We start from the raw sequence: 115,343 nt of genomic DNA on the forward strand, positions 1-115,343 counted from the left end.
GAAAGCGGTAGTCGATAACCGATAAACCTGTTGCGGAACGCAACTTAGTTCAAGACCGGAATAAATGTAAAGTTTTAATCGGAAGTGACACTTAACGGACTTGATTGCCGTGCGATTATTGAACAACGATCATTGACACGTCGATAGGGAGGAAGTTACTACACTTAACCGCCATCCTTTGTGCCCTCCTTGGCTCTCATCGTATAGCGAACTCGAACGCTATGTTGGTGATGGTTCGAATACATTCCAACCGGGCCCACCAATTTAGAATCCGATACGATGAACTCCGATTACGCGGTCTAAGTGCGTATCGTTGCTTAGTATGGGTGAATCATATTGTTTCCCGATGGCGGCAATCCAAGTGTCATTGGAAGGTATGGGTGTGCCATTCCTCTTCAATTCCAATCGAATCTGTGCGTACCATTGAGCAGTTCTTCGATCAACTGAGGCAATTTCAATGTTCGGTAAGATTAGATTTAGCCAACGTGCATAACGGTCATAGTAACGAGACTGTTGAATGCCAAAATAATATTCGCCTAGGACGATGCTGGGAACTGAGACGCTATTTGCGTTGCCAAGAATTTCTTCTACTGCTTGAATTCCTTCTGCCCACGCTGATAGAGCGTTGGTATCCAGAATCATTGACAGTCGTTCTCGTCAACAACACCGAATTCTTCTTCGATGAGTTCGAGTATTCTGTGGTTTTCCTCTGCTAAATCAGCCAAGTCCCCAAAGCCAACCATCCAAGGTTTTTCATTCTGTTTGTGGCATGGCAAAACAACTGACTCCTCTATCAATCCAGAAACAAGTTGACTGAGAGTTATGCCTCGGATATCTGCAGCAGATTCAGCTTTCTTAAGGGTACTGTGACTTATTTCGATTACGGTTTTCGTCATTTCGCAGTTGGTAGAATTCTTTGCTAAAGGTTGGTTGTTTCTCGTCGAATTTGATAGTCACAAATTTCAATCCCATAGATTTTACTTTTTGTCGATCTTCATAGCAATTCGCGCATTAAACCGTTTGACCGTATGAGGAGGTGCGCTGAATTGAATCTGTGTACGATGAAATTTGTGAATCCGTGTTATTGTATGCGTATTCGCTGGTAAATGAACGCGATTCGAAAGTTTTTGAACAAACCGAGTTTTCGCAAGATCTGCATCACGCAAACTGGATCAATTGGATTCCGCGATCAATATTGACGACCTTGATAGGCCAGGCAATCATCTTAAGCTGCTCAAAGGGAATCGTAAAGGACAGTGGAGCATTCGCATTAATGATCAGTGGAGGCTTTGTTTCAGGTGGCCCGAAGACAGCTCAGGGCCGACGGATGTTGAAATCGTGGACTATCATTAGAATTGAGGAGACTTGCTATGCGTGAACCCATCCATCCCGGCGAGACGTTGCGAGAGGACCTTGACGAGCTCGGCATGAGTGCGGCCGAATTGGCGCGTCAGATTGAGGTTCCAGTGAACCGCATCACCGAGATTCTCAACGGTCGGCGTTCTATTACCGGTGATACGGCTTTGAGATTAGGACGATACTTTGGAACTTCTGGAGAGTTTTGGCTCAACCTCCAAAAACTCTACGAATTGCGCTTGGCACAGGAAAAAAACGGAGCAGAAATTTTCCAGTTGCCGACGCTTGATGCGAGTAAGGGACTGCGTGCGGCAAATTGACAGTGCGGCACACCCCTGGCGATTCAAGATACTTGTAATCTCGAACAGGAACCGCCTATGCCTTTAGAAGCAGGCGAATTTCGAATTTAAATTTGAAGGTTGCAGAGGTTCGGATACGCTGGAACGCCAGGCTAACTGGCATCAGGGCAGTCGGTGAAAGTCCGATGGACAGTAAATGTTAGCCACAAGCTGTCGCCGCGAGCCGTGCGCCAATATTCGCGAGGGTATTGGTGAAGTGTCGGCAGCGGTACGCATAGCCATGATGATTGAGCATCGAAAACGAAGATGTACAGAGTGTCGAGGCTGTCAGCGTGGCCGAAGGCAATATCGGCTGTACTGTAATGGTGAGGTGCAGCTGAGCTCTGCGGTTTCGAGGGAATCGATGAATGTGCGCACGCGCTGTGTCGGGACCTGGGAGGGGTTTATCTTTCCTTGACGGTCGTGTCAAGGACGCTGAAAGAAAGGAGGTATTCTGAATTTAAAGATGAACGGGGTAAACCAGTCGGATGCAGGCATAGTACTGATGACAGCGGCGAACAAAGAGGCGCAAGCCTTGGCGGAGTCGAACGAGGGAAGGGCTGCAACCAAAGGGAATCTGCGAAGCCGAAGTACGTGCTGCACACGGGGGCGGCAGAGCGTGTCACAGGCGGTGGAGCGGATACGGCAGGCTGTGAAGAGAAATCCGAAGGAGAAACTCACTGCGCTGTTGCACCACATATCGGTGGATACACTTTGCTGGTCGTTTTACTCATTGAAGAAAAATGTAGCGACAGGTGTTGATGGTGTTGTATGGGAAGAGTATGAGCGGGAGTTGGACAGTCGGTTGGCTGACCTTCACCGGCGCGTACACACAGGCGCATATCGGGCGTTGCCATCACGGCGGGTGAGTATACCCAAAGCCGATGGCGGGACACGATCGCTTGGCATTGCCGCACTGGAGGACAAGGTTGTTCAAAAGGCAGAAAGGCAAATCATCCAGACTCACAAAGTGGAAACTTTAAACCGGACTAGATGTAAAGTTTTAATCGGAAGTGACAACTGTCAATGCAATATTAAGCGGTGTCTCACCGCTGCGAGCTTGGAGAGAGAGTTGCGGAATCAATTTGTCATCACTAGCCAAGCAAGTCGGTGTCTCGAAGAGTTATCTGTCACAGATCGAGAATCGCCGTAAACGTGGCACACTAGCTCTTTATCGACGAATATCAGTAGTGCTAGATGTCTCCATTGATGATCTGGTTGAATGGAATGACCAGTGTTAACGACCCGGTTTGTTCAAAACCAGGGGAATGATACGTTCAATTTCGTTATCGAACGAACTGAAATCGAACCTCTATGGCAGTCGAGGTTCGGATACATTGGCGACCGGGCCCATCAAGTCTAGAATATTTCCAATGTTAGGTTTACCACGTTTGGGGTTTCTGTATATTTGTTCCGGGAATTGGAGATGGCAATTGATTCCTTTGCAATGAATGTTCTCGAATGTGGCAATGAAAGTCCGCATATCGATTCAGGTGGAAAGATGGATGTGTTTTGCCTGGTTTACCTGGAGTAATTAGTCCAATATGTTTATGCAGTTGCAATTTTACAATGCGGATAGCCTCTGAAATATCGCTATCGTTGGTGACTGCCACCGCGGAATCGAACTTGTTCATCCAGGCATCATTCAGCATGTGCACAGCGAGATTCACATCTGATCCCTTTTCTTCAGTACGAATTATTTCGGCAGTTCTGGGTCCATTGCCGGGGTATGCCAATGGTACACGTTTAATTTTTGTTTGAAACCGTCCGTAAATTATCTCAACTTCGTGGCAAAATGACGTTAAGGCTCGTAGATAGACATCTTGACGCTGTGGTATGGATTGGTCATCGGGACGTGATTGAACTCGCGCTGTGGAATACTTGATTTTCAGGATGTTATGGTCAGACGGCAAGAGATCATGAAACAATCCCGAAAGATCAAGCCATTTGTACGGGGTGTCTTTTAGCGACCCGTAAAATAGATTGAATCCGTCAATGTAGATATGTGTAAGAATTTTTGCTCTACGTTAGAAAAAAGCAGGGGCTTCACAAGGAAGCCCCGCACCCTGCGCTCGAAACCACAGGGGTAATTACCTGTCAATATATATGATCCTATCCGGCACAGTCAAGATTTTTTTGGTGGAAACATGAACTGATTCTGGGATACCCGTATGCCGACACTTTGAGTCGGTCAAAATTCGCCAAATTGAAAGAACTGAGATATTCAAGCAGCAAAGGAGAATTGCGAGCTGCATTTGATTCATCAGTATCGGACCATTAAGGTCAGCACAGTAATGCACTGAATTTGGATGGAATTGGTAAACTTTCTCCTCAATCCCATTTCATTCCTGAATCTAATTCAATCCACTACTTGGCAATGAATCCTTAATTCGTGTCTGTCAGAAAACCATAAATGGTATAGTTATGTTAATCATAACAATGACGTAGGGGCAGACAAGCGGCACCGAAAGTACTCCAGTTCAAGCCGATTTTCCGCCTAAACGAACTAAAAACACCTGATGCATGCGATTTTGGCAAAATCTTCAGGCAAATACCATGCGAAAAGTCGAATCCACACAGTATGAACTTGGCGCCAGTTACATCAGCGATATCGTCATCAATCCGAAATCCAGAGACGACATCCCGGCCTTGCTGATTGGCCTGCAACACCTTGATACCGACACCCCGACGCGAGACAAACTGTTTGCGTAGCTTGAAGCGGAAGTCAATCCCACAGCGCGCAAGGACACCGGGCGTCCCGGCATGGAGCTTTGGCGCATCTTGGTGCTCGCGATCCTCAAACAGGGTTTGGGCTGTGACTACGACCGGCTCACCCATATCGCGAATCACGACAGCTTGGTTCGCAAGATGATGGGCCACGGTGTGCTTGAGCATGTCTACGAGCGGCAGACGATTGCAGACAACATCAAGCTGCTCAGCCCTGAGCTTCTCGCCAAGGTCAGCCAGCTGGTCGTTGAAAGTGGACAGGCGATGGCCAGAAAAAAAGCCTGGCGAGCCATTGCGAGGGCGGGCTGATTCGTTTGTCGTCGAAACAAACCGTCCCAAATCCTCTTACTGCTCGTATCTGACAGATGGCAAACAAGTTCTTCTTGCAACCGTAAGTATCAAACCGGATTTTTCGAACACGAATCTCCATAGTCCGCCGTTAGCAAACCTCGACGGAAATTGGAGATTTCAGGTAAAATACCTCTCACTCAGCAGTAGCTGTAAGTGCGGTCCAGTGTAAGCCCGGACCGAAACAGACCAGCGCATGTATGTCAAAGGACCTCAGCGCCAGTCGTTAAATTGGAGTCATGCCCGAGCAACGGGATTCCAAAAGGGCTTCTCGCGTTGATTTGATGATCAGCTTGCCGGCGCGAATAAGTTCAGGGCTAAAGCGGTACCTCGAGTAATCCTTTCAGTTCCCTCCAGGCGCCAGACGAGGTAATTGCAATGGATGGTAAAGGATTCAAGACGAGAGCAGTCAGGGCAGGTCAGTCCAGAACCGAGGAGAACGAGCACAGCGATCCGATATTCGCGACCTCAAGTTTCGTATTCAGGGACTCGGCTGAGGCTGCTAGCCGGTTCGCCGAGACAGAACCCGGCAATGTCTATTCCAGGTTTACCAATCCGACTACCCGGGCGTTCGAGAACCGACTGTCGAAGTTGGAAAACGCGCATTTCTGCAGCGGAACCGCATCCGGTATGGCCGCGATTCTCGCAATATGCATGACTACATTGAAATCCGGTGACCACATTCTTGCCGGGCGTGGCCTGTTTGGCTCGACTGTCAATCTGTTTTCCAACATTCTAACCAGGTTCGATATCGAAACGACATTCATCTCTCCGACCGATGCTCAGGACTGGCGGGAGAAGTTGCGCAACAATACCAGGTTGATATTTGTGGAGTCTCCGTCAAACCCGCTTTGCGAGATCGTCGATATAGCCGAACTGGCCGCTGTCTCACGCGAAAAAGGCGATTGCATCGTGGTGGTCGACAACGCTGCATGTACACCGGCACTGCAACGACCATTGGAACTGGGAGCCGATGTCGTCGTGTACTCCGCCACCAAGTTTCTCGATGGTCAGGGCAGGGCTGTCGGGGGTGCAGTAGTCACGAACGAATCTGATATCGCGGACCGCATAGTCGGGTTCTTGCGTACCGCTGGACCTTGTATGAGCCCATTCAACGCATGGATTTTCCTCAAGGGCCTGGAAACTCTGGCGATCAGAATGTCCGAATCCTGTGCCAGTGCATTGAAAGTCGCAAATTGGCTGAATGCCCAGCCGAATGTCACTCAGGTGCATTATCCGGGTCTGATTGGTCATTCCGGTCATGAGCTCGCAAAACAACAGCAAAGTGACTTCGGGGCGATTCTTTCGTTTGAGGTTGACGGTGGGAAGTCTGCCGCCTGGAATCTCATAGATCGATTGGAAGTGTTCTCAATCACCGGAAATCTGGGTGATGCCAAAAGCACGGTCAACCATTCAGCATCGACTACACACGCGCGAATCCAACCCGAAGACCGGAAACGGGCTGGCATTACCGATGGACTGATTCGACTGTCGATTGGACTCGAGGACGCAGACGACCTGATCGCTGACTTACGGGCTGGCCTGGGCTAACCTGAACTGTCATGATTGCCGCTCAGTCGTGTCTCATCATGACGCAAACCGAATATCCACCGATCCGTCGTAACATCCTCAAGATAGTGGAATGGCCTATGAGACATTCCCTTGAAGCCCGGACCCGGCATCAGTATTACGTCACCGGGTAAGTTCACAACTTCCATTGAGCCCGTCTTCACTCGGTCCCGGCTGATATGGAATCTCCCGTGCCCTGAGAGTACGAAAAGACAAATCATATGCCGGTAGTCGGTTCGGTCACGATGTGGTGTGATGCCGATACAGCCAGGCACATATTTTTGTATGATCCAGTCGTTGAAAACAACGTCAGCGTCAAACAGATCACATCCTGCAATACTGTCGTTGAAAAGAGTCTGAAAGTCACGCACAAGCTCACCGAAGGCACCATTCATGCACAGTTGAGTTTGTAGAAACATTTCCTGTCTCACTTCATTCTTACCGCGTCCCATCGAATTGTTGATGTAGCGAAGCGGATAGCTTTGTGCCTCTTCAAGAAGTTCGAGTCGAAACTCTTCGGTCAGAATCGGTATCGATAGCGCGCGAATGTGGTGAAGCATCTGGATCGCTCCGGCCATATGCGCTGTGCAAATACGGAAAGTTGACATGCTCATTCAATGAAATTACCAGCGACAGTTCGAGATTCACCGCACGCTCACCCGGAATTATTTGTGATATATTTCCATCTTGATTGAATAACGTACAATAGAATCTATCGATATTCAGATACCACCATCCCAGAATAATTTCAAATCAATAAAGTGAACTTGACTGTCACGAGTGTGGTAGGGGAGAAGGCATTATATGAGTAATGGGGATGACTTAGGCCCACGCTTAGCCGCAATAAAGAACGCAGAGGTGATCAAAAGCTTCTGCTATACCTGTCCTTGGCAGTGTCCAACCGAAGTGTTCGTGCGCGACGGGAAAATTGTCTATCACAAAGGTAATCCCGAATCGCCAAACAATATCGGCTCAAGATGTGCCAAGGGTATGGCCAGCTGGTACGTAACCCGGGACCCAGATCGTCTGAAGTACCCGATGCTTCGAACCAACCCGAAAGGGGAACCCGGAAAGTTTCAGCGCATCTCCTGGGATGAGGCATATTCCTATATCGCGGACAAGCTGCGTTCCATCGCTGACCAATATGGTCCGGAAGCAGTTGCGCTGACTTGCCATCATGACCCCAACACCCAGTTCTACCGGCATTTGCTCGGCGAATTGTATGGTTCGCCGAATATGTATGCGCATACATCAGGATGCGAGCAGGACCGCAGGTCAGCGTGTCTGACAATGTTCGGACATGTATTTCCAATGCACGACTTCGCAAATTCGAGGTATGTCATGCTCTGGGGCATGAACAATCTAGGGGCCAATCAGGGACTGTGGGAAAGTCGGGCATTGATCGACGCAAAGAAAAATGGGTGTAAATTGGTGGTGGTTGATCCGAATTTCACCGAAACTGCCCAAAAAGCGGATGAGTGGATACCCATTAATCCGGGAACCGACGGTGCGCTGGCACTGGCAATGTGTCACAGCATTGTCAGTAATCGTCTGTATGATCAGGATTTTGCCAACAACTACTGCAACGGTTTCGATGGGTTTCGCGATCATCTTCAGGACAAGGGATATTCCCCTCAATGGGCCGAGTCGATCTGCGGCGTCAGCAAGCAGACAATAGAACGCCTGGCGAGAGAGTTCGCGACGACCAAGCCAGCCATGTCGGCAATCTTCAAGGGCTCGGGCTACTACACCAACGGAGCGGACGCCGGAAGGGCATGTTATGCCTTGAATGCCATTTGTGGTGAAGTCGACAAGCCTGGAAATCTACATCTCAAGGATTGGGCGCCTCTCGGGCTGCCAGTCGTTATTCCGGATGAGGCCAAGACAGCCCCTTCCAAGGGCCCGCTGCATGCGGAAATGGGATATCCCCTGGCTCCGGATCTTCCCAATTCAAAGTTGCCTGATGCCGTCATCGATGGCAATCCGTATCCTGTGAAGGGGTTGTTCGTTCACGCCACCAATCCGGTGATGAGTGATCCGAACCGAGACCGTGTTATCGAGATGTTCAGACATCTTGAGCTTGCGGTCGCGTGTGAACTCTACATGAGTGAAACCGCACTGGAATGCGATATTGTCCTTCCCGAAACCTCATTCTATGAGCAGGCTGAAATCCGTCAGGGTATGTGGCTGGGTCCGCAGGTTGTTCTGTGTCAACCGGTTGTCGCACCGGTCGGGGAGTCTCAGCCGCCCTATGAAATTGCCAAGGGTATCGCACAGAAGATGGGCTGGGGAGAGTATTTCCCCTACGAAACCTGGGAAGACTGGGGCGAAGTCATGATGGAAACAGTGCCGATGTCCCTGGAAGAACTGAAAGGCAAGGGATTCTGGGCCGGTGAGATCCGTTACAACCGGGTTCCCGAAGGGCTTCCGACTCCATCCGGAAAAATCGAGATTCATTCGAGTGCTTACGTAGAAGCCGGATTCAGCGGGTATCCCGAATACACGGAGCGCAGCGTGATACCGGACGAGGAGTATCCATTGCAACTGACCCATTCAAAACTGAGCATGCATTGCAACATCGTAACCCAGAACAATCCGTATCTGATGGAGATATGTGGAGAGAACTGGGTGGAAATCAACAGCAAGGATGCGGCACAATACGGAATTGCAGATGACACGATGGTGATACTTGAGTCGCCGAAAGACAAGATCGAAATCAAGGCGAAAGTCGTTGAGGGTCTGGTGCCGGGCTGCGTCAGCGTCCGTCATGGCCACGGATTCGGACATTGGGCGATGGGTTCGACCGCCAAGGGCCACGGTGCCCATTCAAACAATCTGATGGACATTTATACCAACCCGATAACCGGTGCGAACTGCTATAACGAGTGTAAAGTTCGCATTCGGGCAGCGTAACGCTGGAGGATATTGGAATGCAACATGGATTTTATTTCGATCATCACAGATGCGTGAAGTGTCACGCCTGTGAGATCGCATGCAAGTCCTGGAACGAGATTGATATCGGTCCGCGCTGGCGGGAAGTCGTCAAGATCGAATCGGGAGTGTTCCCAAATGTCACGGCGATGAATGTTTCAATGGCATGCATGCATTGTGGCGATGCACCATGCCAGAACGCCTGTCCGGTCGGTGCAATTTCCAAAAGTGTTGAAAACGGCATTGTGACCGTTGATGAGAACACTTGTATTGGATGTGGATTCTGCACTTTTGCCTGCCCGTTCAATGCGCCTCAATTGAGTGCGACCGCCGGCAAAATGGAAAAATGTAATTTCTGCCAGACTCCAGGCAGGGAAAGACCGCTTGACATGCCTCGTGCCTGTGAGGAAATCTGTCCGACCAATGCGATCTCCTCCGGGCCGATGACAAAATTGGCAACCGAAAATCGTGCGACTGCGGCGAAGCGTCTGGCAGCACAGGGATTTCCGGGAATGGTGACAGATGCTGCCGCAAGATTCGGACCCGGTAGCTGACCACATCAGTATGGGCCAAGACTCGAATATGAACCGCCCGAGGTGACATTCCATGGCTGAAATTATCGGTAAGGCGATCCCCCCGCAAAGAAAGCGGGTGATTGATGCCTTGCATCTGCGCGAACCTGATCTTGTTCCGGTCGGTTTGTGGGGGACAATTGAGGGATACCAGAACCTGCGAAAGGGGATTGGTATGGACTATAAAGCCGATCCGAAAGATTATCGGACTGGCTCAACCACTTGGACAACCGACGTCAGTTTCGAACTTGACGTGGCCTATGAATTGGATGTCGATTTCATGCGGATTGCGATTGGCACACCCGGCGGCTCACCGGGTTTTCGGGAAATCGCGTTCGACGAGATTCCCTTCGATATGGGAATCCCACCCCCGGATATGGACATCAACGTAGATGAATGGGGTGTCATTCGCAAGTGGACACCCCACGAACAGGGCGGCTATTACGAAATGATCGGATACCCGCTGTTTCACGCGACCAGCGCGCCGCTTGAAGAAGGGCTGAGAATTCTGGACGAATTTCCCTGGCCGGATCCATGGGATGACTCGTGCCTTGAGGATGCACCGATACCCGGAATGACATTGCGCGAATACTGCAAGTTCATTCATGAGGAGACTCCCTTCGCATTGTTGGGTCAGGGCGGCCGCGGCGGAATTTTCGAACAGGCCAAATACATGGTTGGATATGCGAAAATCTTTTCGGACTTCATCGAGTCCCCGGATTTCCTGGAAGCCATGCTGACACGCCTGACCGATATTGAGATCGACTTCAACAAGGCAATCATCGACGAGTGTGGTGAGTACCTGGACTGGTTGCGGATGAGTCCGGAAGATCTGGCCAGCGAGAAGACTGCCTTTCTCTCGCTTCGGATGTTTGACCGTCAGGTCAAACCTCACTATATCCGGGCGTTCAGAGAAATCAAGGAATACTACCTGAAGAAAAATCCATTGGGTAAGATTCAGTTTCACAGCTGTGGTGCGATTCCAGAGCCATTCATGCGTGGATTGATTGAGTCGGGAGTCGATGGGTATGACAGCCTGCCGCCGAAAGTGGCGCGGCACTCCAATCCGGCAGCCAAGAAAAGACAGCTCGGCAAGGAAATGTTCTTTTATGGCGGCATTGATGTGCAGGAAACCCTTCCATGGGGAAGTGTCGAAGATGTCCGTAACGAGGTTCGTCAGAGAATTTGGGAAATGGGCCACGGCGGCGGTTTCCTCCTCAGTTCGTCACATCGGCTGGAACACGATGTTCCCACTCAGAATGTTCTGGCAATGATTGAAGAAGCAAGAAGCTATGGCGTGTATCCTCTGCCCAGTGAACCGCCACCCGGAGCGGATACTGGTGAGGGGTATGAACCATGGTCTGGCGAGCGCAAGCGAAGACGGCGACCGGTTCGCAAAGCGGCGTAAGTTTTTGTTCCTTGGTAGATAACTGATATGGCTCTATTTATTGAGACGGAAAAAGAATGGGATCTTGAAGATCTTCAATACGACTATGAGGACTCTTTGGAAACTGACAGGTGGTCCGATGCACCACAGGAGATCAAGGAGTTGTTTCATGAAATCGAGTGGAACATTATTGACGGGGAGCACGAAGATACATCCGATCTGATTCACCCGGCGCTCGACTCGGACGTCTCACCCAGAACTCTGGTTGCCGGTCCAATGGCAACCGGCATTGCCGAAGTCGGGCGACGCTTCAAGATGGATGAGTATTTTCTTCCTGAAGTCATGATGTCTGCGAAGTGCATGCATGCTGCGCTCGGAATTCTCAAGCCGCTGATCATCGCTGAGAAATCCGAGGACATCGGAACTGTCGTGGTCGGCACCGTTCAGGGTGACTTGCACGATATCGGAAAGAAGATCGTCGCGATGATGCTCGAGGCGGCGGGCTTTACAGTGATTGATCTCGGAGTCACAGTCCCGCCAGAGGATTTTATTGCTGCGATTCGCGAGCACAACCCCCAGATTGTTGGATTTTCGGCGCTTCTCACAACGACGATGAACATGCAGTGGGAAACCATCAAGCAGATCTCAGGCGAAGGACTTCGCTCTGACGTGAAGGTGTTTGTCGGAGGCGCACCGATAAGTCAGGCCTGGTGCGACAAGATCGGTGCAGACGCCTATGGTGTTGATGCCTTGGTCGCAGTTGAAAAGGCCAAAGCCTGCGTTCAGGAATATCAGGACATCAAGGGCGGGGATCCTGCCTTGCACACTGCGTTGCTTGCAATGGATGCAGAGAGAACCGCGGAACAGGCAGCCAAAGCGGCGGCTGCGGCGGGCTGAGCCGACTTATTGTCCAGTCGTCGATTCCGAGTCCGGTTTATGGATTTGATCTGACAGATGGATAAGACTGCCCACGAGCTTCGGCGCCAGCTAAGGCGCACGTTTCTGCCGCTGGTTGCGGGCGTAGTGATGTTTACCCTCAAGCTGTCCGGACAGTTCGGAGCCGGGTCCGGATATGGCTTGCTGTTGGTTTCAGTGTGTCTGATCACTGCCGGAGTGGTTGCGACAGCACTGCTCGTTTTTACCCGTAGATTCTCCACAGAATCACTGACCGGCGCACTCAGGTGGTTGCTATGGGCAGGCGGTTGGCTATATGTGATTGCGGTTTTCGATCTGTCTGGATATTACGTTGCCGAAGGGTTGGCCGGTAATGTCGAATTAAGATGGATGCTGTTCGGCCCTCTGGCATTGGCGACGTTAGCCCTGTTCGATATCGGACTGTATCGGATTCTCGTACAGAAAAATCGTCCAAGCTGGGTCCGATATCGTCAGCACATCAGCCGGGAACATGCAGAACCGGAAGCTGCGCGCAAGACGTTTGTGATGGATGTAGTCCTGCATACAAGCCTGCTTTCGGTCAGCGGATTTCGCTGGCTCCGGCATACTCTGATCTATTGGGGATTCGTATTGCTGTTCGGGGTTGAGATCATTGCGGTTTTCGTTCGTGAGGGTATCCCTGCGTTCGGAATGATCGACATCTGGGAAATTCCGGGGCATCCGGTGCGATTGGCCTTCGATTTCGCCTTTGAATTCTTTGGTTTCATGGTGCTGGCAGGGTGTTTAATGTCATTTATGTGGCGTGTCAAGGCCGGCGGGACTCAGGAGCAGAAATTTGCCGATACGCCATCAGTCCTGTTTCTTTTCCTGGTCGTTTTCAGCGGTTTTGTAGTTGAGGCGGCCCGTTTCGCGACCGATGGTGCGCCTGATGGCAGCGGTTATTCATTTGTCGGATTTGCACTGATGTTGATTATGGGTGAAAATGTGAATTTGCTGGTTGGTATCTATACGCCAATTTGGTATTTTCACGTATTTGGCTCGCTGGCATTTATTGTCTATGTGCCGGCGTTCCGGCTGATACACTCGTGTGCGACGCCTATCGGAAGGATAATCACTTCGCAGAAGAGGATACTGTCGAGCAAGCGAATGCATTCGATCAGGGGGCTGGCAATGCGTACCGGTGGCAAGTTGAATTCAGAAGTAGAGATGGATTGACAAATGAGCAAAGTTATCGCAATTTATGGTAAGACATGTTGTCTGAAATCGGATGTTGCACGCGCAATATCTCGTCTGACCGGCTACAAACTCGCAAGCCGGGGGGAAGCCGTAACGACCCAGGCGCTCATGCACAAGCTGGCAAATGGTAACGAAGTCGACCTGGATTTTCATAAACAGCTCGATGAGCGTACACGGTCAATGCTGTCCTGGCCTGATCCTGTCGTGATATTGGAAAGCCGGTTCATAGACTCTGTTCTTGGCAGCCATGATGACGTTTTTTATGTCCACGTGAAGTCAGGGGATGAAGTGAGAAATGAGCGATGGATGCATCGGCGGGAAGAAGGAGGTGGTCGGACGCGACAAATCGGCGAGGGCGTTGCACAGCGCGACAGTGATGACGAAGCATTACGCGAGCAGCTATATCCGGATGTGTCGCAAGTCAAGCCGAACATGAGCATTGATACGACCGAAGGTGACGTATACGGCTATGCCGTCCAAATATGGTCGACGTTTACGGGCGAAGACCTGCAGCATCTTGTCGACTCTGCAGGCCAGGTCATGGACAAGAAGCAGACTAAAGGTCTCAAACCCGGCCCGGCGACCGGTACCGTTGCAATCTACAACGCGTTAAGAAATCCTTTCGGAGGGTATATAACGGACGACGAGAGCGGACGCAAGGTATTCATTCACAAAAGTGCTGTTGAATCAGCAGGTTTTGGCGAACTTCACATCGATCAGCGAGTTGCCTATCGAATCGTAGAGGACGGTTTCGGCGGATTCAGGGCTGTTGAAATCCAGAATCAGTAAAGTGGGAATTCTGTGCCAACGTTAAGGGACGTACTGCCTCAGCTGGACCAGGACGACTCGTATCGCGATTGCGGTGCGTATCCGCTAAGGGATGTCCAGGTCATTCAGATCAAGCTTGGCATTGGAGCGCCATGCTCGTCCCGCGATGAATTGTTTGCGCCTTGGCCGGGCGAGGAAGCGGACATTGAGAAGTGGTACGTATTGGATAACAACACAGCTGTCGGCGTGAAAGTCAACGGTGATGGCGTGTACGAGTTTCCGCTTTATGACATGGAACAGTCGGATGCCTGAAACACAATTACCCGCATGTCCACAAAAAGCCCCTTATGTAGTCAACGTTGAGTGCGGCGTTCTGTACGCGTGGTGCAGTTGCGGCTTAAGCGATACCCAGCCGTGGTGCGACGGTAACCATAGGGGTACGAATTTCAAACCGATCAAGTTTGTTGCTCCTATTTCCGGTGAGTATTACATGTGTGGGTGCAAGCAATCGGATAATGCGCCATATTGTTTCGGGAACTGTATGGGCCATGCGCCTCCGAGCGGCTCGGGTGCCGCAGTCTGAAAGCCGATGTACTACCGAGTAGTCGTGCGTCACAACCTGGTTGAGGAAATTCGCCATCAGCAGTCGCTTTCGGAAAGACAGAGTCTGTTGCATTCGAATCTGGAAGCGGGTACTTTGCTGTCACAGAACTTCCGACAGACTGGTTGCATAGACGGGGAGTATTGTTTTGATGACTCACAACGGGCAAAGTTGTTCGCTTCAGTCTGCATGGACTTCATTTCAAAGTTGCTGGATAGCAGGTCTGCGCGGATTGAGTGCCTTAACCATGACGAGGAGTACCTGGCTGACGACATCAAGAGACATCAGTGACCGAAAGAATCGAACAATGACAGGAATGGTCGGAGTGCCAGTATTGGTCGCAATGCTGTTGTTGGTTGCGAGCCCTGTTGCAATTGCGGATCGAGAACCTGACTACGAGCGCGAGGAAAGGCTGGCACAAGAGGCAATCGCCGGTTTATTCGATGGTGAAGTCATCTATCTGAATGACGGGAAAAGAGAATTTCTGTCGTTGCTGTCTGAGCCGGAAGATTCGGAATTCGATGGTGCGGTACTCCTGCTGCATGGCAGGGGTTTTCATCCGGATTGGCCGCAGGTGGCAGGGCCGTTGCGGGAAGGTCTTGGCGAATTGGGAATCACAACGCTGTCACTCCAGATGCCGGTTCTTGCCAAAGACGCCAAATATTATGAGTACCTTGAGATTCTGGACGAGTCATTCCCTCGAATACAAGTCGGGATTGATTACCTGATGAACAGCAATTATGGGTGGATAGCGGTTGTAGCACATAGTTGTTCGGTCCACATGACAATGGGATGGATCAAGGAAATTGATAATGTGCCTTTTGACGCTTATGTCGGAATCGGCATGGGTGCCACAGACTACGGACAACCGATGCTTGAGGAATTTCCGTTGTCTTCGATTCCCGTTCCGGTACTGGATGTTTTTGGTGATCAGGACTACCCGGCCGTGATCAATGCAGCTGACAGAAGGGCTGCGGCGATTGTGGCGGCGGGAAATTCCAGGTCACAGCAAATTCAACTGTCGGGACCGGATCATTTTTTTGAAGACTACGAAGACGTTCTGGTCGAGACCGTTGGAGAGTGGATACTGGCCGCTCGCAAGCCTGAATGAAGTTACTCCTGTTTCAGGATTTCATCAATATCGAGATGTCTGATATCCTCACCCTTGACATAAAAGATCACGTGCTCGCAAATATTGCAAAGTCGGTCACCGATTCTTTCGAGTGAACGAATTGCCCATAGGGTCTCAATTGCGTCAGGCACGGAATTCGACTCGGCCATCATCCATTTTTTTATTTTCTTGAGGGTCGTTTCAAACTTCTTGTCGACTTTCTTGTCTTTTCTGATCAGGGTGAGCGCTCCGGCATCATCTTCCTGTTCGAACACGCGCAATGTCTGAATCAGCAACTTGTGCACTCGTGCAGCCAGTTCTTCAATATCATCATCTTGCGGAGAATCTCCGCCATTGGAAACAACTCTGCTGCCCATCTCGAACACCCGGTGCACCTCGTCTCCCATACGTTCCATATCGTTCACCGTCTTGATGATCATGATGATGAATCTGAGGTCGCTCGCAATCGGTTGCCGTCGGGCGAGGATCTCGACACATTCCCTGTCAATCTCGACTTCAAGATTGTTGATCACTGTCTCGGTTTCCAAAACTTCACGTTCGAGTAACCGGTCACCGTGAATGAGAGATTGGATTGCGCGCCTCAACTGTTTTTCAATCAGTTGCCCCATCTCGAGTGTTCTGTCACTCAGTTGTCGGAGTTCGACGTCGTACTTTGCTGAATAGTGGCCTGATATCATCGTTTTCGAATTAACAATCGGTGCTGATTTTACCTGGATTGTCATCGTTGAGATAGTTTGTGCACGAGACGCCAACATGGGGGTCGGCGACGAATGTCTAGTTCAACACTGTGGAAATCATCTGCATTGATTTTTGATCTGCTAATTAATTGTACTTTATCCGCCACTTAGGCTGTGCAAGTTTAAATCGAATGAAATGATGAATTAAGTGCGCTCATCTCCAGACGGTTGGCAGGCAAAACGCGTTCGGAAGGTTGCACCAAGCGTCCAATGCCGGCGGAAGAGCCGATCGAGAACAGCTGGCAGGGTGCCGTTGCATTCGAAATCCCCTGTCTGGAAAAGAGTTACATAATTTAACAGGAATATCCTTATAGAACGATTGACTGTCACGTTCCGATTACGATCGGCAAACTGCCATGAATAAAGGAGTCTTGGAACCACAGGGGCAATAAAACTTGACAAACATGAATATTTCGCTAAATTAGCCAATGAAACTGTTTAGTTTCTGAACCCTTTTTTGATGACCTTACAGGTCGACATTTTCTTCTTCAGGAGATTGAAATGGTCCATTTGGCATCAAATCTCAGGGGTTACCTGACTGTTCTGGCTGTGATGCTAGGGTCCTTTCCGATGGCTGTTCAAGCTGACGAACGAGACTATATCAGTATTGTTGGATCTTCTACGGTCTATCCTTTTGCAACGGTGGTTGCGGAACGTTTTGGAACCGGTACGGAGTATCCAACTCCAATTATTGAATCGACAGGCTCCGGCGGCGGTCTGAAACTGTTCTGTACAGGTATCGGAGTCAAGCATCCTGACATCACGAATTCCTCAAGGCGGATCAAGCAATCTGAAGTCGATCGCTGTGCAAAAAGTGGTATTACAGGAATCGTCGAAGTTAAGTTCGGGTACGACGGTATTGTCATTGCGAATTCAGTTGAAGCCGAGCCATTCGTTTTGACGAGAAGAGAGATTTTTCTTGCGCTTGCGAAGCATGTTCCTTCGCCGGATGACTCTGAGACATTGGTCACAAATCCTTACAAGACATGGAAGGATGTCAATCCTGAATTACCTGATGCGGCGATCCGCGTTCTCGGACCACCACCGACATCGGGTACTCGAGATGCATTCGCCGAACTCGCTCTTGAGGGTGGTTGTGAGACTTTCGAATGGATCAAGGCAATTGAAATATCTGACAAGAAGCGCTACAAGTCGATCTGTCACGCTGTTCGTGAAGACGGTGCGTGGGTTGAAGCCGGTGAAAATGACAATATCATCGTTCAGAAATTGAACGCGGATAAACAATCGCTTGGGGTTTTCGGATTCAGTTTCCTGGATCAGAATTCAGATCTGGTACAAGGCGCTGTTATTGATGGCGTTGCCCCTGAGTTCGAAAATATTGCAGACGGCTCCTATGCCATCTCTCGCTCCCTGTACTTCTACGTTAAATCTGCACACATCAACCTGATTCCTGGAATCAAGGACTATGTTGCAGAATTTACCAACGAGCGTGCTTGGGGTGATGACGGCTATCTGGTGGACAAAGGAATGATCCCCATGCCAGAAGCCGAACGTTCTGAGTTTAAGACAGCCGCCAAGGAACTAAGGTCCGTCAAACTCGCTTCCCATTGAATTGACGGTTTGGAGTGAACCATTGTTGGTTCGACCAACGGTTGACAAAACCCGGGATAGTCGAGCTTGTCCGCAAGATTCATAAAGTCAAGAGTGTCAGGCAATGCATCAACTACCATTTCGGATCACAAGAGTCTGCAATTTGCAGTCTGCGCGATACCGGTCGAATAATGAAGCTTTTGAATTTGCTGCAATGATCAATGACAGGATGAGTGGCGCATGAACGCCTGGACATTGGCAATCATCATGCTTGTGATGTCGTCGCTGTTCTACGCGATTGCGAAAAAACGTTCACTGCGAATTGCCGAAGGTATCGGAGGTATCAGGAATCTGCATTCCGCACCAAGGTATTACGGCGTTGTCGCGGCCGCCCTGTTCGCGATTCCAGCGCTATCAGTGCTTGGTTTGTGGATCAGTGTGGACGAAAGCATCATATTACGCATGGTATTGTCCGAATTCTACGCAGACATGCAGTTCGCTGATCAGGCCGATAAGGACTGGGTGGTCAGTCAGATCCAGATTTACGCCCAGTCGGGCCAGCTTGTTGCGACAGAGAATGTTCAGGTCCTGACCGCAGCAGCAGATCGTTATCAGCATCTGGTCAATCTAAGCGACACCTTGCGTAACGCATCGATACTGGTGCTGGGCGCGATTATCAGTTTCATATTCATTGTCTTGATCTCCGCAAAAGTACGTGCTCGCGTAATTGCTGAGTCAATCACCAAGCTGTTGCTCCTAGCCAGTTCCCTGATTGCAATTTTTACAACGCTGGGAATCGTTCTATCGGTATTGTTTGAGGCCATATTGTTTTTTCAGAAAGTCCCCGTACATGAATTTCTGTTTGGACTCGAGTGGAGCCCTCAGATTGCGATTCGAGAGGATCAGGTCGGGTCGTCAGGTTTATTTGGAAGTGTACCGCTGTTTACTGGGACACTGCTTATTGCCGCAGTAGCGATGGGTGTTGCGGTGCCGGTCGGCTTGCTATCAGCGATTTATCTGGCCGAATACGCCTCGACGAAAGTCCGTTCGTTCGCAAAACCCGCACTGGAGATCCTTGCAGGTGTTCCGACTGTAGTGTACGGCTTCTTTGCGATACTTGTAGTCGCGCCCTTGCTTCGAGAGTTTGGTTTTACGCTGGGACTCGACATTGCGCAGGAAAGCGCTCTGGCGGCGGGTGCGGTCATGGGAATTATGATTGTTCCATTTGTATCGTCACTAACCGATGATGTCATTACCGCATTGCCGCAGTCGATCCGGGAAGCATCTTTGGCTTGCGGGGCAACGAAGTCGGAAACCATCAAGAAGGTCGTGCTTCCAGCAGCACTGCCGGGAATAGTAGGATCGCTTCTACTCGCGGTTTCCAGGGCGATTGGAGAAACGATGATTGTCTTGATGGCTGCCGGCCTGGCAGCCAGACTGACTGTAAACCCACTGGAGTCGGTCACGACCGTAACGGTGCAAATCGTCACGCTTCTCGTTGGCGACCAGGAATTTGACAGCGCAAAGACACTTGCGGCATTTGCGCTGGGACTGACACTGTTTGTCGCAACACTGCTGTTGAACGTTACGGCACTGTATATCGTTCGCAAGTATAGTGAACAATATGAATAGCGTTGAAGCTCAGCAATCAAAGGTGGTGTGGGAGAGTCCTCACTTCAGAAAGCGTCTGAAAAGACGCAATTCTGCCGAAGTGCGTTTCAAATGCTATGGCCTCGGTGCGGTAATACTGGGCGTGATATTTGTCTTTTCGCTATTCGCTAGCATTGCGGTCAATGGGATCAGTTCGTTTTGGCAGACTCAGATCCAACTGGAGGTCCACTTTGACTCGGGCGACATCGATGCAAACGATCTGCGAGGCGGGAATTATGGCAAATTGATCAAACAGGCGATGTACAAGCAGTTTCCAGACGTTACCAAGCGCAAGCAGAAACGGGAACTCTCGAGAATTGTCAGCATCGGAGCCAGTTTCATCCTGCAGCGACTGGTTGCAGATGATCCGTCACTTCTCGGCACGACGAAGACACTGTGGGTGCCGGTGGATGATGAATTCGATATGCTGTTCAAGCACGATATCGGGAGGGACGGCAGGTCTCGTTTGTCCAAAAATCAGATTGACTGGTTTGATCAGTTGGTTGATCGCGGATTGATTCAAAGTCGGTTCAACAAGTTGTTCTTGACCGCTGGTGACTCCAGGGAACCTGAGCTCGCAGGTTTGCGAGGGGCGTTGACAGGGTCATTTCTGATGATCTTGGTTACTTTGCTGATATCTTTTCCGGTCGGTGCGGCCGGTGCGGTTTATCTACAGGAATTTGCGCCGCGCAATCGGTTTACAGACATTATCGAAATCAATATCAACAACCTTGCTGCAGTGCCCTCGGTCGTTTTTGGCTTGCTGGGCTTGGCCGTCTTCATTAATTTCTTCGGCATGCCCAGATCGGTACCGCTGGTGGGTGGGCTGGTATTGAGTCTGATGACGATTCCGACGATTATCATCGCTGGTCGAGCTGCGTTGAGGGCCATTCCTCCATCAATACGCGAAGGATCGCTTGCACTTGGAGCATCAAAGACTCAAACTGTGATACAGGAAGTTGTTCCGCTCGCGATGCCGGGATTTCTTACGGGCACGATAATCGGATTGGCGCAGGCTTTGGGTGAAACTGCACCTCTGCTGATGATTGGCATGGTCGCATTCATTGTGGACATACCCGGCGGTTTACTGGACCCTTCGACGGCTCTTCCGGTACAGATCTACCTGTGGGCGGACAGCCCTGAGCGGGCTTTTTTGGAAAAAACTTCAGGGGCGATATTGATTCTTCTGGGCTTTTTGTTCACAATGAACGTTGTAGCAGTGATATTACGACGCAAATTTGAAAGAAAGTGGTAGGTTTGACACTTCGCCAGACATGCATTGGAGGTAAGTGACGTGGAAATGGAAACAGAGGCAGTTACCGAAAAAGAAAGAATTGTCATTCATACCGATACTTCCAGATTTGGTGCCGATGATTCCGCACAAGCAGGCAAGAGTTCCATCGAGAATCGTATGACGGTCGAAAATGTTGATGTCTATTACTCGGACAATCATGCCATCAAAGATGTGAGTCTGGAAATTCGGGCGAACGAAGTTTTGGCAATAATCGGGCCGTCAGGATGTGGCAAGTCAACCTTCTTGCGATGTCTGAATCGGATCAATGACATCATCGACGGTTGTCGGATCACCGGCAGTATCAAGCTCGACGGCAAGGATGTCTACCGCAGTGGATTGGATGTAGTTGAGCTCCGAGCGCGTGTGGGGATGGTTTTTCAAAAGCCGAATCCATTTCCCAAATCGATCTACGACAATGTGGCGTATGGCCCACGGTTGCACAGTCTGGTAAGCAATCAGGCCGAGACCGATGAAGTTGTCTACTCGTGTCTTGAGAGAGTCGGACTGCTGTCTGAAGTCAGTGACAGAATTCAGAATTCCGGAACCGAATTGTCTGGTGGTCAGCAGCAACGGTTATGCATTGCGAGAGCGATCGCAGTCCAGCCCGAGGTCATACTGATGGACGAGCCGTGTTCCGCACTGGATCCGATCGCTACCGCCAGGATTGAGGACTTGATTGATGAACTGCGTTCACAATATTCGATCGTAATTGTGACGCACTCAATGCAACAGGCTGCCAGAGTGTCGCAGAGAACGGCATATTTCAACCTCGGTGAATTAATCGAACTTGGCGACACAAGCGAAGTCTTTACCAACCCCAAGCATCAGCTCACCGAAGATTACATCACCGGAAAGTTTGGCTGATTGTTGTCGATCTGGGGTTTTCCCCAGCAGATCGCATTGCGATTATTTGACTCCTTTTCCAAGCGCCGGGTGATTTGCACGATACTGTAGTTGTTGACCGCGCGCTTCAGGCAGTTTTGTCAATCTATTCCATGTCAATTCCCCGCTATAACCCGAAAACTTTTCGAAGTGAGCACGGTCAAATTGAAGATCTTCAAGGACTGATCGAATTTGCGTCTATTGCGCAATGACTTTGATATACAATGATTCTCGTTTTTTTACTCGAAACGTCAATATGTCAAGTCAAGTAGTTCAAGCAGCCGAATCGCCTTACGCTTTGGAAGTGGATAATATCCACAAGAGTTTCGGTAACGTGGAGGTCTTGAAGGGAATCTCCCTGAACGCCAATGATCAAGATGTGATTTCCATTCTCGGAAGTAGTGGTTCAGGAAAGAGCACCTTCTTGCGCTGTATCAATTTGCTGGAGACTCCCACCTCTGGCTCTGTTCGAGTCAAGGGAGAATTGATCGAAATGAAGCAGTTGCGAAACGGCCAGACTGTTCCAAGCGACAGAAAACAGGTTGATCGCATTCGTTCGCGCCTCGCCATGGTTTTTCAACAATTCAACCTGTGGTCGCATATGACGGTCATGGAAAATGTTTGTGAGGCACCCGTCCATGTATTGAAAGTTCCCAAGAAAGAGGCACGCGAACATGCTGAATCTGTCCTCCAAAGGGTGGGCCTGTTTGATCGCAAGGATTATTACCCGGCGCACCTTTCCGGCGGTCAGCAGCAAAGAGCGGCAATCGCCAGGGCGCTTGCAATGGATCCGGACTTGATGCTGTTTGATGAGCCTACCTCAGCACTGGACCCCGAGTTGGTCGGTGAAGTCTTGCGTGTCATGCGCGGACTGGCTGAAGACGGAACAACGATGTTGGTTGTTACCCATGAAATGGGATTTGCCAGAGAAGTATCCAATCGAGTGATGTTTCTGCATCAAGGCAGGGTAGAAGAGGACGGATTGCCAGCTGAGGTGTTTGATAGCCCAAAATCGGAACGATTCAAGGAATTCCTGTCGGGCAGTTTGAAATAAGTTTTATAACAATGTTCAGGAGAATATGACTATGAGAAAAGCACTAGCAATTTTCGTCGCACTTGTAATTTCCATGTCGGGTGCGATTGCGGTAGCGAAAGACTGGACCAAGATTAGAATTGGCGTTGAGGGTGCCTACCCTCCGTTCAGTGCTGTGACAACAACTGGTGAGCTGCACGGATTCGATATCGATATCGCCAATGCATTATGTGACGAAATTGGTGCTGAATGCACACTCGTTCAGCAGGATTGGGACGGCATTATTCCAGCACTGCTTGCGAGAAAATATGACGCGATAATTGCGTCAATGTCGATTACAGAAGAAAGGAAGAAAAAGGTTGCTTTCTCAAACAAATACTACAGCACTCCTGCAAAATTTGCCCAGATGAAAGGTGCGGGCAATGAAATCAGCGCAGAGGGGTTGGCTGGCAAGACAGTCGGTGTTCAGCGCGCGACGACTCACGACGGTTTTCTTACCGGTGAATTCGGCGACACAGTGGATATCAAACGATACGGAACTCAAGACGAGGCCTACCTGGATGCAAATTCCGGCCGGGTAGATCTGTTGCTTGCTGATTCTGTTGCCATGGCGGAAGGGTTTCTCTCTACTGAACACGGGCAGAATTGGGAATTCGTAGGACCTGGTTATTCGGACCCGAAGTATTTCGGTGAAGGGGCAGGAATCGCGATTCGAAAAGGTGACGAAGATCTGGTGGAAGCGTTCAACAAGGCAATTGCCACGATCAGAGCCAATGGGGTATACGCGGAAATCAACGCCAAGTACTTTGATTTCGATGTTTACGGTGAGTAAGCCGGCGAACTGACACTCTTCATACAGACTGTCAGCTTGACGGCTGGCAGTCTGCATATCAATCTCTGTTTGAATCAATACCACAGTGCATGAGTTTCTGACCGAATTGTTTAGCGGCTTTCTGGGCGGGTATCTTTACCCGTTCATTCTCGAAGGCATGTTGCTGACAGTTCAACTCGCGATTTTTTCCCTGTTCATAGCACTTGCGTTGGGCATGCTTGGCGCAGTAGCAAAGTTGTCATCCAACAGAGTCGCGCGACTTGTCGCCGGTGCGTACACTACGCTCATCCGAGGTGTACCGGATATAGTCCTGATGTTCATTATCTTTTTCGGTGGACAGTTGCTTGTCAATGCCATTGGCGACAGACTCGGACTTGACTACATCGAGGTCAGTGAATTTACAGCCGGTGTCATAACGATCGGATTTATTTTCGGAGCGTATATGGCGGAAACATTCCGAGGTGCGATATTGGCGGTTCCGCGCGGCGAGATTGAAGCAGGATTTGCCTACGGCATGACCTCGCTTCAGGTATTTCGCCGAATTACCTTTCCCGCGTGTGTAAGACATGCCATACCGGGATTTGGAAACAACTGGCTGGTATTGGCGAAGACAACTGCCTTGGTATCAGTGATTGGATTGGAGGATATGGTTTTCCGTGCTACGCAGGCCGGGGGATCATTAAGGCAACCGTTTACCTTTTATTTTGTAGTCGCGCTTTTGTATCTGGTCATTACCGCGGTGTCGGATGGCGGGTTGCGTTGGATGGAAAAACGTTATAGCGCGGGTGTGCGAAAGGCGTAAGGTCAAATGGATATTGCAGCAATCGTAACCAATCTGCCGCTTTATTTTGAGGGGCTTGTTACCACAGTCCAACTGGTGGTCTTGGCTCTCGCCCTGGGATTGGTGTTGGCAGTGCCACTCGCATTGCTGGCAAGCAGCAACAGTGCGACTGCATATATCCTGCCGAAAGCCTTCATATACTTTTTTCGGGGAACACCTTTGATTGTGCAGATGTACATCATCTATTATGGAGCCGGGCAGTTCGAACCTTTACGAGAAAGTATTTTCTGGCCAATATTCAAGGAGGCGTACACGTGCGCACTCATTGCGTTCGCACTCAACACTGCGGCTTATACAGCTGAAATTCTACGAGGCGCAATCCTCGCCACACCTTATGGAGAAATTGAAGCCGCACGTGCATGTGGAATGTCAAAATGGTTGGCTATGAGGCGGGTCGTTTTACCGAACTCGTTCCGCAGAGCGCTTCCCGCGTACGGAAATGAAGTCATCTTCATGCTTCACGGCAGCGCTCTCGCCGGTGTGATTACGATCATTGACCTGTTCGGAGCGGCGAGAATCGTCAATTCAAGACATTTCGTACCGTTTGAGTCTTTCATAACTGCGGGCGTATTCTATCTGATACTCACCTTTGCGATCATCTGGATATTCAAGCGAGTTGAGTTTCGATGGCACGCTCATTTGCGACAGAGAGATTCCTGAGAAACGTTTATTCTGTCCGCGTCACATAAAGACTGCTATTCACTTATACGTGTAACTTCTGTAGCGGTTAGGTCAAAGAACGGTCGAAAAATTCGCTCAACTTGTCAAGCGCCTGATTTTTCGAGTAAGAAGATATAGACTCCATTTTCCTGACTGGACTCAAGTAGTTTGTGGCCGGTCTGTCGACACAAAGCCTCAAAGTCCATCACCGACCCGGGGTCGGTTGAATGTACTTCCAATGTTTGCCCGGAATTCATCCCGGCGATTTCCTTTTTTGCCTTGAGTATCGGCAAAGGGCAGTTTAATCCTTTTGTATCAAGTACCTGATCTGGCATTTACAGTACCTCCTTGCGAACCAGTATAAGGGACATAGGTTTGCAGGGCTTCGGTCATGGGTTACATCCATCAAAACCGTCGGCTTGCATTTTCGCCTCATAGGGGCCGGCAATCTCGCCACCCGCTTTAAGCTGGGGTTTGATTGATGTCCAGTCGTCGACACGAATCTTCATCAGCCATCCGTCACCGTATGGCGCTGAATTGGCAAGACCTGGAGAGGTGCTGATCACGTCGTTTACTTCCACAACCTCACCACCGGTGAGCAGTTTGGCCGGGCCGACCCACTTGCCGGATTCCACAGTCGCGCAACTTCGCCCCGGTTGCACCTTGCGACCGGCTCGCTTGGGTGTGATTGCGACAATTTGACCAGCCATCGCAGACGCTACAGAAGTCATTCCCACAGTGATCGTATCGTCGTCATTTTCGCGATACCAGATGTTGTTTTCTACATCATAGAGAAGTTCATCCGGAAAATCACATCCGCGTACTGTAATCATTGATCAGTTACCTCACTGTGTCGGGTTCTGAGCGGTTTGGACGAACAGCAAAACTCTCCCAGTTGCTGAACTTCCAGTTTGCCGCGTACAAAATAGAGTAAATGCATTGCAACCATTGCCATCATACTTGTTTGGGAGACTTCATTCTTCATGCGGTATAGGTTAACCTGATACACAAGTTCCCTGCAAGTGTCCCTGCATGCAAGAAACGAAGGATCGTTTATTGCACCCTGTCTGTGCAATGCGAGCAATCTATACCTCTCATGCTTGGCAGATGTTGGTTCAAGCTTGTGACTTACGAGCCAATTCTCCAAAATCTGCTCGCCGAGTCTCAGCAGATGTTCAGCTGGGTCGGGCACAGTTTGTGGATTGTCGCGTACCGACTTGATGTTGCTCTCGAGTTCAGAAAATTCAATCATGCCAATCCCTTCTCGCGAAGAAGACCAAGCGAATCCGAAATATTTTCCTGAATCCCCAATTTACGCGGCGATAAACCGAGTGCCAGACCGAGTAGTTGGGTGAAATACAGCATGACCGGTTTGGTGGCAATGTTCAGGGTTTCTTCGGCGCGTATCTGGTGCATTTCAAGTCCGGTATGGCAGGTCGGACACTCTGTCGCAATCACATCCGCACCACAGGTTTCAGCCGCTTGCAGGATGTTGAGGACAAGACGTGTTGATGTGTCACTGTCTGACAAGGTGTGAGCACCGCCGCAACATGCTGTCTTCAGGGGGAAATCTATAACTTGAGCTCCAGCAGCTCGTAGCAGATCGTCCATAAAATGCGGGTCGGTTGTTGACTCACTGCCTTCACCCTGATCCTTTTCCGGGAAAATGTGACGTGGTCGGGTGTACATGCAACCGTAATAATTGACGATTTTCAGGCCATCCAGTGAATTTTTCACTTGGCGGGCGAGATTCTCTTCTCCGATTGCGTGTTTGATCCAGTCGAGCGCATGTATCGTTTCCACGTCTCCAGCGGAGTACTCCGGAACTTTCGACTTTCTGGACAACTTTTCGAGAACCGACCTGGTCTGTTCTCGATGAGTCACATCGTGCTCGGCTTTCTTAAGGTTGTGATAGCAGCCGTTGCACGGTGCCATCACTACATCGAGTCCCATTTTGTGTTTGGCAATCGCCATGTTGCGAACGGACAAAAAGTTCTGAATCTCAGGATCGATGTTCTTGACTTCCATCGCTCCACAACAATTCCAATCCTTGATCTCGACCAGGTCCAGACCGAGTTTCTTTCCAACCTGCTTGGTAGAGCGGTTGTACGCGTGTCCAGTACCTTCCAACGCGCAGCCAGGATAATAGCCAACCCGTTGCAAATCAGTTCTCAGCTGTTCGTTCTTAGCCATGCATGTCACTTCATTGTTCAGTGCGATTCAACACCTTGTTTCGTTCTCCGATCCGTTCATTCAGATATTCATCGATTGCACTCGATGAAGCTTTCCAGTTCTTGGTTCTGGGGCGAAGCAAAGTGGAAATGCCCATTTTGATCATGAGTGTGATCGGCAGTCCCCGAAGCAGGCCTTTTGCCAATCGAACCAACCAATTCTGAAACAGCGGTTGCGAAGTACGGTTGAAATAGTTTCGTATCACGCGTCCTTCCTCGATCTTGCCGGTTTCCAGGACCTGCGAATAGAATTCCTCGTCAAAATGCATTGAATTTGATTTCGGTGTATGCCCTTTGTGCTCGAGCCAATGGCTCAACGCCTTCATGACTCCTTCAGGCTCAACGTCACGCGGGCAGACATGTGTGCACTTGTGGCATGAAACACATTGCCAGATGATGTCCTTGTCTCTGACGAGTTCCTGTTCCATACCCAGGCGCGCAAGATATATCCAGTAGCGAGGGTTGAAGTCGGGATTGACCGCATTGACCGTGCATGAGTTGGTACATGCACCACATTGCCAGCAACGATGGATCCGAGAGCCGCCCGGAAATGCCGCAATTTCTTCTTCAAGGTCCTCGTTGTAATCATTGACGACACGCGATTCAATAAACGTACTCCATTGTCCCGATACATCGACACCGTCGATATCAAGCTTCTCGTGCTCCCGAAGATTCTCCGGACGAATCAGTGACTTCTCATGAATGGGCATTTGATCAGGATTGCGATATCAATGCGTGGAAGCGTCGATCAGTTCGGAGAGTCGATGCCGGGACCCATCTGCCAGCACCATATGTGTCAGACCATTGCCTGTCAGTGCAGCATCCAGACCCAGCATTCTCAGTGCGTAGTCGAAAGGAGTGCCCGACTGACTGAACTCGGTTTTCAGGAAACTGCCACCCTGGGATCCGATGTACTGGCTGTACACCCAGGCGAACAGTATGTCCATGATGAAATTGTGATTCGCGTAGATCCCTGCGTTTTCCAGAAAACCGTGCAGTTCCCGTCTCAATTCCAGATGTGTACGAACTCCATCGGAAATTTCGAGTCTGTTGTTCTTCATCTCAGCGAACCAGACTTCTCTCAGGACGCCGGTATTTGACTCTCTGTCCCACACCCACCGGGTCATCAGTGGGAACTCGTCTGGACTTCGATAATGCACAATCTCTGCCGCGAGGTCCTGAATCCAACGATCCTTCGCATCGAGTGCCAGTTCCGCTTTCAGTGTCTGAATTCGACTGTCAGCGTTTTCCAACGTAATTCCATTGAGCAGTGTCTTTATCGTATCGCGCAGAAATTCAAATCCTCTGGCTTGAAGAAGCAACCGGATACGTCTTCGTACGGTCGGCATGAATGCACATACATCAAAAAATTCTGTATCGGTCATCATGTCTGCGTCATCCGAAAAAATTCTCTGAAACAACAGGGATTTTCCGCGGACTCCCTCAACGATCGTTTCGATACCGCCGAGCTTGTCGCCGCATTCAATCATTGAATCGAACGCGGTATGTAAAAACGCACCATCCAAGTGCAAAACGGGTGTGCTGTGCATGATCTGTGATTCGGGAGTGAATTCCTGTAATCTGTCAGAAACGAAGTCGCTGTACCCGATGAACAACTCTAAAGACTCGACTTTCCGACATCTCGTCAGGCAGCACGATTGATATTGCCCAACGCGGCCATCGCCGCTGCCTGGCCCTGCGCAATGGAATCATCGATCGTCTCCGGGCCGATTGCAGCGCCGGCAACAAAGATTCCCGGTCTGGACGTTCCGGCAATCGAGTCGTATGAAGGCTGTTTCCTGATATGTCCGTGCGGTTCAAGCTCAACACCAAAAGTGGCCGCAATATTGGGATTGTCGACGTTCGGATCCATTCCGATTGCGTGTACGACCAGATCAAACGGAATTGAAATCGGGCGTTTCACCAAGGTATCCTCCCCCTTGAGCAAAACCCTGTTTCCGTCAAAGGTAACTTCCGCGATCCGCGCCTTGATGTATTTGACCTTGAACTCCTCCTGACTGCGCCAGTAGAACTGGCCTTCGTAAAGTCCGAATGTTCGGATATCCATGTAATAGATGTAAACGCTGCAGTCCGGCAGTTCCTCGCGGATTTCCATAGCCAGATTGGCTGATACAGTGCAACAGATTTTTGAGCACCATTCACGGCCGATCTGGCGATCTCGGGAGCCCACACACAAAAGGATCGCAACGCGATCCGGCTTGCGGTTATCGGAAGGGCAGCGTACGCCATGGCCCGAGGATATCATCTGTTCCACCTGCGTAGTCGTTACGACGTCCGGGTGCGACCCGAATCCCCACTCAGGTTTGTTGACCGAGTCAAAGTGCGTAAACCCGGTCGCGAGAATCACCGATGATGCCTCTACTTCCGAACCGTCAGACAGTTGTGCAGTAAACTGGCCGGCATCGCCATCAAGGCGGGTTACAGTTGTCGAAGTCTTGACGTCGATTGCTGGCTTGCTTTCAACTGCGACGACCATTCTTCCAATGGCATCCTTCGCCCACTCGCCCGATGGAACAAGGCGTGCGTAACCTGAGAGTATAGGCGCGCCGCCGAGGACTGATTCTCGTTCAACGAGGGTGGCGCAGTGTCCTGCCTCAGCCAGGGATCGAGCGGCGGACAAGCCTGCTGGACCACCGCCGACGATCAGGGTCGTAGCGGTCACGCGCGGGCCTCGAACCCGGGACCGGAAGTGATTGCCCGACGCGGATCGTACAGCGTCTCAAAATTTCCTGCTTCCACGTCGACCAGATAGCTCTCAAATTGATTCTTGGCTAACTCCCAGTCAATACCGAGTTTATCCAGCAGAGGCTCAAATGCTGAGGCGTGCCAATGCAGCTGGGCAATTTTGTACGGATGGGCGCCACAGAGCACAGCTGCAAGCTGGCAGTCTGCCAGAATCGGCATTTCGTAGTGTTTGTCAACAGCTTTGCCAATCCATTGATTCTTGTCCAGTGTGGTGATACAGCCGGTGTCGTGCCCCACCATCACATCTGCCCGGGCCTCTTCGACGGCAACCTTGATTTTTCGATCGATTGCGAAAGAGCGGGTGAATTCCCGTTCTGAAATGATGTGACGGAAACCGAATCCGCAGCAATCGTACCAAGTGGAGTAATCGATGACATTTGCCCCCAGTGCCTGAACCAGTCCTGTCGATACCGCTACGCGATTTCCATCCAGAACGTCATCATCATATATGACATCTTCCGGGACCATTTTGTAGACATGGCATGCCGGATGGATAACGGCACGAATTTCCGATGCATCAATAGTCTGTCTCTCACTGATCTGATGCCGCATCACGTGCAGCCATTCCGAATAGTGCACGATCTCTTCTGGAATCAGGATCTTGCCGTCAACCAGGCGCCCGATTTTTGCGAGAATTTTCTTTACCTGTTCCCGCAGTTCAGCCGAACGGAGCAGAAACTGCCTCATTTCCTTGTAGTTTCCAAACGATGTTCCGCAGTGAACCAACGGATAGTAGTGCGCGTAGTCCAACCCTTCTGCGCGGGATGCTACGTACGCCTGATGGAAATTTCTCAGAAAAACCGCTGCCAGGGAAACTACGTTCCCGATTCCCGAACCATGGTAGTTCCAGGCGGTACAGGAAGTCTGGTCGGTTTCGTCGAGATACTCCGTTCCAAGCTCGTTCATGAGCCAAAGCAACGACGTGGGGTAACCGGGAATATTACCGCATTGTCCACAGGACTTGTGATGCCATAGACGATTCGTTGGAATTTTCTTATCCCAGCCATAGAGTGTCTTTGTCATTACCGGCTTGTGTCCATCGTTGACCCGATGTACCACGATTTCCCCATCCTTTTCCAACTGCCACATAATGTCACGGACATCTTCGACTTGCTCGCGGGATGTGAGCATTGCCCGCTTGTCTATTTTCGCTTCCACCCATTGCGTGGCCGCCTGCGCCTGCTGCGGATCCAGGTTCGAATCCTTCCACTCCGCACCGTGTCCGGTAAATCTGTGCTCAGAATTCTGATTTCCAAACGGAACCATAACGCTCATTTCCAATCTCCTCTATTGTGTTTCCAGTGTCTTAAGATCAGCCATCATCCTGCTCATCCAGCCAGTCTTCGTATTCTTCGCGCTTCTCATCCATGATATCTACAATGACGTCAAATAGATTTTCATCGATCGTTTCCAGCTGATCAAGGACGCCGGACTCTTCCCAGATTGTGTATAGCTCAATTGACGTCTTCAGATTGACTTCCCATGCGGTATCGATGGTATGCATGGTCGGCATCGGGACCGCTTTGCGCAGTACCTGCAAAGGGGCATCTATCTTGCTGATGTTGGGACCCCAGTCGGCGAAGTGGTCGGGTGTGATCATGTTGGGTGCCAGTTGATTCCCAGTCGAGATCAGCTTAAGCATCACGCGGGAGAACGGTCGAAGAACATCCTTGGCGGACTGCATTCCGTGCTTGATTGAAACTTCCCGCAAGATGCTGACCAGACCGCCTGGAGAATTACCGAACGGACAGCGGGCGGCGCAGGTATAGCATTGCGCGCAGGCCCAGATTTTTTCCTGCATGGCATCATAGATTCCTTCGAGATTCTCAGTCCAGAGCAATTGCACAATTTCTCTGGGTGAGTAATCGAAATAGTGTGCAGACGGGCAGGTGGCGGTGCAGATTCCGCAATTCAGACAGCCATGCAGTTCGTGGTCATAGAGCGGATGTTCACAGATATCCGAAAAAATCTCTTCCAACTGATCGCGGCCGATCTCATGTTCGGTCAGCGGATCACCGATTGTCATGGCTGCTGATGACATTCGCTCACTCAGTAACTGAGCACCTTGGTTTCCTCTTCCTCCATCACGCGTTCGATGACGTAGGCACCACCTACAATACCCTCGCATTCCGGTATGAGGTCATCGGGCGTCATGTCAAAAAGATCCAGATTCGGCGAGCAGCAGAAAAACTTGACGCCTGCCTCGTATGCATCCTGGATGAAGTTATAAACGGACTTGTCCGAGCCAGGTTTCACAAATATGGTCTCGGCGACGCCTTTTTTCATGAGTTTGCCGGCAGTGGCCGTGCAGATCACCTCCACCTCATACTCCATCGCTGCGGCCACTGACGCCTGAAAAATCGGCGCCCCCATCTCCTCTCCATTTGAGGGGTCGGAATTGACCATCATGATTACTAATTTTTCTGCCATAGTATTTGTTTGATTCTCAGGTTGAGCACATGGATTGAAACTTTATTTTAATATATTAGAAATTTCTAATATATCGCATTTTATTCAGCCCATCAGCGATCATCAATTCATCCAACCGGTTATCTGAATCACGCCCGTCATGATACTGATGAGCGATTTCTCGATTTCAGGTTGGAGATTGCGTATGTTCTCCAAAATGTCGATATTTGCGACATCGAACGCTGGCATCTGTACCATTGAGTCCTCAATCATCGCACTTTTCATGCCCGGGTGACCGATAAACCCCAGACAGTTGTCGGAAATCTGAAATAGAGCAGCTGTGTCATCGTCAAATACAGATAGTACGCGAGCGTCTTGCGCAATGACAGGGAAGTCTCGCATATAGGTGACAATCGGATACCTGACTGGGAGATGTCCATTAAGCGCGTCGTCGTCGACTCGTCGGGCAGTTTGCAGATCGAGTGTCAGTTCACGTGATTTGACCGTGCTGCCGGATGCGAGCGCCAGCAGTTGCGTACCGGTGCCGAAAGCCAGGATCGGGAGTTTTTCCGAAAGATAGTTCTCGATGATTTCAACCCGTTGCTCCAGCATCGGCAATTTTGGGTCGCTGACAGTCCCATATGGCGCGGCACCCAGTATGATCAAGCCGTCACTTGGAAGGCTCAGATTGTCAATCCATTTGTTGTCATGTGCCGGACGGATGTATCGAAACCGGATATTGCGCCCCTCAAGGTGATCCTCAACCAGGCCTAGATGTTCAGCATCGGTGTTCTGCAGAACTGAGATGGTTTTCATGGTTTCGACCGACCATATTGCTGTGGCAGGTTGTCGGTGGAGATCGCGTTTTGCGCCGAACTCTCCGACACCCTGATACAGACATTGAATTTAATGTAATTGATTTGATGCAAGGACATTCTTACTCGTTAGTGGGCGAGAAGTGCTTGCAGGCAACAAATGTTGTGAAATCGACATCATTCGAATGATTGCCTATCGGGCTGAGACGCGTATGGTTCCGGCGACTGCCGCAGCACAGGGCAAAAAACCCAATGCAAGAAAAGCACTGCAGAAACTGTTCAATGCGGATGCCAACATCATTCCAGACCACGACCGAGGTCTACTGAAAGTGCAGATTCTTGGCCTGGGCGGCAACTGTGTGGACCGGGCCTTGAAACCGCTTCTTGATGAATTGACTGCGACCGAAACCGTGTATCCCGCAACCAGTCTGAAGCTGGTCTATGAGTTGGCGTCCGAGCAGTTTCAGACTTGAAATGTTAATATCATGTGCACTGCGATATTAGCAGCAGGTCAGGTTGTCTGAAATTATAGCAAAATCAGCAATTCAACTCCAAAAGCCCGTTTTGAAAGCGTCATTTTTTTCTCACTGACTTACTGAGATAAAAAATCGCCCTGTGTGTAACGAACGCGTATTATCGTATAATATCAAAGAAATATGGATTGTATCGGTTATCGTGCGAGAAGCGATTTCAAAGCGGTATGAAGGACTGGTACCGAGTGTTCCCAAGTAGACAATCTCCTCATCAGCACCAGACTCTTTTCCAGTCAGGTTCAGAATAAAGGTAAGAGTGCACACATGTGGTTTCGAATCGTCACCGGCTCGTTCGTCTTCGCAATTGCAGCCGTACTGGGTATTGCCATATCTTCCAAATCTGTTGCCGACGCCGGAATCGACGTTGAGTTCTTCGGCCGAATCGGTGTCGAAAGCCAGTCATTCTTGCAACATGGTGACCACCCGAATCAGCGTCGTCGCTCATATGGCGTCATTCTCGAGCCTGAATTCTACTTTGAGACTCCGGCAGGCTCAAGTTTCAGTCTCAGGCCGTTTTATCGGTATGACAGTGCGGATGAGCGGCGTCGTCACGGAGACTTGCGCGAGGCATATTTTCTATGGTTCGGGGAAGCCGGAAACGGTGAGTGGGAGTTGCGTCTGGGGATTGAGCAGATTTTTTGGGGTGTAACCGAAACGACCAATATTGTCAACATCATCAATCAGTCTGATTTGGTGGAGGATCTAACGGAAAAGGAGAAACTGGGTCAGCCGATGGCGCATCTGACTTGGTCGGCTGACTGGGGCGTCACAGAGTTCTTTGTGCTTCCGTACCATAGAAAGCGCACGTATCCAGGCGAAAACGGACGATTCAGATCCCCACTGGTTGTCGATAATTCCGAAGCTTCGTATGAAAACTCTAAAGGCAAGCGCCATATCGATTATGCGCTGAGGTATAGTCACAATATAGGGCTGATCGATTTCGGTATAAGTGGATTTTCAGGCACGAGCCGAACACCCTTTTTGAGACCGGACATTTCAAAACCCACGCCCAAGTTGCAGCCGTCCAAGTTGCTGCCGTATTATGGTCAAATTCGTCAGATCGGATTGGATTTGCAGGTTACGCTGGAATATTGGCTGTTGAAACTTGAGGCGATACGACGCAAGGGAGCCCGCAACTCATCCGGCGTCGAAGAGGACTACAACGCCTATATAGCTGGTGCCGAACGCACTTTTTATTCAGTATTCGGCTCAAACACCGACATTACCGCACTTGGTGAATGGGTCTATGACTCCAGAGGTCCGAGATCCACAGAGAGTCTGGATGATGATGCGTTTCTTGGCATTCGCTGGGCTTTGAACGACACCCAGGACACTGAGTTCGTAGTTGGCTATGTTGCCGACTCGAGATATGAATCAGCAACCTTGTCGGCCGAGTTCAATCGTCGAATTTCTGACGAGTATTCGTTGGAAGTGGAACTTTTCAGTGTCGATCGGGCTGACGTGAGGGATCTGAACTTTTACCCCATCAACAAGGACAGTAACCTAAGTATCAGGCTGTATTACCACTTCTGATCTGGCATACACACTGTTCTATCCTGCTATCCCGGTGCGGTCATCCTGACTCAGGTGAGGCGCAAGTTGATTCCGTGTGCAAGATATTGTCGTCTATCCCAATTTCGGCAAGTTGAAATGCACATTCTCATCGATCCCATTCATTGTAGAGACTTCGGAGCTCTCGTAGTTATCGATCTTGGCAATCACTTCCTCAACCAGTTCTTCCGGAGTAGAGGCGCCAGCTGAAATGCCGACGATTTTCTTGCCCTCAAGCCATTCCAGTTTCAGATCATCCGCTTCCTGCAGCAGATATGTGGGTGTCCCGCTGGCTCGGCTGACTTCACATAGACGATTTGAATTGGAACTGTTGGTTGCGCCGACAACCAGTACCAGATCGACCCTCTTGGCCAGTGCCCGGACCGCATTCTGACGATTCTGTGTGGCGTAGCATATGTCGTCTATGTCGGGTCCTACGATCTTCGGAAACTTGACCTTGAGGGCATCCACCACTTCGGCTGTATCGTCGACCGATAGGGTGGTTTGCGTGATGAAAGCAACCCGCTCTGGGTTCCTTACCTCAAGTTTATCAACATCGGAGAGGTCACTGATGAGATGGACTTTTCCGGATATCTGGCCGATGGTTCCCTGAACTTCAGGGTGGTATTCATGCCCGATAAGAATGATCTCGTAGCCTCTGGCTGCGTACCGCTGTCCTTGGCTGTGCACCTTGGTCACAAGGGGACAGGTTGCATCCACAGTTGTCAGATTCCTCTGCTTTGCATTCTGCTTGACTTGTTTGGATACACCATGTGCGCTGAAAACTGTGAGTGATCCGTTCGGTATCTGATCCACTTCCTCGACAAATTTAACTCCCTTGTTCTTCAACTTCTCCACCACTCTGCGGTTATGGACGATTTCATGTCGAACGTAGACCGGGGATTTGTTTTTTTCGAGAAGGGTATCAACGATGGCGATCGCACGCTCAACACCGGCACAGAATCCACGTGGTTGTGCTAGTAAAACCTGCATTTTGTCGGCGCTCTCCTGGAAAATTCCGTACTTGACACTGTCTGCGGATTATATAGGACTATACCGATGGGCACCCAATTGAATTGCCGGTGCCAAGTGGTTCCAACCATGCAAGACCTCAATGCTTGAGAGACTGATGTCCGGGTACCCAGCCACAGACGAAAGAATTCCGACCTGATCTGCGGGAAGCTTGCGAGTCATTGTTGTTCGGAGGCCGTTTGCGGTGAGTTGACCTTGGGAAGAGGCCGGGTGAGTAAAAAGAAAATTGTCCTTAACGCGACATCCGATCGTGCCAGCAGGTTCAACAGCCCGACTACGTTTCGCACGCTGGTTTTTGAAAGTGATATCTCTTCGCCCCGGTCAAAGGTTTCGCTGAAATAGACCTTTCGAAGCATCAGAGCCGAAAGCCCGAGTGATGAGACTATCTGTCGGCGGATTCGATATTCCGAGCTTGGTATTGCCAATGCGAACCCCAGACCCTCGAGCAGGTGGTTTCGTGCGACTGCGATCAGTTTCACCAGTCCGTCGGAGAATCCCGGATTTGCCTGGCCGACTGCGAGATCATTCAAGTCAAATCCAGATTCCAAAAACAGATCCCTCGGTAACCAGCACATCCCTTCGCGTTGGTCATCCCAAATGTCCTTGATGATGTTGGTGAGCTGCACCCCTTTGCCACAGGATACCGACCGAACCTGCAATTGCTCTGAGCGCTTGTCAATTTCAGTCGAGTACGCGCAGAACAATTCCGCAAGCATCTCGCCAACCACGCCTGCGACGAAGTAACAATAGCGCTCAAGCTGCGCAATATCCTTCAGGCCCTGGCTGTTTTCGTATTGCTGGAACTCGAGCATGCCGGTCGACATGACGCGAATACAGCGTTCCAACGCCTTGCGCTGGCGAGATTCGAAACTCAAGGTGACGCGTATTACCTGCTCCGAGTTGCGCACGAGTCTGCGCACACTCTCCGGGGTGGTCGGTCCGAGTTGCGCGGCGAGTCGGCCGGCGAATGGCCCGGCCGGCTTCTCAGCGGCGACGATAGCCGCGAACTGATGGAGATAGTTCTCTTTGTCAGCCAGCGCCATGTCGGGGTCATCTTCGATGCTGTCGGCGATTCTGCAAAGCAGATAGCCATTGGTAACTGCATGCCGAAGTTGCGGGGGCAAAAGTGGAATGGTCATCGCATAGGTTTGGGAAACCTGTTGCAGAATCTCGGTCTGGAAAGCAAGATCGGCATCTGACCGAGTCGTTGTACCGGTGGTGCTCATTGAAGTGATTGGCGCAAATTCAGTCGTTCAGCCGCACTCATGATTCGTCGACAGATGTCATTCGAAATCCTGCCGATATCGGCTCAGCCCGGCAATCGATGAGAGTCCGCCTTCCGGTTCGGCGATTGGCAAGTCGCGCCTGAGGTAATTGAAAATCATCTCAAGCATGCCGTTGAATCGGGAAAAGACGCTGGTCAATACGATAATCGTGCGCACGGTACTGCGGGAGATCTTGACTTGCTCACCGCTGGTGAAATCAGGTTGAGCATAGATTTTCCGCAGTGTCGCTATGGCCATTCCAGCAGCCCACAGGCAGTATCGCCGATAACCGGCTTGGTGCGAAGGAATGAGCTGAATGTAGTGTTGGGCATTCAGAAGATGCCAATTGCTCAATGCGATCAGTTGCGACATACCGTCGGCAAATCCCTGATGTACCTGGCTGTCCCTGTTATCCAGATTCTGCAAATCAACACCATGCGCCAAAAACAAATCACGCGGCAGCCAGCAGACGCTGCGGGAGCGATCTTCCCAGATATCCTTGAGGATGTTGACCATCTGAAGTCCGAGACCGAACGACAAGCCCAGCGGCAGCAACTGCTCGCGATTGCGGTGAATCTCATCAGAATGATCGCACATGAGTTCGGTCAGGGTTTCCCCGACAATCCCCGCGACACTATAGCAATACCGGTTATAGCTGGATATATCGGCGAGTCCTTCGACTGTGGCATTGCGCTGAAATTCAACCATACCTCTTGACATGATGGAAACACAGCGCTCAAGTATCGCTTGTTGCTCCGGACTGAACTGGCGCTTGATGCGAATCACCGCGGAAGTGCAGGCGACCAGTTCTTTCTCGCTGTCCAGCATCGATTCGGACAACAGATCACTCAGTTCACTTGCAAACCACTCATCATCAGTCTGTTCCGTCACAATCGAGACGAATCGTCCGGCAAAAAAGTCTTTTTGCTCGATTGACAATTCCGGATCGTCTTCTATCGTATCGTTGATTCGGCACAGCAGATAGGCATTGGCGAACAGTGCCTGCAGCGGTCGCGGCAACTGCGGTGTGGTTAGAGCGAATGTTCTTGCGACTCCAGACAATAATTTGTGCTGAAATTGTAAGTCGTCATCTGAAATCAAACTCTGGTTTGTTCGGTTACGAGCCATCGGATAACAGTGGATACAGTATGGACCGTTCTGTGAATTATAAGGTGAACCTGTACATGAATTGCGTTCTGGGATCACTGACTTGTTCCATAACGTCTCGACGGTACAATGCCTGGAGTTTACAGTCAGTCGGGCGCAATACATTCCCCGAATCAGCGACCGGTTCATGCCAATGTCAGTCTGCGCGTCAATTGGACGATGTTGGGAATGCGAAGTGAACTTTCTGATTCAGCACGGAGCAGATTTTTAATATACTATCGCACTTACCACAATTGATTCACTCAACTGAATGACGCGTGCATGAAATGTTGATGAAGCATGTGCTAAATTTATATCAGTAACGAAGAGTCCAGGACTATTCAATATGAAGAAAATTCTAATCAGTCTGATTTCACTCATTGCCATTGCGGTGGTTCCGGCACTGAGTTTCAGTCCGGTTTATGCCGATTCCATGCAAGACCTGATTGCGGAAGGTAAGGAACTGTCGTTCAACCGACAGAAAGGCAACTGTCTGTCGTGTCACATCATTGAGGACGGTCTGATGCCCGGCACCCATGGTCCGCCATTGATTTTCATGCAGAGACGGTTTCCTGACAAAGGGAAGCTCAGGGCTCGGATCTACGATCCGACTGCGGCCAATCCGAATACGATGATGCCGCCGTTCGGACTTCATGGGATATTGACGGACAGTGAAATCGACGCAATTACAGAGTATATCTTTACGTTATAAGAGAGGGATTCTGATGAAAACGCTTGAAAAACAAAGACGCAAGGTGCTCAAAGGTGCTCTCGCAACCAGTCTGGTGGCACTTGCGGCATCTTGGGGCATGCTTGGCAGTCGTGCATTTGCTGCCCGACCCCAAATGGCATTCGATGCCGATGATCTCGGCGGTACGCTCAAGGCACTGTTCGGAGAAGATGCCATTGAGGACAGTGGCGACATCATCGTCAAGGGGCCTGAAATCGCAGAAAACGGCGCGGTTGTTCCTATCAAGGTGACCGCCAAAATGAATGATGTGCAATCCATCGCCATCCTCGTGCCGGAAAATCCCGCACCCATGGTGGCATCGTTTGACTTGGACGCGGGAATTGTTCCCGAAGTGTCGGTACGCATCAAGATGGGCAAGACATCTGACGTGATAGCACTGGTGCGATCGAACGGAAAGGTCTATCGAGGCGCCAAGGAAGTCAAAGTAACCATCGGCGGTTGCGGCGGCTGATCCGATACAGAGAGGTATTGAATCATGACTATGAAATCAAAAGTTAAATTGACCAGCGAAGGCAGCGTGCATGTCAAATTGCTGATCAAGCATCCCATGGAAACCGGTCAGCGCAAGGACCGAAAGACCGGCGAACCGATACCTGCCCATTTCGTCGAGGTGGTTACCTGCGAATGGCAGGGTAAGGAGATGATCCGCGCACATTGGGGTCCGGCCATCTCTAAAAATCCGTATTTGTCATTCAAGATTATGGGACCACAGGCAGGTGATATGCTGACCTTGCGTTGGTTGGACAATCAAGGCGAGTCCGGCGAACAGCAGGCTCAGGTAAGCTGACTGGTCTGCAACTAGAAATCGAATTTTGGAGAAAGCTCTATGAAAAGATGTTTGCTATCCCTGTTGGCCATCACGCTGACGGCGGGAATGTCGTCATTTGTGCAGGCGGCTCCTGAAGAAGATCGGCTGGCATTCGAGAACTATTTTTTAACCAAGTTTCCGGATACACCCAAGGAAGACTTCGTCAACGGTATTTACTCAATCGATCCCGTCGCGCGCGATCAATGGATTGACCTTGAGGAATTTCCACCGTATGAACTGGCTCTTGAACTGGGACAAACCCTCTTCGAAACGCCGTTCGCCAATGGCAAGACGTATGGCGACTGTTTCGAGAACGGTGGTATCGGAATCCGGCAGAATTACCCTTATTTTGATACCGAAGTGGGCCAGGTTGTGACAATTGAACTCGCAATCAATCAGTGTCGCGAGGCGAACGGTGAAAAACCACTCAAGTACAAGTCTGGACCCATTGCGGCGGTTTCTGCATATATGGCGTTCACGTCCAGAGGAAATACAATCAATGTGGTGATACCGGACGATCCGCGCGCGATTGCAGCCTATGAGGAAGGCAAGCAGTTTTACTACACCAAAAGAGGCCAGTTGAACTTTTCGTGCTCTGACTGTCATATCGGAGGTTCGGGCGGCTTCATTCGAACTGAAATGTTGAGCCCATCTCTGGGACATATCAGTCACTGGCCTGTTTACCGACTGAAGTGGGGGGCGATCGGTACCCTGCATCGTCGATTCAGTGGCTGCAATCAGCAGGTGCGGGCGAAAGCATTCAAGCCACAGGGTCAGGAGTATCGAAACCTGGAATATTTCCTGAGTTACATGAGTAACGGATTGACATTCAACGGACCGGGTGTCCGCCGCTGAACCTGAGGGACGAAACGATAATGAAAAAATTGCTTTTTATATTTGTTGCGACTATCGCACTGGCAACCGGGACAGCGGCAACTGCAGACCAAGCCAGTATCGAACAGTTCAACATGGCATTTTCTGAAGCCAATGAACTGAGAAAAGCGGCTGGACAAGCGGCTCATGAGTGGCGGGATACCGCCAAACTTCTGAGGTCGGCCCAAGCTGCTGCGGAACAGGGAGATCTGGAAAAAGCGATGATGCTTGTCGCCGAAGCCAGGTTCCAAAGTGTAGCTGCAGTCGCTCAGGCTGAGCGCGAGCAACGCCTTTGGGAAGGCCGGGTTGTCAGGTAACACATATACTGTTCCAGAGTCCTTACCAGGAGAAGTGATACCACCGGTCAACCTATCGCACCACCTGCGACCGTGTCCCGGACGTGCGCCGGGAAGGAGGCAATAGATCGTGGATATGTGTCGTCGTGAATTCATCCAGGCGCTCGTTGCCGCGAGCGCTTGCGGTATTGTGCCTTCAATTTCGGCAGGCAGTTCGAGTCTATACGATTTCGCCCCCTTTGGCGATGTACGTCTGCTGCACATCACCGACACACATGCCCAGCTGAATCCGGTCTACTATCGGGAACCTCATGTCAATATCGGGTTAGGTGAAGCGCTCGGCCGCCCACCACACATCGTGGGGGATCGTTTCTTTGACTACTTCGCGATTGCGCCATCGACACCAAGCGCTTACGCGTTTGCCTATTCGAACTTCACGGAGCTGGCCGAAAAGTTCGGCAGGATCGGCGGATATGCCTATCTCAAAACCCTGATTGACCGGTTGCGACACGAATACGGTTCTGAGCGAACCTTGCTGCTTGATGGCGGGGACAGCTGGCAGGGCAGCGGCACCGCGCTGTGGACGCGGGGCATGGAAATGGTGGAGGCGAGCAATCTTCTTGGTGTTGACATTGCGACCGGGCACTGGGAATTCACCTATACACCGCAAGAGATCCAGGCCAATCTTCAGGCTCTCGCAGGAGACTTCGTCGCCCAGAATATTTTTCTGACCGAGGATGCACTGTTTGATGAGAAACCAGTCTTCGACGAGGATACCGGTCATGCCTTTGCGCCATATGTCATGAAGTCTCTTGGCACTCGCACGGTGGCGGTGATCGGGCAGGCGTTTCCCTACACTCCGATCGCCAACCCCAGACGAAACATACCGGACTGGACATTTGGCATCCGGGCTGAGGAACTGCAGGGTCTGGTCAATCATATCCGGGCAGCCGAACGGCCGGACGCTGTGATCTTGCTATCACACAACGGCATGGATGTTGACCTGAAACTCGGCGAGGTCGTAACAGGTATCGATGCGGTTCTTGGCGGACATACTCACGATGCGGTGCCGGCGGCACTCGAGGTGCGAAACTCTCAGGGCACCACATTGGTCACCAACGCCGGGTCCAACGGAAAGTTCGTTGGCGTTCTCGATCTGAAATTTACTGACAAAGGTGTAAGCGATTACCGGTATCGACTGTTACCTGTGTTTGGAAACTTCCTTGAGGCAGACGCTGGGATGGAGGAATTCATAGCGGGCTCGCGCGCGCCGTTTTCGTCAGTGCTCGATGAGAAGCTGGCGGTGACGGAGTCACTGCTGTTTCGTCGCGGCAATTTCAACGGTACGTTTGATGAGGTGATCTGTAATGCACTGCTTCACAATGGAGATGCCCAAATTGCCCTTTCGCCCGGATTTCGCTGGGGAACTTCCGTCATTCCAGGGCAGACAATCTCCATGGAGGACGTGCTGAGTCAGACTGCAATGACTTATCCGGAAACCTATGTACGTGAAATGTCGGGAGAGACCCTGAAGCTGATTCTTGAGGATGTTGCGGACAACTCATTCAACTCCGACCCGTTTTATCAGCAAGGTGGTGATATGGTGAGGACGCAGGGATTGACATACACACTCAACCCGGCCAACTCGATTGGGAAGCGAATTTCGCAAATGCGTCTCGACAATGGAGATTTGATCGAAGCTGACAAGAATTACATGGTGGCCGGCTGGGCAACTGTCGGCGAAGTTTCACCGGGTCCGCCGATTTGGGAATTGGTTGCTGATTATCTGCGCGCACAAGGTGTCGTCAGAGTTGATCGCGTCAATCAACCGCGACTCGTAATAGGAGCCGATAACCCCGGTGTCGGCATGTGGCCCGCAACCTGATGCAAGGGGGAACGAGCCAGTGCATGGAGTAGTCCGAACCTTCGTTGCCGTATTGATACTCAGCCTTGCTGTCGTTTTTCAGTTGCAGGCAGAAGTCCGGGATCCTGAAGAGTATTTTTTCCATCAGAGTTTTGGAGACCTTCCCGAAGAGGTTGAAATTGCCAAAGAAGAGGGGCAGACCTCTATCCTGGTGATGTTTGAGTTGAATGACTGCCCGTGGTGCGAAAGGATGAAGGAGATGATTCTGAATCAGTCAGAGGTTCAGGACTATTTCAGGAAGCATTTTCGGGTTCTGATGATGAATGTCGAAGGTGACAATCTGATTGTGGATTTCGACGGTGAGGAAATATTGGAAAAGGACTTCGCCCTCAAGCACAATCGGATTCGGGCCACTCCGGTATTTCTGTTTCTTGACTTGGAGGGCAGTCGAATTGCCCGCTACACTGGCGCAGCGAAGAACATTGAGGAGTTCATGTTGCTTGGAGAATATGTGACCGATGGGCACTTTGAGACCACCAATTTCGTCCGATTCAAGCGTGCCAGGTTGAAGTCCAGTTCAAATTGAGCGGGATGGGTGATCCGATCGCTCGATTCGTCACCCCGATACTGTAATCATCATGTGGAGACAATTAATTTCGGTTGCGGCGCTGATTGTGCCTGTGTTGCCCGGAATGGTTCATTCATTCGATATTCCACAGGAACCTCTTCGCCTGCATGACGCCATCGCTTATGCGCAACAGACTCACCCCGCAAGTCGCCAACTGGAACTGGATTATGAATTGGCGCGTGATGCCCATCATCAGCTTGAATCCGGAAGTCAACTTGATGCACGTGTGCTGATTGTTCCCCAGAGGGCAGACCGTGCAGCTATGGGTATGCCGAACTCCGAGGACGACAGTTACGCCCGCCTTGAGTTAAGTTACCCGATATTTGATTCCGGTCTCAGACGTGCTGCGACAGATCATGCGGCAACCACTCGGGACCTGGCCGAGCGTGCAGTTGATCTCACCATTGATCAACGCCGGCTTTCGATCATGAGACACTATTTCGATGTATTGCTTGCTGATCTTGACTATGCGGTGAAGAATGAGAAGATGACGCTCGCCTTTCTTCGTTTCAATCGCCACCGAGAAGAAATGGATCTCTACCAAGCACATGCGGAGGTGGATGTGCTCGCCCTCGAGACAATCTATCGAGATCGGTTTCATGTACGCGAGCAGGCCGCGATTGAGCGAATGGTGGCCCGGCGCAAACTGGGAATGCTGATGGGGTCGGTGGATTACGTACCGCGTGACCTTCAGCAACCGGACCTGTCGAACTATCTTGAAAGGGAAGTGCTGGATTTTGATGTCATGCTGGAACAGGTGCTGGCGCACAGTCCCGAGATGATCGCCGCAAAATTGCAAGTGGAAAAGGCACGGCAGGCTGTGACCGTCACTGAGAAGCGTTATCAGCCTTCAATCAGAGCGAAACTCGAAGCGAATGAGTGGGCTCAGGAAACCGGCAGTCGCAACTCGGCATCCATTGGCCTCCAGCTGGAGTTGCCTTTGGTGTCCGAGTCACGCAGGAGTCATGAACGGAGCAAGTCAATGATTGATGTCGAACGTGCTCAAGCAGGCGTCGTCGAAGTCGAGCACGGACTTCGAACGCGGGTGTTGAGACTCTGGAAGACGATCAGTTTGAAACGCGTTGACCTGGCAGCGGCCAGCGTGCGTTCCGATTATCGGGATCAATACATGGACCGGGCGCGGGCGCTATATGAGCTTGAAGAGGCTGCTGATATCGGAGATGCGCAGGCGGAGCAGTTGCGTTCGTTGATGGAACTGAAAAGCGTGGAGTTCGAACTGACATTGGCATGGAGTGAGTTCGACATGCTGCGCGGTGCGCCGGTATATCCTGAATGAGTGAAATTGCAAATTAGCGGGCGTAAATCAATCCTGTAATCGAAATGGGCGGTTTTTTCGATACGGAATATATTTTCGTCGGCAAAAAACTAATTTTCAGGTTCTCTTCGATGTATATTTAGAGTGTTTTTTTCAATTATAGGAATCGAGGAAAGGTATGGATTCTACAGACTTAGAACGACATGTCAATCAACCCGGTCGCGATGATCTGGTCAGACAGGTTCGAGAGAAAATAAATGAACTGAATGTGGATTACATTTACTATCAGTTTATTTCTGTTACCGGTCGAATTGTCGGAAAGGGTGTGCCAGCAGACCACTGGGAGCAGATCGCCAGTCGGGGGTTTCAGTTGGTTTATGGATCAACCGCCAATCTGTTTATCGATCGGTATGGAGACTACATTGGTTATGGTCCCGAAGCAATGGAACTGGTGGGTATTCCGGATCCTGAAACATTCTGTCAACTACCCTGGGACAAGCGCGTCGCACGTGTTTTCTGTACCTGCTTCCGTAATCGGGAAGAGAAAGTTGATGCGGGAGCACATCTGACTTCTGACTGTCGCGGCAATTTGCGCATCATTCACGAAGAGTTCAAGGCCAAGCATGGTGGACTGCACATGCGCCATGGCATGGAGCCTGAAATGATGTGGCTGAAACGCGGCGAGGACGGCAAACCCGATGGCGGGTTTTCAAAACCCTATTGCTATCATATCGATCAGTTCGAGAGCTTGCGACCGGTCTTCATGCAGGTTATTGAATATTCGCGATTTATGGGGCTGGATATGATTCAGGGCGACCATGAGGACGCACCGGGTCAGCTGGAATTGAACTTCACGTTCGATGACGTGCTCAGGACCTGTGATCGACTGTCAACATACAGGCAGATTTGTGCGCAGGTTGCGAGAGAGAATAATCTGATTGCATGCTTTATGACAAAACCGTTCATGGGTGTTTCTGCGAGTGGTTGCCATACCAACATGTCGCTTTGGACCGGTGGCGAGGATGAGATCAACACTCTGGGCAATGACAATCTGAATGGCTTGGATGACGTTTACAGTTATTGTAAAGGTGGCGAGAATATGTTCATGCCGGATACAGATGACCCGCAGATGCCCGGTGAGATCGGACTGTATTCAGTCGCAGGCGTCATGAAGCATCTCGATGGTCTCACTGCGCTGGGTTGTTCGACCGTCAATTCCTATCGTAGATTGTGGGATACTGGTTTCTGGGCACCGGTCTATAAGGATTGGGGTTACCAGAACAGAACCACCGCGTTGAGGATATCGGCACCGGGAAGATTCGAGTTTCGAGCTGTGGATTCGATGGTCAATCCGTATCTGTTGTGCGCCGGACTGCTCAAGGCGTTTGATGACGGCATCTCAAACCAACTTGATCCAGGTCAGCCTGAGAATCGAAATATCTACGAGGCGATGGATGCTGGCAAGCAAGTTACTAAACTCCCAATGTCACTGGGTGAAGCGATCGATGCTCTGAAACAAGATGAGTTGCTGATGGAAGCGTTGCCTGATGAAATGGGGAAGGTCTTCTTGCATTACAAGGAGGACGAGTGGGCTAAATTCATGGCCACTGTAACTGATTGGGATATGGAAACCTATCTGGACTGTCTACCGTAGGAGATTTACTGTGTGTGGAATCGCTGGATTAATTCATAGAGGAAAGCAGTCTGACATCGGTGGCGAATTGCTATCGATGCTTCAGGCTTTGAAGCATCGGGGTCCGGATTCTACCGGACTCGCGGTATACGGATCGACTGATGATGTGGATGCGACTGAGTATGTCATGCGCTTCAAGGTTGCCGAAGGTGCTGAACTGGCTAGTGGATTCAGGATATTCGATGAGATCAGGGAGCGTCACGAAGCCGTGCATGAGCGTTTGTCCGAAAGTGGCGCAAAGGTCAGTTCGGAACAGTCGGCGACAGAATATGCATACCGTTGCCGATTTAACTTCGATGGCGATATGAGACGCCTGGCCAACTATCTTGAGGATATCGAAGGTGTGGAAATTCTTTCGATCGGCAAGGCGCTTGAACTCGTCAAGGACCTTGGTGATGCACAGACCGTCGGCGACCAATATGGTCTTGGGGGCTTTCAGGGCACGCACGCGATCGGACATACCCGCATGGCAACCGAATCGGATGTGGACATCCGATCGGCACATCCGTATTGGGCCTATCCGTTTCTGGATGTCTCAGTCGTTCATAACGGACAGTTGACCAACTATTGGAATTCTCGTCGGGCGCTTGAGCGAAAGGGTCACCGATTCATGTCGAACTGCGATTCGGAACTGATTGCTGTCTATCTGGCTGATGCTATGGACCGCGGTGAGGACCTGGAAGAGTCCATGCATCGATCATTGTCGGATCTGGACGGTGTGTTCACTTACGTCGTGGCATCGCAAAATGAGCTTGGGATGGCAAAGGATTACATGGCTGCCAAACCGATGGTGCTTTACGAGTCGGATGACTTTGTTGCATTGGCTTCCGAAGAGGTCGCTATCAGAAGTGTATTTCCTCACGAAATCGACACAATCGACCCCTATGAAGGAGAGGTTAGAGTATGGCGGAGTTGAATCAACCGGGATCGATGCATCAGGAGAAGCTTGCCGGTCGGACCCAACAGATATTTTTTCCGGCAGTAGAGTCAGACCGACTCGCGTCACCGCATGCGATTGATGTGGATTTTGCCAAGTGTGCTGAAATTGATGCAGAAAACCGTACCGCTCGAGAAGTCAATTCCAGAGTTGCGGAACTGATGAGAGAGGGGTGCGGGACAATCACTGTATTGAACCCGGGCGCAAAACACTCTTTGGGAGTCGGTATCCTGAATCGTCTGAATCTGAATTTCGAGGGCAGTCTCGGATATTTCGGTTGTGGTCTGAGTGACGGTCCCAATATTCGCATTGCAGGTCGGGTCGGCTGGTCGTGTGCGGAAAACATGATGTCGGGCACGATTGTCATAGAAAAGAATGCCGGTTCAACGTTCGGTGCCGCGATTCGCGGTGGTGATTTGGTCTGTAAGGGAGACGTAGGCTCTCGGACAGGGATTGACATGAAAGGCGGCACAATCATTATCGGAGGACGAACTGGTGCTTTCAGCGGATTCATGATGCAGCGGGGCCGCATGATCGTCCTCGGCGATGCAGGTCCGAACCTGGGCGACTCCATGTATGATGGGCTGATTTATGTCGGCGGCAAAATTGCAGGTCTCGGCGTTGATGCAGTCGACGCTGAAATGACAGATCTGGAATGTACCTGGATTGAGCGTAAGCTTGCCATGTATGGATTGGAGGCCCCGAATGGGGTTGCCAACATGCGAAAGATTGAATCGGGCAAGCAGTTATGGAACTACGACAGTCTGGAACCCACAGAGAAAAAACTTGTACTTTAACGGAACGAACTGATGGAACCAAAACCGAAAACATCACCACCACTGCCTCCGACACCGTCAAGGAATGTCAGTAGTCTGGGGCGCAGTTCCATATTCTCACCGGAAACGATTGATGATATTCATATCAAGTCGGAACTGGGTCGATATCGGATGCGTGGATTTTCTCTTTTCAAAAAAATCCCCACTTTCGATGAACTGACATTTCTGCCGGGTACACTGACAAGGTTTGTGATTGAAGGCTATCGCGAGCGTTGTGTCACAAAGACTGTACTTGGCCCGCGTGCGAAGCGGCCGTTGATACTGGATATACCGGTATACATCACCGGAATGAGTTTTGGTGCGCTTTCCTATGAGGCCAAGACAGCCTTGGCGCGGGGAGCGACCATGGCTGGTACCGCGACTTGCTCAGGGGAGGGCGGAATGATACCTGATGAGCGTCGCTACTCCAGCAAGTGGTTCTATCAGTGCATTCAATCACGCTACGGATTCAATCCGCATCATCTGCGTCTGGCGGATGCGGTCGAATTCTTTATCGGACAGGGATGCAAGGTTGGACTTGGTGGTCACCTGATGGGGCAGAAAGTGACTGATCAGGTAGCGGAAATGCGTTCATTGCCAGCAGGCATCGACCAGCGTTCGCCGGCTCGTCATCCAGATTGGCTGGGGCCTGACGATCTTGCGTTGAAAATAGAGGAAATCCGCGAGGCGACTGACTGGCAGATTCCGATTCAGTTGAAACTCGGTGCGGCACGTGTGTACGACGATGTTCGCATGGCCGCGAAAACCGACCCTGACATGATCTATATCGATGGAATGGAAGGTTCGACCGGTGCAGGTCCTCATCTGGCGACAGAGGAAACAGGAGTGCCTGGAATTGCGGCAATTCGACAGGCAAGAAAGGCATTGGATGATGTCGGCAAGACAGGTGAGATTTCCCTGATTTATGCCGGCGGTGTACGAAATGGCGGCGACTTGGCCAAGGCACTGGCGTTAGGTGCTGATGCTGTCGCGATCGGACACGCCTCACTGATGGCCCTGAACTGCAACAAGGATATTCCGGAGGCAGATTATCAGAACGAGATCGGTGTCGAGGCTGGTTATTGCTATCACTGCCATACGGGACGGTGTCCCGTCGGCGTTGCCACCCAGGACCCGGTGCTTCGGCAGCGACTGAATCCGGACGATGCAGCTGAACGTGTCTACAATTTTCTGCACACGCTTGCCATCGAGTGTCAGATGATGGCGCGGGCCTGTGGCAAGACAGATGTTCACTCTTTGGAACCGGAAGACCTCGCTGCACTGACAATGGAAGCGTCTGCCATGGCCATGGTTCCGCTCGCTGGGACACAGCACACGGTTGGACGTCCCGACATGACTCGCTATTGAGGAATCGCAGATGGAAAATGTAACCAACATCAGTGACAAGTTGAAGGATTCGACTACTGAACGGGAAAAGGAAATCGGCCAGCATATCGGTTATCGATATGATGTGAATCTTGTTCCGGATTATTCCAGACTTACTCCGTTTCTGAAGGAGTACATTGAGTTTATGGGCTGGGATGATCTGAACTGGCTGGAAGATGTTCACCTGGGATATGAAGAAGGCGAACCCGCGGTATTTGACCGAAATATCAACGGTTGGGTTCAGGTGCCGAGTGATCTCGACCTGCCAGAAGGACAGCAGGACCGGGATATGGTTGCCAGGGAATTGTTAGTGAAGTTTCAGTGCTCGGAAGTACACCCGATGGTGGAACTCAATGCAGAGTATGGGAAGGTAAAACCACCGTCTGGAGATTGAATCTGACGTCTGAGTCATTTTACTGATCAGGTCTTCGTCAGCCACGATTCAAGACAGGGTTGAATAGGTACTCTCAAAAGAAGCCATGCCGGCAACGGCATGGCTTTTTTTACGATATGCAGTGCACTGGACCCATTCAGGTCAGATAACTTTCCATGGTGTCATCCATCGCTTCGATCCACTTCGTATGATGCACCGGTTGCATGTTGCTTGTCACCAGTGATCGATGACCATTGTCGCGATAACCAATGATACTGTCGTGTTTATGATGCTCCCAGTTCATGAAGGTGTCGCCCATCCCCTTGACATCAAACTCCGGATAGTCAACCTGGTCTAGCAGGACTCTGATGTAGTCAGCCTGAAAGAAGATTTCCTGTTCGTAGTCCGCCAGGGTGGCTTCGCGCTCAAGCCATGCGGCATCGTCTTTGTCCCGTTCCGTTCTTGACGGCACGTCGATGCGGCCCATAATGACATCTCGAACATACCAGGCTTGGACATCAAACATATTGAATGTGTAATATTGGTCCTGCATGCCAAGATACATGACTTTGGGGTTGTCGTTCCAGATTACACCCTGATAAAGATTGGGAGTCCACATCCTGTTCGTCGTGCTCAGCTGCAAGGGCTTGTCCATAAAGGGGAAATGGTGCAGATACCCTGTACAAAGTATGATTGCATCCACGTTCTTGCTTACGCCATTTTTGAAATGTGCAGTCTTGCCCTCAACCCGGGTCAGCAAGGGCACCTCCTCAAATGAATCCGGCCAGTGAAACCCGGTCGGTGCCGTTCGATGGCTGATTGTGAGAGAGTTGGCACCGTATTTATGACACTGGGATGCGATGTCCTCTGCTGAATAGCTGGTTCCGATTATGAGGACATCCATGCCTTCAAACTCACGGGCATCCCTGAAATCGTGCGCATGAAGGACACGTCCATTGAAAGTGTCAAAACCTTCGAATTGCGGTACGTTGGGGACCGAAAAGTGACCCGTAGCCACAACCACAGAATCAAACTGCTCTGTGACCGAGGAGTTCTCTTCCAGATTTCTTGCAGTCACTGAGAATTTTTCGGAGGTGTCATCGTAGCTGACCCATTGCACGGCATGATTGAACTTGCAAAATTTACGAATTCCGGATGATTCAGCGCGTCCCTTGATGTAATCGGTAAGTACCGCACGCGGTGGAAAGGAAGGTATTGCCCGTCCAAAGTGTTCCTCAAACGAGTAGTCGGCGAATTCAAGACATTCTTTGGGGCCATTTGACCACAGATACCGGTACATACTGCCGTGAACGGGTTCCCCATACTGATCTGTGCCGGTGCGCCAAGTGTAATTCCACAGCCCACCCCAGTCACTTTGCTTCTCATAGCAGACAATTTCTGGAATATCTGCGCCGTTTCTCTCGGCACAAGCGAATGCATGCAACTGTGAAATGCCACAAGGGCCGGCGCCAAGTACTGCGACTCGAGTCATTTGGTTGCTCCTTTTGTGATTTTTAGAAATTTCGTCATGTAGTTGATTGGCGATTATAACTAATGAAATCTTCCTGTGCATTTCATTCATTGGGCAACCAAATGCGGCGGTTGACCTCAACAAATCCATTCATCGCCTGAGCACACCTGTCCCAGCGGTGAAGGAAATTTCCAGGCCGACAGAAGGCACTTCGAGCCGCTTGAACAAATTTATTTTGTCTTAACTGCGCCATTGACTACAATTTACATAGTTAAAATTAAACTGTGGCAAATGCCGGAGGAAAATGCATGAGTCTTCAACAACAAGAATCAAGACGAAAGTTCTTAAAACAGATGGCTGCTGGCGCAGCTACAGTATCGGCAGCTGGACTCGTTCCAGGCCGAGCGTTCTCAGCTAACAAGACACTGACGGTCGGAATGAACATCCCGATGACCGGTGATCTGGCGCCTTGGGGCCTGCCGGGATACTACGGCTGCGAGATTATTGCGAACAATATCAATGCGGCTGGGGGAGTCACCATAGGTGGCGAGACATATGACTTGAAAATTGCGACCTACGACCATGCCTACGAAACCGACAAGGCAGTTCAAGGCATGAAGAAGCTGGTTTTGGAAGACGATGCCAAGATGGTCATGATGCTCGGTGGAGCTACGGTCGCTGCCGTTCTCCCGTGGGCAACTCGAAAGAAGGTCTTGACAACAACCCTTCTGCCGAGTGACATCACACCGGATTCGGAATATTTGGTTGCTACGTGTGAGTCGCATCCGCTCTATAACGTTACCGGAGTGCAGTATCTGGCAAGGGAATTCCCTGATGCCAAGACTGCGGTGATCGTGACCAACAACGACGTGGAATATGGTCTTCAATCGACCGCAACGTATCAGGCAGCCTTTGAAGTGGAGGGAATCGAGGTGGTCGACACCAACCTGCACGGATTTGATGTCACCGACTTCGCCCCGATTGTCAGTTCAGTTCTGGCGAAGAATCCTGACATCTTCTGCATGGCGACGAGTTTCTACGTCACGCCGATCATGGAGCAACTGTATCACCAGGGTTTCGAAGGCAAGATTGTGTCATGCACCTTGGATTACTATGACGAGATCATCCAGAAAACGAGTGTTGATTTCGTCAATGGTACTATTTTCCAATTCCCGGACTTCGATGATCCGGCACTGCTGGAAGAGGGAGTCAGTTTCCCTGATCCTGCGGGATTTGACGCAGCATTTCGAAAGGATCATCCCAATGACTGGTCAGCAGTTGCCTGGGAGTATCCCGTCATCTTGCTGAATTGGCTCGAAAACGCGAAAGCGGCCGGCAGTGTCGAGTCCGAAGCGGTAACCGCACACATGACCGGCAACAAGCAGGAGTTTGTATTCGGTGGCGGAGACTGGTGGGGCAGTCAGTTGTGGGGCCTCGACAATGTTCTGATCGGTCGCTGGCCGGTAGTCGTGGTAACCGACGGCAAAGCGAGAATCCAGGAATATGGTGATCTCGCCGGCTGGCTCGATGCTAACAATGATGTCCTGATCAAGCACATGAAAGATCTTGGGCTTAGAACAGTCTGACATCTGACGTAAACTTACCTGGGGGGAGAGAAGCAGTTGAATTCTCTCCCCTTCATTATTTTTGCTTGAGTAAACCAGAGAATTTCTATTGGATCTGTTTGTACAAACAATCGTAAATGGATTTATCCAAAGCGGATTCTATGCGCTGGCATCAATCGGCTTGGTTCTGGTGTTCGGAGTGATGCGCGTTGTCAACTTCGCGCATGGCGAATTGGTCATGGTGGGCGCGTACACAGTATGGCTGGTTCACGCTCAGCACGGCGCGCCGTATCTGCTGACTGTGGTTCTCGCGATCATTGTGGTAATGGGAATCGGGTTAGCGATGGAGCGATTTCTGTTCCGTCCTATGGTGAATGATCCACTCGGTGGGTTGATATGCTCGATTGGCGTACTGTTCATCCTGCAGGTGATCGCAACCTACGTAGGCGGTGAGGGTCCTTCCAAGCAGGTTCCACCGCCTTTCGAGGGAACCATGGTGATCATGGACTCCATTCGGATTCCAAATCAGAGACTGTTCAGCATCTGTGTATGCGTCGCGGCGCTTGTCACGTTGTGGCACTTCCTTACAAGAACCAAACTAGGTTGGGCGGTCAGGGCTGTATCCATGGACCGGGAGGCAGCTGCGCTTCAGGGAATCAGTACGGTTCGTATTTCCATGGTTGCTATCGGCGTCGGTGCGGCGATGGCTGGATTGGCAGGTGCGTTGATGGCTCCACTGACCAATATCAATCCGCATATGGGTCATAACGTCATCATCACCGCATTTATCGTCACTATCGTAGGCGGAATCGGCAGTCTGCCCGGTGCGGTGATCGCTGCGGTGCTTTATGCTCTGTTCCACACTTTCATGACAACATACTTCAGCGGAACGATTGCCACGATATCCGGACTGCTGATCATGGTATTGGTGCTGATCGTCCGTCCGACTGGAATCATGGGACACAGGGTAAGCGAGTGAGATGAACACGCCTGCGTTGAGAACCACAATACTGATTGCCGGACTGCTGATTGGTCTGGCCATACTGCCGCATTTTCTCAAGTATCATCAACAGGATTTTCTGATCTTCCTCACCATCAACATCCTTGTGGTTGTCAGCTATCGTCTGGTGACATTGACGGGTGAGTGGTCTTTGATCCACGCGGTCATGATGGGGGTTGGTGCCTATACGAGCGCCCTATTGAGTAAGAATTTTGACATCTCTTTCTGGATCACTCTTCCTTTGGCTGGTGTAGCTGCAGGCACCATGGCTGCGTTGCTGAGTTATCCATTGTTTCGCATGACGCAGTTTTATTTTCTGATTGGCTCGTTCGCAACCGGTGAGGCAATCCGCTTGTGCTGGATTCAATTTATCAAGCCATTTGGTGGAACAGGAGGTATCAGTGCGATTCCATCTCCCGAACTGCTTGATATCGATTTTCTTGAGCCGATACCCTATTTTTATCTGGTCCTGATTATCGTCACTGTCTGTGTATTCCTACTTTACCGAATAGAGAAATCCCGCATCGGATTGACATTGCATGCCGTTCACTGGAAAGCAGTACTGGCCGAATCCGTTGGGATCAACACGTGGAATTACCGTGCACTGGCATTCGTGATCGGTTCCTTGTTCGTTGGAATTGCCGGTGCTCTGAAAGTGCACTATATCGGTACAGTCGCGCCTAAACAATTCGACATCGGTTTTATGGTTTTCATACTCATTTGGGTAATTGTCGGAGGGTATCGAACCTTTTACGGTGCGATGCTTGGTGCTGTGGCGCTATCCGTACTGGACGAAACGCTGCGGGGAGTTGATCAGTTGCGGCCCGCTATTTATGGATTCACATTGATATTGTTTATTCTTTATCTTTCTGGCGGCCTGGAGCAGTTGCCGCAAAAACTTCGCAGAATTTTTTGGGTTGGAAAGCAGGGCAATGTCTGATGCCTATCCTTGAAGTAAGGAATCTGACGATGCAATTTGGCGGCTTGATTGCGGTCGATGATGTCAGTTTCGCGGTCGATGAAGGCGAGATTCATGGGTTGATCGGTCCGAATGGCGCTGGCAAGAGCACGACCTTCAAAGTCATTGCCGGATTCTTGACTCCAACGGGCGGGGATGTTGTGTTTCGCAACACCAGTATTAAGGGACGGAAGCCCTTCCGAATCGCCAAAGACGGTATTGTGCGCACTTTTCAGGAAACCACCCTGTTTCAGGAACTCAGTGTTTTTGACAATGTATTGATCGGCGTGCATAAGGAAGCCAAGACAGATGTGTTTTCGGCGGTGCTGGGACTTGACCGACAACGGCAGGCGCAGGCGTCGGCGGACGCCAATCGGGTTATTGACTTCATCGGACTCGGGGATCGCAGGGATCAACTGGCCGCGGAACTGCCACTTGGATTCCAGCGGGTGTTGGCGGTAGCTGTGGCATTGGCCTCAAAGCCAAGTCTGTTGCTTATGGATGAGCCGTTTGCCGGAATGAATCCGGAGGAGACTCGACATATGATGGATCTGACCCGCACTGTGCGCGAATCTGGGGTAACCATTGTGCTCGTTGAGCACAATATGAAAGCGGTGATGGGGTTGTGCGACCGTCTGACGGTGCTTAATTTTGGAACGGTGTTGGCTGACGGAACACCGGAGCAGATCAGAAACAATCCCGATGTGATCCAAGCTTATCTTGGAGGGCAGTGAGATATGCGGCTGGAAGTGAAAGATCTTGAGGTCAATTACCAAAATATCGCCGCACTGAAGGGAATCAGTTTTACGGTACCAAACGGGGCGTTCATTACCATAATTGGATCAAACGGGGCTGGCAAGAGCACAACATTGCGCACCATTTCGGGGCTCGTCAAGCCAAGTTCAGGTACCATTTCGGTCGACGGAGAACGTATTGATGGTCTGGCTGCCGATAAGATTGTAGCGTTGGGGATTTCTCATGTGCCTGAAGGTCGTCGCATATTCAAGGATCTCACGGTCGTTGAGAATCTGCATCTGGGTGCCTTCATTTACAAAGATCAGGATCGTATTGATCGCGACCTGAATGAAGTCTACAGCCACTTCCCAAGACTGCTTGAACGCAGTAACCAGCAAGCAAGGACGCTAAGCGGTGGTGAGCAGCAGATGCTGTCAATTGGAAGGGCGTTGATGTCTCGTCCGAAAGTTCTTTTGCTCGATGAACCGTCGTTGGGGTTGGCGCCACTTGTAGTTCAGGAGATTGGTGAGATCCTGCAGCAGATCAACCAGGCCGGTGTAACCGTCATCCTGGTAGAGCAGAATGCAGATCTAGCCCTTCGACTGGTCAACTACGGGCATGTATTGGAGAACGGAAGAATTACAATGAGCGACAAGGCGGGAAACCTTGCCAACAACGACCACGTCAGAAGGGCGTATCTGGGCGTCTAGTCGGATTCCGGATAGATTCCCCGAACCCTCGATTTTGTCGGATCAAAGTGAGGGAAGGGAACAACCGCAGCTGGGATTCTTTTCTGATGGTCGTCGAGTTTGCCGACCTGCACCTCAGTTCCATCTTCGGAAAACTCAATGTTCATTTTACATAGGGCAATTGTCTTGCCCAGAACGGGTGACACTGTGGAACTTGTGATATCGCCCACGCGATAACGTCCATTGAAAACTCCATCTCCCGACTCTGCCGCTTCACGTCCCACGAGTTCCAGCCCGACTAATTTTCTTTGTGGGTTGGCTTTCCGTCGTTCAAGCGCTTCCCGACCGATGAAGTTGTCTGTTTTCGATTTCAGCGGCACTGTGAAGGGGATGCCGGCCTCGAACGGATCGGTCTGTTCACAGAATTCATGACCAGCCAGGATCAGACCTGCTTCGATACGAAGCATGTCCAGTGCATCCATCCCCATAGGCGTTACCGGCATTCCATGCGACGGATCTATGATCATCTGCCAGACAGTGGCCGCATCTCGGGGGTGGCAGAATATCTCGTAGCCCAACTCGCCGGTATATCCGGTTCGTGACACAACTATGGGCAATCCAGCTGCATCCTGCATCCTGGCGACGGAAAAGCGAAACCAGCCCAATTCTTCCACCGATGCCTGATCGGGTCTGGTCCAAATCAACTGACTGAGCAATTTACGGCTATTCGGTCCTTGCACCTGCAGGTTGGCTAGTTGATCAGTCGAGTTCTTGACCCATACCTTGAGTCCGAGCTTTTCCGCCTGCTCGCGCAACCACAGTCCAGAACCGTCACATCCGCCGACCCAGCGAAAGTTATGCGGTGCAAGGCGAAAGACTGTTCCATCGTCAATCATCCCACCGGACTCATTGCACATCGCGGTATACGATACCTGTCCAACCGACAGTTTTTTCATATCCCGCGTGAGACAGGTCTGTAGAAGCAATTCAGCGTCAGGACCGAGAACCTCATATTTACGCAAAGCAGAAAGATCAGTTACGACTACGCCCCGTCGACATGCCCAATACTCTTCAATGGCACCTTGATTGAGATAACAGGACGGCATCCAATAGCCGGCGTTTTCCACATAATTACGGGTAAGCTTCGAGGTTTCTGAATGAAATCCGGTTTCCTGTGTCATGATAGGGTCAGCATCTGTAGTCATTCGTATTGCAATTGAACTTTTGAACAATTCCTTTCGGTCATAAACTCGCACCTGAATATCGGTGGGATTCCAAGCGTTGGCCGGATCAATGTCATCGGAACAGGACGAACTTACGCACACCATATCGCGCATGGCGCGCATCAGTACGTAATCGCCCGGGCGAGACCAAGGCTCATCGGAAAGGAGTTGAAAATTGTCGTCAAAGAATGAATTGAAAAACAAGTTGATCGCCATCCAGCCTTTGCGGGGTGCGACCGGATATTCCTCTAGAGCAAAATTGAAATTGTCCGAGCAGTTTGGGTGTCCGGGGTAGCCCATTTCATCGTAAGTCTTGCTGGTGCAGGCAAGTCCGAAACTGTCATGTCGCCCACAGGTATCCTGTACGACTTCGATAACGGGCTGAAGGTCAACGTCAAAGAATTTTGAGAACAATCCCGGGCTCGGGTAAGCCGCGCCCATCAAGGATCTCGTAACGGTAGCGTCAAGACATCTTTCCAGACCTTTGTCGAGTGCCGGAATGTCAAAACACTGGAAGTCGGAACACTGTCGTCCATCAATGTCCAGAACCTGGATATAGTCCCCAGCCTTGACTTCGTAAGTTACAGCAGTCGATGCTTCAATGCGGAAATCCTGTGTGGGGGCAGCAAGCGGGTCAGGCAAATCGTATGAGATGTGTTGAGCGGGAGAGTTACGCGTGACCCACACAATCAAGTCGGTCGGTGGGTTTTGCTGATCGACCGGCATTGGATTTCCCGGAGCACCGATAATTCCGATGCATTCCGTGTTGGAGTTCAGGCTGATTCGGGAACCCGGAGCGGTTTCTCCATCCAATAGCAACTTTGGCTGGGCAGTTGCAAGGTTCATATCGAACCTTTTCAATTTTGAGCGAATTGCATGGGCACCCGGAGTTTCGGCGTTGAGCATTTCCGCGAGAGTCTGACCTTCAACCGTCTTCCCTTTGCTGAACTGTCCGGAGCAATCAGTTCCATGAGAGTCAAAGGCCGCAATATGTGCACACTGCAGTCCTTCGGGGTCGACTATCTCAATCTGGTCGCCTGGCAGCAAGGGCATGAGAGTCATCGCGCCGCCTCGGACGACATATCTTTCCCGCCCAAGATTGAAAGGATTCAGTCCGGGTTCAAGCGCCTGCCTGGTTATTCCGGGTTCTAGAAGTTCTGGTAACATCAATTTCGCCCGATGGACTTAATTTTTTGCCAATAAAAGGTCTGCTTGAAAATTCTGCTGTGAAAAGTAGTATATCACTTGCCATGAATCCATTACATAGGTTGAGCATTCGCGGGTATTTTCCTGGACTTTGCATGCGAGACTATCAGAAAAGGCAATCAGCGGTAGCTTGGTGTCTGCAAAATTCAAATCTGCAGGGACTGTCTTGTTAAAATGTGCAGACAATGCCGGAACATTCAGTCCAATTCATTCGAGATAGTCATAGGTCAGGCTTCATCAGACGACTGGCGTGCATGGGAGCGTTGCTGGTTGCCTCGACGGGCATCGCATTTGCCGATGAAATGCTTGGTGAGATTTCTTACAGGACACTTATTCCCATCATTGCATTGGATAAGGGGATGGTGACCGAAGTGCATGCGGATATTGGCGATCATGTGTCATCCGGTGACGTCCTCATCGAGTTCGATCCAACCGTACACAAAGCCAGGGTGACAGCACGAAAAAGTGCGGTAGAGCGCATCAAGATCGAAGTTGACAGTCTTTCAGATAAGTTTGAAAGACAACAGGAAATGTTCGACCGTGGCTCGCTCTCGTTGCTGGCTTACGAGGAAACGGACAACGCGCTGAAGACTGTCAAAGCGAAATTGAAATCTGCCCAGTCCAAATTGTCTGTCGCTCAGCATTATGTGGAACGTACCAGATTGCGTGCGCCTATGGATTCAATTGTCCTAAGCAGGAATATTCATCCTGGCATGAACGTGGTTCCCGAATTACAGACAGAACCACTGATGGTTTTGGCCAGCGATGGGAATTTCACAGTGAGACTGGATATGGACTTCGACAACTGGTCGAAATTGAGAAAATCCGAGAGTTCGGTACAAATTGATGTCAATGGCACCACATTTACTCCGGATCTGACTGAGTCTATATTCCTTCCGGCCTCTTCGGAAAGCGGAACTGGTTTTGTTGTGGAACTGAGTATTCGTGACGATTCAGGTGTAGTGGTTCCGGGTACGTTCGCAACAGTCCGATTTCAATAAATTGATCTTGCTTCGATCCGCCGGGCCGGTTCGGCGCGGGTATGGACTATTTCGTAGCCACATTTCGGTTATTTTGCCTCGTTCCTCCACATCCATAGACTAAATTTCAGTTAGCCAATGGGGTGCGGTCTCGAGAATCTTCGGGTTCGCACCTAAGCATCAGGTGAAGAGCAATGCATTATGCAATTCTATGGATGTTCGGGACTGTGGTCAGCTATTCGGCAGTCGCCATAGCAACGCGAGAAGCATCCTATGTGGTTGACACCCCAACCATCCTTTTCATTCGTTCACTCGTTGCGATCGTCTTGGTCACTTTACTGTTGGGATTTTCCAGGCAGGGATTTACCCAGGTCCGAACTGATCGCGTGTACATGCATGTGGCAAGAAACTGCGTTCATTTTGTGGGACAGTTTGGCTGGTTTTTCTCCATCGCCCTGATTCCATTGGCTCATGTTTTCGCGTTGGAATTCACGACTCCGATCTGGATTGCACTGCTCGCTCCTGTTTTTCTCAACGAAAAGTTAACGATGAGCAGGGTGTTGTGCATACTGGTTGGGTTTGTCGGAGTTATGATCATTGTCCGCCCTTTTGGAATGGGAGTTGAAGTGGGGTCGGTTGCCATGTTGATTGGCGCGGCCGGATTCGCAGGTGCGATGCTTTTTACGCGAAAACTCCTGTCCACTGAATCGCCTCTTTGCATCCTGTTCTACATGGCGATCATGCAATTACCTATGTCAACCGGATTGCTGGTATTGTTCGGTGACTTCCAGTTTCCTGATCTTTCGACGTTGTTTCTGATCGTATTCATTACCGCTGGAGTAATGTTCTCTCATTACTGTATGGCACGTGCCTTTCAACTAGCGGAAGTCAGTGCTGTCGTTCCGGTGGAATATTTACGATTGCCGCTGATAGCAATCGCAGGTGCGTTGCTTTATGCCGAGCCAATTGATCTGGCGACCATTGTCGGCGGGGCGGCCATTATTGCGGCAAACTATATGAACCTACGTTCGTCCGCTCGTTGATTCGCAATGGTCGGAAAATGGGGAAATGGTGGGCGATACTGGGATTGAACCAGTGACCTCTGCCGTGTGAAGGCAGCGCTCCCCCGCTGAGCTAATCGCCCACAAATACGATTATAGATGATATGGGAAAGCGTGCCTGTGCACATGATTCTGACTCGGGCTGAGGTGGAAATCATTGGGAATCGTCCCTACTGCATAATTTCCTCTATTGTCTGTGGCTTTCGTAATTCAAGATAAAAATTGATTCAAACTGGGGTCAATCTCTCCACAAGCCACGCTTCGTCCGAGCTTTTCAGTTGTTCATTCCGAAGGTGATTTTTCGTTCACTCTGATACTTGTGGTGGAGCAGTGCGATGATCACCTTTGATATGTGCACTGGCGATAGATCGCTATTCAAGGCGGAAAAATACTGAGTTTCTGTTTTCGTGCCTTCAGTTGCAATTAGGCAGTGTCTGTCCGAAAACCAATTATGGTCTAATTATGTTAATCATAACAACGATGTAGAGGCAGATAAGCGGCACCGAAAGTATTCCAATTCAAGCCGATTTTCTGCCAAAACGAACTAAAAACACCCGATTCATACCATTTCGGCAAAATCTTCAGGCAAATACCATGCGAAAAGTCGAATCCACCCAGCATGAACTTGGCGCCAGTTTATTCACCGAAAGTGCACCACCTGCTTTCGCTCAATGAAGTCCAGGCCGGCCAGTGCCTCGATGCGGTTGCGGTCGAGCGATGGCTGAAAAGCGAAATCAAACGACTCAAGGGATTTGGGCAGCATCAGCCCGGCGGTAGCAATCGACATCCTGATGCGACGGTTCTCGCGATTGGTCAGCTCCTCGGTCAACAATGCATCCATCGCCTCCAACGCATTGAGCTGACCGTCCTCAAGCTGTCTGACAACCCAGGAGAAGTGCTCCAGCGCAAACGGCATCTTCAACCCGACCAGCGTCTGGCCGATATGGTCCAATACTGCGGCACTCATGGGCTCACCTGCTCATCGGCATCCGCCAGTCGCTGCCTGACCGGGTCGGCCGGCCGGACTTTGCGATGCGTCGGGTCTGTAGATACCGGTTTAAAATTCCCCAAAAGTTTGTCGTCGGAAGTGACACTTGGCAGGGTTATCGCTGCAAGGATGACAAGATCGCGGGCAATTGCTCGATGAGATAGAGCGGAAGTGAGAGCAAGCAATACTGACTGGGCACCTGCTTGCCTCGCACATACACCCGTGTCTTTATATCGTGTACGCTTGCCGCACTGGCGTTAAATCGAACGGCAAGCGGGATGCCTTTTTCGGCAACAAACTGGTGGAGGGATTTGAGCGTGCCTGTCGCACCTGTTTTGACTTCAATTGGCACAACGCGCCCGTCAATAGCCACCACGTAGTCTACTTCAGCGTTTGATGACTGTCCTTCCCGGAGCCAGTAACTGAGTTCACGATTGGGGGACTCGGCAAGCAAGTACTGAAGATGCTGGCCGATAAACTGCTCGGCCATAGGCCCCTCGTTGACCAGTTGCAGTTCAGTCGCGCTCTGGATTGACTCCCAACTGATTCCGCATGCGGCCGTCATCAGCCCGATATCCATATAGATTAGCTTGTAGGTGCGGGAGTCTGAATCCGCTTGCAACGGAAGTCCATTACAAGAGCTGTGGACCACTTTCGAAAACACGCGCGCCATGCACAGCAATTCGATGTCCGACTTGATGGTTGCTGCCTGATCATCCCTTGAGTAGTGTACGTATTTGACTTTCTGCCCGACATTTTGTGCGGCTGAATTGAAAACGTTGACAATGCGTGCAAGGTTACGTGATCCGATGTACTTCGGGAAGTCTTCCCGATAGGTATCAATGATTGAAGCGTGTACTTCCTGTACAGCTCGCATTTGACGTGTAAGTCTGTACGCTTCAACCGCTTCTGGCATGCCGCCGACAAAGTAGTAATCACGTAAGTGTTCGATTAGAAGTTCGTGGATTACCGGGTCCAAACCTTGTTCGATATCAAAATTAATAATCGCACGGGCGAGCCCTTCAGCGCCAACCGCATTCAGGAATTCTGTAAAGCTCATGGACCCCATATGCAGGTATGTGATACGGCCTACAGGCATTGACCAATTATGATCGCTCAGGGAGAAGTCAAGCAATGAACCCGCAGCCAGAACCGGAAGACGGTTCATGTCCTCCTTGAAGTAGCGAAGGGCAGCGATGGCCTCCGGAACGGATTGAATTTCGTCAAGAAACAAAATCGAATCGCTTCTGATTGGCTCAATCCTGGGCAATCCCTCCAGAACATTCAATATGTAGGTCGGATCGTTGCGGGCGAACACATCAGCCAAATTGCGATGGCGTTCCAGATTGATTTCGGTGAGTGGTCGGCGGCAGCGTTCAGCGAACAATCGGACCAGCGCAGTCTTGCCCACTTGACGTGCGCCGCGGATAATCAGAGGTTTTCGGGTTGTTTGCGCCAGCCAGCGGTCAAGGCGGGTGAATTGTTTTCGATCCATTATGAATTGTAGAATTCCACTGAAAGGCAGTTGTTAACAGTAAAAGACAGGTGTGTATTGATAATATTAATAATTATACATAGGTGTGTATGAGTATTTCGAATATTTCAAGTGATGTATTCGATAACGACACCTCGGAATCAAGCGGAAACTAGCCTCGCTCGCAGCAAAGCCCGAGACTGACCACTGATGGCCCATCACATACCGGTTTGAGACATGGTCATAATGACTCGACACCCCGTCCATTGATCTGGAACGGCGATGCTTGATTGAATCATCAACCGCAAAACACCAACCGCCCTGATGCATGGCGTTGGTAGAACAGCCTGGCGATTCGTGTCTGCCAGCCTCGCCAGTTCAAATCGCTGCGTTTCATAAAGTCATAGAGTACATCTTTTTGGACTGTGCAAAACGACTCGACATGGGATAGGCAGAATAGCGACACGCTCCTTGAGCGAAGCCAGTGCCAAAGCAACAGCATGTAGATGACAATCTGTGCAACACAGCCGCTACGCTATAAAATCGCAAGGGTCGCCCAAGGTGATACGGTTGCCCACCTTTATCCAAAGCAGATTTCACAAGTTCCGCTACCCTATCCATTGCGTCTTGAGCAGAAGAAAATCGCCGACTGTCTCGGCTCGCTGGATGACCTGATCTCACCAACAGGCCGGAAGCTCGAAGCATTACGACAGCACAAACAAGGGCTGATGCAACAGATCTTTCCACAGTCGGGTGAAACTGTGCCAAAGTTACGGTTTCCGGAGTTTCGCGATTTACCAGCGTGGGAATTTCAGCCGTTAATTGCACACACTGTGATGCAAAGCAGATTTTCCACATTCAGCTAGTGCAACACAATATTGAACTGACGCCGTAGTTGCGCATCGACTCTTGAATCGATGTAATCCGGGTGATGATCTGCCAATACCTTTCTCACATGTGCATTGGCCTTTTCGCGAATTGTCTGCTTTCCATCTTCCATCCAGGAGTCCGGGTCCTGACGGTTTGAATGCGCGGGATAGTAATAGTCACGTTCCATGGCTGCCATCGTGTGCTGGCCTCCAAGAAAATGCCCCTCACCGAATACAGCCTCTCGAATTGCCTCAAATCCCATAGTCTCTTCGTTTACTTCGATCCCTCGCATCAGTCGATAGACATGGCAGAGCATTTCATCATCAATCACGAAAGCTTCAAATGACACGCCGAGCAGACTGGCCATCATGCCAGACGACTCATAGATCAGATTACCGCCGGCCAGTCCGGTCGCAGTCGCAGATATCCCTTTTTCGAAACCCATTTGTGCGTCCACCGCTTTCGCATCGGCCATGCTGCTCGCAACTCCTGATGGAAGTCCCAGCCAATTCGTGATCTGAGCCGCAGCAGCATTCAAGACAGATATCTCTCCCCCACTGCCCGCAAAAGCACCGGTACGCAAGTCGATGACGAAAGGCCAATTCGAAAAGATCATCGGATATCCGCTCTCAAACACATTGACCATGATCAGTGCCGCCAGCGTTTCTGCCAATGTTGAAACCAGCATTCCAGCTGGAGCTGCCGGTGCAGTCGCTCCTGATTGCGCTGCTATGATACAGTTGAGCGGCATTCTGTTCCGCATTGCGGCAATTGCAACGAATACTGCATCCTCACCATAGCGCAGCGGCGATACAACCGGACTGATATGAGCCTTGCAGAATGGTCTTTTCCGAAATTCCCCTTCCCCTCCGAGAACAAGATCAAACATCCTGACAGCCGGGTCGACATGATCACCAGCGAAGAAACTGGTTCCTACCGGTTTGGTTGTCCCCTTAAGCAACGCGTAAGCGGTATTGATGTCAAGGTCGAAGTTGTTCGGAATGTCAGTGGCTACACAGCAGCGTGTAAACCACGAAATATTTTTCAGTGTGTCTGCGAGTCGGGTGAAGTCATATAGATCTTTAATTGTCGATGGGCGATAGCTGCCGCTTTCAAGATCCATCGTTTGCACAGCGGCACCGCCGGTGCCGAAATAAACCCGGCTTCCACCGACTTCGATGTCATGTTTCGGATCGCGACCGAAGAAAACAAACGACTGGCATGCTGTAGCCACAACATCCTCAATCATGCTTCGGGGGAAGCAGAGTCTTCCGGCATCACTCAGATGTGCACCGGCCTGCAAAGCCCTGTCAGTCAGATCGCTTGCGGAGTTGTCCATGCCGATCTGTTCTAAAACCTTGACTGCGGTATCAAAGATCGACTCCATCTCATGCTGGCTGAGTGGTTGATAGTCTCCACCGGTCGTCCCTACAGGACACGGATCGATCACAGGTGGCTGAGCGCGCAACGTACGAATCGCGTCTCTGCCCGAGCGGCCACTTCGCATGCTGTGTCGCTTGCCCGTCATTGCTTCATCCGCAGATTCTGAGGGTCATACAAGCATCGCGCGGTCACTTCAGCGGGATAGACTTCACCGATAATTCCCACTTCCAGACCCGATGCCCGGTCTTTCAGCGCATCGGAGTCGAGATAGGCGTATGCAATATTTTTCTGTACCCTGTGTCCGTAACCGCCGGAGGTGATGGTGCCGATCAGGTTTCCGTCACAAAAAACCGGGTCCCCGGAATGAGCTGGCGCCGTATCGCAATCGACGGTCATGACTGTGAGTTGCTGTCTTGCTCCGCGGTCAATTTCACTTTGCAGGGCGTCCTTTCCGACGAAAGTGGACTTGTCCATTTCGATAAATCGTTCCAATCCGGCTTCTATCGGATTACGCTCATAGATCAGTTCTGCCTTCCAGTGCAAGTAACCCTTTTCCAGGCGCATGGATTCGCTTGCGTATGAACCAAACTGAATCATATCGAATTGTGTGCCCGCTTCTGTGACCCTGTCATAGAGTGAAACCAGATGCTCGTTGGCTACGTGCAGTTCATAAGCCAATTCACCTGAATAGCTCAGCCGCATCACCAGTACATCCACATCTGCGAACTTCATGCGTTTTGCCTGCAACGGTCTAAACGTCTCGTTTGACCAGCTTTCCCCGGGAGCCAATGACTGCAGCAGGTTTCTTGATTGAGGACCGGCAACTACCAACGTTGTATAGGCTGAGGTTATCTCATGCAAGGACACTGAAGCAGGCAGGTGTTGACACAGCCAGTCTCGGTCATGCCATTCAGCTGCGGCTGCGGAACCATACCAATAGCGCTCATTGCTGAGTTTGGCAACAGTCGCTTCGGCAAGCAAGTGACCGTTTTCGGTCAGGAAATAGCAAAGATTGACCTTGCCGGCCTGTTTTGGAATCGTACTGCACGACATGCGTTCCAAGAACTCAACTGACCCGGGCCCCCTTATTTCATATCGATTGAATCCAGACACCTCCATAAGTCCAACCGCATTCACAATTCCATTTACTTCATTTGCTACAACCTCAAGGGTCGGCGAAAAGCGGTATGATGGCTGATCCTCGAATTCAGGCGATGGCTTGAAGAACATCACCCGTTCCCAGCCATTGATCACACCCCAATGACAGTCTTGCCTATCCAGTTCCGCATAAAGGGGTGTCGAGCGAGCCAACCGTGCTGCAGGCCGAAATTCGTGAGGAAGATGGTAGTCAAATTCTCTCCGATATTCTTCTACAGCTTTGGCGCAGGTCGCGTCAATAGTCGCCCAATGTGTCAACCGGCGGGGGTCCAGATACCAAGCATCCCATTCGCACTCTCCGTGGACAATAATTTGTGCAAGGACTTTACCAAGTCCACCGCCTTCCCCAATGCCGGCACGCAAGCCGAGGCAGGCGTAAACATTGCGCTGACCCGGGACGGGTCCCACCAGAGGTGCGCCGTCGGCGCTGTAAGTGATCGGTCCGTTGATGACTGTGTGAATTCCGGTCTCTGTCAGACAGGGGAGACGGCGAAAGATGCGTTCCATGTTGTCCAGACAACGCTCCAGATCGGAGGGACAAAGAGATTTGGTAAATCCGGGGTCGATTCCGCTCAGACCGAACAACCGGCAATCATGCTCATACACCCCGACTAACAGTCCGGTCTTTTCCTGACGGCTGTAAAAGTTGTCAAGCGGGTCGCGTATGATCGGCACGCGATAGTCAAGCTGGGCAATCTGTTCAATCGGTTCGGTCAGAAAGTACATATGTTCCATCGAAACGACCGGATGAACGACACCGAGCATCGAGCCGACTTCATTGACCCGGTAACCGGAGGCGTTGACAACAATCTCACAGCGAATGTCTCCTTTTGTCGTATGAACAGTGAACTCCCCATTTTGCTTGCGTGTGATGTTTTCGACTGGATTGAAGCGATAAATTTCACATCCGGAGTTTCGAGCGTGCCTTGCCAGTGAAAATACGAGCTGAGCAGGATCAATATCACCATCCAGAGGATCCCACCAGGCACCCAAAATACCATCTGTTCCCATCAAGGGATGTCTTCGGCCTGCTTCTGCAGCATCGATATACTCCATTTCCACGCCGACTCCCGAAGCCATGGCAATATGGTGTCTATATGTATCGACCTGCGATGGTGTATGCGCCAAACGCATGCCACCCGTGATGTGGTAGTTGATAGGGTATTCAGGATCGCCTGCCAGTTCACGATACAAGTCAATTGAGTGGCGTTTCAGCGCAACCATCGTTTGGTTCGCGCCAAACTGGGTAACCTGAGCTGCCGCATGCCAGGTCGATCCTGATGTCAGTTCATCCCGCTCCACAAGGACTGCGTCATTCCAGCCTTCCTGGGCAAGATGGTACAAGGTGGATACGCCTCCTATACCACCACCGATAATGACGACTCTGGCATGTGCCTTCATGATTCGACAGAAATGAACCTGATCATAGGAATCATCCACGTGCTGACTGTTGCCATGAGCGTCAGCCGTCCGACCTCGCTAACGACATGGTTGCAATCGGTAAAATGGATTGAGATGGGGGAGGGGAGGCAGTATGGGAATTCTCACTGAGTGATGGACGGTACCGGCATTGAGACAGTCTTTTGCGCAACATGAATGCAACGTTCTCGGCTCAATGAGCCGTAAAGGCTTATTATAAAATACACATTTCACTCCTGCCCGAAGACGATCGTGGTTTTTTTGATTGTAATGAGGTCTCGACAATCGACAAACGTGACAAAAATCTGATTGTATGATGCCAGATTCGATTATTGCCGTAATGTTTGATGTGTTCGGTACTGTCGTAGACTGGCGTTCCAGCATCGCGAACGAGGTCAAGTGTGTACCCGGGCTTGAATCGGTTGACGGCCATGAGTTTGCGGACTCGTGGCGTGGGAAATACCAGCCGGCGATGGAACGTATCAGGACTGGGGAAAGGCCGTGGACCAAACTGGACGACCTGCATCGGGAAAACCTGACCGAGGTGCTTGAAGACTTGGGCATCGGAACACTCTCGCACGCACAGATGGACGACCTGAATCGTGCGTGGCATCGACTCCGACCCTGGCCGGACGCGGCTGAGGGGCTGCATCGGCTCAAGAAACGATACATCATTGCGACTTTATCAAACGGTAACGTCTCACTTATCGTCAACATGGCGAAGCATTCCGGCTTGCCCTGGGACATGGTATTGGGGGCGGAAGTGGTCAGGCACTACAAACCGCAACCCGAAGCCTACCTCAAATCGGCTGAAATGCTTGACCTTCAGCCTCATGAATGTATGTTGGTCGCAGCTCATAACTCGGACCTCGTCGCGGCATCCCGATGTGGTTTCAAGACTGCGTTTGTCGCCAGACCGACGGAGCACGGTCCCGATCAGGATTTCGATCTCAACGCGACGGGTGATTACGATGTGACAGCAAGGGATTTTTTGGAACTGGCGGATCGACTGGGCGCTTGAGTTGATGAAGGGACCACTGCTGGCCGTCTAGGTGTTGATTGTTCCATGAGCCCCTGTGCGTGACCGTTCCCATGCGGTTTTTTCCTCAAGGTTTCGGTACGGTACTGACGATGATGCTGACTATGGCAGTCGGCAGTTCGGCGATTTTGTCTGTTGCGGTCAGTGCACCTGATTCTGCACCGGAAATTGGAGTTCGCGCGACTCATGTCGGCCTATTTACCGGGGCGGTATATTTCGTTGCAATGTTTTCCGGCAGTTTCTGCCCTGGATTCATCGTCAAGTACGGTCCGATCAGGGTATTGCAGGCCACCACACTGCTTTCGGTCCTGGGTCTGCTTGTCTTTACCCTGGCTTCGCCGCTCGCAGTGGTCATGTGTGCGATTTTACTTGGGATCGCCTATGGCCCGATCAATCCAGCAAATGCACCGGTTCTACTCGCGGTCACGAATTCCGGAAACCGCGCATTCATGTTTTCCATCAAGCAGTCCGGTGTGACGGTTGGCGGCGTAGCCGCCGCGCTGCTTGTTCCTTTGGTCGCTGTCTGGCTGAACTGGAAGATGGGAATCATTTCGGTAGCTTTGCTTGGTATCGCCACCCTGATAATTCTGCAACCGCTGAGACGACAGTTTGACAGCACCCGCATCAACGTACCTTTGGCATGGTCATTTGCTACGTTGATCGGTCCGGTCCGACAAATCATGAGAATTCCCTTGCTCAGAGGTTTCGCGACGGTCGGATTTACCTACGCAGGTGTTCAAATCTGCATCAGCAGTTTTTTTGTTGTCTTTCTCGTGCAGCAGGGGTTCACTCTGGTCGAGGCGGGTGTATGTTTTCTTTTTGTCAATATCGGCGGAATTATCGGTCGTATCGCTTGGGGCGGCATTTCTGACAAGTGGCTGACACCCAAATACACACTGACCGTGATTGGTGTGATTTCCGCTGTCTCCCTGAGTGGAATTTTTGCGGTTACCGACGGCTGGCACAAGTTTTTCCTATATATATTTTCATTCATACTTGGTTCGAGCACACACGGATGGAACGGTGTATTTCTTTCTGAAGTCGCTAATCATGCACCGCAGGGCGAATCACACAACTGGACCGGCGGGGTTCAATTTCTGATTTATGGCGGGGTCGCGGTACTTCCGCCCTTGTTCGGTTTCGTCATCCTGACGACCGGTGGGTATACCGTCCCATTTCTGCTCATTGCTCTTTGCGTATTTCTAGCAAGCATTTCATTGCTTTGGCTGTATCACACTTACAGTAGTTTTCATTAGGACAAACGACCGCAAGATGGTCACGCTGTCGGTTTCAAGAGCGGGCGGGACGCAACAGTTGACCGCAATCATGTGTATTCGTTGAACAATACCCCGATGGGTACCGCATAGAGTTTTAGTCCGTCTCGCGAGAACGGCAAGATTCGATCACCCGTGTAAAACAACACGCCATGAGCGAACCTGTCACCCGAATATTGCGACAAAGCGGCAAGACCCTTAAAGTCGCGGCTGCTTGCACTGGCCGATGCCTTGACTTCAACACCGACAATTTTTCCATCACTGCGCTCAAGAACCAAATCAACTTCAAACTGGCGGCGGTCTCGATAGCAGTACATCCTTGACGCGCTGCGTGCTCAAGTCGCATGCTTGCAGCATTCCATATAGACGAGATTTTCCAGCAGGTTGCCGTAGAATTGGCTGTTCAACAGTTGATCTTCAGAATTTATCCCGAGCAAATGGCAGGCAAGACCGGTGTCGACAAAATGAAGCTTGGGCATACGGGCGATCTGACGCTTCGCAGGGTTGTTGGTGTATTTTGCCAGTCGGCGAACAACAAACATGAGTTCCAGCGCTTCGATGTAGGATTTGACGGACTTGTCGTTCAGTGCGAGGCAAAATAGCCGGCTGTCACATCGACTTGAGTAATCGCATGATACTTGAGCATCGACTCGAATCTGCGATGAACGTTTTGCACCGATCAGCCCGACCATACCCATAGGTAATGTACCTGTATGGAAGTCAAATACGAGAAGTGGATTTTTTCAACGATTTGGAGTGGAAGACAGCAATCAGTTTCATGTGTAAGTCCGGTTCAGCCAGCGTTCGGACACTTCGCGACCCGGCCGGTTCAATGACGTCGCTGTCAGCTACAGGGATTGGTCTGCCCCTGCCCGACTCCGACGTACGTGATGTTTTTGGTGTGGAAGTCTTTGGCCTCAAATAGGTTGTGCAAATCAACGATAACCGGACCGGTCAGGTCTGCGAGCAGTTTGTCGATGTCAACTTTGCGGTAACCGTCCCAAGCAGTCGCAAATACTACGGCGTCAGCACCACGAACCGCTTCGAATACGTCGTCGAAGAATGCTACATTTTGCAAGACTTCCTGAGCATTGGCTATTGCGAGCGGGTCATGTGCATGAACAATGGCACCTAACTCCGTCAGCTTGTTTATGATGGCAATACTGGGGCTATCCCTGATATCGTCGGTACCCGGTTTGAATGCCAGTCCAAGGATGGCTATGACCTTGTCGTGTACCGATCCGCCCAACGCTGATTGCACTCGGAGAGCCATATTTATTTTGCGTTGATTGTTGATTTCCACAACCTGTTCCACAATCCGCACCGGCGAACCTGCGTTTCTGGCTGTCTGTACCAGTGCGATGGTGTCTTTCGGAAAGCAAAGACCCCCATAACCGGGTCCAGCACGCAAGTGTTCCTTTCCAATGCGCTCGTCGAGACCGATTCCGTACGCCACCCCCCGCACGTCAACACCGGTCAGCTCACACAAGTCGGCAACTTCATTGATAAATGAGATCTTTGTGGCGAGAAACGCGTTGGAAGCATACTTGATCATCTCCGCTGTTTCAAGATTGGTATCCACAATCGGGACATCCTGAAGAATGAATGGCAGGTACAGTTCCCTGAGAATTTCTTTCGCTTGCGCCGATTCGGTTCCGATCACAATCCTTGAAGGGTTCATGAAATCATGCAAACTCGTTCCCTCGCTCAGAAATTCAGGATTGGAGGCTACATGAATGTCTGCGTCCGGATTGACCGACTCAATCAACTTCCTCACGGTCTGGCCGGTACCGACCGGAACTGTTGATTTGACGACAACAACTGTTGAATCGACAATACATTCGGCGATTTGCCGGGTTACTTCCAACACATCAGTCAAATCGGCGCTGCCATCATGGTCCAGTGAAGGTGTGTTGACGCAGATCATAACGACTTTGGATTCAATGACAGCAGTCTTCAGATCCGTGCTGAACGTCAGACGCCCATTGGTTGAATTGCGTTCCAGAAGTTCCGGCAGCTGGGTTTCGTGAATCGGGCAGCCGCCCTGATTCAGTTGATCGATTTTTGACTGATTGTTGTCGACGCAAACCACATCGACACCCAATTCGGAAAAGCCCGCACCGGTCACCAGACCAACATAACCTGTTCCAACGACTGATATTTTCATGCGTGGTGCCGTAAACCCTTATTGAATCAATAAGATATAGCAAATACGGATGGCAAGCCAACTATACCGATTTTTGAATTGCTGATTTGACCAGATGTCACCGTAAAGCCTGCCCCGGACGAAAGTGAGTGCGGTAGCGCACGTGATGCATTATTGTAATGTATGGTCAACCAACGACGGATTCAATCCACGGCGGAATTTTTCTCAAGCGTAAGTATTGACGACAGAATAAAAAACATGTAGTTCTGAACAATTTGCCTCGAATTGTTTACACTGTGGTGCATGAATCAGGTAATTTCGCACGACTGGAAAATCCAACAGGGGTGGGTGACAGTCGATGGCTATTGGAGCACGTAATTGAGTAACGGTAACAAAATGAAACCCATTCAGTCTGACAGGCGAAAGGTTGTAAATATTGACGTCGGGGAGTTCAAACCGCTCGTGGACGACAACGGGCGGGTGGACGGCGAGGTCCTGCAGGCCAATGGAAACTATGACTTGGGTTGCGGTTTTCACGTCTATCGTATGCCGCCGGGACATACCACGACACGGCATATACACAACGGAGACGAAGACTTTCTGATCCTGGAAGGTGAAATTGTCGACCATGATGGATTTCGATATCGCAAAGGTGATCTGGTGTGGCTGGAGGCCGGTACCGAACACAACTCGTACACCGAGCATGGCGCGCTGATCGCAGTCTTTTTCCGCAACTGAGCCGCGTTCGGCTCAGATGACCCGGCGCTTCGGGATGATCAGATTGCGACCGGCTTATCGAAACTTGTCGTATATATAGCGGGCAGTCATCAGGTCAAGGTGCCCTCCGCTGCCATTTTTGAACAATGTGACGTCCTGTGTTGAATTCCGTCCGCGGACAGATCCACAGCACAGCTCATACAGATCGCCCCGCACATCTGACTTGGCAATCGCACCGGCTTCGATTTCGACACTGTCGATATTCATTGAATCTGCGAGCGTCTGTGCGCGAGAAAACGTACGGTTCCAGATGGTTACAGTATCAATCGTCGTATGAACCGCGCAATGGGCACGGATGAGATGAGGCGCCATGGCTCCCGCTCCGATCATCGCCATTGACTTGGGACTTGAGTTGGCCAGCAGTTTAGATCCTAAAGCAGAATCAGCAGCGGTCTTGTAGTAAGTCATTGCGGTTCCGTCGATGACTGCTGCAGGCACACCGACCTTGACTTCGTTCATGTCGAATCCAATCTGAACTCGATGAGTCGTCTGAGAAAGGGAATCGTGACTTTTCGACGTGTTTCGACTGCAGTGTCAATTTCGTTCAGGAGCCTCATCAGGGAATGGACATCCCGAGAGAATCTGCTCAATATGAACTGAATGGCTGACTCCTCAATCGTCAGTCCTCGCCGGGCAGCTTGACGCTCGAGCAGCTTTGCCAGATTCTCATTTGACAGTGGATCCAATTTCAGGGACTGACGTCCCTGAAATCTATTGACCAGGTCCTTCAGGCTGAATCTCATATCAGCTGGTCGGAATCTGGATGAAACCAGCAGTCGTTGGTTTTGGTTTTCGATGCGCTCAAAGAGATCGAACAGAGCGTTCTCCCACGCTGGTTGCGCCGCAATTGAATGCACGTCATCCAGACACACGAGCGTATTTCGGGACAATTCGTCCAGACAGGAAGGATCAAGATTCAATTCCATAAGTGGAAGATAGATGCTGTCATCCGAAACATTCGCGACAGCAAGCAGCAGATGGGTTTTCCCTGTCCCCATCGGTCCCCAAAGGTGACAGACCTTCGAGTTGACTTTGCATTCGAGGAAATCATGCAAGACGGACAATGTGGCAAGGTTCTCACCCGGCAGGAAATTTCCAAAAGTCGATGGATTACTCAGCCTGACGGGCACAACTGTCTGTTTGGTCATGTTCACTTTGGCGGGGTGGGATTACATTGAGTAATCTCTGCGAATCGCCCAGACCCAGACATATTGTGTACCGCTGGCGATCGTTGATAGCGCAACCGCGATCATCAGGACTTCGGTCAGATACGGGATGAACAGCCACGACGTATTATTCAAAAGGACAGCGATGACGTATGTAATTTGCAGGAAGGTATTGATCTTGCTCGTCAAGGTGGGCTGCATCGGAATGCTCCCATTCAATGTTGTCAGTACAAGATAACCGCCAACAATGACAAGATCCCGAAAAATCACCAGCATCATCAGCCAAAATGGTATGACATCGAGTATTGTCAACATGCCATATGCTGCAATGATGATGATCTTGTCGGCGAGCGGATCCAGGCTTGCACCAAGTTCGGATGTGTAGTTGAAACGCTTGGCAATCCAACCGTCCAGACCATCTGTGAATCCTGCCAGTATGAACAGAATCAAGGCAAGTTCAAAATTCGCATCCCGAAGCAGCACGATCAGCAACGGAGCCGCGGCGATTCGCGATAATGTCAGAATATTGGGAATCTGAGATGCAAGAGACGTCATTTTACCTGATGGTTGATTCGCAGTGTCTCGTCGACAAAGTCCTTTATTTTACGGTAAGTTATGCTTTGCTATCCTGCCAGGCGGAACGATTTTCAAGGTAAAATGACAAATGCTGCACCCGCATGGTGCATCTCGTTGAACCAGTCTCGCACTTGTACCTCAATTTCGAATATTGTGACAGTTTCTGACCGAAATAAAATTACTTACGAAGACGCCGGCGTTGATATCGATCTGGCCGACAGAATGATCAGGTCCTGGATGCCCCAGATCAGCCGTACGTCTAAAGCCGGACAGATCGGGTCGCCCTTGGGATTCGGTGGGCTGTTTGAGGTTCCACCCGGGTATGACTCGCCTGTTCTCGTAAGCAGCACCGATGGCGTTGGAACAAAACTGAAAATCGCATTTGAACTGGACAAACACGACACAGTCGGTATCGATCTGGTTGCCATGTGTATCAATGACATTATAGTTTACGGCGCGCAGCCACTGTATTTTCTGGACTACATTGCAACCGGCCAGCTTGACGAGAATGTCGTTGGCCAGGTGATCAACGGGATTGTCGAGGGCTGTGAAATTGCAGGGGCGGCACTGATCGGAGGAGAGACTGCGGAGATGCCCGGCATGTATGCGTCCGGTGAGTATGACCTCGCTGGATTTGCTGTAGGGATAGTGGAAAAGTCTGGAATCGTCGACGCCGCGACAATTGAAGTTGGCGATGCAGTCATCGGCATCGCGTCCACCGGGGTGCACTCAAACGGTTTTTCTTTGATCCGAAAACTGATCGAAGACCGGCAATTTTCCCTGGCGACTGAGATTGAGGGATGCTCTTTGGGCGAAATCCTGCTGACGCCAACCCGAATTTATGCGAAACCCTTGCTGAAAATTGTTCAAACCGGCTCAATACGAGCACTGGCGCATATCACAGGTGGCGGACTGGTGGGGAATATCGAACGAGTGATGCCGGCAGGATTATGTGCAAGATTGGACTCGCGATCCTGGCCCGGTCAACCAATCTTCGACTGGATTCAAAGTCACAGTCATATCGACGACTACGAGATGATGAAAACATTCAACTGCGGGATCGGCATGGTGGCTGTTGTGCCACACGAGGCAGAGTCGTCCATTCGAAAGGATTTAGACGCGATGCAAATGCCTGCCTATCGGATTGGAGTGGTCGAGGCGTCGAACGAACCTGCGACCCGGATCGAATGATCAGCCACAATCCACCGATCCGAATTGTTGTATTCGCTTCCGGCAACGGATCGAATCTGCAGGTTATTGTTGACAAAGCTCAGATTGGAGAGTTGTCCGTTGAAGTTGTCGCTGTTATCAGCGACCAGGAAAATGCCTATGCCCTGGAGCGGGCCAGAAAGGCGAACATCAGGCCGATATTTGTGAACCCTGACTGCTACCGTAATCGATTGGCGTACGATGAGGCGCTGAAACAAGTCGTTGTCAAACTCAATCCGCAGCTGATTGTGCTGGCAGGCTTCATGCGGATTCTGTCGGCAGAATTTGTAGCAGGCTATGAAAATCGCATCATGAATATACATCCATCCCTATTGCCGAAATTCAAAGGGTTGAATACACATGAACGGGCATTGGCGGCAGGAGAAAGATATCATGGTGCGACTGTCCATTTTGTGACGGCAGATCTGGACGATGGACCGATTATCGTTCAGCATAAAGTGCCAGTGTTGCCGGATGACTCTGTCGACACGTTGGAGCAAAGAGTGCATGAATGCGAATATGAGATTTATCCTCGAGCCATTCAATGGTTCGCAGACGAAGTTTTGAAGTACGGACACGTGCAGTCAGTACCCATCAGTGAGATCAAGTTATGAATCCAGCGAAAAATGGTATGTTTCAATCCGCACTTTACGTAAAGTCCACAATGTGTCTGATCGTATTGTCGATCCTGACGGCGGTTACCCTGGATCAGCCGCAGGCTGAAACCCAACCGATTGGAATCAAAGTCAGATTTGCGGTTCTATACGGCGATCTGAAAATCGGCGAGAGCATCCGCACTGTTGTCAACGGCAATGACGGATATACCTATGCGGAACATCGCGTGCAGGTTGGCGGCCTTTTGAGGTTGTTGGGCGAGGAGTCCTACACGCAGGAATCAACTTTTCAATTTCACGGAACTGAGGTTGTTCCGATTCAATTCAAGGTTATGGATGAATCCAAAAATGAAGTTGCCAACGGTCAGTTCAACTGGGATGATCGGACAGTTGTGTTCGGGAACGGAACGACAATCGATATGCCAGAGCATCGAATTCTTGATTGGGAATCATGGTACGTCACAATGATCAATTCGCAGACACGGGATTTGGAAAGCCAGCGTGTCACTGTTGTTGAAAATAACAGGGTAAGAACATACGAATACCAGGATGTCCAACCTGAACAGATTGACTTCCAAGGTGAGACAGTCGACACGATCAGAATCAAATTGCAGGACGTGAATGATGGGAGAAGAAGTTATGATGTCTGGATCAGCCCGCAGGTGCTCAACCTTCCGCTTCGTATAGACAAGATCAAGAAAAGTCAGCGGATCAGTTTTGTCGCTCGTTCATTCGATTGGGTATATTCCAAGTGAGATGATCAGGTGAGGCATTTCCAAGCACGGCGACCGGGGCAAGTTACGTGACTTGCTCTTGAATGCTCTCACTCATCCATCTATGCAAAGTGGCTACAGAGTGCTCTGAATTGACCCCGTGATTCGGGTCGATTACCAGTGGTCCGGGTGAGTAGCCTCGTGATTTCAATCCGCGATGAACGGATTCGACCAGACGGATGTCTTCTGCCACAGTGGTGTCGCGGTCCTGAATCGCCAACTGACGAATTGCCTCCGTATCTTCGGAGTTTCTTGTAAACCAGCCTCGCCAGACTCTTACGTGCTCGGCATCGACCGGTCGCCAGTGGTAAGTGTTGAGAATCTGTCCGGGATACACCTGAAATGAGAACATCGGCCAAAGGTACCAGCTGGAATAATCATTGGCAAACGGTACGGATGCATCAATCGCATAGGACATTGATTTCTGCGTTCGTGCCTGAGCGGTATGTCTGAGACAATAACCTTGTGGCTGGATGTCATAACGGTCCGGTCTGATTACTCCGGTCGAGAAACTGGGGTGATTCAACGCACAGTGATAGCATTCAGAATAGTTTTCAATGGAGACTTTCCAGTTACAGTTCTCGTCGATTTCGATCCATTCGATCGGGGTGAGCTCACTGCAGTCGGGCAAGAATTCCTCCATCTGCTCGCGTACTCTGGGAAACCAGCGGTCCATCGGTTCGCAACTGGAATCCATGTTGACAAATATGAAATTGAGGAAAACTTCTGTCCGAACCTCGGTCAGTCGGATCTTGCTACAGTCCAATGCCTTGACTGCCTTCAAGTTCGGTCCGAATCGAAGATTGCCCGAAAGATCATAGGTCCAGGCGTGATAAGGGCATGTCAGATTCGTTACTGAGCCGCATCCGCTGACCAGAGGATGCGCCCGGTGCTGGCAGACATTGTAGAAAGTGCGGATGCGTGAGTCTTCCCCCATCACGCAGAAGAAGTCCTCACCGAAGAGCTCGAATGCAAAGTAATCGCCAACTGCTTTCAGTTGGCTGGCATGACCGGCAAATTGCCAGGTCGACGTGAACAGGGTATTGGACTCCCTTTCGAATATTTCGGGATCCGAATAATAACTCGGGTCGAGGGCGAATACGAGTCTGTCATTCATGCAGATGTTACTCCGTAAGCCTGTCTGATTCGTTGCGACCGCATTATAAGGAAAGTTTTACCCATAGTGGTTGAAACGACTTCAGGCTTCTGTCTGGATTTTCGAGCCATGACTTGTTATCCCGGAGCGGTTTTGAGCCCGACCGCACAGTCTTTTCCCGCCCATCGACGACACGGATTTGCGGTTGGCCAAAACAAAATCCGCTGCAGGCGTGGGTTTCGTGATATTCTCACGCGCTTTCAGGGATCATCCGCTTGTTCTTGCGATGAAAATCATGTTTCCCTGGTGAATTCGTAAGTGCCAACCTCTCGTGACAGCAGGGATATGAGCGATGCGTGAACAGTCTTACATGCAGCAAGCGGGGGCTGGAATTTCCAATGAATGAGCAAGTTATACCATCTCATGCCAGGGTGGTGATAATCGGTGGCGGGATCATGGGTTGCGGACTTGCCTATCATCTGGCGCATGAAGGTATGCGGGATTCGGTGTTGTTTGAAAAATCCGAATTGACTTCCGGCAGTACCTGGCATGCAGCGGGCCAGATCACACAGTCAATCAGCTCGGTCACCCTGGGACGATGTGTGGACTATAACATCGGGCTGTATTCCCGGAAACTGGAATCTGAGACAGGGGTGTCGACGTCGTGGCACGGTTGCGGCTCGTTGCGACTGGCCTATACGGAAGACGAGAGAGACTGGCTCTTATTTACCATGTCGGTTGGTCGATCGCTGGGATTCCGAATGGAAATTGTCGGGCCTGATCGTATCAGACAATTGCATCCTTTCTACAACATGGACGGGGTACTGTGTGCATTGCATACACCAGACGACGGGCATGTCGACCCCTCTGGCGTCACCCAGGCACTGGCGGTTGGCGCCAGGAAACTCGGTGTCAGAATAATTCGCCGCTGTCGAGTTGTAAATCTTTCCATGCAAGCCAGTGGTGAATGGTGCGTGGAGACTGAGTGGGGGGACATCCGTTGCGAGCATGTTGTCAATGCCGCTGGAACCTATGCACGACAGATTGGCGAATGGAACAGTCTGCAACTCCCCATGACTTCAATGACGCATCACTATTTTGTTACCGACCCGGTGGAGCAGTTTGTGGACCTCGACCGCGAGTTGCCAGTTGTCCGAGACGATCGACACGTATCTGGCTACATCCGAATGGAGCAGAAGTCAGGATTGATCGGCATCTACGAAAAAACCAACCCCAGATCAGTATGGGAGGAACATTGTCCGTGGGAGGCTGAGAATGAGTTGTTTGCGCCTGACTATGAGCGAGTGATGCCTTGGCTGGAACAAGCAATGGATCGCATGCCGATTCTCGGAGAAGTCGGAATACGACGGGTTGTACATGGGGCAATCAGCCACCCACCGGATGGCAATCCACTGATTGGCCCTGTGGCAGATGTTCCAAACTACTGGTGTTGCTGCGGTACGCAAATTGGCATTGGTTGGGGACCTGGATTGACCCGTGCTCTGGCACAGTGGATGGTCCATGGTTCAGCCGATATCTCAATGCGTGAGTTTGACCCGCGAAGATTTGGCTCATATGCAGACAAGAGCTGGCAAGTGATCAAGGCCAAGGAGGACTTCAAGCTTCGCCACGAAATCCCGTTTCCTCATTTCAATCGAATGGAAGGTCGCCCGGTCATCTGTTCGCCGCTCTACAGCCGCCTGAAAGGGAAAGGTGCGGTCTTTGAAGATATCAGCGGTCATGAACGACCCCGTTGGTTCTCGCGGGATGATGTCCCTCAACGCGACCATTATTCGTTTCGACGTTCACCGGTTCACGATTGTGTAAACGAGGAGGTGGCGGGTGTTCGCAACCGCGTTGGAATCATGGATATTTCGGCATTTGCGAAAGTGTTGGTTACAGGAACTGATGCCACGGACTTTCTTGATAAACTGTCTACCAATGTTCTGCCACGCAGCGACGGGGGAATAGTACTGTCGATGTTTTTGAATCGCCGCGGTCGAATCGAACTGGAAACGGTTATCGTCAGAATCAACCGAGAAAGGTACTACTTGATTTGCGCCGTTTTCTACGAGCGCAGGCTGCTGGATCATCTTGGCAGGCATCGAACGAACGAGTGCGTTCAATGGGAAAACCTCAGTGAATCGTGGTCGGCCATCGCAATCAACGGGCCCCGGTCACGAGATGTGCTCAAAAAGTGTGTTTCTGCAAATTTGGAAAACTCGGAATTTCCCTGGTTCACAGCACGGCAGGTTGAAATCGCTGGTTATAATGCGCTGTGTCTGCGAATGTCCTATGCCGGTGAACTTGGCTGGGAACTGCATATGCCCAGTCCGGCGGCGTTGCCGATTTATGACGATATCGCAGAGTCGGGACGCGAGTTCGCAATGGTCGATTACGGTTCATTCGCAATGAATGTTCTGCGACTGGAAAAAGCGTTCAAAGGCGCAGCTGAGCTTACAAACGAAGTTTCAGTTGCCGAAGCAGATGTACTTCGATATGTAAAGTTGGATAGATCGTTCGTAGGGATTGGCGCAACTGCACTCGAACCGATCGCTCAGTTGCGGTGGATATGCGCATACCTGGAAATTGAAGCGGATGGACACTCGGATGGACATGGTGGTGAGACAGTGTTGCTTGGAGACCGGGTGGTCGGATCAGTGACGTCAATTGCATACAGCCACACCATGCAGACGATACTTGCCTTCGCATATGTTGATCCCGAAGTCTATACTTCACAGGAACCATTATCGGTAGTCATACAGAACAATCTGAGAGACGCCAAATTGCTGAGCGAGCCGGCTTATGATCCGGAGCGTAAGAAACTTCAAATCCAGGAACTATGATGCAGAGTAATGAAACCATGCGGGCTATGGTCCTGTCCGGACATGGTGGGTTGGACCGATTATCACTGAAAACTGACTGGCCGATACCGAAGATCACCAATTCCGAGGCACTGATCAGGGTCTTGGCTTGTGGATTGAACAACACCGATATCAACACACGTATTGGCTGGTATTCGAGAGAAGTTACCGGAGCGACGGATGACTTGTTGGATGACTCAATGAACTCCGAGGACGCGACTTGGGGCGGAGTGGCGTTGAAGTTCCCCAGAGTCCAAGGAGCAGATGTCTGTGGCATCGTCGAGCGGGTTGGCAGTGAGGTGGATTCGGGATTGATCGGCAAACGTGTCCTGATCGATACGTGGCTACGCGACTGGAGCGATCCGCATAATCGAAACAGATGTGGCTACTTTGGATCTGAGAGCAACGGTGGTTTTGCCGATTTTGTTGCGGTACACGGGAAGAACGTACATCCGATACAAAGTGACCTGAGCGATGCCCAGCTCGCGACATTCGCGACGTCAAGCATGACTGCTGAAAATATGCTGAATCGAGCCAACGTCGGCGCAGACGATCGGATATTGATTACCGGCGCGTCCGGTGGAGTTGGCTCCGCACTGATTCAGTTGGCCAAGCGACGGGGTGCACAGACGATTGCGATGGCGAGTGTGCAAAAACACGAAGCCTTGCGCAGCGCAGTCGCACCAGACGTGTTACTGCCCAGAAACTGCGAAAATCTGTCTGATTCGCTCAGACTTGCGACCGGGCACGAGACTGTCAGCGTTGTCGCAGATATAGCAGGAGGCAGGGATTACTGGCCGAAACTGATCGACGTACTGGAGCGAGGTGGGCGCTATGTTGTCTCCGGTGCGATTGCTGGACCGATCGTCTCACTTGATTTGCGTGACCTGTATCTGAAAGATCTGACATTTTTCGGTGTGACTGTTCCGCTGCCCGGTGTGTTTGCTGATCTTGTAGGGTATATTGAGCGCGATGAAATCAAGCCTGTTCTTGCTGCAGAGTACAGACTTGAGGAACTTCGCGAGGCGCAGGCGGCATTTATCGCGAAGAAACATATCGGAAACATCGTGGTTACGATGTAGGATCGGAGCAATTGTCGGTTCGGTATGGGTTGCGACCTCATCGGTTGTGACCGTCCTAACGCCAATTGTTCAGGATGCGATCCTATAGCGGAGGAAAATTGAAATGGTCGATCTAAGTCACAATGGCGATTGGGAAGCGCGTGCAAACAGGGTGTTGCCTGCCGGTGACTATGGCAACTTCGGTTCGCCTGTTTTCGTAAAACGAGGTCAGGGCAGTCGGGTATGGGACGTCAATCGTCGTGAATATATCGATTATCTGATCGGTTCCGGACCCATGCTGCTCGGTCATGCGCATCCCGAAGTGAACGAAGTGGTACAAGAGCAGATTTCACTTGGGACGACGTTCTTCACCAGCAATACTCATGGAATCCAGCTCGCGGAAGAGATATGCAATGCGGTTGCTTGCGCCGAACAAGTCAGGTATGTATCAACCGGCGGCGAGGCGGACATGTATGCGATGCGTCTGGCGCGGGCGTTTACAGGGCGAGACAAGATCCTAAAGTTCGAGGGTGGTTATCACGGGATGTCTTCCGAGGCGCAGATGAGTCTGGCACCGGTATCGAAGGCCGACTATCCGCGCGCCCAACCGGACAGTGCCGGAATCCCTCAATCGGTACAAGCGGAAATGCTGATCGCTCCGTATAACAATTTGGAATTTGCGGCTTCACTGATCGAACAATACCGAAATCAGATCGCTGCCATCATCGTTGAGCCACAGCAACGGGTCATACCCGCAGTTCCGGGTTTCTTGGAGATGCTGAGAGCCAAGAGCGATGAATATGGCATCGTGCTGATTTTTGACGAGGTGGTCACGGGGTTTCGATTCGCATACGGCGGCGCGCAGGAAACTACTGGAGTCATTCCGGATCTCTGTACGTTGGGGAAAGCGATTGGAGGCGGTTTTCCATTGGCGGCAATCGCTGGGCGGGAACAGATCATGCGACACTTCGATAAGGAAATTATCGGTGCTGGCAATTGGCTTATGATGGTGGGTACTCTGTCAGGCAACCCTGTCGCTGCCGTAGCCGGATTGAAGACTCTGGAAATTCTGCGCCGCGAGGGTGCTTATGACACGCTTCGAAAAAATGGCGAAACAGTCAAGCAGATACTGACGAGACAGTTGAAGAAAGCTGGTATTCCGCATAAAGTTGTTGGTCATCCAACCGTATTCAACGTCATTTTCGTTGATAGAGACGTCGACGATTACCGTGATCTGCTGGTGGAAGATGCATCAGCTGCGGCGAAATTCCAATCTCAACTGATCAAGAACGGAATTCTTCGGGCTGCAGGAAAATTCTATGTCAGTCTTGCGCTGGAGCAACGGGATTTTGATGCGACTGAATCTGCAGTGGAGTCTGTAGTCGAAGCCATCGCACAGTCCTGACTTGGGGTGCGGGTCTGACGATCGGCGTCAGGTGACTGTACTTTCACCCACCCGGTCGAATTGCAAGCTCAATTCAGTGCGCTTGACGGTTACAAACAGATTTCCACCATTGGATAGGGTGCCGAACAGCAATTCGTTTGCCAGTGATTTCTTGATCTTTTCCTGAATCAGACGACTCATGGGCCGTGCGCCCATAGCGGTGTCAAATCCGTTTTCCCCCAGCCACTGCCTGGCCTTTTCGTCGACATGCAGCTGGACACTTCTTTCCTTGAGCTGCTCTTCCAATTCCATCAGAAACTTGTCTACGACAAGCAATATTGTCTTTTTGTCCAATGAGTTGAAACGGATTACGGAATCGAGCCGATTTCGGAACTCGGGGGTGAACAGACGCTTTATGACTTCCTCATCGTCATGTGAATGATCCTGCTCCCGGAAACCGACTGATGAACGGGAGATCTCAGCGGCTCCGGCGTTGGTGGTCATGACAATAATCACGTTCCTGAAGTCAGACTTCCGCCCATTGTTGTCAGTCAATGTTCCGTAGTCCATCACCTGCAACAGGACGTTGAACACATCCGGATGGGCTTTTTCGATTTCGTCCAGCAGCAAGACAGCATGAGGTGACTTGTTGATCGCTTCGGTGAGCAACCCGCCCTGATCGAATCCAACGTATCCTGGAGGTGCGCCAATGAGTCTGGAAACTGTATGTCGTTCCATATACTCCGACATGTCAAAGCGAATCAGCTCGATTCCCAATGTCAGGGCCAGTTGTCGCGATACCTCGGTCTTACCCACACCGGTCGGTCCGCTGAACAGAAAAGAGGATATGGGCCGATTCGGGTCGCTCAACCCGGATCGTGACAGTTTGATCGCACCAGCCAAGGCGTCTATTGCCTCATCTTGTCCGAATACAACCAGTTTCAAGTCCCGTTCGATCACTTTCAGAGATTTCACATCATTCGTCGAGACTGATCGCGGCGGAACACGGGCGATGCTCGACACTATTTTTTCTATCTCTTTCACGCCGATTGAATTCTTTCGTTTGGAAGGTGGCAACAATCGGGCACGGGCACCGGCTTCGTCTATGACATCAATCGCCTTGTCCGGAAGCTTGCGATCTGTGATATATCGTTGTGCAAGCTCGGCAGCTGCCCGGATTGCGGGATTGGTGAATCTGACGTCATGATATTTTTCGAACTGTTTTTTCAACCCTCGCAGAATCTTGACTGTCTCCTCGGTCGTGGGTTCGACGACATCAATTTTCTGGAAACGACGTGACAGCGCCCGGTCTTTCTCAAAAATGCCCCGATATTCCTGATAGGTTGTCGATCCCATGCATCGAAGTTCCCCGGAGACCAGGAGTGGTTTGAGGATGTTGGATGCATCCACAGTGCCACCGGATGCCGCCCCCGCACCGATTACTGTGTGAATCTCGTCGATGAACAGGATTGATCCGGGATTTTTGTGTAATGCCTTGATGACTGCCTTCAATCGCTGCTCGAAATCCCCGCGATACTTTGTTCCCGCCAATAACGACCCCATGTCAAGGGTATAGATTGCGCATTCTGCGAGGACGGAGGGAATTTCACCTTCAACAATCCTTTTCGCCAATCCTTCAGCAATCGCGGTCTTGCCGACGCCGGCATCACCTACCAGCAATGGATTGTTCTTTCTTCGACGACAGAGTATCTGGACTGTACGCTCAATTTCCGATATACGACCGATCAGTGGATCAATTTTGCCGTTGAGTGCGGATTCGTTGAGATTGCGGGTGTAAAGCGCAAGCGGGCTACGTTTCGAATCTTCAGGATCTGGCAAATCCTGACTGAGCGGGTCGTCGTCAGTTTCGAGGTTGGACTTGCTGATTCCGTGCGATATATACCGCACGACATCATAACGCTGAATCTCCTGCGAGTGCAGGAAAAAGACTGCGTGGGATTCGTTTTCCCCATAAATTGCGATCAATACATTCTTGCAACAGACTTCCTTGTGATTGGCACTTTGGACATGGATCATTGCCCGTTGCAGTACACGTTTGAATCCATGGGTCGGCCTAGGCTCGTAGTTTTCCTCTTCTTCTACTGTGGGAATGTTATTGTCTACGAAATTCTGCAGGTCGTTGCGCAGCTCGTCCAGATCACCGCCGCACGCCTTGAGGATTTCCCGAACCGTGTCATCTTCGATCAGAGACAGCAACAGATGCTCTACGGTTACAAACTCATGATTGCGAAGCGTAGCAAGGGAAATCGCGAAATTCAGGGAATTGTCGAGGTCGTCTGAGAACATTTATTCCGGTTCCATTGTGCACTGAAGGGGGTGTTGGTAGCGGCGAGCGAACTCAAGCACATCGCGCACCTTCATCTCAGCAACCTCCCGGGCGAATACACCACAGACGCCACGTCCGTTGTTGTGGACATTGAGCATGACTGTTATCGCCAGTTCTTCTTCCATGAGGAAAAGATTTCTCAGAACATATACTACAAATTCCATCGGAGTGTAGTCATCATTCAGGAGCACCACCTTGTATAGACGCGGTTTCTTTAACTTCGGTTTTGCCTGCTTGACGTGACCGACTTCCCTAATCGGAATGATGTCACTCATATTCAACCTCAGTTTGCGACATTATGTCGGATTGCAAGGATAGGATTGCTTGATGTGGATATCGCATGGGCGGCTGTCAACTCGCACAGGATTATATATTAGGGACGCAAGGAAATTAACTGTGAAAAATGCCGACAGACGTATCTCTTTACGGAAAATATTGCGTTTCGCGTTGCAGGCGCATAGCCGTTTTTTTGATGATGTGGCTGCATTGAATCGAATCGACGGATTTTCGGCATGGTGAATGCTTGCCTACTGCGTGAGGAGATGTAAGGGGGTCAGAGAACTTGAAAGTGAGCGTCTTTAATCCTGCCGTCAAGTCCGTTGGTTGCGAGTATATCGTTGGGGCAGGCTGAGAAAGCAAAAACACAGTCCATCAATGCCTGAAACTGAACGAAATCACCCGGTTTTGTTTGAGGGGGCAGATAAGATAAATCCCCGTCATTGGTCCATGGAATGTTCATGAAAACATTGATTGGGCACGGAGTTTCAGAAATATTGAACCCGATTTCTGCCATGCAGCTTGCCAGGTTGTCGGTGCAGTTGTCGTGGTACTCGATGCAACCGAGCAGCTGATATCGGTAGGCGTCGCAGGCGGACATCAGCATATCATGTATGCCTGGTGACGTATCCTCCTCGACCTTGACAATCGGCCGTCGCTTATTGGTGTAGAGTGAATCTCCGGGGCGGAAATTCAGATTCAGCAATGTCGGCCGCGTATGCTCATTCGACTGAAATTCGTTCAGATCATTTCGATTGAATATCCAAGTGTCGACCACCTGAGAACCGTGGGTATCAATTACGCGAATTGATTGGCCTTCATTCAGGACAACGGCCTTTCCCTTTCTTGCTGGGATCACTGACTTATCTGCCATTGCGCTTCTCTTCAAGATGTCTGTTGAGCGGTGCGCGGGATACAGCGCACGGGTTCAATTGTACATCACCGTTCCGGCAGCGGGGCTCAGGTGTTCAGGTTATAAACAAATCGACTCTCTCGCACAACCGGTCGTGTCGCGAAATGCAAACGTTTGAAGCTCTATGTCAATTACAGCTAGAACATCGTCCCTTGACTTCGACGATCAGCTTGTGGGGTATAAACTCCTCCCATTCATCAAGTGAGTGAAAACGGCCTGCTAACTTCAAGTTCGACAATTCTCTCACTGCCCGGCAATTGTTGCAAATGGCCACGGCGAATTGCCCCATATCGTGCTCTTGATTGCAGGCAATATATGCATTGAGACTTTCCACCTTGTGAATCAGACCACATTCGAGCAGTTTTTTGAGTTCTCGATAAATCTGGCTCGGAGCGCGCAGACCATGCTCTGTGAAAGCGTCAAGAATGTCGTATGCGCTTTGCGCGGATTTCTTCTCTCGAAGATAGTCGTAAATCAGTTGTTGCCTCTGTGTTATTGGTTTCATGACGAGTCTAAACCGCCTTGCTGCTACGCCGGCCAAACTTCCTGATTATTGTGGTAGTGATCATGCCGACAATAAAAATCCCAACCGCGTTGACGACAATACTCGGACCCGGTGGCGTATCGAATTCGACAGACGACAGAATCCCCAGTATTACTGAGATTACAGCAAAAACCGTTGCCAGAGCGGCCATTTGTTCGGGCGATCTTGCAAAATGACGAGCTGCCGCCGCCGGAATGATCAGTAATGAAACCGTTAGAATAACACCAACAATTTTCATCGCGATCGCTACAATTGCCGCCATCAGCACCATCATCAGCATTCTAGCATTGAACGGCTGCATGTTTTCTGCAGTGGCCAGCTCCTCGTCAACGGTCAGGCTGATCAGGTTGCTCCACTTGCGAATCAGCACGAAGATAATCACTACACCACCGCTATATATCATCGCAATTTCGCTCCAACTGACCGCTAGGATGTTACCAAACAGAAAATGGAGTATATCCACCCGAACCCAGTACATCAGCGATACTATAACCAGTCCTATGGCAAGAGTCGAATGAGATAGTACACCAAGAGTGGAATCTGCCGAAAGAATTGATTCTTCACCACCACGTCCGACTATCAATGCGATCAACAAACATATTGCGAAAACTCCAATGAGAAAATTGATGTCCAACGCAAGTGCCAAAGCGATACCGAGCAGTGCGGAATGCGCAATTGTGTCACCGAAGTATGCAAGTCTCTGCCAAACTACGAAGCAGCCAAGTGGACCGGCAATGACGGCGAATCCGATTCCAGCAATCAGTGCGCGGCTTATGAAATCATCAAAAACTTCGATCATCGTTTCGTCTTTCAGGCCAGATTACCGACGCGTCTCATTGCAAGACGCCAATGCTGCCATCGGGAAGATGACTATGGTCGTGATGATGTCGATAAAGCGCATGCGAACGGGCTGCTTCCTGCCCAAAAAGTTCTTCGAACGATCGATCGTTGACAACATGGACTGGTGTCCCGGCACAGCATATATGGCAGTTGATGCATATGACCTCATCGGTTTTGGCCATGACCATGTGCAGATTGTGACTCACCATCAGAATTCCGCAGTTCAGGCGGTCTCTGATTTCGACGATTTGATTGTAGAGTTTGATCTCCCCCTTGAAATCCAATCCTTGGGATGGCTCATCGAGTAGCAGCAGATCCGGTTTCCTGAGTAGCGCACGGGCGAACAGTACTCGTTGAAACTCGCCGCTGGAGAGTTCCTGCACGGGTTGGCTGGCTGTATGGAGAATATTCATCTCGTCTAGTGCTTCATCCACCTCAATAGCGTCGAATTTCTCGGTCATATTGATCAGGCGGCGCGCGGTCATTGGAAGTGTGGGAGCGATGGTGACGAACTGAGGTACGTAACCAATTCTGACGTTATTGTCTCGAAATACCGATCCCTTGTCGGGTTCAATCGAACCCGAAATCACTTTAACGACTGTTGTCTTACCGCTTCCGTTCGGCCCGATCAGCGAAAGGATTTCGCCTTGCCTGACAGAAAGATCAATGTCTCGAATCAGCCAACGTCCGTTTCGAATCACACCGGCGGATTGTAACCTTGCAAGCATTGGAATCGTACCGTAATGAATGGTAATTTGAGTGAGATGAAGTTATTCATGCAGAATAGTGTAATGTTATAATATAACATTTTATAACGTCACTAATATAGGGTAATTAAGGTCAATTATGAAGCGAATACATTTAGTTTTACTGATTTTGGTCGCATTCGCGAACGCGGCGGTGGCCGACAGCAAGATCGTCGTCACCATCAATCCGATTCACAGTCTTGTTGCCTCTGTGACAGATGGGTTCGATGTTCCTGAACTCCTGATCGGAGGTGCGAATTCCGTTCACGGATACCAGGTAACGCCTTCCAATGCAAGATCGTTGGAGAATGCTGATATTGTTTTTTGGATCAGCCCGTCCTTGGAATCCACTTTGACTCCTTCAATCTCCAACTTGTCGGAGGAGACAACAGTGATCGAGGTTGGTATGATGCATGGCTTGAAACTTTACGAAACGCGGGAGTCTCCGAATGGACATGATCACGGGCACGGGGGAGGACACGAAGAGGAACATGGACACGATGATGGACACGAAGAGGAACATCACAGTGAACATGATGATGGACACGAAGAGGAACATCACAGTGATGCGGATGAGCACCATGGGCATGATGACGGACACGGGCATGGTCGCTATGACATGCATGTCTGGCTAGACATTGAAAACGCTAAGGCAATCACTGAAGAAGCAGCTGAGCAGCTTGTCCAAGTCTATCCTCAGCATGAGGCACTGTTTGTGTCGAACATGAACAAAACCCTTCAAAAACTGGATGCTTCGGAAGTGGAAGTACGCAGCTTGTCCAGTTCATTTGCAAGTTCACCGTATGTGGTGTTTCACGACGCATATCAATATTTTGAGAAAATGCTGGGATTGAACAATGTTGGCACAGTTACTGTAAATCCAGAGTATTCACCCGGAGCGAAGAGGCTGTTGGAACTGCGCGAATTGATCAGCGAGACCGGCGCCACCTGCGCATTCAAGGAACCACAGTTCAGTCCAAGAGCATTGGAAGTGATCGGTGAAGGTACTGATCTGCAAATCGGAACAATGGACCCTCTAGGGGCAGATGTTGAGCCCGGACCGAATGCTTATTTTCAAATCTTACGCAATTTGGCAAACTCTCTGAAAGATTGTCTGGGTTGATTCGCATCGGCATCTTGAACGTTAAGAATGAGGTATCAGAACAGCGACTCATTTGCCTTCCGAATTGGTATTCTTGAAGCTCAATCTGATAAGCCCGTATCCGTGAGGGTGCGGGCAGGTTGCTCTCACGAAGGAAGTCGGCAGATTGTTTACGACAGTCTGCCGTGCGGTGCGGATGCCATATACCATGAGATCGAACGCGGATTGAATTGCTCTGCTTCAATTCGAAAAAGAGAATGAATCTCCCCGATTGAAGAGATTGATGCACAAATGACGAGTGATCACGCTTGATGCGCTGCATTCGACGCACGAGACGGTGGATTTGATATTCGATGGCAAGGCACACTATATGTTCACGCTCAAGGACAACACTTCGCTGTAGCTCGACAAGGCAAAGTCGATGCGCTGGTCGAGTCACAAGGTGCGGCATTACTGCGAAGATCTCGACAAGGCGCACGGGCGTTTGGAGCAGCGTCACATTGCAGTGCTTGAGGTCAATGATCCGAACCGCTTCGATTTCAAACGGGTGCGGCAGGTGTTTCGCATCGAACGGGACCGCGAGGTGCTCAAAGACCCCGGTAGCGCAAGCGCTGAGACGGTATTTGGCATTACATCGGTAGCGGCTGAAAAAGCGGATGCACAGACACTATTGGCCTGGAACAGAGGACATTGGCAGATCGAATCAAATCATTACATACGCGACAAAACATTCGGGGAAGACGCCAGTTTGAATCGAACCGGAAACGGGCCGAGCAACCGTGCGATGTGTAACAACATTGCACTGGTGCTGATCATCAAACAGAACCGCTTTGATTCCGTTCCACAGGTGCTGCGATCCGCTTGCGGATGCGTTCGCATTCGATAAGGGCTTGCGCGGCCGTACCGACGCGTACGGCGTGATTTTCAAAATATCCGTCGGAACTGACCGATAATAACCGTCACAGCTGAAGTGATGTTCGTTTTGTTGAATGCTGCCAGCCGAGGATTTTGGCGTGTAAAAAATAGCATGGGAAAGACCTGACCAGGCTGATGGTACACCGAGCATCAAGGTTATGCCGCTCACCCCCAACATCAGCCAAAGCGAATTGACGATGTAATCTGTCAGAACCGTACTTGCAAGGTGTTGCCATAATTCGGCATTTTCATTGGAACAACATTGGAAAAAATGTGCAGCGCAATAAAAATAATTGGAATGGCAACGACACAGGCGATCAATGGCGAGGATGCCTCCAGCACTGTTGACAGGGAAAATGAATATCGAATGCGACTTATCATGAGGTTTTGCGAGGGCAAAAAAGCAACGCAGGTCAATCGAATCGGTCGGTGTCAGTAAAGCTCTGTCTTAAGTTAAGGTTGCTAAGAAAGGGGTTAGTCCGACTTAAAAAACGTTTTTGACAGATTCCAACTCAACTCGATTTAACCTGCGCTAACGTCAAACATTACGCGGCTCGGTGAGGCTTTAAATTCTAAATAGTTCTTCTCCTGTCATTTATTGCGCTGTGTTCCCGATACGCATTAATTTCGAAACCGGCAGAGATTGCATGTGCTCACTTTCAAAGGGGATGTAATCGAAACCAGTAACATTCATTACGCGAGGTGGTTTTTATTTCCACCCGGCGCGATCCATCACCTTAACCGCCTTGCGGTTGTTGACTCCAAGTTTGGACAGATTCAGATCGTCGGACTTGAAATCGCCAAATGACTTTAAGATTTCCGAAATTTCAGTTCCCGGAACCACCGGATATTCATGATTGACTGCAGCGTACCACTGCTGCGATTGAGGTTCGAGAAGAAATTCAATCAACGCGACAGCATTGTCCAGATTTTTGGTATGCTTGATAATCCCGGCACCGCTGACATTGATGTGCGTGCCCCGGTCTGACTGATTGGGCCAGAAAACTTTTACACGAGAAGCCAGTTCACGGTCTTCAGATTTTTCGCTGGCAGAAAGACGGCCGAAGTAATATGTGTTTGCGATCGCCAGATCACATTGGCCTGCGGCAACCGCTTTGATCTGATCGGTGTCACCGCCGGTAGGCGGACGGGCGAAATTTGGAACAAACGCAGTTGCCCATTTTTGTGTTTCCGACTCTCCGATCGCTTCAATCATCGATGAGACCAAAGACTGGTTGTAGATGTTTCCAGATGAGCGTATGCAGACTCTGCCTTTCCAATGCGGGTCGACAAGCGCCTCGTATGTGGAAAGCTTGCCTGCGTCGACCCGGTCTTTTGCATAGATAATTGTTCGCGCCCGTTTTGAAAGGGCGGTCCAATAGCCATCAGCATCACGCAGATGCTCTGGAACAGCTGTGTTCACAGCATCGCTATTGAGTTGCATGAACACTTCGGCTTCTTTCGCACGATGCAAACGACCCGCATCGACGGTAATAAAAACATCTGCAGGGGTCGCCGCTCCTTCAAGCTGAATTCGCTTTAACAATCCATCGGCCTTGCCGGTGACCAGGTTTACCTTGACATTGTGCTGTTGCTCGAAGCGTTCGAGCAAGGGCAGAATCAGCGCTTCCTTTCGGGCAGAATAGACATTGACTTCACCGGCGTCGGCAGCAGCCAGACCGGGAACAAAACACCCTGTAATAATAAAAATGCCAACTGTAAGACTGTGGCTAAGTATTTTGAGCTGTTTTTTCATAATAAATTTTCCGAATCGCGAATTGTAATTGATAATTGTTCTCATTCATGTCCGAAGTCGCATAGCATTTACAGCAACAATTCGAACCTTTCTGTAAATGATAATCGTTATCATTTACAGAAGTCAAGTTTTTTAAGGAAATAATATTGATAAGTTGAAACAGTGGCATTTTTAGAATAACTTTCTACTGTCAAAACAGGAGATTAGTTAGATAAGTATTATTGCGGACAAGCGAAAAAGCGACGGGAAACGAGTTGGCCTCTATGAGTTCATGAAGCGATTTGATTCCGAAAAAAACGCGATGACGTACATTGAATTTCTCCGATGGTCAGACGGTCGGCAGTGCCCTAAATGTGAGTTGAAAGAAACCAGTGAAGCGACGCACAAATCAATGCCCTATTGTTGCAAGTTGTGCCGAACGCAAAATCTGGTGAAATATGAACAAGAATCTGGTGAATACGAACGCGATTCTGGCGAAATATGAACGCGATTCCGGTGAAAATGAACATCGCAGTTGTTCACCGAACTGCAAACCGTTAGAGGTCCGTTAACGCCCGCTTTTCTCAGCACAATTTGACTATGTTGACGCCTTTGGTTTCAATCGTAGATTTGACTACGCAAATCAACCAAGAGGATAGTAGACATGAGCAGAAGGAGAGTTGTGATGAGAAATCATTTGGAGATACTGCGCTTACGACATGATTGCGGCCTGACGGTACGCCGCATAACGGAGGTATTGGGGCTGAGCACCGCAGCGGTGCACAAGGTGTTCAAAGCGACAGGACAAACCGGTATAAAGTGGCCGTTGCCGGGCGGTTTTGATGAAGATCAGTTAGGGTTGCTGCTGTATGGCAAGTCGTCACAGGCGGCTTCGTCGTTTGAAACTGACTTTGACTGGGTACACCGGGAAAAGCAGAAAAAGGAGGTCACGTTGCGGCTGTTGTGGTATGAGTTGCAGCAGCAGGGGTTAGGCTGCAGTTATTCGCATTCTTGCGAGTTATATTTGCGCTGGAAGAAAACCAGGCAGCTGTCCATGCATCAGGTTCAGCTGTGGATACCGGATGAACTGACCCCGCCATGTCGGGCATCGGCAATGGGACAGGAAACCGGAAACGACCTGCATGGCGGCACTGCCACTGTCCCCGGTGGAGGATGATAGCCTGAGTGCGCCCGGCGACGCTTACCACCGGGCGCTGAACTCAAAGCCTATGCGGTCTAACGGGTCTGCGGCATCGCTGTGCCTTCGCGTCGCCTGGATGTCGAAGGAAAAGTCCACGGCACCGGCCCGGGAGGCAGGAGTCAGTTTCCATCCGAGGCGGTAATCGCGAACGCCGGTGGCGCGGCCGAGTTCCATATTCGGGCTGCCGGTGAAGCGTCCCGAGAAGACCGGGAAGCCGTAGGCCGCCTCCATCGACCAGCGGGTGGCGGTGCTGCTAGGGGAACGCTCTGCCACCGGATCGGGGGCGAACAGCGCATCGAGGCCGCCTTCGGCCTGTCCGCCCCAGTTCTGGCGAAGCGCGAGCGACGGGCCGCGTGCCGAGACCGGGTCAGGATCAAAGGCGAGCGAAGCCGAGTAGCCGCGCTCCTTGAAGCCATCGGCGTCGTGGGTGACCAGCCTTCGGCCTGACATTTCGAGCGCAAGGCCAAGGGCCGGGTCGCTCCACGCAATGCCGCCGCCCAGTTCGATGCCAAAGCCGGTTTCGGCATCGCCGCCGTCATGGCGCACGCCGGCCTCCAACTTCGTCTCGATCCGGCTGCCGGCTTCAAGTTCGGTCCGGTAGCTGCCTTCCAGGCCGAAGCGAAGGCGCGTCACTTCGGAATCCGATGCCGCCAGCCTGTTCGTCCTGTCCGAGACGGTGCGCGTCCACAAGCCGTCCGAGGTCACCGCCAGCGCGGGACCTGATCCGTGCGCCTGCGGCTCAATCACCTCGCCGCGCAGGCCCGCTGCCGCCATCGTCCAGGCCAGATCAGAGCGGTACGAGCCGCCCGAGTCTGGCTTCAGCGTCATCTCGCCGCTGCCGTAGCCGGCTGCGCCCCACAGATTCAACCGCTCCGAGACCTTAAGCGCCGCATAAGGCACCGCCGAAGTCAGCGCCGCCTTGACATCGCCGTCGCCATGCCGCACGGCACCGTTGCAAACAACCGTGCTGCCGGGACAGGCTTCAGGCCCGGTGGCGGAATCCGCATACCCGCCCTTGCCGCTCGTTTGCATCAAAATCAGCCCGACCAGCGAGTCGTCGCGGGCATAATCCGCACCAAGCATGACGTTGGCGGCGTCGCCATCAAGCGAGAAGCCGCCTTCCTTGCCATTGAACTCCGACTGCGCCGCCCGGCCCCAAACGGCCAGGCTGCCGCCCGCACCGTCCTTCTTCCCGGTCAGCGTGAAGCTGCTGCCAAGCAGCACCTCGCGGGGCGTCATGGAATACGACTGCACTCCGGTGTCGCGGCCGGAGCCGAGCCTGTGTGCGCCAGCGCCAATCCCGCCATCGCCCCGGACGACGCTGCCGGAAGCAAAGGCGCGGGTGACCCGACCCGGCATTTCATTGCCGCCCGCCGCCGGTTGCGATCCGGAACCGAAGTTCAGTGCCTGTCCGGCGAGGGTACTCTGCATGCCTTCGATACGCGGCGCCGCCATGCGCCCGGCAATACCGTCGAGCGCCTGTTCCGCCGCAGCGCGACCGAAGCGCGACAGCCACGCCGCCGGCATCGGATCCGAATTCACGATCGTACCCACCGCAACCCCGTCATCGATTACCGCACCGCTTGGACTGTACAGCTCCACCTCAAATGTCTCCGCCCCCTCATCGTGACTGTCATTGTAGATATAGACCCAGAACCGCTTCTCAGTCTGGCCCGCCCACAACTGCAGCACCTGGTCCATCGCAAAATAGTCCTGGCCCTCCTCGGCCGACACCGGCGTGGACTCGCGCGTGCGCCAGTACACCGACACCGCCTGCTCCGAGGCGGAGGAGAGCTTCACAGTGAACCACATCAGCTTGTCCTTCTCGTTGACGCTCTCATCGCCGATCGTTAAAACCGGACCGGTGCCCGAGACGTCGTTGTCACTGACCTTGACCGATGCCGCATCGTCAGGCGCGGCCGCTACCGTGTAGCCGGTGCCGGGATCAAGCGTCGCGGTGATCGAACCGTCGGCTTCGTCCGCGCTGTCGTCGTCTGTCGCCACCGAAAACGCAGCGCTGCCGGAGACCGGAATGCTCACGGTTATCGATCCGGTTGCGCCCGACGCGGCGAAGTCGCCCGTCTCGGTGACCGTCACGGTCACATCGAGCGCCGCCGACGGCGCCGGGCTGGCCGTGATCGTAAAAGTGGCCGAAGCGCCCTCTGTCACCGCATCGCCGGCCGCGATGCTGACTTCGGACAGAGACTCAGCTTCGTCATTGTCGCGCACCGTTACCGAGGCGCTCGCCTCACCTGCGGCCACCGTGTAGCCGGTGCCGGTATCGAAAGTCACACTCACCGAGCCGCTGGCCTCGTCCACGGCATCGTCGTCTGTTGCAACCGTCAAGGGGGTTTCCGCCTGCCCGGCCGGTATCGTCACCGTGCGGCTGCCCGCACCGGGTGCGGCGAGCACCGCACCGCTCTGGGCGACGGTGTATTCGACCGTCAGGTCGGATTGCGGAGCCGGGACCGCCTTGAGCAGGAAGCCCGCCGCCACACCTTCTGTCACTTCACCGCCAATCGTGCCAGACACCACGGCCACCACCGGCACGGAATCCTGCTTCACCTGTGTCGGCTGAACTGCCGCCGTCTCCAGGCATTCGAGCGCCGTCAGGAAAGGCTCCCAGCCGTGCCACGACTTCTCCCGCTCACGCGCCTCGGCGGCGGTGAACGGTGTCAGGGTGCGGCCATCCGCCGTCCAGTCCGACGCCTTGCGCTCGCCAAAGGCCATCAGCACCCGGAACCACCTCGCCCCTCGCACCGAATGGGTCTCGTTCATGTCATAGTAGTGCTCGGCGGTGGCCTTGAGCTCGTCGGACGCGCAGGCTGCCCGGGTGTCGGCGCTTTGCTGTGTGCCGAGCGGCGCCACATCGAGCGTCGCCGTTCGGGCAAGGCTGTCGAGCGGCTGCACCTGGCTGTTCCCGTCCAGGTACTGGGGCGTCACCGTCACGGTGAGCGTCATCGGCTCCGAAGACTCGTGCCGGATGGTCGCCGAGGTGCCCGTCACGTCGGGCACGGTGCCGGTCAAAGGCGCCAGCGGGTCGCTGCCCACGGCCTTCCACGACACCCCGTAGGAGGTCGCATGCTCTACCGCATCCCAGGTCACTGTTGCACTCGCATCGTCCACCGCAGCGACATTGACGTTGGAGACCGCCGCGGTGGGAATCTCAACCGCGGGTGCGCTGTTCGTCTGGGGAGCCGCCTGGCCGGGCTCGAAGACCGTCACCGGCCATGTCAGCCGCCATGAGTGCGTCCCGTCCCTTCCCCAGGTCAGGTTGATCGCCGTGACCCGCAGTTCGGTCCTGTCCGGCGACGGACAGGCACCGCCGTTGTCGGTGGTGCAGCCGCCGGTATAGCTCGCGCTGTGGCCGCGCAGGCGCACCACATGCTCGCGCTTCGAGGCTGTAAAGGTCAGATTGTCGTCATAGGTTCCGGCAGGGAGTGCCTGCCCGTCCCGCCGGGTGGCGCTCGCCACCCCTTTTAACCAGGTGCCGACATAGACACCGATCCGCTTGCGGCTGCCATCGGGAATGAGTTGCTTGCTGACGCGGATCCGAAACTCCTTGTGACGGCCCTCTTCGACGGCAATCTCCCCGCCCGCCGGAGGCAGGTCCAGGACCTCGATCGGCGGATCGTTCTCCCTGACATCGACCGACACCGTCCAGCTTTTGCCGGTGGCGCCGGGATACACGTCGTTGGTGACCGTGCCGTCGCGCGTCACCGGATACATCGCCCGCACGGTGTGCAGGAGCGGCACTGGCTTCAGGTAATGGTCGGCGCAGGCAACCCTCGCCTTGACAGTCTGCCACTCGTTCCAGTTGCCCGGCGTGAAGGTCAGCCACAAGCCCTTGCGGTTGCGGCCACCGTCATTGTTCCCGACGAAAACGCGGTTCATCTCCGCCCCGGGGGTGCGTGAGCCGAAGCGGTCGTTGGGATCCTGCACGACAACCGGCACCTCGCCCGGCGGTTCTGTCCGCAGCTTCACCTTGTAGCTCGGCCCGTGATTGCCGTCGCAGCCGTCGGCCTCGTTCCAGGTGAGGTGCGTGCGGTCAAACACCAGACCCGGAACCTCCCCGATCGGCGGCTCGATGATGCCAAGCGCAACTCCCGTGCCCCGCGTCACGCCGGCGGGAAGGCTGCCGGGGACGATGACCAGGTCGAACCGCTCCTCCCCTTCCTTCAGCGAATCCGCGACGGTGGAGATCGTCGCGGTCGCGCTGGTCCGAAGCGGCCGGATGGTGAGCGCGATGTCGCTGCTGTCGTAATCGACGCCGTGGCCGGTTGCGCCACCAATGGGCGAGCTCATCGCGATCCGGACCGGCGTGGCCGCAAGCCGCGGGCTCGACAGCGTCACCGTCACCTGCATCCCGCCGCCCTCGCGCACGCGGTACTCCGGCTGCGAGAAGGACACGGTCCAGGTGTTCGCCATCGTGAAGCTGTTGTCGTTGGTGTCGCCCCTTCGCACCGTGTCGAGCGCGTTGCCTTCGGAGTCCTCGATGTTCTGATCGCTCGCGAAACCGAGCGTCACCGTGCCGTTGAGGTCGTACAGGTCGCCGCCGGAGACGAAGACGTGGTAGACCTCAGCGGAGATCTTCGCCACCCCGGTGATCCGGGCCGTGGTGCCCGAGACCTCGAAGTCGGCCGCGTCCACGTTAAGCGGCGCCTTGGAGAATGTCACCCGCCAGGTCAGGACGTCGGAATTCGTCGTCTCCGCAGTCGGCTCGCGACGCTCCATCGCACTCACGAAGAAGTTGGCGTTGTCAATCACGTAGGTGTTGTCGTTGGTGCCCGTGGGCGTGGTGTTGGAAAGCGCGTTGCCGGCCTCGTCCTCGATGTCCTGGGCACTCGCGAAGCTCAGCGTCACCGTGCCCTTGAGATTGTCCAGATCGCCGCCGGAGACGGTGACGTCATAAGCGTTGGTTTCGCCGACCTGCGAGGCGCCGGTCACCGTGGCGGTGGTGCCCGAGACCTCGAAGTCCGCCGCGTTCACGTTCAACACCACCCCGTCGAAGGTCACCTGCCAGGTCAGGCTGTCGGCATCGGTCGGCGAGGTGGTCGGGGACTGGCGCTCGACCGAGGAAACCACCGGCGCGATGCGGTCCACTTTGAAGCTGTTGTGGTTGTCGCCCGTGGGCGTGGTGTCGGAAAGCGCGTTGCCGGCCTCGTCCTCGATGTCCTGGGCACTCGTGAAGATCAGGTAGACAGTGCTAGAATCGAGGCTTGTCGAGGCGGCGACGTCGTATGCGTTCGTGCTCTCCACCTGCGACACGGCCAGCGTGATGTTGCCGCCGGGCGCAACGTTGGAGTTTGGAACGAGTGAAACGGCGAAATCCGCCGCGTTCACGTTCTGCACCGCCTCGTCGAAGGTCACCCGCCAGGTCAGGCTTCGGCTGTTGGTCGGCGAGGAGGACGGGGACTGGCGCTCGATCGAGGTCACGCGGGGCGCGGTCGTGTCGGAGTCGTCGTCCTCGACCGTGTAGGTCGCGGTGGACGTGCCCAGGGTCACACCGGTTGGGGGACTGACCAGGGACAGCGTGGCGATGATCGTCTCGTCGGACTCAGCGGTTGTGTCGCCATTGATCCGCATGCCGAAAGTGGTGAAGCTGGTTTGTCCGGCAGAAAAGGCAACATTTGAGCAGGCCAGGTTGTTGACCGATCCGCCGAGCAGCTTCTGGTAGTCATCGCCTGCGCTTGCGCCCCGGGTTGCCGTGCCGCTGTAGCAGACCCGTGTCTGGACCGTGGACGAAACCGCATCCGACAGGCTCACCGTGAAGGACTTGTCCGTCGTGCCCGTATCCCCCTCGGCCGCATCGACGGGAGCGCTGATGGATGCCGTCGCCGTGTCGTCGTTCTTGATCGTGTAGGTCGCCGTGGCGGTGCCCAAGGTGACGCCGGCGGGGGGATTGCCAAAGAAGGATATGGTGGCGATGACCGTCTCATCGGACTCGACGGTGGTGTCGCCGCGGACCCGTATGCCGAATCTCGTTTCGGACGTCTTTCCCGCAGACACGGCGGTATTCGTGCACCTGCTTGTGTTGGGCGCGCCGCTGACCAGTCTCCGATAGTCATCGCCCGCGCCGTTTCCCCGGGACGCCGTGCCGCTGAAGCAGATCTGATAAGAGACGATACTCGACACGCTCTGCGACAGACTCACCGTGAAGGTCTTGTCCGTCGTGCTCGAATCTCCCTCGTCCGCATCGGCGGGGGCGGTGATGGACAGTGCCACCTCGTCGTCATCCTCGACCGTCACCGTGGCCGAGGACGGGTTGCCCACACTGTAGCCGGTGCCGCTGTTCAGCGTCACCGTCACGCTGCCGTTCGGTTCATCCGTGGTGTCGGCCTGCGTGGCGACGGTATAGGACGCGGAGGACTGGTTGGCGGGGATCCGCACGGTCTTGGAGCCCAGGTTGCCACCCGCCACGAAAGACCCGCTCTGGGTGACGTTCACGTCGACATCCAGGTTCGCGCTTGGCTCCGGGTCGGACTTCACCGTGAAGGTCGCCGCCGTGCCCTCCGTCACCGCCGGACCGCCCGAGATCGTCACATACGGGTCGTCGTCGTTCTGGATCGTGTAGGTCGCCGTGGAGGTGCCGAGCGTCACACCGGCTGGTGGGTTGACCAGGGAGATCGTGGCAATGATCGTCTCGCTGGGCTCGCTGGTGGTGTCGCCGCGGATGCGGATGAAGGCTCCGTCGTATCTTGTGTTTGTGCTGAAATCATAGTCTTGTGTGGAGCAGCCGGGAAAGAGAAAACCAGTCGACCCAAATGTGATGTAGTCTTCAGCACCGGAAAACGTAAATGCAGAGACGTTAGGGGAACCGGTTTGTGGGGTGGCCCTGGTCGCCGTTCCTCCGCTGATGCACAATTGTACTGTGACATCCTGCGACAAGGTCGACGAAGAGGTAATGTGGAAGACCTTGTCCGTCGTGCCCGAGTTGCCCTCGTTGGCATCGGCATCCGCGCTGAGGGACACCGTGATGTTCGTCTGCGCAGCGGCCGGGGCGGCGAGGCCGAAAAGCAGGGGCAGGGAGAGTAGCAGTGCGGCCGCTAAACGGCGCAGGCAGCGAGTGGAAGGGGAATAAAAACTATCGGAGGAAGAAGTGGGTCGGGGGGGGGCGGAGTGCCTTAGACGGTGCCGCCGCGAAGACGCAGGAAAGGCGGTTCGACTTTATTGTCCTCGTCAAAACACTGCCACATCCCAACGCTTGTTGCAATCGCGCCCATACCGTCCGCTTCGAATCCATCACAATTCCCTCCGTTCTGGACCCCAAGGCCCCAAATATCGTACAGCCCAAAATGCTAACGCCCCGAAGAGCGTGCCGCCGAATGTAGCCGCAGTATATCAAAAACCCAAAGCATCAAGTAAGACTTTCCCACGCTAAAAAAAGATAAAAAATTGTACAACCGCCGCAAAAATTTACCTGCGGGGCTGGCTCTTTTCGTTCGAATTTAGGGACCTGCAGTCGAGGATTTTGCAAGGTAGGCGCATGATATAATTTCGCATCAGTGTACCCATGACAGAATTGAGCCGAATCATCGCGTTCAACGACCTAGATCAACACGTGAATTCGTGCATCCACTCCCTATCCATTCAACTCAGCAGTCGATAGAAATTGAGGATCTCGTAAGGCGGGATTACGGTATTTCTGGCTACGAACTGATGCAGCGCGCAGGCCGCGGAGCGTTCGCGAAGTTGCGGGAATTATGGCCGCAGTGCCGGAAAATCGCCGTCCTTTGCGGATCCGGCAATAACGGCGGAGACGGTTATGTTTTCGCATCCGAGGCACTCGACGCTGGAATGGATGTCGAGGTTCGCTTTACCAACGAACCGAAGACAACACAAGCACGTACGGCGAAAGAGAAGTTCCAAGATCGCGGGGGTAAACTTGCGCCTGACCGCCTTGACAGCGGATGTTCGGAGTTTGATGTTGTGATCGATGCGTTGCTTGGTATCGGATTGAACAAGAAAATTACCGGTCGGATGGCTGATGCGGTGAATGTGGTCAATCGAACTTCTAAACGGGTGATGTCGCTGGATGTTCCAACCGGGGTGGATTCGGATTCAGGCGCGCTGGTTGGTCCTGCGGTCGTCGCTGGCGCTACCGTGACATTCATTTCGCCCAAGTTGGGCTTGTTCTGTCTCCCGGCGAGCGAACACGTCGGTCGCCTGTACATCGATACTCTTGATGTACCGAAAGACGCGTATGGCAAGGTCGGAAACGTCGCAAGTCTGGTGGATCCGAACGAGTTTGGCCCCAGGATTCCAATTCGAAAGCGTGCTGCCTACAAAAACAGCGTCGGCCAGGTCTTGATCATCGGTGGGAGTGAGTCAATGGAAGGTGCCGCCTTGATGGCAGCACAGGCTGCCTATCGCTCCGGTGCCGGCTTGGTGTCAATTGCGACGTTGGGTGGCGGAACGTCTCTCGTCCCCCTGCACTCAGTGGAGGTCAGGATTCACAATGTTGCTGAAACGTCCGATCTGGAAAGGCTGATCGAAATTCACGACGTTATCGGCATTGGTCCCGGACTCGGACTGAGCGATTTGGCTCGCAAGAGTGTTGAGATTGTTGGAAAGTCGGACAAGAGGATTGTTGTGGATGCAGATGGGTTGACAGCACTTGCTGGAACCGGACTGGCAAGCGACAATTGGATACTGACCCCGCATCTTGGCGAGGCCGCCAGATTGCTGGGAACGACGACAGATATGATCAGAACAGAACGATTGAACACGGCATCCAAAATCGTCGAACGATACGGTGGAGTCTGTGTGCTCAAAGGCCAAAACACCGTCATCTCAACGAATGAGGAGAACTGGATTTGCATGCGAGGAAATCCCGGAATGGCGACCGCAGGAATGGGTGATGTGCTCACCGGTGTGATCTGCGGTATCTGGGGTGCAGGAACAAATATGGCAGTTGCAGCCAGGGCCGGCGTGTGGATACATGCAGTTGCAGGAGACGAGAGTGCGGCCGATCAGGGTCAGGTCGGGTTGATGGCAACCGATTTGTTGCCCGGAATCCGAAGAGCCGTCAACCATGTACTCGACGATGCTTGAATCGGGGCGTAGCGAGCTGGACATGCAGACACAATGGATTATCAACTCTCGGCGCAAAGTTACGGACCTGAGCGAATATCTGGCGCATAATGTTCGATGCGGTAGTTGCATGTATTTTGAAGGCGATCTCGGGGCTGGGAAAACGACGTTGGTCCGTTCGGTTTTTCGAAATTTGGGTATAACCGGAGCGATTCCGAGTCCGACATTCTCAATCATGGAGACATACACGACGCCTGACGGTCTGGAATTGCTGCACCTCGATCTTTATCGGATTGAGAATCCACAGGAACTGGCTCTGATTGGACTCGATGAGTTCACAAAGGATGATTGGGCGTGGTTTATCGAGTGGCCGCAAAACGGTGCTGACATCATTCCGGACGCGGACATGCGCATTGGCCTGCGTCACGCCGGGGACGCAAGAATTGTGGAATTTCCTCGTGAGTCAGATGGAGTGCTGGAGTGAGATGGCAAGCAAGTTGGATTCGGTATTCATTCGTCTGATCCTGCTGTCATGTTTTGCGATGCCATCGTCGCAGCTTTGGGCGGCAACCGTCACCGACGTCAGAGTCTGGAACTCGCCTGAACGAACCCGAGTTGTTCTTGACGTCAGTGACAGCGTCTTTTACAACATTTTTGAACTTGACAATCCCTCTCGTATCGTCATCGACATTGCACCGGGAGAGTTTGTCGGCAAAGTACCGGCCAAATCAAAACTTGGCCCCCTGATCAGCTCATTCAGGGTCGGTGGCCAGGAAGGTACTGTACGTTTCGTGCTGGATCTCAACTCTAAAGTCAGCCACGAGCACTTCACTTTGCGCCCAAATGACATTTACGGTGACAGGTTGGTTGTTGACATCAGTTCGCCGACGCAGCCGAAGCGAATTGAGCCGAAACAGAAAGTTGCCAACAAAACCGACTTTCTGGTCGTGATTGATGCAGGCCATGGCGGTGAGGACCCGGGTGCGATTGGCGCAAGAAAGACCTATGAAAAGCATCTTGTCCTGCAAATATCAAAGAAACTAAAGAGGTTTATTGACAGCCAGGCCGGATTTCGTGCTGAACTGACCAGAAAAGGGGACTACTATATTCCACTGCGCAGACGCACTCAGATCGCAGAAGAGAAAAATGCCGACCTGTTTATTTCGATCCACGCGGATGCATTCACCCGAAGAAGTGCACATGGTGTTTCAGTATTCGCACTGTCAACCAAAGGTGCAACCAGTGAACGTGCGAGGGCGATCGCGAACAAGGAAAATTCAACCGATTTGCTCGGCGGCGAGAATTTGTCCGGTTACGACGATGCTGTCGTCGATGTAATGGCCGGCCTCGCACTCGACAAGCAGATCGAACGCAGTCTTGATATTGGCGCAAAAGTCAGATTGCGACTCTCAAGCATCGCCAGGATGCATGGCAATATGGTCGAACAGGCCGGCTTTGTGGTGCTCAAGGCACCGCAGATTCCTTCCATTCTGATTGAGGTCGGATTCATCTCGAATCCTGCAGAGGAGAAGAAACTGAAAACCGATGCCTATCAGGACCGGCTGATCAAGGGTATCGGCAAAGCTGTTGTACAATTTGTCAGGGAAAACTCCTGGACTCAGGATGATTGGAGAACTGCCAGTAATTGATGGCTACCACTACACAAACCCCATTTCGTCAAGTGCCGCCTAAGTCGAGAATCAGAGTTCTTGACGACAATGTAATCAACAAGATCGCCGCCGGAGAGGTGGTGGAGCGTCCTGCTTCGGTACTGAAAGAGCTGATTGAGAACAGTATCGACTCCGGTGCCCGCAATATAGAGATACAAGCGCATTCCGGCGGCACCCAGAGCCTGCTGGTACGGGACGATGGCTGCGGAATCCCGCATGATGAGATAGAACTCGCCCTGTCCCGTCATGCCACCAGCAAGTTGAATCAATTCGATGACATTGAATTGATCGAGACTATGGGATTTCGCGGTGAGGCTCTGCCAAGCATCGCTTCGGTCGCCCGGGTCAACCTGTCAACCCGAACTGCTCAGGATAGTCATGGCTGGCACGTGCGTTGTGAGGGGGACGGTATGCTTTCGCGACCACAACCCATTCAGCACGAGGTTGGTACCACTGTAGAGACTATGGACCTGTTCTTCAATGTTCCGGCCCGAAGGAAATTTCTGAGAGCGGAAAACACAGAGTATTCTCATCTGGATCGGCTCGTAAGACAGATGGTTTTGGCGCGCACCGATATCCATTTCGTGTTCACCCACAACAAGAATCGTGCAACCCGATACCAGGCGGTCTCCGATGAGGACTCCATGCGCACACGTCTGGCAACGGTTTTGGGAGATGACTTCGGCGACACTTGCATCCGGGTGGAACTGACTTGGGACGATATGAAAATAAGCGGATGGGTGAGCACGCCTGATCAGACCCGCTCCCAGCCGGACCGTCAATACCTGTTCGTAAACGGCCGTAGCATCCAGGATCGCCGGATCATGCATGCTGTCCGGCAGGCATACGTGGACGTACTGTATGATTCATCGAGATTTCCTCTGTGTGTGCTGTATCTGGAGGCCGATCCGAAGTCAGTCGATGTCAATGTACATCCGACCAAGTCGCAGGTTCGTTTTCGCAGGCACAACGATGTCTATCGGGCAGTGCTTCGCGCTGTCAGCGGTGCTCTGAGAAGTGAGCGACCGGGTCTGCGCATATCAACGGCCGCATCATCGCAACCTCATACTCACCACTCCTTTCCAACTCCCTTGCAGGGATCATTCCCGCTGCGGCCCGACAGCGATTGGACTGCGTTGTCCGGCGGACGTCCGGGTATCGGGCATTCGTCCTTGTCCGGTACTGAAACTGCGACCGATGCGGACATTCCTCCGCTTGGTTTCGCGCTGGCTCAACTCGGTGGAGCCTACATACTTGCCGAGAACGAAAAGGGGCTGGTTATAGTTGATATGCATGCCTCGCACGAACGGATCACGTATGAACAACTGAAAAGAGACTTTGAGAATTCGCAACTGAAGTCTCAGGAATTGATTGTGCCGATCATCGTAATGATGACAACACAGGAAGCAGACGCTGCCATGAATTACAGCGAAGCGCTGGCCCATCTCGGATTCGACATAACCATTTCTGGTGAGAATGTTGTCTGCATACGTTCAGTGCCGGAATTTCTGGGCGACACCGACGCCGGGCAGATCGTGCGCGATATCATCGCGGATCTGATCGAACACGACGACTCCAAGCGGGTGGAGCACATTCGGAACGAGATCTTGGCCTCGATTTCCTGCCACACCGCGATTCGGGCGAATCATCAACTCAGCATTCCTCAGATGAACGGATTGTTGCGGCAGATGGAAGCGACGGAGAATTCCGGTTATTGCAGTCACGGTCGACCCACCTGGAAGCAGTTTTCCATCGACGAACTTGACAAGTTGTTCTATCGAGGACGCTAGAGCTGAAGTTACCCAAGAACGCGACCCCTGAAAGCGATACTCGACCCTATGTCGTCTTCATTCTGGGACCGACGGCAGTCGGGAAAACCGGACTCGCCATTGACATCGCCTCAAGAATGTCGGTGGATGTCATCAGTGTTGACGCTGCGCAAGTGTATCGCAGTATGGATATCGGGACGTCAAAGCCATCGGCAGATATTCTCGCCCGCATACCACACAGGTTGGTCGATATTTGTGACCCGTGGGAGCGCTATTCGGCTGGGAGATTCCGTACCGATGCCCTGAACTGCATCCAAACTGCCATCTCACAGGGTCGCGTGCCCTTATTCGTTGGTGGAACCATGTTCTATTTCAAGGCGCTGCAAGACGGATTGTCTGACCTGCCGCCGCGATCCGAGGAGTACGGCGATAACATCAGGAAGGTTGCGAGTGTCCACGGATGGCCTCATCTGCATGACGAATTGTGCATGATTGATCCGGACGCAGCACAAAGGATTTCACCCAATGACACCCAGAGAATCGAGCGGTTGCTGCAGATATATCGGCTTAGGGGTATTCGGCCCAGTAAGTTGATGCAGGCCAGTCAGCCGACGCCGCTATCGTTCAACATCCTGAAAGTGGCGGTGGTCCCCAGTGACAGACAGAATCTGAGGACACTGATACAGGATCGATTCCAGGATATGCTGAATCGCGGGTTCATCAATGAGGCGCATCAGCTTTTCCGCTCACCGAAATTCGATCGTTCATTGCCGTCGATGCGCAGTGTCGGTTACAGGCAGGTCTGGCGGTATCTTGAAGGTGAAATAAACAAGGAAGAACTGACCGAAAGTGTCGTCACCGCAACGTGTAATCTCGCCAAGCGCCAGCTGACCTGGATTCGCAGCATGTCAGATGTATTCTGGGTGACTCATGATCTGAATTGCCCGACGAAATCCATTTGCAACTTGTACGAAAATATCTCAGGCTGACAGATTGGAATGACTATTCGCGTTATAATTGGCACATACCGATGCTCAAGAAGGAAGCAGGCATCGGTTTCAATAAACAAGTGCCAACCTAACAGACTGATATGGAAATTGTATGAAGAATCATCAAAAGGGATCATTGTTGCAGGAACCATTCTTAAATGAGCTGCGAAGACAGAAAGTACTGGTATCGATTTACCTGGTCAATGGCATAAAACTCAAAGGACAGATCGAATCGTTTGATAGATTTGTCATTCAGTTGAAAGCGAGTGTTACTCAGATTGTCTACAAACACGCAATCTCAACGATTGTGCCGGACCGACCCATTCAGTATGAATCGGATTGAAGAGCTGAGTATCGATACCAAGGTTAATTTTTCCGGGCGCATATCGGACAATCAGTCCGACACCGTACGAGAGCGGATCGGATAGAAAAAATCTCGTGTGGCGAAGTTTCAGCTAGGCACCGAGCGACCAGAATCGCAGAACGACGAGGAATTCGCCGTCATTGTGCGGCAGGATTCCTCTCCGATCAGTGTTGCGTTGGATAATCTTGAAGAGATTCAACTGCTGGCTGAGGCAGCCGGTGCGCAGGTTGTCGGTACAGTTGTGTCGAGACGCGCCCGTCCGCACAGCGGCCTATTCGTGGGCAAAGGCAAAGTAGATGAACTGCATTCACTTGTAGCTTCGACATCAGCGACGATTGTGATCGTCGATCATGCAATCACACCGGTGCAGGAGAGAAATCTCGAAAACGCTCTGCAGTGCCGTGTGATTGATCGCACCCGACTCATTCTCGATATTTTTGCCCGAAGAGCCTCAAGTCGTGAAGGTAAACTCCAGGTCGAACTTGCACAGCTCAAGCACTTGTCGACCCGTTTGGTACGAGGTTGGACCCATCTGGAGCGGCAAAAAGGTGGTATCGGACTGCGGGGTCCGGGTGAGACTCAGCTCGAAACAGACCGCCGTTTGATCGGGCGTCGCATCAAGACCCTCACACAACGTTTGGAGAAAATCCGCACCCAGCGGGAACTGCGGCGAAAGAGCAGAAAGAAGGTACCCATTGCCACAGTGGCGCTCGTCGGCTATACCAACGCCGGCAAGTCCTCACTTTTCAATCGGCTTTGCGGTGCCTCTGTCGTTTCCAGAGACATGCTGTTTTCGACGCTTGATACGACCATGCGTCGTCTTGAACTGCCTGGATTCGGACCGGTAATTCTATCGGATACTGTGGGTTTTATCCGAGAATTGCCGCATGGCCTGATTTCGGCATTTCATGCGACGCTGGAGGAAGTGTCGAGTGCTTCAATCCTGTTGCATGTTGTTGATGCTTCGTGCAATGATGCCGATGATCGCATCGAAAATGTCGAAGCTGTTCTCAGTCAGATTGGCGCAGACGAGGTCCCCCGGGTCCTGGTCTATAACAAGGTGGATCTGACTGACCATCAAATTGGCCGTAGAAAGAGTGTAAACGATGAGTTGGGTCGCGTTTGGCTGTCGTCCCTGACCGGACAGGGCATCGACGCGTTGATGGGGATTCTGGTCGATCATTTTTGCGCCAAGCGCCTGTTCGGACGAATCCGAATACCCGTCACAGCAGGTAAATTACGTTCGTATGTGTATCAGCATATGGAGGTGCTGAACGAAAGCTACGGCGAAACTGGCGAATGTGTTCTGGACCTGGAGGTTTCTGTAAGTGATGCCGATTGGCTTGAATCAAATCAGGAGTTCAAGGACGAATACTGGCAGGTTCGCCCCGAACTTCATGCGAAGGCTCTTCAATAAGACAATTTTCGTCCGCTTCACAAACGTCTTGGAACTTCGGGCTAATTCTCCGCATAATGTTCGTATAATGAACCGAAACAGTTTCGAATACCACCATATTTCCCGCCTGACTCAGTTTGAGATTTTGAGTTTGAAATGTAATTTCATCCATGATGTTGTGGGATTGATATTGAATTTAAGAGGTTAATGACCCTATGCCATGGGATGATTCAGACCCTGGAAACAGAAAACCTAAAGATCGGCGCGGCGGCCGTAGCGAGCCACCTGATCTTGATGAAATTGTGAGCGATTTTCGCAATTCAGTTTCACGTTTATTCGGCGGACTGGGCAAGAGTGGATCGGGCGGATCAGGAGATTCGTCCGGCGATTCACACGGAACCGGTACACCTGCCCGAAAACCGCGTGGCCGTCAATTCATCATTACGCTTGTTGCGGCCATTGCGTTTGTCGTATGGGTTACCAGCGGGCTATATGTCGTAGAGCAAGGCGAGCAGGGCGTGGAACTGCGATTCGGCAAATACACCCAGACCACAGGAGCCGGTCTTCGCTGGCACATGCCCATGCCGATTGAAGAAGTCCTGATTGTCAATGTCCAAAAAGTCAATACTGTTGAGGTCGGTTACAGAGTCAATGAACAGAACCGCCAGCTCAACCCGGTTACTCGTGAAGCACTCATGCTTACAGCCGATGAGAACATCATCGATATCCAGTTTGCGGTTCAGTACGACATCAAGGACCCGAAGGATCTGCTGTTCAACGTCAGTGATCCGTTGCACCTGGTCGTGAGACAGGCGACTGAGAGTGCCGTTCGGGAAATCGTCGGCGGAAATTCAATGGATTTTGCCATTACTGAGGGTCGGGCAGAAATTGCCCAGGGTACCAAGGTCTTGTTGCAGGAGATTCTGGATCGTTACAAGACTGGTGTCAATATCCGTGCTGTCGAGATGCAAAATGCGCAACCGCCTGCAGAAGTCAAGGCGGCGTTTGATGACGCAGTCAAGGCCCGTGAGGATGAGGAGCGTCTCAAGAACGAGGCGGAAGCCTATTACAATGATGTAATTCCGAGAGCCCGGGGGCAGGCTGCCCGCCTGCTCCAGGAAGCCGATGCATACAAGGAGAGCATCATCGCACGCGCAGAAGGTGAGGCATCCCGCTTTGAGCAGATTTTCGAGGAGTATGAGAAGGCTCCTCAGATTACGCGCGTCAGACTCTATCTCGAATCGCTCGAACAGGTACTGAACAATTCCACAAAACTGCTCATTGACCAGACGAATGGAAACAACATCATCTATCTGCCTCTCGATCAGATTATTCAGCGTCAACAGGATCGGGACGGCAATTCGAGCAGGAGCGGTAGTGCATCGAACCCAGGATCAACATCCAATTTCGTCGAATCTTCTAACCGCGGTACAGGCCGAAGCGGCCGTATCCAAGGATGAGTGGAACTACGCGGAATAACTGAGGAAAATCAAAATGTCGGCTAAGTCCATAATTTTAGGTGTTGTCTCGATCATCGTGATCGTGCTGGCCTACGAGACAGTTTATTTTGTCGATGAGCGCGAAAAAGCGATCATTTTTCAGTTCGGGCGAATTGTGCAATCCCACGATCAGCCTGGATTGCATTTCAAGAAACCGTTTATCAACAGTGTGCAATTCTTTGATGCACGTATTCAGACCATGGATGCTGACCCGGAACTTTATCTGACCGGAGAGAAGAAAAATCTGGTCGTGGATTCATTCGCCAAGTGGCGGATTCGCGATGTCGCCAAGTACTATGTGACAGTCGGTGGACTTCAGTCGAACGCTCGTGCACGACTTGCGCAGAGAGTGAATGACAGCCTGCGTCAGGAGTTTGGTAAACGGCAGGTTCAGGAAGTGATTTCCGGCGACCGCGCTGAGATCATGGAATTTGTGCGTCTTGCAGTAGACAACGAAGCTGCGGAGTTTGGAGTGGAAGTCGTTGACGTACGCCTGAAACGAGTCGACCTTGACCCGGAAGTCAGTGAACGTGTGTACAGCAGAATGGAAGCTGAACGTGCCAGAGTCGCCAAGGAATTGCGAGCGAAGGGCGCGGAAGCAGCCGAACGGATTCGGGCGGACGCCGACCGGCAACGCGAAATTACAATCGCTAATGCTTATCGTGAGGCGGAGAAAGTTCGCGGTGAGGGTGATGCGACAGCCACACTGACCTATGCGAATGCCTTTGGACGAGATACCGAATTTTTCAAACTATACAGAAGTCTGAATGCATACCGAACCACATTTCAGTCGAAAAATGATTTTCTGATTCTTGAACCGAACTCGGAATTCTTCCAGTACTTCAAGGGGAATATCGCAGATAGCAGTACGATGGCAGCGCAGGATGCGACCATGACCGTAACCGGTCAGTGAAATGACATGGAAGGTCTTTGTTGCTGCACTGGGTCTGGCATTTGTAATCGAAGGAATTGTTTATTTCACCATACCTGATATTTCTCGTAAGCTCATAGCCTGGTTGTTGGGGTTGGAACCGAGTGTTGCGAGACGAATAGGGTTGTTTTCCATCTTATTCGGACTTGTGGTTTTGTGGATTGCGAGTTCATTCTAGCAATCTATCGTCCTCCTTTGACAAACACCTTGAACGGCAGGAATGCCGTATTGTTGTGAGTTTGAATTTTCCCTGAATTTGATCGGTTGGCCGGCATACTATGAACAAATCTTGGACACAGTTGGATGGTGTCGAGCAGATTCTGCCATGTGACGGCTGGGAGATCGAGCAGCTGAGACGGAAAATTCTTGACTGTCTGAACTCCAACGGCTACGAATTGGTGATTCCTCCGCTGGCTGACTTCGTCGAATCTCTCCTTGGCGGTACGGACGCAGACCTTGATGTGCTGACGGTAAAGGCACCGGACCACGTCAGTGGCCGACTATTCGGCATTCGTGCGGACATGACGCCCCAAGTGGCGCGCATGGCTGCACTTCGTCTTCCTGTACAGAGTAGTGTTGTGAGACTTTGTTACATGGGCTCTGCATTGCTCGCGCGATCGCCAAGTGTCGGTGCCAGTCGGGAGATTCTCCAATTCGGCGCGGAACTATTTGGTTCCTCTGATTTGAATTCCGACTGCGAAATCATCCATTTGATGGTTGATTCGCTGCACATTGCCGGAATTGAGTCGCTGTCCGTATCGCTCGGACACGTCGGAATCATTGAGGAATTGTTCTCGTCACTGAAAATTCCCAAGTCACTTGAAAACGATGTGCTTGAAGCACTCAAGAAGAAGTCTATCCCAGACCTTGAGGAATTGTGTCGCAAGAGCGAACAATTGAAACAGACGATGGATGTGTTCAGTGAGCTGACAAGACTGCATGGCGATTCGAAGACGATCGAACAGGCGAAATGTCTGTTGAGTGGGATAAGTGCACGCATTGATGCCTTGCTCGTTGAGTTGGATTACGCGGTGAGCTGGATACTCAGGGAACTTCCTGATGTCTCCTGTCATGTGGACTGCGCACTCGTTGGAAGTTATCGCTACCATACCGGAATCATTTTTTCTGCCTATGGACCTGGATATGGTCAGGCATTGGCGAAAGGCGGCCGTTATGATCTTGTGATGTCAACTTACGGAAATCCCTGTCCGGCGACCGGTTTCAGCGGAGATCTCCGACTGCTGAGTCGTGATCTTCGAGGCGAGTGCCGAAAGGGGATTCTGGTTCCACATGGCGAGCAATTGCCTGAGACTGTAATCTCCGAACTGATTGAAAAAGGTAGCCGTGTCATTCGCCAGATGCCCGAGCAGGCGCAGTCTTCATTGCACTCGGTCTGCGACCGAAGGCTCGTTGTGCGCGATGGTGAATGGGTTGTTGTTCCCATGGATGACGAAGGTGGTGTGAGTTGAGCATTCAGACTCTGGCAATTTTCGGTGGGCAGTGGGGAGACGAAGGAAAGGGAAAGATCGTCGACTGTATGAGTGCCCGTGCCGATGCTGTAGTACGGTTTCAGGGTGGGCACAACGCGGGCCATACTCTAGTTGCAGACAATCGGAAGGTGGTCGTGCATCTGATTCCCGCAGGCGTGCTTCACCACCATGTACAGGCATTCATCGGCAACGGGGTTGTCCTTTCCTTGGAGGCGCTTCTCAAGGAGATGGACGGTATAGCTGATCATGTACAGAATTTATCGCATCGTCTCCGAATCAGTGAGGATTGTGTATTGCTTCTTCCCAGTCATGCGGCCTTGGACCAGGCACGCGAGACTAGCAAGGGGAAACAGGCGATCGGTACCACCAGCCGCGGCATAGGTCCCGCCTATGAAGACAAGATTGCCCGTCGCGGTATCAAGGCACACGATCTTTTCGACTCGAACGTATTGACAGATAAGGTGACGCAGTTGCTGGATTACCATAATTTCCTGTTGGATCGGCGATATGGTGCGCCTCGGATTGATACTGATGAAGTACTCGACTTTCTGCTGGCTGCCGCTGAGTGGGCGGTTCCGATGATTGCGGATGTCAGTTATGAAGTAAGTCGGTTGATTGACGACGGAAAGAAGGTTCT

105 protein-coding genes, 1 tRNA gene and 2 pseudogenes (1 of these 108 running past the window's edge) are annotated in these 115,343 nt (G+C 51.6%); 69 read left to right on the forward strand and 39 right to left on the reverse strand.

What is annotated here, in order from left to right; translation table 11 throughout:
• Positions 1-264: 264 nt before the first annotated feature.
• Both OXI60_05740 and OXI60_05745 read right to left on the reverse strand, forming a co-directional pair.
• Positions 265-642 (reverse strand): PIN domain-containing protein, encoded by a 378-nt coding sequence (locus OXI60_05740; protein ID MDE0309319.1) that lies wholly within the window; start codon positions 640-642, stop codon positions 265-267.
• Positions 639-896, reverse strand: coding sequence for a hypothetical protein (locus OXI60_05745; protein ID MDE0309320.1), 258 nt, complete (start codon positions 894-896; stop codon positions 639-641). Before OXI60_05745 ends, OXI60_05740 begins: the two co-directional genes overlap by 4 nt.
• 259 nt (positions 897-1,155) lie before the next feature.
• On the opposite strand from OXI60_05745, the pseudogene OXI60_05750 reads away from it, so the two are divergent.
• From OXI60_05750 to OXI60_05775, 6 genes and pseudogenes are all read left to right on the forward strand, one after another.
• Positions 1,156-1,353: pseudogene (locus OXI60_05750) on the forward strand (type II toxin-antitoxin system RelE/ParE family toxin).
• 17 nt (positions 1,354-1,370) lie between these two features.
• Positions 1,371-1,676 carry a HigA family addiction module antitoxin gene (locus OXI60_05755; protein ID MDE0309321.1) on the forward strand — a complete coding sequence of 102 codons (306 nt, stop codon included), beginning with the start codon at positions 1,371-1,373 and terminating at the stop codon, positions 1,674-1,676.
• Positions 1,677-2,160: 484 nt separating this feature from the next.
• On the forward strand, positions 2,161-2,847 hold the full coding sequence (locus OXI60_05760; GenBank protein MDE0309322.1) for a hypothetical protein: 687 nt from the start codon (positions 2,161-2,163) through the stop codon (positions 2,845-2,847).
• Between the two features lie 1,403 nt (positions 2,848-4,250).
• A complete protein-coding gene (locus OXI60_05765; protein MDE0309323.1) occupies positions 4,251-4,406 on the forward strand; it encodes a hypothetical protein in 156 nt (51 codons plus the stop codon).
• Positions 4,407-4,478: 72 nt separating this feature from the next.
• Positions 4,479-4,730, forward strand: a complete 252-nt coding sequence (locus OXI60_05770; GenBank protein MDE0309324.1) for a hypothetical protein — start codon at positions 4,479-4,481, stop codon at positions 4,728-4,730.
• Between the two features lie 417 nt (positions 4,731-5,147).
• Positions 5,148-6,320 (forward strand): O-succinylhomoserine sulfhydrylase, encoded by a 1,173-nt coding sequence (locus tag OXI60_05775; GenBank protein ID MDE0309325.1) that lies wholly within the window; start codon positions 5,148-5,150, stop codon positions 6,318-6,320.
• Here the strand turns inward: OXI60_05775 and OXI60_05780 are convergent.
• Positions 6,317-6,898, reverse strand: coding sequence for a hypothetical protein (locus OXI60_05780; protein MDE0309326.1), 582 nt, complete (start codon positions 6,896-6,898; stop codon positions 6,317-6,319). The two genes, OXI60_05775 and OXI60_05780, sit on opposite strands and share 4 nt — an antisense overlap.
• A 244-nt stretch (positions 6,899-7,142) precedes the next feature.
• Here OXI60_05780 and OXI60_05785 point away from each other — a divergent pair, with 244 nt between their 5' ends.
• The 9 genes from OXI60_05785 to OXI60_05825 all read left to right on the forward strand — a co-directional run bounded on the left by OXI60_05785 (position 7,143) and on the right by OXI60_05825 (position 15,838).
• Positions 7,143-9,251 carry a molybdopterin-dependent oxidoreductase gene (locus OXI60_05785; GenBank protein MDE0309327.1) on the forward strand — a complete coding sequence of 703 codons (2,109 nt, stop codon included), beginning with the start codon at positions 7,143-7,145 and terminating at the stop codon, positions 9,249-9,251.
• 17 nt (positions 9,252-9,268) lie between these two features.
• A complete protein-coding gene (locus OXI60_05790; protein ID MDE0309328.1) occupies positions 9,269-9,823 on the forward strand; it encodes a 4Fe-4S dicluster domain-containing protein in 555 nt (184 codons plus the stop codon).
• Positions 9,824-9,875: 52 nt separating this feature from the next.
• Positions 9,876-11,249 carry a hypothetical protein gene (locus OXI60_05795; GenBank protein MDE0309329.1) on the forward strand — a complete coding sequence of 458 codons (1,374 nt, stop codon included), beginning with the start codon at positions 9,876-9,878 and terminating at the stop codon, positions 11,247-11,249.
• A gap of 27 nt (positions 11,250-11,276) precedes the next feature.
• Positions 11,277-12,125: a corrinoid protein gene (locus OXI60_05800; GenBank protein MDE0309330.1), complete on the forward strand. Its 849-nt coding sequence runs from the start codon at positions 11,277-11,279 to the stop codon at positions 12,123-12,125.
• A 57-nt stretch (positions 12,126-12,182) separates the two neighbouring features.
• Positions 12,183-13,337: a hypothetical protein gene (locus OXI60_05805; protein MDE0309331.1), complete on the forward strand. Its 1,155-nt coding sequence runs from the start codon at positions 12,183-12,185 to the stop codon at positions 13,335-13,337.
• A gap of 3 nt (positions 13,338-13,340) precedes the next feature.
• Positions 13,341-14,147: a cold shock domain-containing protein gene (locus OXI60_05810; GenBank protein MDE0309332.1), complete on the forward strand. Its 807-nt coding sequence runs from the start codon at positions 13,341-13,343 to the stop codon at positions 14,145-14,147.
• 12 nt (positions 14,148-14,159) lie between these two features.
• On the forward strand, positions 14,160-14,438 hold the full coding sequence (locus OXI60_05815) for a hypothetical protein (protein MDE0309333.1): 279 nt from the start codon (positions 14,160-14,162) through the stop codon (positions 14,436-14,438).
• A gap of 277 nt (positions 14,439-14,715) precedes the next feature.
• A complete protein-coding gene (locus OXI60_05820; protein ID MDE0309334.1) occupies positions 14,716-15,018 on the forward strand; it encodes a hypothetical protein in 303 nt (100 codons plus the stop codon).
• Positions 14,975-15,838 (forward strand): DUF3530 family protein, encoded by an 864-nt coding sequence (locus OXI60_05825; GenBank protein ID MDE0309335.1) that lies wholly within the window; start codon positions 14,975-14,977, stop codon positions 15,836-15,838. The genes OXI60_05820 and OXI60_05825 overlap by 44 nt, the downstream gene beginning before the upstream one ends.
• A 2-nt stretch (positions 15,839-15,840) precedes the next feature.
• Here OXI60_05825 and phoU read toward each other — a convergent pair whose 3' ends face one another.
• Positions 15,841-16,536 (reverse strand): phosphate signaling complex protein PhoU, encoded by a 696-nt coding sequence (phoU, locus tag OXI60_05830; GenBank protein MDE0309336.1) that lies wholly within the window; start codon positions 16,534-16,536, stop codon positions 15,841-15,843.
• A 561-nt stretch (positions 16,537-17,097) separates the two neighbouring features.
• On the opposite strand from phoU, the gene OXI60_05835 reads away from it, so the two are divergent.
• The 8 genes from OXI60_05835 to OXI60_05870 all read left to right on the forward strand — a co-directional run bounded on the left by OXI60_05835 (position 17,098) and on the right by OXI60_05870 (position 25,339).
• Entirely contained in the window at positions 17,098-18,168 is a 1,071-nt protein-coding gene (locus OXI60_05835; GenBank protein ID MDE0309337.1) for a substrate-binding domain-containing protein, read from the forward strand.
• Between the two features lie 219 nt (positions 18,169-18,387).
• Positions 18,388-19,779 (forward strand): phosphate ABC transporter permease subunit PstC, encoded by a 1,392-nt coding sequence (gene pstC, locus OXI60_05840; GenBank protein ID MDE0309338.1) that lies wholly within the window; start codon positions 18,388-18,390, stop codon positions 19,777-19,779.
• A complete protein-coding gene (gene pstA / locus OXI60_05845) occupies positions 19,772-21,052 on the forward strand; it encodes a phosphate ABC transporter permease PstA (GenBank protein MDE0309339.1) in 1,281 nt (426 codons plus the stop codon). Before pstC ends, pstA begins: the two co-directional genes overlap by 8 nt.
• A gap of 45 nt (positions 21,053-21,097) precedes the next feature.
• Positions 21,098-21,955, forward strand: coding sequence for a phosphate ABC transporter ATP-binding protein PstB (gene pstB, locus OXI60_05850; GenBank protein ID MDE0309340.1), 858 nt, complete (start codon positions 21,098-21,100; stop codon positions 21,953-21,955).
• Positions 21,956-22,229: 274 nt separating this feature from the next.
• Positions 22,230-23,027, forward strand: a complete 798-nt coding sequence (locus OXI60_05855) for an ATP-binding cassette domain-containing protein (GenBank protein ID MDE0309341.1) — start codon at positions 22,230-22,232, stop codon at positions 23,025-23,027.
• Positions 23,028-23,058: 31 nt separating this feature from the next.
• On the forward strand, positions 23,059-23,838 hold the full coding sequence (locus tag OXI60_05860; GenBank protein MDE0309342.1) for an ABC transporter substrate-binding protein: 780 nt from the start codon (positions 23,059-23,061) through the stop codon (positions 23,836-23,838).
• An 85-nt stretch (positions 23,839-23,923) separates the two neighbouring features.
• Complete coding sequence (locus OXI60_05865; protein MDE0309343.1) at positions 23,924-24,640, forward strand: ABC transporter permease; 717 nt, start codon at positions 23,924-23,926, stop codon at positions 24,638-24,640.
• A 6-nt stretch (positions 24,641-24,646) separates the two neighbouring features.
• On the forward strand, positions 24,647-25,339 hold the full coding sequence (locus OXI60_05870; GenBank protein ID MDE0309344.1) for an ABC transporter permease subunit: 693 nt from the start codon (positions 24,647-24,649) through the stop codon (positions 25,337-25,339).
• Between the two features lie 104 nt (positions 25,340-25,443).
• On the opposite strand, the gene OXI60_05875 is transcribed toward OXI60_05870, so the two are convergent.
• From OXI60_05875 to OXI60_05925, 11 genes are all read right to left on the reverse strand, one after another.
• Entirely contained in the window at positions 25,444-25,674 is a 231-nt protein-coding gene (locus OXI60_05875) for a sulfurtransferase TusA family protein (GenBank protein MDE0309345.1), read from the reverse strand.
• 54 nt (positions 25,675-25,728) lie between these two features.
• Positions 25,729-26,172 (reverse strand): hypothetical protein, encoded by a 444-nt coding sequence (locus tag OXI60_05880; GenBank protein MDE0309346.1) that lies wholly within the window; start codon positions 26,170-26,172, stop codon positions 25,729-25,731.
• Positions 26,169-26,591, reverse strand: a complete 423-nt coding sequence (locus tag OXI60_05885; protein MDE0309347.1) for a hypothetical protein — start codon at positions 26,589-26,591, stop codon at positions 26,169-26,171. Before OXI60_05885 ends, OXI60_05880 begins: the two co-directional genes overlap by 4 nt.
• Positions 26,588-27,532: a CoB--CoM heterodisulfide reductase iron-sulfur subunit B family protein gene (locus OXI60_05890; GenBank protein ID MDE0309348.1), complete on the reverse strand. Its 945-nt coding sequence runs from the start codon at positions 27,530-27,532 to the stop codon at positions 26,588-26,590. The genes OXI60_05885 and OXI60_05890 overlap by 4 nt, the downstream gene beginning before the upstream one ends.
• 10 nt (positions 27,533-27,542) lie before the next feature.
• Positions 27,543-28,280, reverse strand: a complete 738-nt coding sequence (locus OXI60_05895; protein MDE0309349.1) for a 4Fe-4S dicluster domain-containing protein — start codon at positions 28,278-28,280, stop codon at positions 27,543-27,545.
• An 18-nt stretch (positions 28,281-28,298) separates the two neighbouring features.
• A complete protein-coding gene (locus OXI60_05900; protein MDE0309350.1) occupies positions 28,299-29,120 on the reverse strand; it encodes a hypothetical protein in 822 nt (273 codons plus the stop codon).
• Positions 29,121-29,215: 95 nt separating this feature from the next.
• Positions 29,216-30,253: an FAD-dependent oxidoreductase gene (locus OXI60_05905; GenBank protein MDE0309351.1), complete on the reverse strand. Its 1,038-nt coding sequence runs from the start codon at positions 30,251-30,253 to the stop codon at positions 29,216-29,218.
• On the reverse strand, positions 30,250-31,611 hold the full coding sequence (locus OXI60_05910; protein MDE0309352.1) for a heterodisulfide reductase-related iron-sulfur binding cluster: 1,362 nt from the start codon (positions 31,609-31,611) through the stop codon (positions 30,250-30,252). Before OXI60_05910 ends, OXI60_05905 begins: the two co-directional genes overlap by 4 nt.
• 37 nt (positions 31,612-31,648) lie before the next feature.
• Positions 31,649-32,377 (reverse strand): 4Fe-4S dicluster domain-containing protein, encoded by a 729-nt coding sequence (locus OXI60_05915; GenBank protein MDE0309353.1) that lies wholly within the window; start codon positions 32,375-32,377, stop codon positions 31,649-31,651.
• A gap of 8 nt (positions 32,378-32,385) precedes the next feature.
• Positions 32,386-32,766 (reverse strand): DsrE/DsrF/DrsH-like family protein, encoded by a 381-nt coding sequence (locus OXI60_05920; protein MDE0309354.1) that lies wholly within the window; start codon positions 32,764-32,766, stop codon positions 32,386-32,388.
• Between the two features lie 102 nt (positions 32,767-32,868).
• Complete coding sequence (locus tag OXI60_05925) at positions 32,869-33,561, reverse strand: hypothetical protein (protein ID MDE0309355.1); 693 nt, start codon at positions 33,559-33,561, stop codon at positions 32,869-32,871.
• 184 nt (positions 33,562-33,745) lie between these two features.
• On the opposite strand from OXI60_05925, the gene OXI60_05930 reads away from it, so the two are divergent.
• Both OXI60_05930 and OXI60_05935 read left to right on the forward strand, forming a co-directional pair.
• Positions 33,746-34,033, forward strand: coding sequence for a hypothetical protein (locus tag OXI60_05930; GenBank protein ID MDE0309356.1), 288 nt, complete (start codon positions 33,746-33,748; stop codon positions 34,031-34,033).
• Between the two features lie 324 nt (positions 34,034-34,357).
• On the forward strand, positions 34,358-35,626 hold the full coding sequence (locus tag OXI60_05935; GenBank protein ID MDE0309357.1) for a hypothetical protein: 1,269 nt from the start codon (positions 34,358-34,360) through the stop codon (positions 35,624-35,626).
• A 93-nt stretch (positions 35,627-35,719) separates the two neighbouring features.
• On the opposite strand, the gene ispH is transcribed toward OXI60_05935, so the two are convergent.
• From ispH to OXI60_05950, 3 genes are all read right to left on the reverse strand, one after another.
• Positions 35,720-36,637 (reverse strand): 4-hydroxy-3-methylbut-2-enyl diphosphate reductase, encoded by a 918-nt coding sequence (gene ispH / locus OXI60_05940; protein MDE0309358.1) that lies wholly within the window; start codon positions 36,635-36,637, stop codon positions 35,720-35,722.
• Positions 36,638-36,834: 197 nt separating this feature from the next.
• Positions 36,835-37,902: a squalene/phytoene synthase family protein gene (locus tag OXI60_05945; GenBank protein MDE0309359.1), complete on the reverse strand. Its 1,068-nt coding sequence runs from the start codon at positions 37,900-37,902 to the stop codon at positions 36,835-36,837.
• Between the two features lie 57 nt (positions 37,903-37,959).
• The gene (locus OXI60_05950; GenBank protein MDE0309360.1) at positions 37,960-39,003 is read right to left on the reverse strand and encodes a phytoene/squalene synthase family protein; all 1,044 of its coding nucleotides are present in this window, start codon (positions 39,001-39,003) and stop codon (positions 37,960-37,962) included.
• Between the two features lie 430 nt (positions 39,004-39,433).
• Here OXI60_05950 and soxX point away from each other — a divergent pair, with 430 nt between their 5' ends.
• The 13 genes from soxX to OXI60_06015 all read left to right on the forward strand — a co-directional run bounded on the left by soxX (position 39,434) and on the right by OXI60_06015 (position 50,808).
• Positions 39,434-39,799, forward strand: a complete 366-nt coding sequence (gene soxX, locus OXI60_05955) for a sulfur oxidation c-type cytochrome SoxX (protein MDE0309361.1) — start codon at positions 39,434-39,436, stop codon at positions 39,797-39,799.
• A 13-nt stretch (positions 39,800-39,812) separates the two neighbouring features.
• The gene (soxY, locus tag OXI60_05960; GenBank protein ID MDE0309362.1) at positions 39,813-40,289 is read left to right on the forward strand and encodes a thiosulfate oxidation carrier protein SoxY; all 477 of its coding nucleotides are present in this window, start codon (positions 39,813-39,815) and stop codon (positions 40,287-40,289) included.
• A gap of 30 nt (positions 40,290-40,319) precedes the next feature.
• A complete protein-coding gene (gene soxZ, locus OXI60_05965) occupies positions 40,320-40,625 on the forward strand; it encodes a thiosulfate oxidation carrier complex protein SoxZ (GenBank protein ID MDE0309363.1) in 306 nt (101 codons plus the stop codon).
• A 39-nt stretch (positions 40,626-40,664) separates the two neighbouring features.
• A complete protein-coding gene (gene soxA / locus OXI60_05970; GenBank protein ID MDE0309364.1) occupies positions 40,665-41,501 on the forward strand; it encodes a sulfur oxidation c-type cytochrome SoxA in 837 nt (278 codons plus the stop codon).
• Between the two features lie 20 nt (positions 41,502-41,521).
• On the forward strand, positions 41,522-41,836 hold the full coding sequence (locus tag OXI60_05975; protein MDE0309365.1) for a hypothetical protein: 315 nt from the start codon (positions 41,522-41,524) through the stop codon (positions 41,834-41,836).
• A gap of 115 nt (positions 41,837-41,951) precedes the next feature.
• Positions 41,952-43,700 (forward strand): thiosulfohydrolase SoxB, encoded by a 1,749-nt coding sequence (gene soxB / locus OXI60_05980; protein MDE0309366.1) that lies wholly within the window; start codon positions 41,952-41,954, stop codon positions 43,698-43,700.
• Positions 43,701-43,719: 19 nt separating this feature from the next.
• Positions 43,720-44,265 carry a thioredoxin family protein gene (locus tag OXI60_05985; protein MDE0309367.1) on the forward strand — a complete coding sequence of 182 codons (546 nt, stop codon included), beginning with the start codon at positions 43,720-43,722 and terminating at the stop codon, positions 44,263-44,265.
• Between the two features lie 52 nt (positions 44,266-44,317).
• Positions 44,318-45,604 carry a TolC family protein gene (locus OXI60_05990; GenBank protein ID MDE0309368.1) on the forward strand — a complete coding sequence of 429 codons (1,287 nt, stop codon included), beginning with the start codon at positions 44,318-44,320 and terminating at the stop codon, positions 45,602-45,604.
• A gap of 157 nt (positions 45,605-45,761) precedes the next feature.
• Entirely contained in the window at positions 45,762-47,237 is a 1,476-nt protein-coding gene (locus OXI60_05995) for a glutamine synthetase family protein (GenBank protein MDE0309369.1), read from the forward strand.
• A gap of 10 nt (positions 47,238-47,247) precedes the next feature.
• Positions 47,248-48,192, forward strand: coding sequence for a hypothetical protein (locus OXI60_06000; protein MDE0309370.1), 945 nt, complete (start codon positions 47,248-47,250; stop codon positions 48,190-48,192).
• Entirely contained in the window at positions 48,180-49,010 is an 831-nt protein-coding gene (locus OXI60_06005; protein ID MDE0309371.1) for a hypothetical protein, read from the forward strand. The genes OXI60_06000 and OXI60_06005 overlap by 13 nt, the downstream gene beginning before the upstream one ends.
• A gap of 12 nt (positions 49,011-49,022) precedes the next feature.
• Positions 49,023-50,396 (forward strand): FMN-binding glutamate synthase family protein, encoded by a 1,374-nt coding sequence (locus OXI60_06010; protein ID MDE0309372.1) that lies wholly within the window; start codon positions 49,023-49,025, stop codon positions 50,394-50,396.
• Positions 50,397-50,406: 10 nt separating this feature from the next.
• Complete coding sequence (locus tag OXI60_06015; GenBank protein MDE0309373.1) at positions 50,407-50,808, forward strand: hypothetical protein; 402 nt, start codon at positions 50,407-50,409, stop codon at positions 50,806-50,808.
• A 136-nt stretch (positions 50,809-50,944) separates the two neighbouring features.
• Here OXI60_06015 and OXI60_06020 read toward each other — a convergent pair whose 3' ends face one another.
• Positions 50,945-52,279, reverse strand: coding sequence for an NAD(P)/FAD-dependent oxidoreductase (locus tag OXI60_06020; GenBank protein MDE0309374.1), 1,335 nt, complete (start codon positions 52,277-52,279; stop codon positions 50,945-50,947).
• A 287-nt stretch (positions 52,280-52,566) separates the two neighbouring features.
• Between OXI60_06020 and OXI60_06025 the strand changes: the two genes are divergently transcribed.
• The 5 genes from OXI60_06025 to OXI60_06045 all read left to right on the forward strand — a co-directional run bounded on the left by OXI60_06025 (position 52,567) and on the right by OXI60_06045 (position 57,226).
• Positions 52,567-53,844: an ABC transporter substrate-binding protein gene (locus OXI60_06025; GenBank protein MDE0309375.1), complete on the forward strand. Its 1,278-nt coding sequence runs from the start codon at positions 52,567-52,569 to the stop codon at positions 53,842-53,844.
• Positions 53,845-53,932: 88 nt separating this feature from the next.
• Positions 53,933-54,802 carry a branched-chain amino acid ABC transporter permease gene (locus OXI60_06030; GenBank protein MDE0309376.1) on the forward strand — a complete coding sequence of 290 codons (870 nt, stop codon included), beginning with the start codon at positions 53,933-53,935 and terminating at the stop codon, positions 54,800-54,802.
• A 16-nt stretch (positions 54,803-54,818) separates the two neighbouring features.
• On the forward strand, positions 54,819-55,763 hold the full coding sequence (locus OXI60_06035) for a branched-chain amino acid ABC transporter permease (protein MDE0309377.1): 945 nt from the start codon (positions 54,819-54,821) through the stop codon (positions 55,761-55,763).
• Positions 55,763-56,515 carry an ABC transporter ATP-binding protein gene (locus OXI60_06040; protein ID MDE0309378.1) on the forward strand — a complete coding sequence of 251 codons (753 nt, stop codon included), beginning with the start codon at positions 55,763-55,765 and terminating at the stop codon, positions 56,513-56,515. The genes OXI60_06035 and OXI60_06040 overlap by 1 nt, the downstream gene beginning before the upstream one ends.
• A 3-nt stretch (positions 56,516-56,518) precedes the next feature.
• Positions 56,519-57,226, forward strand: coding sequence for an ABC transporter ATP-binding protein (locus OXI60_06045; GenBank protein ID MDE0309379.1), 708 nt, complete (start codon positions 56,519-56,521; stop codon positions 57,224-57,226).
• Here the strand turns inward: OXI60_06045 and OXI60_06050 are convergent.
• Entirely contained in the window at positions 57,223-59,595 is a 2,373-nt protein-coding gene (locus tag OXI60_06050; protein MDE0309380.1) for a DUF1989 domain-containing protein, read from the reverse strand. The genes OXI60_06045 and OXI60_06050 overlap by 4 nt on opposite strands.
• Before the next feature lie 224 nt (positions 59,596-59,819).
• On the opposite strand from OXI60_06050, the gene OXI60_06055 reads away from it, so the two are divergent.
• Both OXI60_06055 and OXI60_06060 read left to right on the forward strand, forming a co-directional pair.
• Positions 59,820-60,635, forward strand: coding sequence for a hypothetical protein (locus tag OXI60_06055; protein MDE0309381.1), 816 nt, complete (start codon positions 59,820-59,822; stop codon positions 60,633-60,635).
• A gap of 173 nt (positions 60,636-60,808) precedes the next feature.
• On the forward strand, positions 60,809-61,657 hold the full coding sequence (locus OXI60_06060; protein ID MDE0309382.1) for a DMT family transporter: 849 nt from the start codon (positions 60,809-60,811) through the stop codon (positions 61,655-61,657).
• 26 nt (positions 61,658-61,683) lie between these two features.
• Here OXI60_06060 and OXI60_06065 read toward each other — a convergent pair.
• The 3 genes from OXI60_06065 to OXI60_06075 all read right to left on the reverse strand — a co-directional run bounded on the left by OXI60_06065 (position 61,684) and on the right by OXI60_06075 (position 64,158).
• Positions 61,684-61,758 (reverse strand) — tRNA-Val (locus OXI60_06065).
• Positions 61,759-62,315: 557 nt separating this feature from the next.
• Entirely contained in the window at positions 62,316-62,642 is a 327-nt protein-coding gene (locus tag OXI60_06070; protein MDE0309383.1) for an ATP-binding protein, read from the reverse strand.
• A 136-nt stretch (positions 62,643-62,778) separates the two neighbouring features.
• Complete coding sequence (locus OXI60_06075; protein ID MDE0309384.1) at positions 62,779-64,158, reverse strand: AAA family ATPase; 1,380 nt, start codon at positions 64,156-64,158, stop codon at positions 62,779-62,781.
• A 485-nt stretch (positions 64,159-64,643) separates the two neighbouring features.
• Here OXI60_06075 and OXI60_06080 point away from each other — a divergent pair, with 485 nt between their 5' ends.
• The gene (locus OXI60_06080; protein ID MDE0309385.1) at positions 64,644-65,003 is read left to right on the forward strand and encodes a hypothetical protein; all 360 of its coding nucleotides are present in this window, start codon (positions 64,644-64,646) and stop codon (positions 65,001-65,003) included.
• Here the strand turns inward: OXI60_06080 and OXI60_06085 are convergent.
• Both OXI60_06085 and OXI60_06090 read right to left on the reverse strand, forming a co-directional pair.
• Entirely contained in the window at positions 65,000-66,535 is a 1,536-nt protein-coding gene (locus tag OXI60_06085) for a trimethylamine methyltransferase family protein (protein MDE0309386.1), read from the reverse strand. The two genes, OXI60_06080 and OXI60_06085, sit on opposite strands and share 4 nt — an antisense overlap.
• Positions 66,532-68,988 carry an FAD-dependent oxidoreductase gene (locus OXI60_06090; GenBank protein MDE0309387.1) on the reverse strand — a complete coding sequence of 819 codons (2,457 nt, stop codon included), beginning with the start codon at positions 68,986-68,988 and terminating at the stop codon, positions 66,532-66,534. The genes OXI60_06085 and OXI60_06090 overlap by 4 nt, the downstream gene beginning before the upstream one ends.
• A gap of 295 nt (positions 68,989-69,283) precedes the next feature.
• On the opposite strand from OXI60_06090, the gene OXI60_06095 reads away from it, so the two are divergent.
• Together OXI60_06095 and OXI60_06100 are read left to right on the forward strand one after the other, a co-directional pair.
• Entirely contained in the window at positions 69,284-69,988 is a 705-nt protein-coding gene (locus OXI60_06095; protein MDE0309388.1) for a haloacid dehalogenase type II, read from the forward strand.
• A 71-nt stretch (positions 69,989-70,059) separates the two neighbouring features.
• Positions 70,060-71,262: an MFS transporter gene (locus tag OXI60_06100; GenBank protein ID MDE0309389.1), complete on the forward strand. Its 1,203-nt coding sequence runs from the start codon at positions 70,060-70,062 to the stop codon at positions 71,260-71,262.
• Between the two features lie 68 nt (positions 71,263-71,330).
• Here OXI60_06100 and OXI60_06105 read toward each other — a convergent pair.
• Both OXI60_06105 and OXI60_06110 read right to left on the reverse strand, forming a co-directional pair.
• A pseudogene (locus tag OXI60_06105) lies at positions 71,331-71,822 on the reverse strand (DUF4143 domain-containing protein).
• Between the two features lie 302 nt (positions 71,823-72,124).
• A complete protein-coding gene (locus OXI60_06110) occupies positions 72,125-73,447 on the reverse strand; it encodes a UDP-glucose/GDP-mannose dehydrogenase family protein (GenBank protein ID MDE0309390.1) in 1,323 nt (440 codons plus the stop codon).
• A 375-nt stretch (positions 73,448-73,822) separates the two neighbouring features.
• Between OXI60_06110 and OXI60_06115 the strand changes: the two genes are divergently transcribed.
• Positions 73,823-74,164 (forward strand): cupin domain-containing protein, encoded by a 342-nt coding sequence (locus OXI60_06115; GenBank protein ID MDE0309391.1) that lies wholly within the window; start codon positions 73,823-73,825, stop codon positions 74,162-74,164.
• A gap of 54 nt (positions 74,165-74,218) precedes the next feature.
• Here OXI60_06115 and OXI60_06120 read toward each other — a convergent pair whose 3' ends face one another.
• Genes OXI60_06120 through OXI60_06130 form a run of 3 tightly spaced genes read right to left on the reverse strand, consistent with a single transcriptional unit; the run spans position 74,219 to position 75,924 of the window.
• Positions 74,219-74,662, reverse strand: coding sequence for a hypothetical protein (locus tag OXI60_06120; protein MDE0309392.1), 444 nt, complete (start codon positions 74,660-74,662; stop codon positions 74,219-74,221).
• Positions 74,659-75,351, reverse strand: a complete 693-nt coding sequence (gene hda, locus OXI60_06125; protein ID MDE0309393.1) for a DnaA regulatory inactivator Hda — start codon at positions 75,349-75,351, stop codon at positions 74,659-74,661. Before hda ends, OXI60_06120 begins: the two co-directional genes overlap by 4 nt.
• A 21-nt stretch (positions 75,352-75,372) precedes the next feature.
• Positions 75,373-75,924, reverse strand: coding sequence for a CDP-alcohol phosphatidyltransferase family protein (locus tag OXI60_06130; GenBank protein MDE0309394.1), 552 nt, complete (start codon positions 75,922-75,924; stop codon positions 75,373-75,375).
• A gap of 174 nt (positions 75,925-76,098) precedes the next feature.
• Between OXI60_06130 and purM the strand changes: the two genes are divergently transcribed.
• The 3 genes from purM to OXI60_06145 are packed head-to-tail and all read left to right on the forward strand — an operon-like array spanning position 76,099 to position 78,523.
• Positions 76,099-77,136: a phosphoribosylformylglycinamidine cyclo-ligase gene (gene purM, locus OXI60_06135; protein ID MDE0309395.1), complete on the forward strand. Its 1,038-nt coding sequence runs from the start codon at positions 76,099-76,101 to the stop codon at positions 77,134-77,136.
• Positions 77,133-77,768, forward strand: a complete 636-nt coding sequence (purN, locus tag OXI60_06140) for a phosphoribosylglycinamide formyltransferase (GenBank protein ID MDE0309396.1) — start codon at positions 77,133-77,135, stop codon at positions 77,766-77,768. The genes purM and purN overlap by 4 nt, the downstream gene beginning before the upstream one ends.
• Positions 77,765-78,523 carry a DUF3108 domain-containing protein gene (locus OXI60_06145; protein MDE0309397.1) on the forward strand — a complete coding sequence of 253 codons (759 nt, stop codon included), beginning with the start codon at positions 77,765-77,767 and terminating at the stop codon, positions 78,521-78,523. The genes purN and OXI60_06145 overlap by 4 nt, the downstream gene beginning before the upstream one ends.
• Positions 78,524-78,566: 43 nt before the next feature.
• On the opposite strand, the gene OXI60_06150 is transcribed toward OXI60_06145, so the two are convergent.
• Positions 78,567-79,658 (reverse strand): aromatic ring-hydroxylating dioxygenase subunit alpha, encoded by a 1,092-nt coding sequence (locus OXI60_06150; GenBank protein ID MDE0309398.1) that lies wholly within the window; start codon positions 79,656-79,658, stop codon positions 78,567-78,569.
• Positions 79,659-80,035: 377 nt separating this feature from the next.
• Here OXI60_06150 and OXI60_06155 point away from each other — a divergent pair, with 377 nt between their 5' ends.
• From OXI60_06155 to OXI60_06165, 3 genes are all read left to right on the forward strand, one after another.
• On the forward strand, positions 80,036-82,483 hold the full coding sequence (locus OXI60_06155) for an FAD-dependent oxidoreductase (protein MDE0309399.1): 2,448 nt from the start codon (positions 80,036-80,038) through the stop codon (positions 82,481-82,483).
• A complete protein-coding gene (locus OXI60_06160; protein ID MDE0309400.1) occupies positions 82,480-83,583 on the forward strand; it encodes an alcohol dehydrogenase family protein in 1,104 nt (367 codons plus the stop codon). Before OXI60_06155 ends, OXI60_06160 begins: the two co-directional genes overlap by 4 nt.
• Positions 83,584-83,686: 103 nt before the next feature.
• On the forward strand, positions 83,687-84,967 hold the full coding sequence (locus tag OXI60_06165; protein ID MDE0309401.1) for an aspartate aminotransferase family protein: 1,281 nt from the start codon (positions 83,687-83,689) through the stop codon (positions 84,965-84,967).
• 27 nt (positions 84,968-84,994) lie between these two features.
• On the opposite strand, the gene clpA is transcribed toward OXI60_06165, so the two are convergent.
• The 6 genes from clpA to OXI60_06195 all read right to left on the reverse strand — a co-directional run bounded on the left by clpA (position 84,995) and on the right by OXI60_06195 (position 90,594).
• The gene (clpA, locus tag OXI60_06170; protein ID MDE0309402.1) at positions 84,995-87,253 is read right to left on the reverse strand and encodes an ATP-dependent Clp protease ATP-binding subunit ClpA; all 2,259 of its coding nucleotides are present in this window, start codon (positions 87,251-87,253) and stop codon (positions 84,995-84,997) included.
• Positions 87,254-87,568 (reverse strand): ATP-dependent Clp protease adapter ClpS, encoded by a 315-nt coding sequence (gene clpS / locus OXI60_06175; protein ID MDE0309403.1) that lies wholly within the window; start codon positions 87,566-87,568, stop codon positions 87,254-87,256. It lies immediately after the preceding gene.
• A 278-nt stretch (positions 87,569-87,846) separates the two neighbouring features.
• On the reverse strand, positions 87,847-88,443 hold the full coding sequence (locus tag OXI60_06180; GenBank protein ID MDE0309404.1) for an urea carboxylase-associated family protein: 597 nt from the start codon (positions 88,441-88,443) through the stop codon (positions 87,847-87,849).
• Between the two features lie 166 nt (positions 88,444-88,609).
• On the reverse strand, positions 88,610-88,987 hold the full coding sequence (locus OXI60_06185; protein ID MDE0309405.1) for a hypothetical protein: 378 nt from the start codon (positions 88,985-88,987) through the stop codon (positions 88,610-88,612).
• 7 nt (positions 88,988-88,994) lie between these two features.
• Positions 88,995-89,825, reverse strand: coding sequence for a metal ABC transporter permease (locus OXI60_06190; protein MDE0309406.1), 831 nt, complete (start codon positions 89,823-89,825; stop codon positions 88,995-88,997).
• A 34-nt stretch (positions 89,826-89,859) separates the two neighbouring features.
• Positions 89,860-90,594 carry an ATP-binding cassette domain-containing protein gene (locus OXI60_06195; GenBank protein MDE0309407.1) on the reverse strand — a complete coding sequence of 245 codons (735 nt, stop codon included), beginning with the start codon at positions 90,592-90,594 and terminating at the stop codon, positions 89,860-89,862.
• Positions 90,595-90,712: 118 nt separating this feature from the next.
• On the opposite strand from OXI60_06195, the gene OXI60_06200 reads away from it, so the two are divergent.
• Together OXI60_06200 and OXI60_06205 are read left to right on the forward strand one after the other, a co-directional pair.
• Entirely contained in the window at positions 90,713-91,735 is a 1,023-nt protein-coding gene (locus tag OXI60_06200; GenBank protein ID MDE0309408.1) for a zinc ABC transporter substrate-binding protein, read from the forward strand.
• 421 nt (positions 91,736-92,156) lie between these two features.
• On the forward strand, positions 92,157-92,600 hold the full coding sequence (locus tag OXI60_06205) for an ISAs1 family transposase (protein MDE0309409.1): 444 nt from the start codon (positions 92,157-92,159) through the stop codon (positions 92,598-92,600).
• A gap of 738 nt (positions 92,601-93,338) precedes the next feature.
• On the opposite strand, the gene OXI60_06210 is transcribed toward OXI60_06205, so the two are convergent.
• Positions 93,339-94,385 (reverse strand): Fe(3+) ABC transporter substrate-binding protein, encoded by a 1,047-nt coding sequence (locus OXI60_06210; GenBank protein ID MDE0309410.1) that lies wholly within the window; start codon positions 94,383-94,385, stop codon positions 93,339-93,341.
• Positions 94,386-95,049: 664 nt separating this feature from the next.
• Between OXI60_06210 and OXI60_06215 the strand changes: the two genes are divergently transcribed.
• A complete protein-coding gene (locus OXI60_06215; protein MDE0309411.1) occupies positions 95,050-95,541 on the forward strand; it encodes a hypothetical protein in 492 nt (163 codons plus the stop codon).
• 24 nt (positions 95,542-95,565) lie between these two features.
• On the opposite strand, the gene OXI60_06220 is transcribed toward OXI60_06215, so the two are convergent.
• A complete protein-coding gene (locus OXI60_06220) occupies positions 95,566-102,537 on the reverse strand; it encodes a hypothetical protein (GenBank protein MDE0309412.1) in 6,972 nt (2,323 codons plus the stop codon).
• A gap of 597 nt (positions 102,538-103,134) precedes the next feature.
• Here OXI60_06220 and OXI60_06225 point away from each other — a divergent pair.
• From OXI60_06225 to OXI60_06275, 11 genes are all read left to right on the forward strand, one after another.
• On the forward strand, positions 103,135-104,619 hold the full coding sequence (locus OXI60_06225) for an NAD(P)H-hydrate dehydratase (protein ID MDE0309413.1): 1,485 nt from the start codon (positions 103,135-103,137) through the stop codon (positions 104,617-104,619).
• Positions 104,600-105,082 (forward strand): tRNA (adenosine(37)-N6)-threonylcarbamoyltransferase complex ATPase subunit type 1 TsaE, encoded by a 483-nt coding sequence (gene tsaE / locus OXI60_06230; protein ID MDE0309414.1) that lies wholly within the window; start codon positions 104,600-104,602, stop codon positions 105,080-105,082. Before OXI60_06225 ends, tsaE begins: the two co-directional genes overlap by 20 nt.
• A gap of 1 nt (position 105,083) precedes the next feature.
• The gene (locus OXI60_06235; GenBank protein MDE0309415.1) at positions 105,084-106,247 is read left to right on the forward strand and encodes an N-acetylmuramoyl-L-alanine amidase; all 1,164 of its coding nucleotides are present in this window, start codon (positions 105,084-105,086) and stop codon (positions 106,245-106,247) included.
• Positions 106,247-108,058 carry a DNA mismatch repair endonuclease MutL gene (gene mutL / locus OXI60_06240; GenBank protein ID MDE0309416.1) on the forward strand — a complete coding sequence of 604 codons (1,812 nt, stop codon included), beginning with the start codon at positions 106,247-106,249 and terminating at the stop codon, positions 108,056-108,058. The genes OXI60_06235 and mutL overlap by 1 nt, the downstream gene beginning before the upstream one ends.
• A 62-nt stretch (positions 108,059-108,120) precedes the next feature.
• Complete coding sequence (gene miaA, locus OXI60_06245) at positions 108,121-109,026, forward strand: tRNA (adenosine(37)-N6)-dimethylallyltransferase MiaA (protein MDE0309417.1); 906 nt, start codon at positions 108,121-108,123, stop codon at positions 109,024-109,026.
• A 112-nt stretch (positions 109,027-109,138) separates the two neighbouring features.
• Complete coding sequence (gene hfq, locus OXI60_06250) at positions 109,139-109,369, forward strand: RNA chaperone Hfq (GenBank protein MDE0309418.1); 231 nt, start codon at positions 109,139-109,141, stop codon at positions 109,367-109,369.
• Positions 109,370-109,466: 97 nt separating this feature from the next.
• Positions 109,467-110,807, forward strand: coding sequence for a GTPase HflX (gene hflX / locus OXI60_06255; GenBank protein ID MDE0309419.1), 1,341 nt, complete (start codon positions 109,467-109,469; stop codon positions 110,805-110,807).
• 194 nt (positions 110,808-111,001) lie between these two features.
• The gene (hflK, locus tag OXI60_06260; protein ID MDE0309420.1) at positions 111,002-112,246 is read left to right on the forward strand and encodes an FtsH protease activity modulator HflK; all 1,245 of its coding nucleotides are present in this window, start codon (positions 111,002-111,004) and stop codon (positions 112,244-112,246) included.
• A 34-nt stretch (positions 112,247-112,280) separates the two neighbouring features.
• Positions 112,281-113,198 (forward strand): protease modulator HflC, encoded by a 918-nt coding sequence (hflC, locus tag OXI60_06265; GenBank protein MDE0309421.1) that lies wholly within the window; start codon positions 112,281-112,283, stop codon positions 113,196-113,198.
• 296 nt (positions 113,199-113,494) lie between these two features.
• Positions 113,495-114,685, forward strand: a complete 1,191-nt coding sequence (locus tag OXI60_06270) for an ATP phosphoribosyltransferase regulatory subunit (protein MDE0309422.1) — start codon at positions 113,495-113,497, stop codon at positions 114,683-114,685.
• Positions 114,682-115,343: the 5' portion of an adenylosuccinate synthase gene (locus OXI60_06275; protein MDE0309423.1), read on the forward strand. The gene runs 640 nt beyond the window's last position; 662 of the gene's 1,302 nt are visible here — the first part of the coding sequence; it begins with the start codon at positions 114,682-114,684; its stop codon lies beyond the right edge, outside the window. The genes OXI60_06270 and OXI60_06275 overlap by 4 nt, the downstream gene beginning before the upstream one ends.

Source organism: Acidiferrobacterales bacterium (genome assembly GCA_028820695.1).
In the GTDB taxonomy this organism is placed as follows: Bacteria; Pseudomonadota; Gammaproteobacteria; order Arenicellales; family JAJDZL01; genus JAJDZL01.

What these genes read in the sequence shown, in the direction of transcription:
- OXI60_05740 (MDE0309319.1), bottom strand. Translation starts at nt 642, where the DNA reads ATGATTCTGGATACCAACGCTCTATCAGCGTGGGCAGAAGGAATTCAA.
- OXI60_05745 (MDE0309320.1), bottom strand. Translation starts at nt 896, where the DNA reads ATGACGAAAACCGTAATCGAAATAAGTCACAGTACCCTTAAGAAAGCT.
- OXI60_05755 (MDE0309321.1), top strand. Translation starts at nt 1,371, where the DNA reads ATGCGTGAACCCATCCATCCCGGCGAGACGTTGCGAGAGGACCTTGAC.
- OXI60_05760 (MDE0309322.1), top strand. Translation starts at nt 2,161, where the DNA reads ATGAACGGGGTAAACCAGTCGGATGCAGGCATAGTACTGATGACAGCG.
- OXI60_05765 (MDE0309323.1), top strand. Translation starts at nt 4,251, where the DNA reads ATGCGAAAAGTCGAATCCACACAGTATGAACTTGGCGCCAGTTACATC.
- OXI60_05775 (MDE0309325.1), top strand. Translation starts at nt 5,148, where the DNA reads ATGGATGGTAAAGGATTCAAGACGAGAGCAGTCAGGGCAGGTCAGTCC.
- OXI60_05780 (MDE0309326.1), bottom strand. Translation starts at nt 6,898, where the DNA reads ATGCTTCACCACATTCGCGCGCTATCGATACCGATTCTGACCGAAGAG.
- OXI60_05785 (MDE0309327.1), top strand. Translation starts at nt 7,143, where the DNA reads ATGAGTAATGGGGATGACTTAGGCCCACGCTTAGCCGCAATAAAGAAC.
- OXI60_05790 (MDE0309328.1), top strand. Translation starts at nt 9,269, where the DNA reads ATGCAACATGGATTTTATTTCGATCATCACAGATGCGTGAAGTGTCAC.
- OXI60_05795 (MDE0309329.1), top strand. Translation starts at nt 9,876, where the DNA reads ATGGCTGAAATTATCGGTAAGGCGATCCCCCCGCAAAGAAAGCGGGTG.
- OXI60_05800 (MDE0309330.1), top strand. Translation starts at nt 11,277, where the DNA reads ATGGCTCTATTTATTGAGACGGAAAAAGAATGGGATCTTGAAGATCTT.
- OXI60_05805 (MDE0309331.1), top strand. Translation starts at nt 12,183, where the DNA reads ATGGATAAGACTGCCCACGAGCTTCGGCGCCAGCTAAGGCGCACGTTT.
- OXI60_05810 (MDE0309332.1), top strand. Translation starts at nt 13,341, where the DNA reads ATGAGCAAAGTTATCGCAATTTATGGTAAGACATGTTGTCTGAAATCG.
- OXI60_05820 (MDE0309334.1), top strand. Translation starts at nt 14,716, where the DNA reads ATGTACTACCGAGTAGTCGTGCGTCACAACCTGGTTGAGGAAATTCGC.
- OXI60_05825 (MDE0309335.1), top strand. Translation starts at nt 14,975, where the DNA reads ATGACGAGGAGTACCTGGCTGACGACATCAAGAGACATCAGTGACCGA.
- phoU (MDE0309336.1), bottom strand. Translation starts at nt 16,536, where the DNA reads ATGATATCAGGCCACTATTCAGCAAAGTACGACGTCGAACTCCGACAA.
- OXI60_05835 (MDE0309337.1), top strand. Translation starts at nt 17,098, where the DNA reads ATGGTCCATTTGGCATCAAATCTCAGGGGTTACCTGACTGTTCTGGCT.
- pstC (MDE0309338.1), top strand. Translation starts at nt 18,388, where the DNA reads ATGAACGCCTGGACATTGGCAATCATCATGCTTGTGATGTCGTCGCTG.
- pstA (MDE0309339.1), top strand. Translation starts at nt 19,772, where the DNA reads ATGAATAGCGTTGAAGCTCAGCAATCAAAGGTGGTGTGGGAGAGTCCT.
- pstB (MDE0309340.1), top strand. Translation starts at nt 21,098, where the DNA reads ATGGAAACAGAGGCAGTTACCGAAAAAGAAAGAATTGTCATTCATACC.
- OXI60_05855 (MDE0309341.1), top strand. Translation starts at nt 22,230, where the DNA reads ATGTCAAGTCAAGTAGTTCAAGCAGCCGAATCGCCTTACGCTTTGGAA.
- OXI60_05860 (MDE0309342.1), top strand. Translation starts at nt 23,059, where the DNA reads ATGAGAAAAGCACTAGCAATTTTCGTCGCACTTGTAATTTCCATGTCG.
- OXI60_05870 (MDE0309344.1), top strand. Translation starts at nt 24,647, where the DNA reads ATGGATATTGCAGCAATCGTAACCAATCTGCCGCTTTATTTTGAGGGG.
- OXI60_05875 (MDE0309345.1), bottom strand. Translation starts at nt 25,674, where the DNA reads ATGCCAGATCAGGTACTTGATACAAAAGGATTAAACTGCCCTTTGCCG.
- OXI60_05880 (MDE0309346.1), bottom strand. Translation starts at nt 26,172, where the DNA reads ATGATTACAGTACGCGGATGTGATTTTCCGGATGAACTTCTCTATGAT.
- OXI60_05885 (MDE0309347.1), bottom strand. Translation starts at nt 26,591, where the DNA reads ATGATTGAATTTTCTGAACTCGAGAGCAACATCAAGTCGGTACGCGAC.
- OXI60_05890 (MDE0309348.1), bottom strand. Translation starts at nt 27,532, where the DNA reads ATGGCTAAGAACGAACAGCTGAGAACTGATTTGCAACGGGTTGGCTAT.
- OXI60_05895 (MDE0309349.1), bottom strand. Translation starts at nt 28,280, where the DNA reads ATGCCCATTCATGAGAAGTCACTGATTCGTCCGGAGAATCTTCGGGAG.
- OXI60_05900 (MDE0309350.1), bottom strand. Translation starts at nt 29,120, where the DNA reads ATGCACAGCACACCCGTTTTGCACTTGGATGGTGCGTTTTTACATACC.
- OXI60_05910 (MDE0309352.1), bottom strand. Translation starts at nt 31,611, where the DNA reads ATGAGCGTTATGGTTCCGTTTGGAAATCAGAATTCTGAGCACAGATTT.
- OXI60_05915 (MDE0309353.1), bottom strand. Translation starts at nt 32,377, where the DNA reads ATGTCATCAGCAGCCATGACAATCGGTGATCCGCTGACCGAACATGAG.
- OXI60_05920 (MDE0309354.1), bottom strand. Translation starts at nt 32,766, where the DNA reads ATGGCAGAAAAATTAGTAATCATGATGGTCAATTCCGACCCCTCAAAT.
- OXI60_05925 (MDE0309355.1), bottom strand. Translation starts at nt 33,561, where the DNA reads ATGAAAACCATCTCAGTTCTGCAGAACACCGATGCTGAACATCTAGGC.
- OXI60_05930 (MDE0309356.1), top strand. Translation starts at nt 33,746, where the DNA reads ATGATTGCCTATCGGGCTGAGACGCGTATGGTTCCGGCGACTGCCGCA.
- OXI60_05935 (MDE0309357.1), top strand. Translation starts at nt 34,358, where the DNA reads ATGTGGTTTCGAATCGTCACCGGCTCGTTCGTCTTCGCAATTGCAGCC.
- ispH (MDE0309358.1), bottom strand. Translation starts at nt 36,637, where the DNA reads ATGCAGGTTTTACTAGCACAACCACGTGGATTCTGTGCCGGTGTTGAG.
- OXI60_05945 (MDE0309359.1), bottom strand. Translation starts at nt 37,902, where the DNA reads ATGAGCACCACCGGTACAACGACTCGGTCAGATGCCGATCTTGCTTTC.
- soxX (MDE0309361.1), top strand. Translation starts at nt 39,434, where the DNA reads ATGAAGAAAATTCTAATCAGTCTGATTTCACTCATTGCCATTGCGGTG.
- soxY (MDE0309362.1), top strand. Translation starts at nt 39,813, where the DNA reads ATGAAAACGCTTGAAAAACAAAGACGCAAGGTGCTCAAAGGTGCTCTC.
- soxZ (MDE0309363.1), top strand. Translation starts at nt 40,320, where the DNA reads ATGAAATCAAAAGTTAAATTGACCAGCGAAGGCAGCGTGCATGTCAAA.
- soxA (MDE0309364.1), top strand. Translation starts at nt 40,665, where the DNA reads ATGAAAAGATGTTTGCTATCCCTGTTGGCCATCACGCTGACGGCGGGA.
- OXI60_05975 (MDE0309365.1), top strand. Translation starts at nt 41,522, where the DNA reads ATGAAAAAATTGCTTTTTATATTTGTTGCGACTATCGCACTGGCAACC.
- soxB (MDE0309366.1), top strand. Translation starts at nt 41,952, where the DNA reads ATGTGTCGTCGTGAATTCATCCAGGCGCTCGTTGCCGCGAGCGCTTGC.
- OXI60_05990 (MDE0309368.1), top strand. Translation starts at nt 44,318, where the DNA reads ATGTGGAGACAATTAATTTCGGTTGCGGCGCTGATTGTGCCTGTGTTG.
- OXI60_05995 (MDE0309369.1), top strand. Translation starts at nt 45,762, where the DNA reads ATGGATTCTACAGACTTAGAACGACATGTCAATCAACCCGGTCGCGAT.
- OXI60_06005 (MDE0309371.1), top strand. Translation starts at nt 48,180, where the DNA reads ATGGCGGAGTTGAATCAACCGGGATCGATGCATCAGGAGAAGCTTGCC.
- OXI60_06010 (MDE0309372.1), top strand. Translation starts at nt 49,023, where the DNA reads ATGGAACCAAAACCGAAAACATCACCACCACTGCCTCCGACACCGTCA.
- OXI60_06015 (MDE0309373.1), top strand. Translation starts at nt 50,407, where the DNA reads ATGGAAAATGTAACCAACATCAGTGACAAGTTGAAGGATTCGACTACT.
- OXI60_06020 (MDE0309374.1), bottom strand. Translation starts at nt 52,279, where the DNA reads ATGACTCGAGTCGCAGTACTTGGCGCCGGCCCTTGTGGCATTTCACAG.
- OXI60_06025 (MDE0309375.1), top strand. Translation starts at nt 52,567, where the DNA reads ATGAGTCTTCAACAACAAGAATCAAGACGAAAGTTCTTAAAACAGATG.
- OXI60_06040 (MDE0309378.1), top strand. Translation starts at nt 55,763, where the DNA reads ATGCCTATCCTTGAAGTAAGGAATCTGACGATGCAATTTGGCGGCTTG.
- OXI60_06045 (MDE0309379.1), top strand. Translation starts at nt 56,519, where the DNA reads ATGCGGCTGGAAGTGAAAGATCTTGAGGTCAATTACCAAAATATCGCC.
- OXI60_06050 (MDE0309380.1), bottom strand. Translation starts at nt 59,595, where the DNA reads ATGTTACCAGAACTTCTAGAACCCGGAATAACCAGGCAGGCGCTTGAA.
- OXI60_06055 (MDE0309381.1), top strand. Translation starts at nt 59,820, where the DNA reads ATGCCGGAACATTCAGTCCAATTCATTCGAGATAGTCATAGGTCAGGC.
- OXI60_06060 (MDE0309382.1), top strand. Translation starts at nt 60,809, where the DNA reads ATGCATTATGCAATTCTATGGATGTTCGGGACTGTGGTCAGCTATTCG.
- OXI60_06070 (MDE0309383.1), bottom strand. Translation starts at nt 62,642, where the DNA reads ATGAGTGCCGCAGTATTGGACCATATCGGCCAGACGCTGGTCGGGTTG.
- OXI60_06075 (MDE0309384.1), bottom strand. Translation starts at nt 64,158, where the DNA reads ATGGATCGAAAACAATTCACCCGCCTTGACCGCTGGCTGGCGCAAACA.
- OXI60_06080 (MDE0309385.1), top strand. Translation starts at nt 64,644, where the DNA reads ATGACAATCTGTGCAACACAGCCGCTACGCTATAAAATCGCAAGGGTC.
- OXI60_06085 (MDE0309386.1), bottom strand. Translation starts at nt 66,535, where the DNA reads ATGACGGGCAAGCGACACAGCATGCGAAGTGGCCGCTCGGGCAGAGAC.
- OXI60_06095 (MDE0309388.1), top strand. Translation starts at nt 69,284, where the DNA reads ATGCCAGATTCGATTATTGCCGTAATGTTTGATGTGTTCGGTACTGTC.
- OXI60_06100 (MDE0309389.1), top strand. Translation starts at nt 70,060, where the DNA reads ATGCGGTTTTTTCCTCAAGGTTTCGGTACGGTACTGACGATGATGCTG.
- OXI60_06110 (MDE0309390.1), bottom strand. Translation starts at nt 73,447, where the DNA reads ATGAAAATATCAGTCGTTGGAACAGGTTATGTTGGTCTGGTGACCGGT.
- OXI60_06115 (MDE0309391.1), top strand. Translation starts at nt 73,823, where the DNA reads ATGAAACCCATTCAGTCTGACAGGCGAAAGGTTGTAAATATTGACGTC.
- OXI60_06120 (MDE0309392.1), bottom strand. Translation starts at nt 74,662, where the DNA reads ATGAACGAAGTCAAGGTCGGTGTGCCTGCAGCAGTCATCGACGGAACC.
- hda (MDE0309393.1), bottom strand. Translation starts at nt 75,351, where the DNA reads ATGACCAAACAGACAGTTGTGCCCGTCAGGCTGAGTAATCCATCGACT.
- OXI60_06130 (MDE0309394.1), bottom strand. Translation starts at nt 75,924, where the DNA reads ATGACGTCTCTTGCATCTCAGATTCCCAATATTCTGACATTATCGCGA.
- purN (MDE0309396.1), top strand. Translation starts at nt 77,133, where the DNA reads ATGATCAGCCACAATCCACCGATCCGAATTGTTGTATTCGCTTCCGGC.
- OXI60_06145 (MDE0309397.1), top strand. Translation starts at nt 77,765, where the DNA reads ATGAATCCAGCGAAAAATGGTATGTTTCAATCCGCACTTTACGTAAAG.
- OXI60_06150 (MDE0309398.1), bottom strand. Translation starts at nt 79,658, where the DNA reads ATGAATGACAGACTCGTATTCGCCCTCGACCCGAGTTATTATTCGGAT.
- OXI60_06155 (MDE0309399.1), top strand. Translation starts at nt 80,036, where the DNA reads ATGAATGAGCAAGTTATACCATCTCATGCCAGGGTGGTGATAATCGGT.
- OXI60_06160 (MDE0309400.1), top strand. Translation starts at nt 82,480, where the DNA reads ATGATGCAGAGTAATGAAACCATGCGGGCTATGGTCCTGTCCGGACAT.
- OXI60_06165 (MDE0309401.1), top strand. Translation starts at nt 83,687, where the DNA reads ATGGTCGATCTAAGTCACAATGGCGATTGGGAAGCGCGTGCAAACAGG.
- clpA (MDE0309402.1), bottom strand. Translation starts at nt 87,253, where the DNA reads ATGTTCTCAGACGACCTCGACAATTCCCTGAATTTCGCGATTTCCCTT.
- clpS (MDE0309403.1), bottom strand. Translation starts at nt 87,568, where the DNA reads ATGAGTGACATCATTCCGATTAGGGAAGTCGGTCACGTCAAGCAGGCA.
- OXI60_06180 (MDE0309404.1), bottom strand. Translation starts at nt 88,443, where the DNA reads ATGGCAGATAAGTCAGTGATCCCAGCAAGAAAGGGAAAGGCCGTTGTC.
- OXI60_06185 (MDE0309405.1), bottom strand. Translation starts at nt 88,987, where the DNA reads ATGAAACCAATAACACAGAGGCAACAACTGATTTACGACTATCTTCGA.
- OXI60_06190 (MDE0309406.1), bottom strand. Translation starts at nt 89,825, where the DNA reads ATGATCGAAGTTTTTGATGATTTCATAAGCCGCGCACTGATTGCTGGA.
- OXI60_06195 (MDE0309407.1), bottom strand. Translation starts at nt 90,594, where the DNA reads ATGCTTGCAAGGTTACAATCCGCCGGTGTGATTCGAAACGGACGTTGG.
- OXI60_06200 (MDE0309408.1), top strand. Translation starts at nt 90,713, where the DNA reads ATGAAGCGAATACATTTAGTTTTACTGATTTTGGTCGCATTCGCGAAC.
- OXI60_06210 (MDE0309410.1), bottom strand. Translation starts at nt 94,385, where the DNA reads ATGAAAAAACAGCTCAAAATACTTAGCCACAGTCTTACAGTTGGCATT.
- OXI60_06215 (MDE0309411.1), top strand. Translation starts at nt 95,050, where the DNA reads ATGAGAAATCATTTGGAGATACTGCGCTTACGACATGATTGCGGCCTG.
- tsaE (MDE0309414.1), top strand. Translation starts at nt 104,600, where the DNA reads ATGTACTCGACGATGCTTGAATCGGGGCGTAGCGAGCTGGACATGCAG.
- OXI60_06235 (MDE0309415.1), top strand. Translation starts at nt 105,084, where the DNA reads ATGGCAAGCAAGTTGGATTCGGTATTCATTCGTCTGATCCTGCTGTCA.
- mutL (MDE0309416.1), top strand. Translation starts at nt 106,247, where the DNA reads ATGGCTACCACTACACAAACCCCATTTCGTCAAGTGCCGCCTAAGTCG.
- hfq (MDE0309418.1), top strand. Translation starts at nt 109,139, where the DNA reads ATGAAGAATCATCAAAAGGGATCATTGTTGCAGGAACCATTCTTAAAT.
- hflK (MDE0309420.1), top strand. Translation starts at nt 111,002, where the DNA reads ATGCCATGGGATGATTCAGACCCTGGAAACAGAAAACCTAAAGATCGG.
- hflC (MDE0309421.1), top strand. Translation starts at nt 112,281, where the DNA reads ATGTCGGCTAAGTCCATAATTTTAGGTGTTGTCTCGATCATCGTGATC.
- OXI60_06270 (MDE0309422.1), top strand. Translation starts at nt 113,495, where the DNA reads ATGAACAAATCTTGGACACAGTTGGATGGTGTCGAGCAGATTCTGCCA.